Raw genomic sequence first — 85,649 nt, 5'->3', positions numbered from 1 at the left:
GGGGCTGGTGGGCGGACCGGGGGGCGAGATTGGGGCACCCGTGGGCCAACTGCGGTCCAACGTCGCGGGTGGCGGGGAGCGGACGTCGGCGGCCGCCGACTTCCGGGGCGATGAGTTGGAGGGTGGCTTTGATGATGGCGCCGCACCGGGTTTCGGCGCGGCGCCAGAGACACCAAGCGGCGTCGTGTTCGAGCCACATCTGTTGTGCCGCAGCGGCCAGGAGGTTCCAGTACTCGACGGACTGCCATTGGATGCCGTCGAAGTCTTGGAGGATGCCGAGTGCGATCTCCCATTCGTCGTGGCGGAGATATTCGCGGACGTGCTCCTTCGACAAATCGGCATCGCTTCTCGCCTCTACCGGAACCAGGTCGGTCGCGCTGTGAAGCAGTCCAGGAACTTCCATGGGCTGATTCTCGATCAGGGCCGTCTCGAACCGGTGCGGTGTGTGCGTGCTGTGCCATCGACGCACCGTCACGCACCACCAGGGAGCAGCTCGCACACCGGCGTTCAAACCAGGCCACACTGCCCGACTACAGGGGGAGCGACTCACGAGCCGGCGGCAACATGGTGGACACCGTGGGGCAGGGGGATGCGCTGTACCGGGGTGAGTCCGGGGCTCCGGTCCGATCCGACGCGATAGACCTGCAACCCCGATCCCGGTGCGGCGGCGTCGCGGCCTTGAAAGACGGTGGCCAGGAAGTACTTTCCGGTGGCGTCGAAGGCGCCGCCTTCGGGTAGGACGCCATCGAGTGGGTAGTCACCGATCTTGGTCAATGCGCCGGTGGCGGCGTCGATGCGCAGCAGACTTACCGAGGCTGTGTCGTCGTAGCCGGGCGTGCCGGGCGGAAAGGCGGTGCCGCGCATATTGACTGTCGCGATGTATTCGCCAGTGGGGCTGACAGCCAGCCCTTCGGCGGATTTATCCGATTCCGCGGTGGCCGTTATCCGATGGTTCGCGGCTGGGCCGAGGTCGAGCCGGATGACGCTGATTTTCGACCGTTCGGCCGGAAGGCGTTCGGCGATGTTGGTAGAGGCCAGGTTACGGCCCCAGTCCGATGTGACATAGTGGCGGCCGTCGGGGGTGAACCGGCCGACGAAGGGATCGGTGCCGGTGGTTACCGGTGCACCCCACGGACGTACGGCGGCACCGCCTTCCGACGATGCGTCGACGGAGAAGAACGCCACCCTGTTCTGCGTGGCGATATTGACAGCCAGCGCGCGGCCGTTGGGATGCCACTGCACGTTGGTGGCCAGTACGCCACCCCGGGGGCCGGATGAGTTACCGGTTATGCCGAGCGCGGCGAGGTTGTATCGGACCGGTTCACCGAATCCTTCGGCGTTCCACGACACCAACTGCAACTCCGTGGCATCGGCGGTATTGGAGACAACGGCGACGCGTGTTCCATCCGGACTGAGCGCGAGCGCCTCCGGTGCGGAGGCGATGGTGACGGAGTCGGCCAGTGTCATGGTGTCGTCATCGGAGATGTGGACGGCGAGGAGGCGATTTCCGGGTGGCAATTGCTGGGCTTTGGTGTCGCCCGGGCTGCGGCTGCCCAATCGCTCGGCCACGAAAGCGGTGGCACCGTCGGGGGAGAGGGCGAGAACCTCGGGTGCCGCCGTGACCGAGTTGGATACTTCGATCTGTTGGGTACGGACCTCGCCGTCGCGGACGCGGACCGTGGTGACGAGGTCGCGGTAACCGGATTCGGCGGGGGGAAGGATTCCGTCGACGTAGGTGCTCGCGAGGAAGTCGCCGTCGGAGAGAGCGACGACCCGTTCGAGGGTCACGCCGGTAGTGCGATCGCTTGAATCGCAGGCGGCGACAGCGGCTAGCGCAAGGCAGGCCGAGAGAATTTTCAATCCGGTCATAGGGCCCAGTTTTGATGGCGCTGTGATTGCCTTCAATCGGAATTTCGGTGTCGGTGATAGTGACATACGATCACAGGGTGGATTTGCGGTCGATCGAATGCTTCCTCCGCGTGGCAGAGACCTTGCACTTCGGCCGGGCGGCCATGGAGTTGCACCTCAGCCAGCCGGCGTTGAGTCAACGCATTCGGACCCTCGAACGCGATGTCGGCACGGCATTGCTCGAGCGCGACCGCCGTGGCGTCCGGCTCACCGCGGCCGGACAGGCCTTCCTCGCGCCGGCGCGAGCCGCGACCGCACAGGGCGAACGAGCCGCCGACGCGGCCCGGCGCGCCGCACAGGGCCTGGATGGTCGGCTGCGTCTCGGATTCACGGTGATCGCTTCCTACACCTCACTGCCGCAGGCGGTGCAGGCGTTTCGCAGCCGCTACCCCGACGTGACGGTCGATCTCGTCGAAATCAACTCGCCCGCATTGGAACTCGCACTCGATCGGGGCGAGGTCGACCTCGGTGTATTGCATCCCCCGGTGCAACGTCCTCAACTGCGCATGCGCGCCCTGCCCGGCGAACGTTTGGTGCTGGCGATACCGGTGGGCCACCGCCTCACGGAGCAGTCCCGCATCACCTTCGCGGACCTGGCCGATGAACCGATGCTTACCGCGCCTCGCAATGTCGGGCCGGTGCTGTTCGACAAGGTGACCGCATTGTTCCGCGCGGCCGGTGTCGAACCTCGAATCGTGCAGGAGGTTACCCCGGTGACCACACTGGCCGGATTGGTCGCCGCGGGCGCCGGAATCGGCTTCGTCACCCGGGGGGTAGCCCTGGCGACGCGACCCGGGGTCGTATTTCGCGACATTGTGGGCGTGCCAATGGTTCCCATGGCGGTGGCATGGGCCGGCGAGCAACCCTCGCCGACGAGTCGCCGGTTTCTCGATGTGATGGAAGGTCATTTCCCACCGGAATGAGGGGGCGTTCGTTCATCGCCACAGGCGTTGACAGGGCATAGGCCGCAGAGCTTCGCGCATATCGTGGTCGATCAGAATTGTCGCCATTCCCATTGCGTACACCGCCTTCCCGAAGGTGTGCGCTGCTGTGGAATCGGCTCGGTAGTGCATTGGCGGCCAACCCGCGAAATGGACTGTCACATGGCATTGCATAGCTTGGCTTCGGTCGGACGGCGCGGTCGGGCGAGGACTGCTCCGTAATGGTCGGCTCGCCCATCGGTCGGTGGAATGGGTTCGGTGATCAGCGACGGAACCGCCCAGGTCGGGGATCGCGGCTCGACAGCACCGGTCCACTCGATTTCGTACACGTCGCACCTGTCGATCCTTCCGGCGAGGAAACCCCACCTGGCTATCGGCAATACTCGGTGAATAGGAGGGTGGCGCCGCGCATCGGCAGATACAGACGGGTCTTCACAGGGCAGCTACCTAGCGCGGTGCGAGTAAGTACACCGTTTCGCCGACAGTGCAGCTAGAACAAGAAATCCGAAATTCGACCCGGTTCACCTGGATCGCTTTGTACGTTCCTCCAAGTCCGCCCACATACCTCCCGGTCTGCCGACTGTTCCCACCCGCCTGGGCTCGATGACGTGCATATTCCGGCATGGCGTGCTGAGCCCGAGCGGGTTCAGAATGACCCGCGGGTCTCGATCGGACAATCGCCTAGGCGGCAGTGGAATCAGGGAAGTGCGAGACCCATTCGATCGCGTCTGTCTCCTGCGCGGCGGCGAAGACCTTTACTTCGCCCGGGAGCATGAACGCCAGCAGATGCACTGCTTCTCCCAGAGCCCGGTGATCGGTGACCAACGCGATTCGGCCCCATTCCTTGTGCGGGACGGTCGCCAGCAGCGTGTCCTGCCACATGGCACCGAGGGAGTAGCGGTCGAAATCGGCGCCCAGGACGTAGACGAGGTTGATTCGCCGGCGCGCGTCGACGGCTTTTTTGATCTCCGGATCGAGGACGGTGCGGTAGTCGTCGGCGGTGATGACGCCGCTACCGCGGAATCCGAGAACTCCAGCGGGGAGTTTGCTGATCGTCTCGATACTCATCCGTGCTTGCCTTTCCCGAGTCTCTGGAAATCGACGGACACGAAGCCGGGCTGGGTCGGGCTGTGCAGACCCGGGGGGACCGCTGACGTTATCGGCAAACCGGCACCGCCGGTATCGCCCGTCGCGGGTGATACCGGCACAGCTGCTCGAACTCCGCACCGCGGTCGCCGCGGCCATGCCGAGCGCACGGCCGGACACTGCTATCCGTGGCGGCGGGCGGGCACATTCGGCGCGCGGATCGCGCACTGCGCCGCCGGTAGAATCGGGTCATATGTTCACGCGTTCGGCCGAACACCTTTCAGCCCCTCGCAGCCACGGGAGTGTGGGAGATGAGCGCACGTGACGGCCCCGGTTTGCCGCGGTTGAGTCGCAGGGCGCGAGTTCTATTGATCGCCCTCACGGTGTTCCTTGTGTCATTGCTGGTCATTCCCGGTCTGACCGGCGTCTATATCAACTGGCTGTGGTTCGGGGAAGTCGGCTTTCGCGGTGTTTGGCTGACCGTGCTGCTCACCCGGGTGGCGTTGTTCGTCACGGTCGCACTGTTCATCGGCGGTGTCCTGTTCGCGGCGATGTGGCTCGCGTTCCGGTTCCGTCCCCTCTTCTCCGGTTCCGGGGAAGAAGACCCCCTGCGTCCGTACCGCGCCATCGTGCTGCGCTGGCCGTTGGTGTTCGGGCTGGGAATCTCGGTCGTGGTGGGCCTCCTCTGTGGATTGGCCGCGCAGTCGAAGTGGGTGACCGTTCAACTGTTCATCCACGGCGGGTCGTTCGGTGTGGAGGATCCCCAGTTCGGCCACGATATCGGGTTCTATGTCTTCGACCTGCCCTTCTACCGGATGGTTGTGAACTGGCTGTTCGCCGCCACGGTCCTCGCATTCGTGGCCAGTTTGTCGACGCACTACCTGCTCGGGGGTCTGCGACTGTCCAGGAAGCCGGTCGGTCTGATCCATGCGGCCCGGGTGCAGCTGGTGGTGCTCGTCGGCATATTCTTCGTCCTGAAGGCGGCCGCGTACTGGCTCGACCGATATTCGCTGCTGTCGAGTGACAGCAAGGAGCCGACCTTCGCGGGGGCCGGCTACGCCGACATCAACGCGGTACTGCCCGCTCGCCTCATTCTCTTCGCGATCGCCGTCATCTGCGCCGTGGCGGTGTTCTCCGCCGTCGTGGTGCGGGACCTGCGGATTCCGGCGATGGCTGCCGCGCTGCTGCTGGTGTCTTCGATTCTGGTGGGCGGTGTCTGGCCGCTGGTGGTCGAGCAGTTCTCGGTCCGCCCGAATGCCGCCGATATGGAAAGCCCCTACATCGAACGCAATATCGCGGCGACCCGGCAGGCGTACGGGATCGGCGGCGACCGGGTCGACTACCAGGCCTACCCGGGGGTCGGCGCGAAGGCTCCGCAGGACGTGGCGGCGGACCTGACCACGATCGCCAACGCTCGGTTGCTCGACCCGAACGTGCTCTCGCGAACCTTTACCCAGCAGCAACAGCTGAAGAACTTCTACAGCTTCCCGGCGAATCTGGACCTGGATCGGTACCCCATCGACGGGCATGTGCGCGACTACGTGGTCGCGGCTCGTGAGCTGACCCCCAGCGCGCTGAGCGGCAACCAGACTCACTGGGTCAATCGGCACACCGTCTACACCCACGGAAATGGATTCGTCGCCGCACCGGCCAACCGTGTCAACGCCGCGGTGCGCGACGCCGCGGGTGATGCCGCCAGCAGCAACAGCGGATACCCGATCTACGCGGTCAGCGATATCGCCTCACTGGCGGCGGGGCACCAGCTGATCCCGGTGGCTCAGCCCCGGATCTACTACGGCGAGGTGATCGCGCAGGCCGACCCGGACTACGCCATTGTCGGTGGCGGCACCGAACCCCGCGAGTACGACACCGACACCACCAAGTACACCTACGCCGGCTCCGGCGGCGTCTCGATCGGGAACTGGCTCAACCGCCTGGCCTTCGCCACGACCTACACCGAACGCAACATCATCTTCTCCAAGGCGATCGGGCCCGACTCGAAGATCATCTTCAACCGGGACCCGCGACACCGCGTCGAACTCGTCGCGCCCTGGCTGACGACGGACAACGATCCCTACCCGGCGGTCGTCGGCGGACGGATCGTCTGGATTGTCGACGCGTACACCACGATCGACGGCTACCCGTACGCCAAACGCAGCTCACTGGAAGCTCTCGAGCCGGGGCAGGACGCCGGCATGCGCCATCCCCGCGAGATCTCCTACCTACGGAACTCGATCAAGGCCACCGTCGACGCCTACGACGGCACGGTCACCCTCTACCAGGTCGACCAGCAGGACCCGGTCCTGGCGGCCTGGATGAAGGTATTCCCCGGCACGGTCGAACCTCAGGAATCGATCAGCCCCGAGCTGCGCGCCCACTTCCGGTACCCGGAGGACCTGTTCACGATCCAGCGCGAAATGCTCGCCAAATATCACGTGGACGAACCGCGAGAGTTCTTCACCACCAACGCTTTCTGGTCGGTGCCCAGCGACCCGACCGTTGACACCAACCCGCACCAGCACCCGTTCTATGTCCTGCTCGGCGACCCGGGCAATGCCCAGCCGTCGTTCCGGCTGTCCAGCGCGATGGTCGGATTCAACCGAGAGTTCCTCTCCGCCTACGTCTCCGCTCACTCCGATCCGGAGAATTACGGCAAGATCAGCGTCCTGTACCTGCCCACCGATACCCTCACCCAGGGCCCGCAGCAGATCCAGAACTCGATGATCTCCGATACCAGGGTGGCATCCGAGCGAACCCTGCTCGAGCGTTCGAACCGGATCCAGTACGGCAATCTGCTCACCCTGCCAATCGCCGACGGCGGCGTGCTCTACGTCGAACCACTGTTCACCGAACGGATTTCGACGACGCCGAACGGATCCACCTTCCCCCAATTGGCGCGGGTCCTCGTCAGCTACCGCGACCCCGGCACCGGCGGCGTCCGCGTCGGCTACGCACCGACCCTCGCCGAGGCGCTCGACCAAGTATTCGGCATCGCCACCGGCAGAATCGCCACCGCGCCCGGCGGTGGCCCCGCCACCCCGGTGCCCTCGGGCGAGCAGCCGAGCGTGCTGCCACCACCGGCGCTTCCGTCACCTACTCCACCGGCCCTGGATCAGGCGAAGATCGATGAACTCAACGCACAGATCAACGCCATGCGCGAGGCCCTCGAACGTCTCCAAGAGCAGGTGAACGAGCTCGGTCGACCCGGTGGATGACGCTTCAGGCGCGGTCGGGTGCGTCCGGGGTGGCGAGTTCGCCGCGGCGGACGACTATGACGCCGATGAGGATCAGCGCGCCGCCGAGTAGTTGGATGGGGCGGGGGGCTTCGCCGAGGAGTGTCCACGCGAAGGTGAGGGCGGCCAGGACCTCCAACAGGGCTGTGAAGGAGGCCAAGCGGGAGCCGAGCAGGCGGGTGGCGGCGATGCCGGATACATAGGCGAGGGCGGCGGTCACCGTGCCGAGGACCAGTACCGGGGGCCACCAGGCGATGGTGAAGTCTTGGAAGACAACCGGATTCGTGGTCGCGTGGAGGGGGACGATGCCGATCGCGCCCGCGGCCAGTAGGACGAGTCCGCCGGTGAGGAGTCCACCGGCGGCGAGGACGGTGCCGGGGAGACTGCCGTCGCCGTGGGCGGAGAGTACGAAGTAGGCCGCCGCGCCGATCATGGCGGCCAGTGCCCAGGCGATGCCGACCCAGCTGGTGGTGAGACCGGAGCGCAGGTCGATGACCAATATCAGACCGGTGATCCCGAGCGCGGCGCCGACGACGGTGGTCACCGTGGGGCGTTGGCTATGGCGTAGCCACAGCCAGCCCACGACGGCGATCGGGGCGGTGTATTCGATGAGCAGCGCAACCCCGACCTCCATATGAGCGACGGCGTTGAAATAGGCGAGCTGGGTACCGGAGACGGCGACCAGACCGTATGCGGTGATCAGTGATGCGTTGCGGCGCAGCAGGTTCCAGTCGCCACGCAGTTGCGCTGCGGCGATCGGCACGAGGACGGCGGCGGCTACGAGTACCCGGACCGCTACCACGGAGGCGGAGCTCCAGCCGGCGTTCATCAAGCCGCGCGCCAGCGGGCCGGACAGGCCGAACGACGTTGCGGATACCACCGCGCAGATCAGTCCGGATCGGAGTTGTCGCCGCACGGCACTGTCATGGGTAATCACTGCCATGGGTAATGACGCTAAGGCCGAGGGTGTAATATGTCAACATGGCTTTTGCTAATGACACCGAGGCATCGTTGATTGCGGCGGTGGAGCTGGTGAATTCCGCGGAGGATCCGGATACGCTGACCGAAATCGCCCAGCTCGACGAGTTTTTCGTCAGGCATGTCTACACCGGCGTGCATGCGCGTACCGCCGCTGAGCTCGCGGCGGTCCGCGCGCTGCGGGCACCGCTGCGCGAGATGCTCACCAGTGATCGAGATACGGCGGTGCGGCTGGTGAACGAGACCCTGGCGGAGTATCGAGCGGTGCCGCAACTCGTCCGGCACGGCGAAATCGACTACCACATCCACGCGGTACCCCCGGCCGCGCCGCTGCCGGTCCGGATCGCCGTGGAGACCGCGATGGCGATGATCGATCTGATCCGCTCCGACGAAATGAGCCGACTGTCCATCTGCGCCGACAGCGCGTGCCAGGGCATCGTTCTCGACCTGTCCCGCAACCGATCTCGACGCTTCTGTAGCACCGCATGCGGAAACCGCAATGCTGTCGCGGCCTACCGCGCGAGGAAGAAATAAGCCGGGATCATTCAACCTCCGCGGGCCGAATACCGCGAGTGACGCTCGATTCCCATTTTCGGCAACACATGTTGCCCGAATCGAGCCGTCTCGCGAATCTGACCGCATGAACGACAACGGCGGACGAACACCTTCGATTCGATGGGCGATCGGCAGCCTCGCACTATCGATATTGCTGTCCTCGCTCGGCACCAGCATCGCGAATGTCGCGCTGCCCGAGCTGGCTCGGGCATTCACGGCCTCGTTCTACGGGGTCCAATGGGTCGTGCTGGCCTATCTCCTGGCCATCACCATTCTGATCGTCGGTGTGGGGCGGCTCGGTGATGTGCTGGGGCACCGGCGCGTGCTCTTGGCCGGAATCGTCGTCTTCACGGTGGCGTCGATTCTGTGCGGTATCGCGCCGACCCTGGGGATACTGATTGCCGCCCGGGCATTGCAGGGTCTCGGAGCGGCCGTTCTGATGGCGCTTGCGTTGGCGCTCGTCCGCGAGACGGTTCCGAAGGCCAGGACCGGTAGTGCCATGGGGTTGCTCGGAACGATGTCCGCGGTCGGCACCGCGCTGGGCCCGTCGCTCGGCGGCGTGCTGCTCGCCGGACCCGGTTGGCGGGCAATCTTTTTCGTCATGGTGCCGCTGGGCATCGTCGACTTCCTGCTCGCCCATCGGTATATGCCCGTCGACGGCGACCGGGCGACGAGCGATCGGGACGGTTTCGACGGTGCGGGCACACTGTTGCTCGGTCTGACACTCGCGGCCTACGCCCTCGCCGTGACGGTCGGTGGCGGACGTTTCGATCGGGCGACCGTTGCGTTGCTGTCGGCCGCCGTACTCGGGTTGTGCCTGTTCGTATTCGCCGAGGCGAGGGTGGCATCACCATTGATCCGGTTGGCGGCATTGCGCGACAGGGCATTGAGCACCGGGCTGGCCACGAACGCGCTCGTCTCGACCGTAATGATGACGACGCTGGTGGTCGGGCCCTTCTATCTGTCACGGGCGCTCGGGCTCGAGAATGTCTGGGTGGGGATCGTCATGTCGATCGGTCCGGCCATCTCCGTACTCAGCGGTATCCCGGCGGGTCGGATCGTCGATCGTCGGGGTGCGCCGTTCACCGTCGTGGTCGGACTGATCGCGATGACGGCCGGAACGGTTGCGCTGGTTGTATTTCCGGGGATGTGGGGTCTGGCCGGTTATCTCGCGGGCATCGCCGTCCTGACCCCCGGCTATCAACTGTTCCAGGCGGCCAACAACACCGCGGTCATGCTCGACGCCGACCCGGATCAGCGCGGCGTCATCTCCGGCATGCTCAGCCTTTCGCGCAACCTCGGACTCATTACCGGCGCATCGGCCATGGGTGCGGTGTTCGCGTTCGCCGCGGCCACATCCGATATCGGCACGGCGACCCCCGATGCCGTCACCGCGGGGATGCGAAGTGCCTTCGCGGTCGCGGCGGCACTGCTGATCGTCGCGGTGGCCATCTCGATCGGAATGGCCGCCACGAGCAAATCCACCCTTCCGGAACGTATTCGGTGACCACATCGGATCCGAGCTCAGCCCGGATGGTGGGTCCTCGTGTCGGGGAAACGGCGCTGGAGACGTGCGATATAGCGCTGCACCATGCGCAGTTCGGCCTCGAGGTGGTGGGCGGCGGGACCGTAGGTGCGCATGATCTCGTGTGTGAGAGTCCGTGCTTCGTGGGTGAGCAGGTGCAGGAAGACCTGAGCCTGGGCGTGGTCGGCTTTCTCCATAACGGTGACCGATCTGTTGAGCGTCAGTGTTGTCGGCCCGGTTGTCCCATGGCCCGCGGTCCTCGGGCCTCGGTGGGACAGGTCGGGAGGCTACCGCAGTCGTCGCGCCATCAGGTGCGGATTGGCGCGATAACCGATCGGTCAGGCAATTCGGGCGGCGTTCGCCTGCGCATATCCCGCACGGACAGCACATCGGTGGCTATTGTTCCGGCAAGGAACCGCTGCGGCACGTGTGCCTGGCGGCGCGGTAATCGATAAGGCAGCACGGGAGTGGGTGCGGGGTGGCTGGTTCGGCAGATGCGGATGCGTTTCCGTGGTCGACGCCGCCGACATTCGGCGGGTTTCTGCGACGTTTACGCGACGACCGGCGGATATCGAGAGAGCGACTCGCGGTGGCGGCGGGGGTGAGTTCGAGCTATATCAACCACCTCGAGGTGGGTGACCGCGACCATCCGACCAGGGCAGTGGTAGACGCGCTGGTTGCCCATCTCGACCGGGTCAGCCCATTGTCGGGCGTCGAGCGCAGGCACCTGTTCGATCTGGCGGGCCTGCATTTGGGCGCCGTTCCGGCTGTCGCGCAGTTACGCGCCGAGATCACGCCCGATATGCGCCGGAGTTTGGCGATGCACGGAGCGGATCCGGCCGGATATTTCGATTCGCGCTGGAACATTCTGGCGTTGAACGACTCCGCCGTCGCCGCCATGCCGGGTTTATCCGAGGGCGGCAGTGTTCTGCACTGGCTGTTCGGTAACCAGATGTCGGGGCGCGTCTTACTCGATTGGGAGCATGCGGCGATGCAGACGGTGGCGGCTTTGCGCGGGCGGATCGGGCAGTCCGGTTCATCCGAATGGCCGGCGCAGATGCTCGATGAACTCGGGCGCTATCCGGAGTTCCGGCGCATGTGGAGTGCGGGCGAGGTGGCCTACGCCGCCGATCACCAGTTCCGCATGCGCGATCTGTTGACCGGAAACTCCTTTCTGCTGAATATTCAGGTCTTCGACCTCGACGCCGGTAACTATCCGGGTTGGATTCGGTTCTTCCTCGGCACTCGAAGTGCGGACTGATCAGCAATGACGGCACGCGGTGTATCTCGATCGAGCGGATCCGGCGAACCCTGACCGAGTCCAACTGACCGTCAAGGGAGATGGCCAGGGGTGTGCCGGACCCCATCGCCCCCGGAAGCGGTTGTGGCGGATACCAAGCGGTCGCGGGTGTGCTGCCGACTGCGCCCGAATTCGGGTGGCGCGCTTCCGGTTGCCTTCGACTTCCGATCGACCGGTACCCATCCGTGCGGGAGGGCGATCCGCACAACTCGTAGCCGGTTCTGAGCGTCGGGCGCAGTACCTGGCATCTTCATGGCCTTCCCACAGTTGGCGATACCGAGGAGTAACGTGCCGTTAGATAACGGTACATTACGCATCGGGATGAAAACTCGCCCTCGGCCCCCGATCGACGTCGGGCGGACGGGCATCGCTGACGAACGGAGACGTCGATGGGCACATTCATGACAAACCGGTGTACCGCTGAATCACGGCACGGTGCGTTTCGGACGATTTCGAAGGGCGGGGTGCTGACCCTGCTGTCGGCCCTGGCGTTCGCCGCGGGTGGTCTCGGCTTCGGCGCGGGCCCCGCCTCGGCATCCGCCGGGGCGGACTGCCTGTGGGCGGGGGAGGCGCATCCGCAGGGCGCGGGTGTCGTCGCGGGCGGCCGGGCCTACAACTGCGGGCTGGATGTGCTCGGTTACCCGCGGTGGTACCCGGGCCAGTCGGCGGGCAGGAACAGCACCGTCGACAACCCCGGCGCGCGCGGCAACCCGACGGGCCGATTCAGCGCGGGCGCGCGCCAGCCGGGCACCGACTACAACGACTACTGCGTCGGCAGCCAGCTGATCGAGGGCAGTGAGGACATCTACGAGGCGGTGGCGGATAGCCGGGGCGTTCTCTATTGGCGTGCGGCAGGGGCGATTTCGCACTGGGCCTTCGACCCCGGCACCGGCCCCCAGCCGTCCTGGCGCTCGTCCAGCCTCTGCTACGACGGCATGCTGATCTGATCGCCGCCGGAGGGTTTCGTGGGAGATCCCCACGATATGTGAAGCGGCTGATGAGGTGTCGGGAAGATCCCCGACGCCTCTTCGGCGTGCGGCGGGGGTGTCGACGGTCGGTGTTGTCACTGCGGCCCTATGCTGAGCTGCCCGGTTCCACACACTGCTCGGCGACTACAGCGATGGGGATTCGATGACATTCGAGCCGATCACCGCACGGATCACGCTGGTGCTTGCCGCCTTGCTCGTCACGGCGGGCCCGATGAGCGGCACCGCCGACGCCGCCCCTGCGGCCTGTGCGGCGGGAAATCCGTTACAGCCCACGGCGGAACTGTTCGCCACCGACAATACCGCGACCATCACCGATCCCGAGGACCTGCGCCTGCGCACCCGCCTCGAGGCGTTCGAACTCCGGGTCGACGGGATCGCACTGCAACATATCGCACTACCGGTCGGCTCCACGCTGGTCAGCGGGGTCTTCTGGTCCGAGGAACAACAGCAGGCCACCTATGAGCGCTCCCGCGAATTCCACCTGGCCTGCGTCGACGCACCGGATCTGCATCGGATCGCCGAGCAGGTGCGCACCGTGTTCGGACAGGAATTGGTGCTGACCTTCGAATATCTGCCCCAGCATGCGTCGGGAGTCGACGCGTTCACCGTCGAGATTCCGAATGTCGATGTGCACCGATTCCGCGATACGCTGGCCGCCGACCCGGCCGTTCGGGAACGCCTGGTCGGTGGTTCCGTCACCGAGTCGAACACCCTGGTGCTGGTCGCCGCACTCGCCGATCTGGATCTGGCTCGGCGCTTCGTCACCGACCTCGGCGCCGACTGGCCCGGCGTCGTTCGCTACGGCGACCGCGAATTCGTCGGCTGAACCGCGGCGTGGTCGTGCGGCGGTTGCGCCCACCGAAGTCACACGGCCGCAATTGCTTTCACCTCGTCGCTCGACGAGCGCACCCCCGCGGTCAGCACCTACCCTCGGACGAGGCGGGTAGCCGACCGAAAGGGGAACAACCATGGGGCATGTCACGCACAGCGCGATCGGAAACGCGCCGATCGAATTCGCCTTCACCTACGTGGCCGATCACGAGACGGTGCCGCGATGGATGTTCGGTGTGAAGCACTTCACGCCGGTCGGCGAACAGACCTCGGGCGTCGGCGCGGTCTTCGATACCGCGCTGCACCTCGGACCGACCACCCTGCACCTGCGGGCCGAAGTGACCGAGTGGGTGGAGGATTCGGTGGTGACGCTACACGCGATCAAGGGGATCGAGGGCACCGTCCGCTGGACCTTCGCCCCGATCGATGCGACGACCACCGAGATCACGGCGATCATCGACTACACGGTGCCGGGCGGCCTGGCGGGACGCGCGCTCGATCGCATCCTCCAGGCGTTCATCGGTCCCGCGATTCGGCACACCGAGAAGAATCTGCGCCAGCAGATCGAGGTGGGCTATGCGGAGTCGATCGAGCGTTCCGCGGGATAGCTCGCGGCACGCACCGGCTCCCATGGACCCGAACCGATATCGGCGGTTCGGCTCTCGAACCGACCGCATGCCCGGGCATTGCTGCCGTACGCTGAGCCGGGGCGTGGATCGAATATAGGAGTCTCGGTGGGTACTTCGCTGGTCAAGGGGCAGAACGGGCCGCTGTCGGCACCGCAGGTCGTGGTGTCGATGCGGTCGGCCGCGGCGGCCGATCTGTCGGCCCTGTTGGTGACCGAGGCCGGGAAGGTCCGGTTCGACGCCGATTTCGTATTCTTCAATCAGCCGAGCGCGCCCGGGGTCGAGCTGCGGTCGGGAGCGCCCGCCGCGCTGGCGGTTTCGCTCGCCGAGGTACCCGCCGACATCGCTCAACTGCGTGCGGTCATCACCCTGGACGATCCGTCGGCCGCTTTCGGGCGGTTCGCCGCACCGGTTGTCACCGTCGCCGATCCGACGGGAAATCTGCTGTACGAGTACACGATCGACGGGCTGGACAGTGAGTCCGTGGTGATCGCGCTCGAGCTGTATCGCCGCGGCGCGGAATGGAAGGTCCGTGCGGTCGGGCAGGGGTACGCGGGTGGGTTCGCGTCGCTCGTCACCGATCATGGGGTGAGCGTCGACGACGAGGACGCGGACGCCGCACCGATCTCCGCGGCGACCGGCGTCCCGGCCGTGTCCGGGGATGCCACGGTGCCCGGTGCGCAACCGGCCCCCGCCGTGCCGGTGGCGGCACCGCCGACGCTCGCCGAACCCGAGGTCCGCACCGTCCCCGGCGAAGCCGCACTGTCCTTCGACAAACGCGGCACACTGGATCTGCGCAAACGAGCCGTCGCGAAGGTCCTGATCAACAAGTCCGCGTTCGGGATTCGGGCCCACGTCGTGCTGGTCATCGATAAGACCGGCAGCATGCTCGCGCAGTACAAGAAGCAGGTCGTGCACCGCGTCGTCGATCGCATGATCCCGATCGCCACCCAACTCGACGACGACGGCACCCTGGAGGCGTACCTCTACGCGCGATCCTTCGTCAAGCTCCCGGATATCGAGGTGCAGCACGGCGAACAGTGGGCGCAGACCTTCCTGCACCTGGCCGGCACGCACGAGGGCATCGACTATGACGCCCTCGGCGCTCGCAACGATGAGCTGCCGATCATGCGCGCCATCATCGATGCGCTGCGGCCGGGCGATCGACCGACGCTCGTATTGTTCTTCACCGATGGGGGTTTCGCCAAGAAACGGGAGATCGCCGAGCTGATGCGGGTGGCCTCGCAGCTGCCTGCGTTCTGGCAGTTCGTCGGGCTCGGTCGCGCCAACTACGGACTGTTGCGCACCCTGGACGAGATGGACGGCCGACGCGTCGACAACGCGGGCTTCTTCGCCCTCGACGACATCGACCGGGTCGACGACGGGGAGTTGTACGCGCGTCTGCTCGGCGAATTCCCGGACTGGCTGCGCGCCGCCCGCGCAGCGGGCATCCTCACCTGATCAGCCGATGACGGCGTTCATGATGGTGCCCGCGCTGGTCGCGACCACGCCGCCGATCATGGCCCCGGCCACCATCTTCGGGGATTCCAGCCCGCCGCCGCTCCACTTCTCCCAGGCGAACCTGCCGCCCGCGTAAATGATGCCGCAGACTCCCGACAGCAGGACGAACCATGTCAGGTAGCGGACCAGCTGGAGAAACTTGTCGGAGATCGGCGGAGCCTCTGGCGAGGGGTTGCCGATCTGCGCCAGGGTGTCGTAGGCGGTAACCAGGATCATTGGCGTGCTACTCATTCTGATTCGGGCGGGATTCCGGACCGGTGGGGCATCACCATGGATCGTATCGGTTTCTCCGATACGACGCAGTTACCAGCTTGCGGGAGCCCGGGCCGCTCTGGATGATGGGAACTGCGTGGCGGAGCTGTGCCACCGCGAATGTGGTGGTACTCGAATGGATTTCGCCCCTCGCGGGCGCAGAGAGATCTGGCGGTGAGCATCATGCTGACATCGATCGGCGATACCTTTGTCACGTTGGCGCAGGTAGGTAACCCCACCCCGGAGGCGCCGCCGCTCTCGGACAAGATCATGCAGTTCGTGCGGTATATGACCTGGTTCGCGATGCTATCCGGCACTGTCAGCATCATCTACGCGGGCGGCAGATTCGCCTGGGAGAAGTGGAGCGGCAGCGGTCTGCAATCCCCGAAGATGGTGGCGGGCGCGATGGTCGGCGGTGTGGTGGCGACCAGCGCGGGCACCATCATGAACGCGGTGATCGGCGCCTGAGCGTCAGTCCTCCCAGGTCCAGTGCGGTACGGCGCGGATCGGATGCAGCTCGTCCTCGGTTTCGGCGTGCGAATTCTGCTGCGCCACTTGCGCGCCGAACTCGACGTGTGAGCGGACCGCATCTCGGAAGGCCGGATTGTCCAGCAGCCCGGCCTCTTCGAATGCCTCGAGGTACAGCGCCGCGAACCGTTCGCGCTGTTCGTCGGTGACCTTCAACCCGCGGTGCACGGCGATGATGTAGTCGAAGCCCAGTTCACGGGTGAAGCGGTCCGGCCCACCGAAGGATTCGGAGGTGAACCAGGTGAGATGGTCGACGTGGCCCGGGCGTCGCTCGGTGAATTGGGTTTTCAGCACCGGATCGGCGAGCACCTTGTCGTAGAACGCCTCCTCGACCTGGTGCAATGCCTCCTCGCCGCCTGCGTGCTCGTACATGCTGGTCATGACAGATCCCTTCAGCGAGATTCGCGCGATGTGTGGTTCCCATTAGAAGCCGCGGCCGCGCCCGGCGTCCTCGGTTTCGCGCTGGGCGTACCGGAAAGTACGGGGTTGGTTCAGGGCGATCCCCCATGCCGCTGAGCGGGTTTCGGCGGATGATCGAAGGGTTCCGGCGGCGAGGCAGGGGAGTAGCTATGGGCGAGCGGACCGAGGGTGAGATCCGGATCGGGGAATTGATCGGGCGCGCGACGCAGGCATGGGCGGATAACGACGCCGCGGCGTATGCGGCCGAATTCGCCGAGGACAGTGACTATGTGGCGTTCGACGGCACGTTGCTGCGGGGCCGGAAGGCCAACCGCGAGCTGCACGCGGGATTGTTCGACGGCGTGCTCTTCGGGACCAGGCTCGAGGGCGAGATCGAGTCGATCCGCTTCGTCACCGACGACATCGCGGTGGTGCACGGCACCGGTGCGGTCGTATTCGCCTGGCAGCGTGAGGCTTCGAAGGGGCGCCGTTCCCGCAACACCTGGGTGCTGCACCGGACCGCCGGCGGCTGGGAGGTCACCGCATTCCACAACACCAGGGTGCGGCCGGTGCCGAGCGGCGGCCTCATCGTGGACCTGTTCAGCCGGTATGTGCGTTGGCGCACGGACCGGGCGCGGGCGAACTAGGCGGTTCCGTTCCGTGGTCGACTAGTGACGCCCCGGTGGCTGTCCGTCAACGCCCTGGGAGCCGACGGGTGTGTTCGATGGTGGCGTGCCGGGCGACGGGTCGGCGTGCGGGCAACAAAAGTAAACAGGTTTTACTAAACGCTGTTCACGAAGGTGGGTTGTGTGGTTCCATCTCTATGGAACGTGTTCCATACGGCGGTGCGAGCGACGGACCCGCAGGCGGTACTGCAGCGTGACTACGCGGGGTCCCGGAGCGTCGCCGACCAAACACAGCGTTGTGAGGTCTGCAGCCCAGACCGATAGGAGATAGCCGTGACCGTCACCTCCATCCCCGCGGGATTCGATTTCACCGACCCCGACCTGCTCGCCACCAGGCTGCCCATCGAAGAGTTCGCCGAACTGCGCAAAACCGCCCCGGTCTGGTGGTGCGCCCAGTCCGGTCGGGCCAGCGGCTTCGACGACGGCGGCTACTGGGTCGTCTCCAAACTCGCCGACATCAAGGAGATCTCGAAGAATCCCGAGATCTTCTCCTCGCACGAGAACACCGCGATCATCCGTTTCAACGAAGAGACGACCCGCGAGCAGATCGACATGCTCGGCGACATGTTGATGCTGAACCAGGACCCGCCGCAGCACACCAAGACCCGACGCATCATCTCCAAGGGCTTCACCCCGCGTGCGGTGGAGAGCCTGCGCGCCGCCCTCACCGAGCGCGCGGCCAGGATCGTGCACGACGCCAAGAAGAGCGGCCGCGGCGATTTCGTCGAACAGGTCGCCTGTGAGCTGCCGCTACAGGCCATCGCCGAACTCATCGGAGTCCCGCAGGACGACCGCAAGAAGCTGTTCGACTGGACCAACCAGATGATCTCCTACGACGACCCGGAATTCGACGGCAACCACCATGTCGCGACCGCCGAAGTCATGGGCTACGCCTGGAATATGGCCGAGGATCGGCGCAAGTGCCCGGCCGACGATATCGTCACCCAGCTGATCAACGCCGATATCAACGGCGAACAGCTCGGATCGGACGAGTTCGCGTTCTTCGTCATCCTGCTCTCGGTGGCGGGCAATGAAACAACTCGCAACTCGATCACCCACGGCATGAAGGCTTTCGTGGATAACCCCGAGCAGTGGGAGCTCTACAAGGAGCAGCGTCCGCGCACCGCGCCCGACGAGATCGTCCGCTGGGCCACCCCGGTGACCGCCTTCCAGCGCACCGCCACCCAGGACACCGAGATCGGCGGTCAGCAGATCAAGAAGGGGCAGCGGGTCGGACTGTTCTACAGCTCGGCCAACTTCGATGAGGACGGCTTCGAGGATCCGTTCACCTTCAATGTGCTGCGCAACCCCAACCCGCATGTCGGCTTCGGCGGTACCGGCACGCACTACTGTGTCGGCGCCAACCTGGCCCGGTTGCAGATCGATCTGATGTTCAACGCCATCGCCGATGTGATGCCGAATCTGCGCCAGGTCTCCGATCCGGTCCGGCTGCGCTCGGGCTGGCTGAACGGAATCAAGCGCTGGGAAGTCGAATACGCTTGAATCGAGTGGTGACAACCTCGAAACCTCGAGGGCGCGCGCCGGTCGTGACCGACGCGGACATCCGGCGCGTCGCCCACGCGCTGCTGGCCGAACAGGGGCCCGACGCGGTCACCCTGCGGGCCATCGCGCGCGAGCTCGGCATCACCGCGCCCGCGCTGTACCGGTACTACAAGTCCCGGGACGATCTGCTGGAGAGCCTGCGGCTGGAGTTCTGCGCCGATCTGGCCGCCCAGCTCTCCGCCGAGATCGCCACCCTGGCCGATGACGGCGCGGTGCAGTTCTTCGCCATCTGCAAGGGTTTTCGACGCTGGGCGCTGGCGCACACCAAGGAATTCACCCTGGTGTTCGCCTCGCCCGGCGGCGGGCAGGCGAGGATGATGCGCCGCTTCGACGAACCGTTCGGCCGCATCTTCCTGGCGGCCGCCGGGCGGCTACTGGCGACCTATGACATCGTGACCCCACCGACCGATGTCATTCCCGCGGAACTGCGCGAGGATCTGGTGCTGTTCCAATCGGAACTGCTGGCAGCGCTTTCCGAGTCCGGGCAGAAGTTTCCGGCCGAAAAGCTGGACCTGGGCGTGACATATCTGATGATCCAGATCTGGGCCCGCTTGTACGGGCACGTCACGCTCGAGGTGTTCGGGAACTACCCGATCCCGCTGTCGCATCCGGAGATCCTGTTCGACGCCATGCTGGCCGATCTGGGTCGGACGGCGGGACTGACCGGCGGGTGAGGTACCGGCGCAACGGAATCCGGTACCGCCTTCGATATCAGCCCGCCGTCGGGTCGGTTCGGTCGGCGAGCCACGCGGCGTAGCCCCTGCCGCGCGCCTCGCCCGTGTCGTCGAGGCACAGCGCCCCGCCGCGGACAGCACGGCCGGCGCGACCGGGAGTCGGGATCGGCATCGGTAGTGCCGAGCGGTGCTGGTGCGCTCGGTAGATCTGCGCGAGCTCGGTGAAGGTATGCACGGTTGGCCCACCGAGATCGGGCATCCGTCCCGAGGGCCCCTGGCCGACCGCGTCGGCGAGGCGGACGGCTACCGCGCCGACATCGACCGGCTGGAATTTCAGGGTCGAATGGGGCGCGATCCGCAATCGGCTCGGCAGGCTGACGAATTGGGTGATCAATTCGTGGAACTGGGTGGCGCGCAATAGCGTCCACGGCACGGGGCCGGTGGTGACCACGTGCTCCTGGGCCACCTTCGTCCGGTAGTACGCGTACGGCACGAGATCGCATCCGACGATGGAGATTTCGACGTGATGACCGACACCGGCCTGCTGTTCGGCCTCCAGCAGCCTGCGCACGCCGTCGACCAGCAGCGATTTACTCTTGGTGACGGAATTCGCCGCATCGACGACGGTGTCGCAGCTCGCCAGCGCGGCGGCGACCCCCGACCCGGTGGTGAGATCCGCCGCGCGATGTTCGGTGCCCGGCAGCAGAACTCGCGGTGCCGTCCGACTGACAACGATGACCTGGTGCCCGCGTGCGGCCAGCTCGTGCACGACGGCGCCGCCGAGTACCCCGGTCCCTCCGATAACTGCAACCCGCATGGGTTCGCTCCTCCCAACAACACTGTTTGGCGTATGGCACGGTACGGAGGCACCCGGTGCGACTCAATGTGTGACTTCGCATATGTCTGTTTCGCCACTACGGGTGCTGGGCGGCGCGAGGATACGTTAGCGGGCCTCGGGCCGTGGTCCGCACAGCCGTCGCGCGCTCGGGCGCGGTGCGCCGGTTACGAACGCGAAATGCGCCCTACTCGGCGTGTCGACCCGGTGCCCGCCTCAGATGCGGGCGCCCTTGGTGCGATTGCACGATCTGCACAGGATCTGCAGATTGCTCGCGCTGGTGGCGCCGCCCCGGCTGAGCGGGATGATGTGGTCGAACTCGAGGTAGTGGCCGCTGCCGCACTCGACGCATTTGCCGCCGTCGCGTTGCCACACCTCGGCCTTGACCTCCTGAGGGATGCTGCGGGAGTCGCGCTGGCCCGGCGTGAGCACCAGACGTTTGGCCACCCGCAGCGCGCCCTCCAGTGCGGCGGCGACATAGTCCGGATCGTCGACGTCGAAGACCGCGCCACCGCGGGCCGAGGTCGCCGCGATCACCACCGAGCCCTGCTCGGCATGGACGGAAACAACACGGTTCCACGGCATTTCGGCGCCCGCGCCGGAGCCGACGAAGCGTAGCTTCTTATTGCTGGCGATCAACCTGCCCGCGGTGAGTTTCGGGCCGCGAGCCAGCTGCCGGATATGGGTGGCGGGCAGATCCAGATGCACACGTTCCTCCGGATCCAGGTGCAGACCGGGCGTACGCACCACCGGAAGTTCGCCCTCTCGCAGCCGCGACAGGGTCCGGCCGCGATGCATCCGCCTGCGCAGATCCTCGACCAGCGGACCGGTCACCGCCAACTCGTCGATGGCATCCTCGAACGCCTCGAACTCCGACTGGGCGATTTCCCCGTCGGCGAAGGCGAAGGTCGCCAACCGCTCCACATAGCTCAGCGCCACATCGCGCAGCGCCGCCCGGCCCACGCTCTCCTCGATCCGCTGATACCGCAACGATGCCCACAGCGCCGCCCACTCCGCGCCCCGCGGTCCGGAGGCCGTGAGAGCCCGCCAGGCCTGGGTGTGCCAGTGCGTGAGGAACTCCTCGATCTCGATCGCGCAGCTCTGGCATTCCTGTAGTCCGCCGAACAGCTTGCGGCGCCGCGGATTTCCGCAACGATCGCAATTCCGTGCATCCGGCTGCCGCCGCCGGTGGGTGGCCGAGGTCCACTCGGTCCCATCCCACCACCGCATGCGAGCGGCATCCTCCGGATCCGGGTGCCAGTCGGCGCGTTCGGGGTTCGGCGGGGGAGCCGGGGGTGCGGGCGGCGGCTCGGTCGATCGTCGCGTGAGATCGACCGGGCGGTGTGATCGCGGTGCGGGGTGGAACCGCGACGCGTCGGTTGCGGTGCGTTGATCGGGCGGCGAGTCGACGGCGGGACGGTTTTGCCCGCCCGATGCCCCGGCCTGCGATGCCGCCGCCGGTGATGTCGCCGCCTGCGATAGCGGAAGGTTCGTGTCCGCGTGGGAATCGGCGGTCCCGTTCTGCGCCCCGGATGATGCGTATCCGCTCGCCGGGATACGTTCAGCGGCAGTCGAATCGGTGGAGCCGCGGGCCGCTGACGCCGCGTGGCGCACCTGCTGGGTTGCATGGTGGACGGCAGCCGGGTGGGGTGTGCGCGTCGATGACACGGAGCCGGGGTCCGGCTCGCGATATCCGTTCGATCCCGGAGCCCATCGAGCCGCCGGATACGAGTTCGTCTGCCCCGGCCGGGCGAACGGGTTGGAAGCCCGCGCGGACCGCGCTTCGTGATCATCGACGGTGACCCCGAATTCAGTGACCAGCCCCGCCAGCCCGCTGGTCCAGCCCTGACCGATGGCACGGAACCGCCACCGTCCGTCGCGGCGGTAGAACTCGCCGAACATCATGGCGGCGACCGCGTCCGAATCCTCGATCTCGTAGTGCGCGACCGGGCCGTCGGCGTCCAAGACGGTCACGGCCAGGCCAGTGACATCGCCGAAGGTGCCGTCGTCGAGCGAGCCGCTGACGATGATCCGGTCCACCTCGGATTCGGTACGCGGCAGCGAAACGCTCAGCCGAGCGGTTCCCGGCTCGGGCTCCTGATCGAGGGTCACGGCCTGGGACACGTGCCGGGGTGCGTTGAAGAACACCAGATCCCGATCCGAGCGCACCGCGCCGGATTCGGCCAGCAACAGTGCGTGCGCATCCAGCACATGCTCCGAGCGCCATGAAACAACCACGGCTAGAAGCGATGTCGGGACGGGTGCGTTGGCGCCTTTGCTGAGTTTCATTGTGCTCGAATAGTGCCACGACCCTCCGACACGCCGAACGGGTCGGCCGTCGCAGACGGGGCGCGGCAGCCGGGAGCGGCTGGTCGCCGCGTGCACGCATGGTGGTGGGCGGGTGATGTGGCAGGTCCTCGGAGCCGCGACACAGACCGGACGGTCCGTGAGTTCCTTCCGTTCGGGCCCGAGGTCCGGCACAGTGTGTTCATGAGCACCCCGAAGCAGCCGGGCCGCAAGGTGCCACCCCCGAAGAAGCCGGGCGGGCGGGTGCCCGGCCCCGCCGATATCCTGGCCGCCGCACAGTCCGCGGTCGAGGCCGCGCAGTCGGCCGCAGGTCAGGCCCTCGAATCCGCGCAGCTCACGGCCGGGCACGCCTTCGACGCCGCCGTCCGGCTACCACCGGCCTCCGCCCAGCTGGCAGCGCAGTTGCCGGATTTGATCGAGAATCTGTCGACGGCCATCGATCGGCTGAATTGGACCATTGATCGCCTCGATCGCACCCTGGCGCTGGCCGACCCGGCCTTCGCCGCCTATGACCGGCTGCTGCCCCGGCTGGAAGCGCTGGTCTCGCTCGGCGAAGAAGTCTTCGGTGCGCTCGCCAAACTCCCCGGCGTCTCCCTTCTCGGCAAGGTCACCGGGTTCAGCGCGAAGCCCGAGTCGGAAGTTCCACCGGCGACCAAGCGCAAACGGCGGCGGCGGTAGGGCGGTTCAGCGATCGATCGCCCGATAGGTCGCCGCGGCCTTGAGCAGCACCTCGCGGTACTCCTCCTCGGCATCCGAATCCAGCACGATGGCCCCACCCGCGCCGATGCGCCAGTGGCCGTCGTGGCGGACGGCGGTGCGGATGACGATATTGAGGTCGGCGGTGCCGCCGAGGCCGAGGAAGCCGATGGTGCCCGAATAGACTCCGCGCGCTTCGGTTTCGAGTTCGTCGATGATCTCCATGGTGCGCAGCTTGGGTGCTCCGGTCATCGACCCGCCCGGAAAGCACGCGCGCAGGCAGTCGATCACGTCGACATCCGGGCGCAACGTCCCGCGCACCGTGGAGACCAACTGGTGCAGTGTCGTATAGGTTTCGGTGGCCATCAGATTCGGCACGTGCACGCTGCCGATCTGGCAGACCCGTCCCAGGTCGTTGCGGAGTAGGTCGACGATCATCAGGTTCTCGGCCCGGGTCTTGGGGCTGTCGGCCAGTTCCCGGCGCAGCCGCTCGTCCTCGGCCGGGGTGGCGCCGCGCGGCGCGGTGCCCTTGATCGGCTTGCTCTCCACCGTGCGGGCGCGATCCACCTTGAGAAAGCGTTCCGGTGAGGAACAGGCGATTTCGAGATCGTCGAAGCGCAGGTACGCCGCGTACGGCGCGGGATTGCAGCGGCGCAGGGTGCGGTAGAAATCGAGACCGTCGGATTCGGTGGCGGGGACGGTCAGGCCGTCGGTGAGGCAGATTTCGTAGGATTCTCCCGCGTGCAGTTTGTCCAGGCACACCGCGATATCGGCGAGGTAGCGTTCGTGACCGCGGGTGAGTAGTCCGGCGACCGCGGCGGTATCCGAGGGCACCTGCAAGATCGGCGGATTCGCCCACGTGGGAAGGGATTCCAGTACCTCGTGCGTGTCACGCAGCCAATCCTCGGCGGCGCGTGCGGTTTCCGGCGCGGGATCGGTGAGCGCCAGCAGGTAGGTACGTCCGGTGACGTGGTCCACCACGACGAGCCGATCGGCGAAGATCCACTGCGCGTCCGGTGTCGTGGCGCGATGCGCGGCCGCGGCGCCACAATCCGCCTTCACCTCGTAGCCGAGATAGCCGACGTAACCACAGGCGAAATCGAAGGGAAGTTCGGGGATTTCGGCCTCGCGTCGGCGCAGCTCGCCCGCCAGGTAGTGCAGTATGTCGCCGTCGACGGTGCGGCGCTCGCCCTCGGCGGTCTCGACGATGACCTCGCCGGATCCGACCCGGTACCGCACCACCTCCGCGAGCGGTCCACTCGCGTCGCCCAGGAACGAGAACCGGTCCAGACCGGGCTCCACATGCTCGCTGTCCAGCCAGAACGCCGTGGGCGAAGCGCCGTACAGCCGCACGAACGCGGCTTCGGTATCGATCGCTCGCTCGATGAGCCGATGCCGCAGCTGCCAGGGGCGCCCCGATTCGGCCAGCCGATGGGCATTTTCGGTCGCGGGGTCGTCCTCGGGTGGCCACCGCCGCGAGGTGCGCACCGAGCCGGGCCCGGTCGCCAATGGTGAATCTCCGTGAGCAGTTGCGAATAGTGTTGCCGCGGTGTCCGATTCATCGCCCTGATGCACAGTGCCGGAAGGTGCGAGTTCGGTAACCCGCATCGTCTGCGGTGACGCCGTTCGCGCCACCCCGCGCCGAATATGTTCGGATGCGCTCGCCGACTCGACCGGGCCCACGCCGGTCCGCAGCGGTAATGCCTGCCCGGCGGGTTGTTCCAGGGTGAGAACGGACCGTTCCGAGGTGGGCGCGGGTGCGTGCGTGGACCGCGGCACGGGCGGGGCGGCAGCGGAACCGCCGTGCGAGGAAACGGGTGGTTCACCGGCGGGATTCGCGGGCGAGCCGGGTCTGCGTCGACGTCCGATCTCCGCGGTCAGCTCCGCGAAGTTGCGCAGCAGGGTAGCCCCGTATTCGCTGGCGATGGATTCCGGGTGGAACTGCACGCCCCACTGCGGTCTCTCGCGGTGCCGCACACCCATGATCACGCCGTCCGGGGTGGTCGCGGTGATCTCCAGCGCATCGGGCAACGGCCGTTCGGCACAGAGCGAGTGGTAGCGGACGGCGGTGAAGTCCGGCGGCAGACCCGCGAACAGTTCGCGGTTGTCGTGGGCGATGTGGTCGAGGTAGCCGTGACGGGCGACCGGAGCGGGCCCGACTACGCCACCCGCGCCCACCACGATGCCCTGGTGTCCGAGGCATACGCCGAGCAGCGGAAGGTCGGCCAGCGCGATGACGGCCGCGGAGATGCCCACGTCCCGGGCGATATCGGGACGGCCGGGTCCCGGGGAGACGACGATATTGTCGAAGTGCGCCAGGCCCAGTTGCGCGACGGTCTCGACCTCGTCATTGCGCACGACCGTCGGTTCCACCCCGTTCACCTCGCTGATCAGCTGATACAGGTTGTAGGTGAACGAGTCGTAGTTGTCGATGAGCAACGTGCGCATGGTGTGCAAAACCCTACGCCTGACCGGTTCGAGCTAACTGTCGTCAGGTGCCTTCAGTTCTACCCGACGGGTCGTGCAGAATGTGTGACATGTCTGTTGCGCAGCCGGTGGAAGTGGATCGCGAGGTCGTGGATTTCGCGGTCGTGGGTCAGTGGATGGATGAGCAGGGCTTGCCCGCCGGTGAATTCGAAGGGGTGACTCCGCTCGGAGGCGGCACCCAGAACATCATGCTGCGCTTCGCCAGGGGCGGCCGGGACTATGTGCTGCGGCGCGGCCCGAAGCATCTGCGCGCCAAGAGTAATGACGTCATCCGTCGCGAGGCCCGGCTACTCGGCGCGCTGGACGGTACCGATGTGCGGTCGCCCCGGGTGATCGCCGCCTGCACCGACGAATCGGTGATGGGTGTGGTGTTCTACCTGATGGAGCCGATCACCGGATTCAACCCGCAGAACGAACTGCCCGAACTGCACGCGGGCGACCCGGAGATCCGGCGGCGGATGGGTCTGTCCGCGGTGGAGGCCATCGCCCGGCTCGGCGCGCTCGACTACCGGGCGCTCGGCCTCTCGGATTACGGCAAGCCGGAGGGCTTCCTGGAGCGCCAGGTGCCGCGCTGGCTCGGCGAACTGGAGTCCTACTCGGCCAATGAGGGTTATCCGGGGCCGGAGATTCCAGGCGTGCGGCAGGTCGGTGAGTGGCTGGACCGCAACCGGCCCGCGCAGTGGACGCCCGGCATCCTGCACGGTGACTGTCACCTGGCCAACATGATGTTCTCCTTTGACGGCCCCGAGGTCGCGGCGATGGTGGACTGGGAGATGTCCACCATCGGCGACCCGCTGCTGGATCTGGGCTGGCAGATCGCCACCCGGCCCGAACCGGGCACCGCCGGGGCGGCACTGGTCGGCAAGCTGGGTTCGGTTGGCGGCCTGCCGACGCCGGAGGAGATGGTCGCGCACTACGGCACCTTCTCCGATCGCGATCTGAGCGTCGTCCCCTGGTACACCGTGCTGGCCTGCTTCAAGCTCGGCATCGTGCTGGAGGGCACGTATGCGCGCGCCTTCGCGGGTAAAGCGCCCAAAGAGGTCGGTGACTTCCTGCACGCGATCACACTCGAGTTGTTCGAGAGGGCGCGCCGCTTGATGGAGTGATCCGGGCGCACATTGCCCACCTGGTGGGTGTGTCGGGATTTTGCGGAGCGTTGGCTGAATATGTATGGCTGAGTATATTCAGCCAACCGTAAGGTTGGCGCATGCCGATCGTTCCCGATGTGAAGAACTGGACCTGGGTCCTCGAAGAGTCCTGTCCCGAATGCGATTTCGACGCGACCCGCACACCGTATGCGGCCGTGCCCGCACTGGCGCGGGAATACGCCGCCAGGCTGTCCGCGACCCTGGCGCGTCCCGGTGCGGTCGCGCGTCCGGACGACGCCACCTGGTCGCCCCTGGAGTACGCAGCGCATGTGCGCGATGTATGCCGAATCTTCGCCTACCGGACCGCGGTAGCTGCGCGCACCGAGGCGGTGGACCCGCGGGTGCCCGCATTCGACCCCCGTGGCATCGACGCGGCCGACGCTCCGGACGGTGTCCCCACCTTCTCCAACTGGGATCAGGATGAGACGGCGGTCGCCGACCGCTACGCCGAGCAGGATCCAGCGACGGTCGCCGCCGAATTGGACGCGGCCGCCGAGATCGTCGCGCAGGCCATCGAATCCGTGCCCGCCGCCGATCGCGGGTTCCGGGTGCGGCGCAGCGACGGCTCCGTCTTCACCGTGGAATCCCTCGCGCGCTACTTCGTGCACGACGTGATCCATCACGTGCACGATGTCCGCGGATGAGTTCTAGAACGTGTTCGGGGTTGAGTGGACTATCTGTCGCTGAATTTTCAACCCGGGACTAGAACGCGTTCCATTTTTCTCGTACTGTGGGTGCAGTCACATATAAGCACGTGCATGCGAGAGGGTCGACAGGAATGAAGACGAAGGGCGCGATCCTGTGGGGGATCGACGAGCCGTGGTCGGTGGAGGAGATCGAGGTCGGCGACCCCGTCGCCGGCGAGGTGCAGATCCGGATGGAAACCGCCGGCATGTGCCACTCGGACCACCACATCGTCACCGGTGCGACACCGATGCCTGCCTTCCCCGTCATGGGCGGCCACGAGGGTGCGGGCGTGATCACCAAGCTCGGGCCGAATTGCCCCGCCGACCTTCAGGTCGGTGACCACGTGATCCTGTCGTTCATCCCGGCCTGCGGTCGCTGTCCGGCGTGTGTGAGCGGCAATATGGCGCTGTGCGACCTCGGCGCGGGCCTGCTGCTCGGCCAGGCGATCAGCGACGGCACCTACCGCATCCAGGCGCGGGGCCAGAACGTCATCCCGATGTGCCTGCTCGGCACCTTCGCGCCGTATATGACGGTGCACCACACCTCGGTCGTCAAGATCGACCCGAGCGTCCCCTTCGAGGTCGCCTGCCTGGTCGGCTGTGGCGTGCCGACCGGCTTCGGTTCCTCCACCCACGTCGCGCAGGTCAAGCCGGGGGAGACCGCGGTCATCGTCGGCATCGGCGGTGTCGGCATGAGCGCGCTGCAGGGCGCGGTGCTCTCCGGCGCCTCCAAAGTCGTTGCCATCGACCCCAACCCGTGGAAGCGGGAGCAGGCGCAGAAGTTCGGCGCCACCCACACCTACCCGTCCATGGCCGAAGCGATCATGCCGCTCATCGACGTCACCGAGGGCCGGATGGCGGAGAAGGTCATTCTCACCATGGGTGAGATGCACGGCGAGTACATCGAGGAAGGCCTGATCCTCACCGGCAAGGCGGGCACCCTGGTCGTCACCTCGATGGGTCGTATGGATGAGGGCGACGTCAAGATGAACAGCTTCCTGCTGTCCATGCTGCAGAAGACGGTCAAGGGCTGCATCTTCGGTGGCGGCAACGCCCGCCAGGACGCGCCTCGCCTGCTCTCGCTGTACAAGTCCGGCCAGCTCAACCTGGATGACATGGTCACCCGCAGCTACTCGCTGGAGGAGATCAACCAGGGCTACCAGGACATGCTGGACGGCAAGAATATTCGCGGCGTCATCCGGTACACCGAAGCCGACTGGTAATCACCCGGCCCGCGCGGCGAGCCGGGTCGCGACCTGGGCGATCAGGTCGTACGGCACCGGCTTGCCCAGCCGGAACTTCAGCGTGCCCTTACCCGCCCGGTACGGCTCGATCGCGGCCTCGAAGGTTTCGTCGCCGTCCGGGATCGGGTAGAGGCTGACATGCTCCTTCCATCCCGCGAAATGAACGACATTGCGGCCGTTCAGCTTCAGCGTCGGGATGTCGTAACTGATCACCTCTTCGGCGTCGGGCAGGGTCCGGTGCAGGGTGCGGCGGATGTCGTCCAGGACGGTCCGCACATTCTCGGGGAAACCGGCGATATACGCGTCGATGGTCGCTGGATGCGCTGCCACGGGATACCTCGATTCCGCGATCGGTTGCCTGGGATGGATCCGGCGAAAAGTCGAGCGTGGTCAGTGTACGCAGGTCCACGTGATGGACTCGGGAGCAGCGGGCCGCCGCCCCCGCGAGCGTCGGGACCCGTTGGTGGTCGACGGCTCCCGGCGCTCGTCAGGGCGACGGACTGTCGCGGGACTCGGCCTCGCGCAGCGGCCGGGCGTGGTGTTTCCGGGGCTCTCAGATGGTGCAGCGCAGCAGCGCCTCGCGCAGGTTGCGGCTGCGGACGTCGTCCAAAACGGCCATGCCGAGGCGGTTCATCGAATAGCCGAAGCCGAGACCGGTTGCGGGGTCGGCGAATCCGAAGGAGCCGCCGAGACCGGTGGTGCCGTAGGCGCGCTTGTCCGAGCCGAAGCGGAATGAGCCGCGCGACTTGCGGAAGCCGAGGTGGTAGCGGCTCTTGGTGTGCAGCACCAGGTCATCGGCGGGGACGTCGTCGGCGGTCTCGGCGGCCGCGAGGCGGTCGAGGATCGCGTCATCGATGGGAAGCGCGCCGGTGCGACCCGCGGCGGCGCCGTAGGTCTTGGCCAGGGCGCGGGCATTGCCGACGCCGTTCGAGGCGGGGAGTTCGACCTCGAGGAATTCGCGCCGGGATGCTCGCGCCGGGGCACCGCAGCGCGGGTTGGTCAGCGCCGCATAGGCATGCCCGCGCTTGGCGTAGATTTCGGCGCCGATGCGCAGCGGGATATCGCGTTCGTAGCGCAGGATATCCAGCCCCTGGGTCGCGGACAGGGTGGCGATCCGCTCCATCGGCTCGTCGGCGGGCAGGCCGATGAAGAAATCCGATTCCAACGGCTCGGCGATGTCCTCGGCGAAGATGCGGCCGAGGGTGCGGTGCCGGGGATCGACCCGGCGCATCAGTTCACCTTGGTACAAGCCGAGGGTGATGGCGTGGTAGCCGTGGCGGGTGCCCGGCTTCCATGCGGGCTTCTGGGCCGCGAGAATTGTTGCGAGACCATCGAGATCGGCGATCTGAGGTAGCTTCACCACGGTGTCCAGACCGGACAGGCCCGCCTGGTGGTCGATCAGCTGGCGGACCGTGATCGCGCTCTTGCCCTGCGCCGCGAATTCCGGCCAGTACTTCGCGACCGGCTCCGCGTAGTCCAGCAGACCCTTCGATACCGCCGCCGCGATCACGAAGGCCGCCATGCCCTTGGTCGAGGAGAAGACCGGAACGATGGTGTCGCGCTCCCACGGCTCGGTGCGGCGCCGATCGCGGTGCCCCGCCCACAGGTCGACCACCGGGCGGTCGCCCGCGTAAACGGCCACGGCGGCGCCGATTTCGCCGTGCTGGGAGAAATTGCGCCGGAAGGCGTCGGCGACGGGGCCGAAGCCGTCGGCCACCTCGCCGTGGATTGTGGGCTGTGCACTCATGGTGCGTCGATGGTACCGGCGGTACCGGTAGGTGGATCGGTCTGTCCGGATCAGGTCCGTACGAGCCGTGGCTTCCCGGTACGGAGAACAGGAAAAAGTCCGTTGGGGGCGGTCACCTCGGTCGAGCCCCCCGATTGTCTCGTACGCTCGCTGGGTGCGTTCACTCGAACAGATCAGGGACTGGCCGGTCCGGCATGCCGCGGCGGGGGTGATCACCCCGGACGGCGTGGCGACCGAGGGCGACACCGAACGCGTCTTTCCGCTCGCCTCGGTGACCAAACCGCTGGTTGCCTACGCGGTGCTGGTCGCCGTGGAAGAGGGTGCGATCGAGTTCGAACAGCCCGCGGGGCCGCCCGGCGCGACCGTGCGGCATCTGCTCGCGCACACCTCCGGCATCGCCTTCGACACCACCGACATATTGGCGAAGCCGGGGACGAAGCGGATCTACTCCAGCGCCGGGTTCGAGATACTCGCGCAGCTCGTCACCGAGCAGACCGGGATCGCATTCGACGAGTACCTGCGCGACGCGGTGTTCGTGCCGCTCGGGATGACCGCCTCGGTGCTCGCCGGTCCGGCCGGGCACGCCTGCCGGTCCACCGTCGGTGATCTAACTCGGTTCGCGTCGGAGTTGCTGAATCCGCGGTTGCTCTCGCCGTCGACGCATGCCGAGGCCACCTCGGTGCAATTCCCGGGTCTCAACGGGGTGCTGCCCGGATACGGGTCGCAGCGCCCGAACGACTGGGGGCTGGGCTTCGAAGTCCGGGACGGCAAGTCGCCGCACTGGACCGGTGGCGCGAATTCTCCTCGCGCATATGGCCACTTCGGTCAATCCGGCACATTTCTGTGGGTGGATCCCGAAATTGGGGTGGCGTGTCTCGCGCTCGCGGACGAGAATTTCGGCGACTGGGCCCGGGCCGCATGGCCGGTACTGAGCGACGGGGTTATTGCCGAGGTGACACGCGAAGGCAACACCCTCGCGAAGTAACACACGTAACATCGGGCACTCCAGTACACTCAGGCAACGCCAGCTGGACGGGTCGTTGGGGAAGACGTCCCTCGTCGAAGCTGGAGGTGTTAGTGGTGCGCGCATCGAGTCAGTTCGCGGACGCGACGGCGGGTGTGGTGTGGATCCACTCGTCGCCCGCCGCGCTGTGCCCGCACGTGGAATGGGCACTCACCTCGGCCCTCGGTGCCCCGGCCAAGCTGCGCTGGACCACCCAACCCGCCGACGGCCAACTGCGCGCAACCGTTGACTGGATCGGCCCCGTCGGCACCGCCGCCCGCATTGCCCAAGCCTTGCGGTCCTGGCCGGTGCTGCGCTTCGAGGTCACCGAGGACCCCAGCGACGGCGTCGACGGCGAACGCTACAGCTTCGTACCCGGCCTCGGCCTCTGGCACGGTTCCACCTCCGCCAGCGGCGACATCACCCTCGGCGAAATGCGCCTGCGCGCCCTCCTACAAGCCTCCCGGGAACTCGGCAAATACACCGCCTACGATCTGGCCGCGGAGATCGACCGCGCGCTGGGGACGCCGTGGGATGAAGACCTCGAGCTATATCGCTGCGGAGTGGATCCCATCGGGGCCGAGGTCACCTGGCTTCGCCGTGATGTGGGGTGAATGTCTGCGTTCCCATCGAGGGGAACACAAGGGCCCGGATATTCCGCCCGCAGCATCAGGTCGAGTGGGAGTCGCGTGTCGCTGACCTGATGCGCGACAGGGTGATTCGGCGTCGTCGGATATCGACGTCGGTGATCTTCACCGTGAGGATGTCGCCGATGTGGACGGCGTCATCGGGCCGGTTCACCGACGGTTCGGTCAGCTCGGTGGTATGCACGAGACCCTCGAAGCCGTCCGCTCGGTCCTCGATACGGACGAAAGCGCCGAACGGCACGATTCGGGTGACGGGTCCGGTGACAATCCGGCCGATCTGTCGCACGAACCCGGTCAGCGGGTCGTCCTGTGTGGCCCTGAGCGACAACGACACCCGTTCTCGCACCATATCGATGCCGAGGATCTCGGCGGTGATCTGCTGCCCGACCGTGACGATATCGGCGGGACGGTCGATGCGTCGCCAGGACAGTTCCGGAATGTTGATCATCGCGATGAAGCCGCCGATATCCACGAAAGTGACTCCGAAAGGGCCGATTTCGATCACCGTGCCGGTCACGATCTGCCCGCGGTGCAGGGTCTTCAGGTAGGCCCAGTCCCGGTCGCCGCGAGTCGGTTCGGTCCGCCACCGGGCGCGGACGATGCCGTCGCCGTCGGGCAGGACCGCCGTGAACAACGGATTGCGCTCATCGACGGCCAGCGGCAGGACCGCGGCGGCACGCGCTCGCGAGATCCCCTCGGCAAGCGCCGCGAACCGCGTGTCGTCGGCGATCACGCTGGTGATTCGGCCGTCCTCGTCTTCCCACACGATCTCGACGGTGTCCTCGTCGTGGAGCGCGGCCAAGGCGGCGGTCACGTCGGCGGACAGATCCGGCCAGACCGTCAGCAGGGCGCGCGGCGCGAGCCGCGAACGCACCTCGTCGACAGTGTCGCGGGTGAGGCGGTGCCAGCGCGAGGCGTTTCCGACAAAGTGTTCCTCCAGCAGCCCCGCACTGTTCGTGTCGACAGCCCAACGCAAGTGGGCCCAGAAGTCGTCGTCGGCCGGCCGCTGTACGTCGGTGCCGTCGTGGGCGATGTCGTAGGGAGAGGTATCCAGGCGCTCCGGGAACAGCCCGAGGGCGCGGGTACGGTCGACCGCCTCCGCGCATGCCCGGCGGCTGCCCACATAGAGATACTGATCCCAGCCGACATGCACCGCGAAGGTGTCCTCGACCTCGAGGCGGCACCAGACACTGCCATCGCGGAGCATGACTCTTACCAATTCCACGCCGACCCCGATCGGAACTTCGGCTCCGTCGTGGAATCCGGCCAGATCGCTCGGGAAGAGTTCGGCCAAGCCGTGCCGGTCGATGGCGGGCTCCAGGCCGAAATGCATGAAGCCGGGCGTGACCTGAGGTTCGCGGATGGACAGATGTCGGACGCCGGTTTCCTCGGCGAAGAGGGCGACCGCCGCGAGGTACGCGGCTTCGACAGCCCCGTGGTCGCTGACCGCGCCCTCCGTACCGGTGTAGGCGCCGTGCTCGTCACGGTCGGCGGGGTCGTACTTGGTGATCCGGTAGACGTAGGGCAGCACGTCACTGTCCCTCGGCGAGTGACCCGGGTGTCACTCCCCGGCGGCGTTCCGGAACACTGTCGCCGCAGCGGTGCCCGACACGGAACAGTCCGGCGACGGCGTATGCACCGGACCGGCGAGGCTCGTCCGAGTGCCCGGTCCAACGGTGGACGATGCCGTTTTCCACGAAATCGGTGCGGAGCTCGGTCATGTCAGGATCGACCTCGATATTCCTTTGTGGCGCAGGGGGTACGGCGACTGTCCGCATGGGCAAGTCTATGCACCGCGACACGTTCCCGGGCGGACCATGTGTTCCACGCGGTGGGCCCTACCGCGCGAGAAAGTGCCAGCCGAGCCATGCCCATATGAGCACAGCGGCAATCTTCGCCGCCCGAGTGCGGGTGAGGTACGCGAACGTTTCCCCCACTGGCGCGACCAGATCCCGGCGTAGCTGGGTGACCGCGACGGCGACGAGCGTGGCCACCAGCACCAGCGCGAACCCGGCGATAATCCAACGTTCGCTCACTTCGACACCAGCCACCAGCCGACACCCAGCCATATGAACCATCCGGCGAATCGCAGCGGAGGCCACTGCTCGAGCGCCGGATCCAGCAGCGTCGAGAATGTCGGGTGTTCGTCGCTCGGCCGGGTCCAATCCGGTTGCCGAGCAAATGCGTACGCCTCCCACGTCATCCCCGCGACCAGCAACGTCGACCAGACGGCAACACCGCGCCGCAGCCGGGCTGTCGATGGCGTCTGCTCGGTCGGCACGCGGAAGGCCAGCATCAGAACCACAGCCGCGGGCAACACCACCAACGCGGTCGCCGGCCAACTGAACGGCCGGGTGGCGGTTCCAGCCGCCGCCAGCACGGCGATGACGGCCAACGGCGCCACGCGCCGTCGGAATGGCTTTGCCGAGCGTGCCGGTTCATTCGCCACACTCGCAGAATATGTTTTTCCGGACGACCGGACTCGGATTTCTGGTCGTCGACACAGCGGCGAAGCCCCCGCGCCCGGCGTTGAGCCTCGCCCGCGTCGTATTCGACTCCGCCCCCGTCTAGCTGCGCAAGATCGGGATCGGGTGGTGAACGGTGGCTCACCACCCGACGGCCGCGACCTGATCGGCCTGGTTCTGATCAGTGGGCCCACTCCGCGACGGAGGCGATCATTCGCTCGACCACGAACGCGTCGTGGAAGCCGCGATGGCCGACCAGGTTTCGGCTGTGCGAACTATGCGTCGGCTGTTGCCAGCGTCGGAAGGTCATCGGCGCGATCCCGCGCGCCCACCTGCGGGTACGTCGGATACTCGATGCCCGAGATGTACTGCACCGTACGCACTACCTGGCACGAATAGCCGAATTCGTTGTCGTACCAGAGATACAGAATCGCGGTGTCGCCATCGACGATGGTGGCATTGGCGTCGACGATCGACGCCGCGCGGGATCCGATGAAATCGCTCGAAACCACGTCGGTGGCCGCGGTGTAGTCGAGGTTGCGGCTCAACGGTCCGGCCAGCGACACCTGACGCAGGTACTCGAGCACTTCGCTCTTCGTGACCTCCCGCTCGAGTTGCAGGTTCAGGATCGCGACCGAGACATCCGGGGTGGGAACGCGAATCGAGTTGCCGGTGATCTTGGCCTTGAAGTCCGGCATCGCCTTCGCGACCGCGGAGGCTGCTCCGGTTTCGGTGAGTACGAGGTTGAACGGCGCGGAGCGACCACGACGGTCGGCCTTGTGGAAGTTGTCCAGCAGGTTCTGGTCATTGGTGAACGAGTGCACCGTCTCCACGTGACCGCGGACGATGCCGTACTCGTCATCCATCGCCTTGAGCGGCGGAACGATCGCGTTGGTCGTACACGAGGCGCACGAGACGATCTGCTCGGACAGATCCAGCCTGCGGTGGTTGACGCCGTGCACGATATTCGGAACGTCGCCCTTGCCGGGCGCGGTGAGCAGGACCTTCGCGATGCCGGGACGCAGGTGCTGCGACAGGCCCTGACGGTCACGCCACTTACCGGTGTTGTCGATCAGGATCGCCTCGTTGATCCCGAACTCGGTGTAGTCGATCGTCGTCGGATCATCGCTGTAGATGAACTTGATGACATTGCCGTTGGCGATGATCGTGTTGTTGTCGGTGTCGACCTTGATCGTTCCGTTGAACTGGCCGTGTACGGAATCCCGCCGCAGCAGCGACGCACGCTTGGCCAGATCACCCTCGCCGCCCTTGCGCACCACCACGGCGCGCAGGTTCAGCCCATTGCCGGACCCGGTCTTCTCGATGAGCAGACGAGTGACCAGACGACCGATACGGCCGAAGCCGTACAGCACCACGTCACGGGGGCCCTGCGGCTCGGCCTTGTTGCCGTCGGTGACGTCGGCCAGTACCGCGGCGGTGAACTCGGGGACCGACAGCCCGCGATCGTCGGTGCGATAGGCCATCACCAACCGGCCCAGATCGATTTTGCACGGCCCCAGATCCAACTCGCTGAGCACCTCGAGGAACGGCAGGGTCTCCTCGATCGACAGTTCCTCACCCTCGATCTGCCGCGCGAAGCGATGCGTCCGCAGGATGCTGATCACCGATTTGTTCACCAGCGACCGGCTGTGCAGCAGGATGGTCACACCCTTCTCGCGATACAGCCTTCCAATGATCGGAATCATCGCCTCCGCGGAAGCCTCGTGAGCGTTCCAGCGGTCAAGATGGTCGTTAGTCAACACACGTCCTCGGGGTTTCCTCGATCTGTACGACCCCCGATGCTAACCAGGGTCTCGCGATCACAAGGCCCCGCTACCCCCTTGTGAGGTCGAGTCGCGGGCGCGTCGAGCATTCCCGAAGCTCTCCGCCTCCGCCCTTCGGCGGTCGGCAACCGGACACTCGGCAATTACTCGACGAGGCCCGCATGTGCCCCAAGAAACCGGTCGAAACCCGAGGCTTGCCCCACGAAATCCGTGCTGACCAGCAATGTCAAAAGTGGGCGCAGAGGGGATCGAACCTACGACCGCTGATGTGTACAGCGCGCCAGATCGAACGGGTACGCGGCTCAGAAGGGGGTGTCCGGAGTGTATGGCATTTCACAGACCCGGCGTCAGCAGCACCAGCGGGATCTCACGGGTGGTCTTGCGTTGATAGCCGGCGTAGCCCTTGTACGCCGCGACGACCCGGGGCCACAATGCCGCGCGTTCTTCCGCGGTTGCCACATGGGCCGCCATTCGTCGCCGCGGTCCACTCTGCAGCGATACCTCGACATCAGGATTGTCACGCAGATTCAGAAACCACGCGGGGTGGGTGGGATCGCCGCCGCGCGAGGCCACGATCACGATCGTCTCGCCGTCGATAACCGGTGCGGTCAGCATGACACTTCGCGGCTCGCCGGTCTTGCGACCGATCGTGGTGAGCTCGAGGGCCGGCATCCCCACGATGGTTTTGCCCAGCTTCCCGCCGCTCACCTTGAGCAGGGCACGGTGAATGGCGTTCTGGATCTTCAGCTGGGTATCACTGGGCATGCTGCGGAATCTACACTGGCCCGCGACCGCGTGAAAGGCTTGGTATCGCAGGATATTTCGACCAGCGTTTCGACCTCGATCGCGGCGGCCGAGGCTTTATGAATGCCGGTCCTCCGCGTCGTGAGGTCGTCGAAGGGGTCCAGCGCGACCGCATCCCTGATCGCCGAAGTCAGGCGGTGCGTGGGGCGTACATGATGACGGCGACGCCGATCAGGCAGATGAGGGCGCCGGTGATATCCCAGCGGTCGGGCCGGAATCCGTCCAGAGCCATACCCCAGGCCAGCGAGCCCGCGACGAAGACGCCACCGTAGGCGGCGAGGATGCGCCCGAAGTGGGCGTCGGGTTGCAGGGTGGCGACGAATCCGTAGAGCCCCAGCGCGATGACCCCGGCGCCGATCCACGCCCAGCCGCGGTACTCGCGCACCCCTTGCCATACCAGCCAGGCGCCGCCGATCTCGGCGACGGCGGCCAGGACGAACAGCAGGATCGAACGCAGGACGGTCATGGCTGCTGAGCCTACGAAATGGCGTTCACGGTGCCGTGGCGCCGGCGGTGCAGCCACATCCTGTGCTTGTGCAGGCGGTCGCGGAGCCGGTCGCGCTGGTGCATCCGGTGCGGTGGGTGCGGGTGCGTGACCAGATCAGTCCGGCGGCTCCGATGGCGAGCAGGGCGAAGCCGAGCGGTTCCAGCCACGACACGCTCAGCAGGGTGATCCCGCCGCCGAGGACACCGGTCGCGATCAGGATCGGGGCCAGGCAGCAGCCGAGGCAGACGGCCGCGCCCAGCCCGATCGGCGCCCACCAGCGCCGCGACGTGGTGGTGGGTTCAGCAGCCACAGTCGCCTCCCGCACCGGCGACGCTGCCGTGTCCGTCGGTGAAGGGGACCGGGCAGCAGAACTGACCGCAGTGCGCGACACCCTGCGCGCCGCGCTGGCGGCCGGATGCGACGACCTGATCGCGTGCAGTGAAAGCCCCCCAGGCTGGAGACACCGAAGCACGCCCTGCTGTGGTTGCCGAGAGCCCGAAGATTCAATCCGACGCGGATCTATCCGGCGCGAACCTGACCGGTGCGGACCTGACCGGCGCGAACCTCCGTGGCGCGAACCTGACCGGCGCCAACCTGACCGACACGAACCTGATCAGCGCGAACCTGACCGACACGAACCTGACCGGCGCCAACCTGAACGGTGCGAATCTGGACGGTGCGAATCTGGACGGTGCGAACCTGCCGCCAGTGCACCCGTGGATCACTGATCAATCAGCGCTGGGGTTGATCACCGAGCCCTAGTGTTCGGGAAACGACCGTTTACCGAACGCCCGAACGTAACCCGGGCGCCGTCGGCGGACCGGCGGACTGAGTGTTCGGAAACCTGTTCGTCAGCCCCTCCGCAGGTGCCGAGATGGAGGCATGGCTCAGCGTTCGGCGACGAAACCAGCAGGTGCTACGGCGCCCCCATCCTGTTGGCGGCACGCTGTGTCAGCCACGCTTCCAAGTGCAGCCTCCGCTACCGCACCGATCTCGAGACCGCGCCTACCGCGACGAGTATCGTCGAACTCTTTGCGGCACTGGCGCTCTCGGTGGCAGCGTGGTGCGCGGGCCGACAGTAGCGGCGCACCCCCGCCCGTTCGCCCGGCAACCGGACGCCGCACCAACTACAGGTCATGGCATGTCGTCACCCATAAGCGGACGATGCGCCCGCCAAAGCGTGACGGACCATCCGAGGGTCAGCCGCTGCCAGATCCCGTAGTAACAAACGTTTCTGATTACCGATCTTCCGTGTGGACCATCACATGGAGGATGAAATGAACCATCTCGCAACAAAATTCGTTGTCGCCGTCGCGTCCGTGGTCATCCTGGGCGCGGGTGCCGCGCCCGCGATGGCGGCCCCGGCTCCGGTGGCGCCGCAGGCCGCACCGGTCGCCGATTCCGGTTCCTCGGGCACCGGCTCCGCGGCCATCGACTTCCCGCTGGGCCTGCTCAAGCTGCTGATGTGTGGTCCGTGGGGCAGCACGCAGCCGCACCCGAACCCGGCTTGCCGCTGAGCGTCGGCCAGGTGAGGCGAAAGCGCGGACTCCCGGAGTCCGCGCTTTCGCGCATTCGATGCGGCACGTGGGGTCCAGCGACGTGAAAAGTCACGCTTAGCGGAGTTTGCCCAGGTCGGGTCGCCGTCGACGGTGAGGGCTCGTGGTTGGTGCTCGCGGTTCCAGGTGGCGAGGAACTCGTCGAGTTCGTCTTCGTCGTGTTGCTCGGACCGCGGGCCCGATCCGGTGCGGGGCTGGGTTTGCTTGGGTGCGGGGAAGTCTGCGCGCGGAACCCATTGGTTGCGTACGGATTCCGCGCTCCAGCCGGGCTTGTCGGCCCATTCGGCCAATGTCACAGGGAGAGGCGCCCGGCACCAGGATGCCGGCGGCTACACCTGGACTGTGAGATTGCGGAGTGGTGGAAGCTTCCGACCGGAAGATCCGTGACCGCGGGTCGTCTGCGTCGAGGGGCTCGGGCCTCGACGCAGTTTCTCGTCGTCGTGCTACCGCAAGGCTCAGACTATTCGGACGTTCATCGTGTACGAGGCGTCATTCTGCGCCGACGTGATGGTCAGGTGGTACCTGCCCGTGGCCGGAAGCCGGAACTGGCTCACGGTGGTATCGGTGGGGTACAGCTGGCCGTTGGGCGCGGTGAGCGCGACGAGGGCGGTGCCGGACGCGGAGGTGTAGTGCGAGATGATCTCGATGGTCATCTGTTGCCCCGCACGGGCCTCGAGTGTCCAGATGTCGCTGTATCCACGGTTGATGTAGCCATCCACGGTGCCGTGGTCGGTGCCGGGCGCGAACTTGATCTCGGCGTAGACCCCGCTGGCGTTCGCCGCGCCCGCGCCGGCGGTGACGACGAAGAACGCCGCCGCGATCGCTGCCATGGCAACGACCGCTTTGCGAAGGGTGATGAGAAAGGCGGTCATGATGTCTCCGTCGTTCTGTGTTGTGGCTGTGTTGATTCGTCAAACGTGTTGTCACGCAACTGATTACTCTCATGATCACTGTCGAGAAGTACTCGGGAGTTGTTACAAGACATCAGGTCGACAGTTTCGATGGCCACGCGAACAGAGGGGCGTCGGCGGCGTTTCTCGACAGCGGACGGACGTGTCGGTGAACGGGGCGCGGGCGAGGAGGTTCAGGAAGCCGAAGCCAGGCGCCTAACACTAAAGCTTGCATCAGGGCTGTGCGAGGCCGATTACCCGATCACGGACGCCCCGAACTCAATTCGAGCGAGGGGCGTTCTGCGGGGTAGTGGGTCGCTTTGCTGCCGGACCCGTCATCCATCCCGACCAGATGGCCATCCATCTTGACGAATGGCCATCTGCGGTGACGATTCAGGGGGCCGCCGTTTCGCGGCGGTGTCGCAGCGCTCCCGTGCCGCGTATATTGCAGCCGATGCACGCGTCGGACGAGCAACAACCATTGATCTCGCGGTGGTCTGGCATAGGGCGCTTGCGTCCCGGTGTGCTCGAGATCGAGGGTCCGCTGGGAAGTCTGCCGGGACATTCTCACCACTCCGTGCAGGTGGCCGTCGCCCACCAGGGGACGTTCGTCATCGAGGATCTCCAGGGCCGTCAGCTACGTACGAACGCGGCGATCGTTCCCGCCGATCAGCCGCACGCGTTCAGCGCCGCCGGCGCCTGGGGCGTCGTGGCGCACGTCGAGCCCCAGTCTTCCCTGGGTGCCGAGCTGATCGAGCTGGTCGACGATCCGTCCCACGCTCGCGCCTGGCATCACGCAGGACAGACCCTGACAAAGGGTCACAGCGCGTACGTGGAAGGGCGCCTGCGCTCCCCCGGAAACACCTCGCACCCCCTTCATCCGGGAGTCGCCGCCGCGCGCACCCGCCTTCAGTCCGAGCTGGACTCACGACCCATCCGGCTTCGCGACCTCGCCGCGACCGTTCATCTGTCGGAGAGCCGGCTGTCCCATCTCTTCGCCCAGGACCTCGGAATCACCTTCCGGGCGTACGTCAGATGGCTCCGGCTGCTCCGGGCGACCGCAGCGGTCGCGCAGGGCCGGTCGCTCACCGATGCGGCTCACCTGGCGGGGTTCACCGACAGCTCCCACCTCACGAGGACGTGTCGCCGAACCTTCGGCGGCCCTCCAACCGCGTTCAACACGATCCGTTGGGAAATCCTGCCGATCTAGCAGGTTGGTCCAATCCTGGACACAGGGGAAGCGGCGAAGCTCGAGCAGACCAGAAAGGAACTGCTCGTGACCAAATCACCCATCTTCGACTCCTTCACACCGGACGGCGGCGGCCCCCGACTCAGCTCACTTCACTGGGTCCCGAGCGGGCCTCCGCGGGCCAGTGTCGTCATCATGCACGGTCTCGGCGAGCACGCCGCCCGCTACGACAGCACGGCTCGGTTGTTCACCGCAGCTGGTTTCTCCGTGACTGCCATGGACTACGAAGGATTCGGGCGATCCGAAGGACGCCGCGGCGACGTCCGATACCAGTCGACGGCGCAGGCCGTGGACCATCTCATCGCACACGAGCGTGAGCGAACGGGCGGCGCACCGGTCGTGCTGTACGGGCACAGCCTGGGCGGGCTCTACGCGTTCCTCTACGCAGCGGACCGGCCGGGGACGGACGTGGCCGCGGTGGTGGTGACCGGACCCGCTTTCGACTCGGAGCTGCGGAACCAGCGGCTCAAGTTGGCCGTGGTCAGGAGCCTCGGCCGAACGTTCGCCACCTTGACATTGCCGAACGGGCTGCGCTTCGAGCGTGTCAATCGCGACCCCGACGTCGTCGCCGAACGGTACGCCGATCCCTTGGTCCATGGGCGAGCGACCGCACGCTTCGCGAGCGACGTCCTGGCGCAGATGGATCGCGTGGCATCGGCTGCCACCCGAGTCGCCGTACCACTGCTCGTGGTTCACGGAGACGTCGATCTGATCAATCCGGTCTCCGCTAGCCGCCGGGTGGTCGACCTCGTGCCATCGGCGACACTGAGGACCTGTCCGGGCGTTTACCACGGGTTGGAGGATGAACCCGAGGGGCCGGTCATCCTGGCCGAGGTCATCGCATGGATCGACCGGACGCTTCGCGGCGAGAAGTCCGACACCAAGGAGGCCCCCGATGAGAAGTAGCGGCGGCAGGAGTCTGAGTCCCCGAGAGTGTCAGGATACGTTTGTGGCTAGGGCTTCCGACCGAAAGACGCAGGTCGGCGAGGCAGGTTGACTCCCAATCGCCGACTATGGTCCGGATAGTCTTGCCGATCTCGCCACATGCCATGCTCCTGATGTGCATGAAGTTGCGAAAGCCATTGCAACAGAGCGGCAGTCGATTCGTTGCGTCAGTTTGGTGCATACGGGGCGAAGCTGACCTGAGTTGACCGAATTGACGCTCGTGGTGAACCAACGCCACGACCTCGACGCACGCGTCCGGAGGCTTGTCGGGGACCAGCGCATCGCGGAGACGGTGACCGAACGCGTTGGCGAAAACCAGGATCTGGCACCGCGACGGCGCGGCACCTGGATGGCAGTGGTGCCCTCGTAGAAGTGGACACAGATCGCAGGATAGGCCCACACCGCGGCACCGAGGCAGATGGCTCCGAACAAACGGGGACTCTTGGGTTCACGCTTGCTGCTGGGCGCGAATGGTTTCACGGTCCGGGCTGGTCGCCACGGTCGCCGAAGGTGCGGGGCCAGGTCCAGGCGTACCGCAGGATGAGGGCGAGAAGGATCACTTCCAGTACGATGCCGAGGCCGTAGAAGTACAGCCAGGACTCTCCCAGCGCGTTGAATGCCGTGACGGGGACCCCAACGTCGCCCGCCGACTGCTGGCGACCTTCGCCGACCAGGCGCCGGTGGTACCGGTCCAGCCCATCGACCCGCTTACCGAGCGCGAGGAGGAGGTGCTCGCGCTGGTGGCCCGGGGCCGGACCAACGCCGAGATCGCCACCGAGCTCTTCGTCGGCCTGAGCACGGTCAAGACCCATGTCGCATCGTTGATGACCAAGCTCGGCGCCCGCAACCGCGTCGAGATCGCGATGTGGGCATATGACACCAGACGCGTGAGAGCCGATAAGTGCGGCTGGAGTAGCCGCCCCAGAGGCGCGACCGCGGCCGAATCCGTGCTCTGACCCCCGATAAGGCCCGCGCCCCAGCGGTTCTCGGTGGTCAGGCGCTCGCCTCCATCACGGGTTGCGGCTCAGTGGTCAGTTCGGGGCGGCACGCACCCGCGGCTAGTTCGGGCCGGTCAGCCCGGCGTCGCCGACCGGGATCACCCTGGTCAGCGTCGCTTGCTCGGGTAGGAGGAACTGTTCGCATTGAGGGCCGAGTTGGCTGGTCCAGCGTTCGCTGTCATACACGGCGACATTCAGCGCGATGCGCTGCGCCTCGTCGTCGAACCGGCGGATCCACACGTATCCGTCGGGGTCGTCGTCGGTGATGAACGTGGCGGTGACCGAGACTCCCTTCGATACCTGGAACGGGATGATCACTTCGGCCATGTATCGGACCCATTCGTCACGGCGGCCCGGCTGTACTTGGTATCGGCGAATTTCATAGAACATCAGAGGGTGTTTCCTGTTCGGGTGTGGTGGGTGTGGGTCCAGGCGTCGCGTTCGGCGGCGAACGGGTCCTCGACAACGGCCCATTCGTCGTTGATGAGCTGCGTGGTGCGCCGGTCGGGGCGGTATTCGGGCCAGCCGGGTGTACCGATGGTGACGAAGTCGACCCAGGCGCGATGTACTCGGGCGGCCAGCGGGGTAGGCGCAGGCGTGCCTAGTAGCCCGTCCGCGCCCTGGAGGGTGGGCAGCAGGTTCTCGAAGACGAAGGGCAGCTCGACGATGTGGGTGGCGCCGAGTTGCCTGGTAAGTGCGGGCGAGCGCCAGCCGAACGCATAGGCGTAGGTGCGGTTGCCCGCCGCCGAGTGACTGTCGGCCATGGCTCGGCTACCGGCCCCGAATACCGCGTCGCCCAGGATGATCGAGCGCAGCCTGCCCGGTGTGGCGGTGGGATGCAGCCTCCTGTAGATCGACAGCAGCCGGTCCGGGTCGGGGTCGGCGTACTCGGCGGCTTCGGTCAGCTGTTGCGGGGTTGTCGCCGCCGCGACGCCGTTGGGCAACAGATACAGATTTCCTTCGTCGGTGTTGTGGCCGATCAGCAGGTCGACAGGGTGGCCCGCGGCGTGGGCCACGGTGGTGACGGGCTGGTCGTCGAGGACCACACCCAGCGGTGTAATCCGTTGCAGCGGGTCACGGACCGTCGTGGTGTCGAGGTCGAGACCGGTGAGCGCCGGCACGGCATCGATGAGCTGCTGATCTGTCAGGTCGGCGAATCCGTCGAGTGTCGCTGTTACCCCGAGCGTCGCTGCGGCGGCATCACGCACGATCGCGGCCTGTTCAGGGCTGAATGCCGCGCTGCCGCTGCCGCTTTGCATCACGGCACGCCCGAACAGGCCGGCGGCCTCGGGTGCGGCGATCGCGGCGGCGGTGAGCATCGCCCCGGCGGACTGACCGGCCAGGGTCACCCGCGTGGGGTCGCCGCCGAAGACGGCGATGTTGCGCTTGACCCACGCCAACGCGGCAAGGACATCGGCGAGGCCCCGATTCGGGAAGGCGCCGGGGATGTCGAGGAACCCGGCAATGCCCAGGCGGTAGTTCACCGTGACAACCACGACGCCGTGCTGTGCGAATCGGGAGCCGTCGAGCATCGGCGAGTGCGACGACCCTGCGACGAACGCGCCGCCGTGCAAGAACACCAGCACCGGGGCGCCGCCGGCCGCATCGCGGGGTGACCAGATGTTGACAGTCAGGTAGTCGGGTCCGACCCGCCACCCGGGGGCGAAATACGCCGAGATATCCAGCGATCCGAAACGGCCGCGCGGGAGCTGCGGAGCGGTCGGCCCCGGCGCGGTGGCCGCACGCACACCCGGCCACGGCCGAACGGGAGCCGGCGCCTGAAAACGGCCGATCCCGACCGGCGCAGCGGCGTAGGGGATGGAGTAGAACACGGTGTGTGTCGGGTACGCAGTGCCGCGGAGCCGGCCGCTTTCCACCTCGCACACGACATCGGCAGGTTGCGAATCGGCGGATTGTGAAGCCATCATGGAGCGCCTTGATCTAGGTAGCGTGTGAGGGGTGCAGCGCCGCCCCGCGTGGGTGCGGGGCGGGGCGACTTCAGTCAGTAGGCGGGCAGCGGAGCCCAGTTCTTGATCGCGAACGCACTGGCGTCGCGGACGATTTCGAGGGCGCTGTGTCCGCTGAAGTGCGCGGGCAATACCAGCGCGGTGTGGTCGGCCGCCCAACCCAGCAGCCGAAGTCGGGTCGCCCTCGCGGCGGCGGGGTCCTCGCAGAAGCAGCTGTTGTGTTCGGGGTGAGCGATCTGCAGGGGCGTATGCACCAGGTCTCCCGCGAACAGTGCTTTGTCGCTGCCCGACGCCAACACCAGCACGCTCGAACCGGGAGTATGCCCCGGTGCCGCCCGCAACGTGAGATTCGCGTCCACGACGTATTCGGCCTCCCATAGCTGCACCTGGCCTGCGGCGTAAACCGGTGCGACGCTGTCCTCGAACACGTTCTCGTTGACACCGCCCGCGATGTTCGGGTTGTTGGCCGGATTCCAGTGCTCGTAGTCCGCACGCGGCATCAGGTAGGTGGCGTTGGGGAATGTCGGCACCCACTGCCCGTCCACGAGGCGGGTGTTCCAGCCGACGTGATCGACATGTAGGTGGGTGTTGATCACCAAGTCCACCTCCTCGGGCGCGATGCCTGCCGCGGCGAGATTGGTCAAATACCCCAGGTCGAGGTGGTCCCAGCCTTCAACCGCTGGGCGGGTCTTGTCGTTGCCGATGCCGGTGTCCACCAGGATGATCCGGCCTTCGCTGCGCAGCGCCCAGGTCTGCATCGCGACCTGAACGATGTTGTCGTCCGGGTCGAGGTGATCCGGAACCAGCATCGGCCGCTGCTCGTCCCAATGCTGGTCGGGTGAGCCGGGGAAGAACTGGTCGGGCGTCATGCCCACCGGCCCGTGCATTTCCTCGATCCGCGACACGGTGACATCACCGAGCACAATCTCATTCATCAGGTTCCTTCGCTGCGTGTTCCCGACGCCGTGACCGGATGCCGGACGGCTCATGGGCCGTGCCACTGAGTTTTCAAGTGCCCGACGTCGGTAACCACACCCTGCGGAGGTGCCGCTGGCGCGGGTGCGTCAACGGTGTCCACACCCCGGCAGGGTCAGGACAACTCCGCATCCGGCAGCGACAATGACGTGATGAGCGACCGCGAAGACCAGCCCGGACAGCTCGGGGCGTTCCTCAAGGCGTGTCGGGCCAGGGTGCGACCCGAGCAGGTGGGACTCACGCCCTACGGCGAACGTCGCCGTGTTCCGGGACTGCGCCGCGAGGAGTTGAGCCTCCTGGCAGGGGTCAGCCCGTCCTACTACGCCCGGCTCGAACAGGGCCAATCCCGCAACGCCTCCCCGGAGGTCCTCGACGCTATCGCCGCCGCGCTCGCGTTGACCGCCACCGAACGACGCCACCTGCACGCACTGGCCGAGTCCGCAGGCCGCCGCCTCACGCGCCCGGCACCCGTCGAGCATGCTGACCCAGCCCTGCTCGAGCTGCTCAACGCCATGCCATCGGTGCCTGCGCTCGTGCTGGGTCGCCGCAGCGATGTGCTCGCCTGGAACCCTCTCGGCCACGCCCTCCTCGCCGCGAATCTCGACCCCGACTGCCCCTCGGTCCCCGGTCGCAGACCGAATATGACCCGGATGGTGTTCCTCGACCCCGACACCCGCGCCCTCTACGCCGATTGGCCGCGCAAGGCCCGCGCAGTCGTCGGCAACCTGCGGCTTATCGCAGGCGCCCACCCCGACGACCCAGCACTGGCGTCGTTGATCGGCAGCCTCACCATGGCCAGCCCGGAATTCGGCACCCTCTGGAACGGCCACCGGGTCCAGGCATGCGCGACCGCCCACTACCAGCTGCACCACCCGTTGATCGGGGACCTCACCATCACCCAACAAACACTGAGGTCGGTCGAACACCCCGACCAGACCCTCGTCACCTGCACAGCCCCACTTGATTCCCCGTCGGCATCAGCACTGGCCATCCTGACCCATGTGGCTCAACCGGCCGAGCCGCCCGCACGCCTTCCCGACAATCGGCACTCTGCGCCCACCGTGGCCACATTCCACTCACACGCCGAATTGGAGCCACCGGTCTGGGGCTAGAGCCTGCATTCAGCACCGAGGCCGCTCGGCTTGGCCCCGCCGACTCGGACCGATCCCGAGGCGAAAGTAGGTGCGATGGTGCGGCACCTTCTCCATGGCACGTTCCTCGAGTCGCTCGTACATGACCGTGGCCGGGCCGGGAAGCCCTCCCCGGCCACGCCTGCACCAGATCACCGCGCGACCATCGCATCAAGGCCATCGAGCACCCGCTTGCGGGTCTCCACAGTGCCTCAACCCCCCGACCAGTCGGCCGCTATTTCACCTGCCTGTGATCACGGCTGGCCGGTGGCGAACGCCTGTACGGCGTCGAGGAACTCCGGGCCGCCCTGGACGTATCCGCCGACGGTTCCACCGATCAGCACACCCGCGGGAACGCTGATCCCCCATATCAGGGGCAGGCACGCCCCGAGGATGCCGCCCACGATGGCACCGCCGACGACACCAGGCAGGTTCTTGTTGATCTGCTCCTCGAGCCGGTCGTAGGAGCTGATGGCCTTCAGTTGCGCAATATCTTCTGCCGTCGGGGTCGGTGTCAGCGTCAGGGTGCGGCCGTCCGCGGCGATGTGCTGCGCAATCGCGATCGAACGCCCGTCGACGGCGTACCATTGCGGCACTTCGGTCACCGCCGCTCCGTCGCCGGACTCGAGCACCGCCGCACCGTTCGGCGCGATCTCGAACTTGCCATTCTCGACGGTGACAATGACCCTGGCGTCTGGCGAAACGGCGACCTGGTAGTTGATTCCGTGATCCACACCGGAAGTCGTGCCCCCCGCAGTCACTACAGTCGGCTGCTCCGCTACGGCCGGCTCTGCATGGGCGGTTGCCGCAGTGACACCCACGGCCGAGATGGCCATGAAAACGGCAGCAGTGATCTTCTCGAACTTCATCTTCGAATCCCTCCACTCAACTGCCCCTTGATGGGCGGACCGAGTCAGACCTTAAGCGGTGTCGAATTCAACGGCGTGCAGCGCGCCACACGCCGTTCTAAGTCACTGCATTGGGGGGAAGTTTGGGGCCCGTTTCGGGGCACTCGTCCGTTACGGTCGAGGTTCGCCCGTTTCGGGCGCTATCTGCGTTACTGCTCGAGTAGGAAATATGACCTATGCCACCGAGAAGAACGGCCGTTTCAATGTGTCGCGGTGCCCGGCTCATGTTCAGCGATTGAGCTGACGGAGATCCTGCCGGTTGGCTCTCGTAACTGCCTGCTCCATGTTTGCTCCACGGAGCGCGCGTGGAGCAGGGGTGGCGAGGCGGTGGAACTGTTGTCTAGCTGGTACTTCATCTGTGGGCGCAGAGGGGATCGAACCCCCGACCGCTGGTGTGTAAAACCAGTGCTCTACCGCTGAGCTATACGCCCGCACTCCGTCGGCGGGAACCGACGGTGCGGCTTATGAATCTAGCGCGGAGAGCGCTTTCTCCCAAGCCGCCTGGTCACGGGGCTCTCCGGGGCCGTTCATCTCGGCAAAACGGATGTTGCCGGACTTGTCGACGACGAAGGTTCCGCGGTTGGGGTAGCCGGCTTTCTCGTTGAAGACGCCGTAGGCCTGGGCGATGGCGCCGTGCGGCCAGAAGTCGGACAGCAACGGGAAGGTGTAGCCCTGTTCGGCCGCCCAGATCTTGTGGGTGGGCGGCGGGCCGACCGAGATGGCGAGGATCTCCGCGTCATCGTTTTGGAACTTGGGCAGCTCATCTCGTACCTTGCAGAGTTCACCCTGACAGATCCCGGTGAAGGCGAGCGGGTAGAAGACGATGAGCACGTTCTTCTTACCGCGGAAGTCGGACAACCTGACTTCCTGGTTGTTCTGATCCTTCAACGTGAAATCCGGCGCGACAGTGCCGACTTCGAGTGGCATACGCGAATCCTCCATCGTGTCGGGTCTCCACCGGGCGGTGGGTGCACCGCCCGGCGAAACCATAGCGAAAGGGTCAGCGTTGCTTCGAAGGTGCCTTGGGCTGCACCAGTCTGCTTCCGGCCCATGAGCCGAGGCTGATCGCAGAGGTCTGCGTCAGTCCAGCCGTGGGCGCGGCTTCGGCGATCTCGCTCGGATCGACATGGCCAGGCTGACCGGTCTTGGGGGTGAGAACCCAGATGAAGCCGTCGTCGGCCAGCGGGCTGATGACTTCCATCAGCTCGTCGGCAAGATCGCCGTCTCCCTCTCGCCACCAGAGCAGTACGGCGTCGACGACCTCATCGGAGTCTTCGTCCACCATTTCACCGCCACTGGCGTCCTCGACATCGGCCCGCAGGTCGTCGTCGGTGTCCTCGTCCCAGCCCAGTTCCTGGACAACCATGCCGTGTGTAATGCCAAGCTTCTGAGCGTAGTTCTGCGCGTCCGCCGCGGCGACCACGGTGGTGTCCTCCTCAACTCCCGACAGTAGGTAGTTGCAAGCGAACATGGTTATCGGCTCGAGCGCAAGCCGATCGGACGAAATACCCACCGAATGTCGCGCTGCGGGTGCGGGATTTCAGCGTTTCGGGCACGCGTCGCGGACCGCGTTGCGTGCGTCGTTGACCCGCCTACTCGCCTCGTTGAGCGGCCCGACCGGCGCGGTATAGGTCATTTTCCGGGTCTCCGTCGCGAGCAGTCGCGCCGCGGCGACGTACTCGGAGAATTTTCCGGCAAGATCATCGGGCAGCGCGCCCGCGGCGGCGTTGACTCCGGTCTCGACCTTGTTGGCGGCCCCGTCGAGGGTCGTGGAGGCCGCCTCGCGCTTGGCGGCGTAGTCGTGCGCATTGGAGTCGTGCGCGTCGACGAAATCGTTGTAGGCCTTGACTCCGACACCCGTGGTGGTGGGGAATTGGCCGCAGTTGTCGCTGATGGCCTGGGTCTGGGCCGCCGCCCGGCGGGACGAGGTGGCCGCCGCGGAGGAAGCGGCGGCCTCGGTTTTGTACGCGGCTAGATCCGAGGCGTTCGGATTGGCGGTTCCCTCAACCCGATTCGCGCAGCCCGCGACGGTCAGTCCGGCCACGACCGCGGCGGTCGCGCACACCAATCCGAACCCGCGTGGGTCCAGCACCTTCATCGTCCTCTCCGCTCTTGCGTCAAGTGTCGGCGGTATCGATAGCACGTACTCGAGCGGCTGGGCAGCGCCTGGACCTGGCTCGCGTCGGAAAAACTACCGGGTAACCCATTGCCGAGGAAACCGTACTGGATTTCCTGCTGACATGATGACCTGGGACGCACCATCGGCAAGGATGGAGGGTGCGCCCGAACCTTTCGTAACGGGTGGTCCGCACACCAGCGCTCCGCCCGGGGAAACAGACGCCATCAGCTTGTCCACCCCTGTACGAGGAGCAGATTTGACCGACCTGATCCACTCTTCCGCTCCAGCGAAATCCGCTGGCACCGATTCCGCCTCTACCCCGAACGGGTCCCATGCCCAGCCGGCGGGCCGGGTGCGGGTGATCCGCGAAGGGGTGGCGTCCTACCTGCCGGACATCGACCCGGAGGAAACCAGCGAATGGCTCGAGTCGTTCGATGACATGCTCGACCGGGAAGGTCCGGGCCGGGCGCGCTACCTCATGCTCCGTCTGCTGGAGCGGGCCGGTGAACGTCGTGTCGCCATCCCGGCGTTGACCTCAACCGACTACGTCAACACCATTCCCACCGAGAACGAGCCGTGGTTCCCCGGCGACGAGGAGGTGGAGCGCCGCTACCGCGCCTGGATCCGGTGGAACGCCGCGATCATGGTGCATCGCGCGCAGCGCCCCGGAATCGGGGTCGGCGGCCACATCTCGACCTACGCGTCCTCGGCGGCGCTGTACGAGGTCGGCTTCAATCACTTCTTCCGCGGTAAGAACCATGCGGGCGGCGGCGATTCCATCTTCATCCAGGGCCACGCCTCACCCGGTATCTACGCGCGCGCTTTCCTTGAGGGCAGGCTCAGCACCGACCAGCTCGACGGCTTCCGTCAGGAATACAGCCACGGCGGTCCCGGCCACGGCCTGCCGTCGTATCCGCATCCGCGGCTGCTGAACAACTTCTGGGAGTTCCCGACCGTCTCCATGGGTCTGGGCCCGATGAACGCCATCTACCAGGCCCGGTTCAACCACTACCTGCACGATCGCGGTATCAAGGACACCTCCGACCAGCATGTGTGGGCCTTCCTCGGCGACGGCGAGATGGACGAGCCGGAGTCGCGCGGTCTGGCGCATGTCGCGGCGATGGAGGGGCTGGACAACCTGACCTTCGTCGTCAACTGCAACTTGCAGCGGCTGGACGGGCCGGTGCGCGGCAACGGCAAGATCATCCAGGAGCTCGAGTCGTTCTTCCGTGGCGCGGGCTGGAATGTCATCAAGGTCATCTGGGGTCGTGAGTGGGACGCGCTGCTCGGCGCGGATCGCGACGGCGCCCTGGTGAACCTGATGAACACCACACCCGACGGAGATTTCCAGACCTACAAGGCCAATGACGGCGCGTATGTCCGCGATCACTTCTTCGGCCGCGACCCGCGCACCAAGGCGCTGGTGCAGGATCTGTCGGATCCGGAGATCTGGAACCTCAAGCGCGGCGGCCACGACTACCGCAAGGTGTACGCCGCCTACGCCGCCGCGATGGCGCACAAGGGCCAGCCGACGGTGATTCTGGCCAAGACCATCAAGGGCTATACCCTCGGTAAGCACTTCGAGGGCCGCAACGCCACACACCAGATGAAGAAGCTGACGTTGCAGGACCTCAAGGATTTCCGCGATCTGCAGCGGATCCCGATCACCGATGCGGAGTTGGAGAAGGATCCGTACCTGCCGCCGTACTATCACCCCGGTATGGAGGCGCGCGAAATCCAGTACATGCTGGATCGCCGTCAGGCGCTGGGTGGGTTCCTGCCCGAGCGCCGGTCGGCAGCAAAGCCTCTGCGACTTCCCGGCGACGAGGCGTACCGCTCGGTGCGCAAGGGTTCGGGTAAGCAGAACGTGGCAACCACCATGGCGCTCGTGCGCCTCATGAAGGAGCTGCTGCGGGACAAGGAGATCGGCAAGCGGATCGTGCCGATCATCCCGGACGAGGCCCGTACCTTCGGTATGGACTCGTGGTTCCCTTCGTTGAAGATCTACAACCGCAACGGGCAGTTGTATACGTCCGTCGACGCGGAATTGATGCTTGCCTACAAAGAGAGCGCCATCGGGCAGATTCTGCACGAGGGCATCAACGAGGCCGGTTCGACCGCGTCGTTCACCGCGGCGGGCACCTCGTATGCCACCCACGGCGAGCCGATGATCCCGCTGTACATCTTCTACTCGATGTTCGGTTTCCAGCGCACCGGCGACGGACTGTGGGCCGCCGCGGATCAGCTCGCGCGCGGATTCGTGCTCGGAGCAACCGCTGGGCGAACAACCTTGACCGGTGAGGGCCTACAGCACAACGACGGCCACTCGCTGTTGCTCGCCGCCACCAATCCGGCGGTGGTCACCTACGACCCGGCCTTCGCGTTCGAGATCGCGCATATCGTGCGCGACGGTCTGCGCCGGATGTACGGCGGTGGCACCACCCCGCCACATCAGTCGGCGCTGCCCGGCACCGAACCGGCGGTCCGGCCCGACACCGATACCTTCGGTGGCGAGGACATCTTCTACTACATCACCCTCTACAACGAGCCGTACCAGCAGCCTGCCGAGCCGGACGACCTGGACATCGCGGGTCTGCTCAAGGGCATCTACCTGTACAGGCGCGGGGGAGCAGGTGACGTGCGCGCGCAGATCCTGGTCTCCGGCGTCACGGTGCCCGACGGCCTGCGCGCGCAGGCGTTGCTCGCCGAGGAGTGGGGCGTGCAGGCCGATGTCTGGTCGGTGACGTCGTGGGGTGAGCTCCGCAAGGAGGCGCTGGCCAAGGACATCGCGGCGCTGCGCAACCCGGCCGTGGATCCGGGAGTTCCGTACGTCACCGAGGCGTTGTCGCGGGTCGAGGGCCCGTACATCGCCGCGACGGACTGGATGCGCGCGGTGCCGGATCAGGTGCGCAAATGGGTGCCCGGGGATTTCACCACCCTCGGCACGGACGGCTTCGGTTTCTCCGACACGCGCTCCGCGGCGCGCCGGGTCTTCAATGTCGACGCACAGTCGATCGCGGTCGCGGCCCTGGAAGCCCTCGCCCGCGTCGGCAAATTCGACCAGGCCAGGGTGCTCGAGGCGGCCGCCAAGTACCGCATCGATGACGTGGACGCCGCGCCGAAGTCGGCCGCAAGCACAGACGAAGAACTCGCGTAGCGGACTATTGGATCGTGGACCGTAAACCGCCGCGACCCCGACGGATCTCCGAAGGCTCGTCCGAGCACGAGGTGTATCTGCCGACCGGCGCGCTCTCTCCGAACCGGCAGACCCGTGATCCGCTCCCGGACACACTGCTCAAACGTGTGAAGCAGTTCTCCGGGCGCCTCTCCACCGAGGCGGTCGGGTCGATGCAGGATCGGTTGCCGTTCTTCGCCGATCTGGACGCCGCCCAACGGGCCGGCGTCCAGATGCTGGTGCAGACCGCGGTGGTGAACTTCCTGGAGTGGCTCCAGGATCCGGACAGCGATATTCGCTTCAGTCTGGATGCGTTCCAAGTGATTCCACAGGATCTGGCGCGGCGGCTCACGCTGCGCCAGACCGTGGACATGGTCCGGGTGGCCATGGAGTTCTTCGAGCAGTGGCTGCCCGCACTGGCGCGCAACGACCGCCAGTTGGTGGCGCTCACCGAGGCGGTGCTGCGATACGGGCGTGAGCTCGGCTTCGCGGCCGCCTCGGTGTACGCCAGCGCCGCGGAATCGCGCGGTGCGTGGGACACCCGGCTGGAGGCGCTGGTCGTCGACGCCGTGGTGCGCGGGGATACCGGCCCGGACATGCTGTCCCGGGCCGCCACGCTGAACTGGGACGCGACCGCGCCCGCAACGGTGCTGGTGGGCACCCCGCCGGAGGATCAGGGCGTGTCGATGGTCGGCGCGGTGCACACCATCGCCGCCCGGCACGGTCGCGCGGCGCTGGCGGTGGTGCAGGGTTCGCGGCTGGTGATGGTGGTCAGCGGACATCTCGGAGATACCTCCTATATCTCGGCCTTCCTGGCGGACCTGCTGAACGAGGTCTTCTCCGACGGTCCGGTGGTGATCGGGCCGACCACCCGTACGCTCGGCGCTGCGCATGCCAGCGCGGTGGAGGCCCTGGCCGGTATGGAGGCCGTGGTGGGCTGGCGAGGTGCGCCACGACCGGTGCATGCGACAGAATTGCTCCCCGAGCGCGCTTTGTTGGGCGATAGAGCTGCGGTCGACGCGTTGAACGAGTATCTTGTGCTCCCGTTGGCTGCGGCGGGATCGTCGCTGGCGGACACTCTCGATGCCTACCTGGATTGCGGTGGAGCCGTCGAGACATGTGCCCGTCAGCTGTACGTCCATCCAAATACGGTTCGCTACCGACTCAAACGAATCGCCGAGATTACCGGGCGTGACCCGATGAATCCCCGGGATGCCTATGTGCTCCGGATCGCGGCCACGGTGGGTCGTTTGACACGAACTCGTAACGAATCGTCAACATCTACCCCAGAGGTACCTCACATCGCCGTGAGTCCCGAAGGGATGTAACAGATCTCGCGGGTCGGTCGATCGGGGCAACCCACGTGCGCTTTTGTGGGACCCCCACAAAAGCGGTCGAGAAGCTTCATTCGCGTCGACATCTCGTGCGGCCTGCCTCACAGTGTTTTCTTAGAAGCGTGATCGCGTTGTTCGCCCCTGGACAGGGCTCCCAGACCCCCGGCATGCTCGCGCCTTGGCTCGACCTTCCCGGCGCGGGAGAGCGTCTCGCCCTCTGGTCCAAGGCCTCCGGCCTGGATCTGGTCCGTCTCGGCACCACCGCGACGGCCGACGAGATCGTCGACACCGCCGTGACCCAGCCGCTGGTCGTTGCCGCCGCGTTGCTGGCCTTCGCTGAGATCGAGCCGGACTCACTTCCGGCGGATACCATCGTTGCCGGACATTCGGTCGGCGAGTTCGCCGCCGCCGCGGTCGCCGGGGTCATCTCCCCGGATGACGCGGTGGTGCTGGCCGCCATCCGCGGTGCGGAGATGGCGAAGGCGTGCGCACTGGAGCCGACCGGAATGTCCGCGGTGCTCGGTGGCGATGAGGCTGCCGTCCTCGAAAGGCTCGCGGAACTGGATCTCGTTCCGGCCAACCGCAACGCGGTGGGCCAGATCGTGGCCGCGGGCAAACTCGATGCCCTGGCGGAACTGGCGGCCAACCCGCCGGAGAAGGTGCGTGTGCGCGCGCTCCCCGTCGCAGGGGCCTTCCACACCGCGTTCATGGCTCCGGCCCAGGACGCCGTGACGGAAGCCATGAGCAGGATCACGCCCAACGAGCCGAACCGGGTGCTGCTGTCGAACTTCGACGGCAAGCCGGTCGCCTCGGGGCGGGATGCGATCGACAAACTCGCGGCACAGGTCACACGGCCTGTTCGCTGGGATCTGTGCACCGAGACCGTCCGCGCCGCGGCGGTTTCGGGGGTGGCGGAGTTGCCGCCGGCGGGCACGCTGGTCGGCATTGCCAAGCGGGAGCTGAAGGGCACACCCACATTGGCCCTGAAGACCCCGGAAGACCTCCCCGCGTTGGCCGGGCTCACAACCTCCGGCTAGCTTTCCTCCGCGACGGTGCGGCGAAATTTGCACAGTCGTGACCGAGCAGGTGGTAACCAACTATCTGCTCGATTCGAAATAAACAGAAGAGCCCTACAAAGTAACAAGAAGGGAGCCACAACGTGGCCGCTCTGACCCAGGAACAAATCGTCGAGGAACTCGGCAAGATCATCGAAGAGGTTACGGGTATCGAACCCTCCGAGGTGACCATCGAGAAGTCCTTCGTCGATGACCTGGACATCGACTCGTTGTCCATGGTCGAAATCGCAGTCCAGACCGAGGACAAGTACGGCGTAAAGATCCCGGACGAGGATCTGGCCAGCCTGAAGACGGTCGGCGACGCTGTCGCCTACATCCAGAAGCTCGAGGCGGAGAACAGCGAAGCCGCCGCGGAGCTCAAGGCCAAGTTCGACGCCGAGTAGGGCCGAAACAGTGACCACTCCTTCCACCTTGAACGGGAATTTCCCCAACGTCGTCGTAACTAGCCTGGCGGCGACCACGTCGATCGCGGGTGACGTCGATGCGACGTGGAAGGGACTCCTCAACGGCGAGAGCGGTATCGACGTTCTCGAGGATTCCTTCGTCGAGGAATACGACCTTCCGGTCCGCATCGGCGGTCACCTGAAGGTTCGGCCGGACACCCTGCTGAGCCGGGTCGAATGTCGGCGCATGGCCTACGTCGAGCAGCTTGCGACCGTGCTCGGTCGCGAAGTCTGGCGCAACGCGGGCAGCCCGGAGGTCGACCCCGAGCGGCTGGGTGTGGCCATCGGCACCGGGCTCGGTGGCGGTGACGCCCTCATCGACTCGGTCGACAAGCTGAAGAACGGCGGCTATCGCAAGATCTCGCCGCTGGCTGTTCAGATGGTCATGCCGAACGGCCCTTCGGCCGTGGTCGGTCTCGAATTGAAGGCCCGGGCAGGAGTGGTCACTCCGGTCTCGGCATGCTCATCCGGCTCCGAGGCCATTGCCAACGCGTGGCGCATGATCGTCATGGGTGACGCCGACATGGTCGTCACCGGTGGCGTCGAGGGCTTCATCGACGCGGTGCCGATCGCGGCATTCACGATGATGCGCGCCATGAGCACCCGCAACGAGGATCCGAAGGGCGCTTCGCGTCCGTTCGACAAGGATCGTGACGGGTTCGTCTTCGGTGAGGCCGGTGCCCTGATGGTCATCGAGACCGAAGAGCACGCGAAGGCTCGTGGTGCCACCATCCACGCCCGGCTGTTGGGCGCGGGTATCACCTCGGACGGATTCCACCTGGTCGCACCGGATCCCACGGGTGACGGCGCCGCGCGTGCCATGAAGCGTGCGCTGCAGACCGCCGGTCTGACCGCCAAGGACATCACGCATATCAATGCACATGCGACCGCAACACCCATCGGTGATACCGCCGAGGCGAATGCGATCAACAAGGCCGTCGGCAACCACGCCTCGGTCTACGCGCCGAAGTCCGCGCTGGGCCACTCGATCGGTGCCGTCGGCGCCCTCGAATCCGTGCTCACCGTGCTCAGCATCCGGGACGGCATCGTTCCGCCGACGCTGAATCTGGAGAATCAGGACCCGGAGATCGACCTCGATGTGGTGCACGGGGAAGCCCGCCGCCAGGAAATCGAATACGCGATCAACAACTCCTTCGGTTTCGGTGGGCACAATGTCGCGCTCGCCTTCGGTCGCGCGTAGCCGCACGATCGACTGCACAACGATCCCGGTGGGGTCGCTATCGCGACCCCACCGCGGTTCGACATACGCAGCCGCGATTGCGGCACACTCATTGATTGAGGAGAGAACGCGATGACAATTGTGGCTCCCGCGTTTCAACACGAGACTGCGACCGATCCGCGTGATCCGCTGGGCAGGCTCCAGCGATTCTTCGATCCCGGCACCATTCTGCCGCTGCACCCGCGTGACAAGTCCGGTGTCCTCGCCGCGATCGGTGAGGTGGACGGTGTCCGCACCGTGGCCTACTGCTCCGACGCCACCGTCATGGGCGGCGCGATGGGCGTCGAGGGCTGCAAGCACATCGTCGACGCCATCGACACCGCCATCGATTCGGGTGTTCCCGTGGTCGGTATCTGGCATTCCGGTGGCGCTCGCCTTGCGGAAGGTGTCGAAGCCCTGCACGCCGTCGGCCTGGTCTTCGAAGCCATGGTGCGCGCGTCCGGCTTGGTTCCGCAGATCTCGGTGGTACTCGGGTTCGCGGCCGGCGGCGCCGCCTACGGTCCCGCGCTGACCGACATCGTGATCATGGCTCCCGAGGGCCGGGTCTTCGTGACCGGACCCGACGTGGTCCGCAGCGTCACCGGTGAGCAGGTCGACATGGCCACGCTCGGTGGACCGGAGACCCACGGCAAGAAGTCCGGCGTCACCCACATCGTCGCCGACAGCGAGGCCGATGCGCTGCACCGTGCCCGCCGACTGGTGTCGATGTTCGCCGAGCAGGGCGAATTCGACCTCGTCGCCGCCGAACACGGCGATGTCGACCTGAAGGCGATGCTGCCGGAGTCGGCCAAGCGCGCCTACGACGTGAAGCCGATCGTCCACGAGCTGCTCGACAACATCAACGGCGAATCCTCCTTCGAGGAGTTGCAGGGTGGTTACGCGCGCAGCATGGTGACCGGTCTCGGTCGCCTCGGCGGTCGCACCGTCGGCGTGCTGGCCAACAGCCCGCTGCGTCTCGGTGGTTGCCTGAACTCCGAAAGCGCCGAGAAGGCGGCACGTTTCGTACGGCTGTGCGACGCCTTCGGCATCCCGTTGATCGTCGTCACCGACGTTCCCGGCTACCTGCCCGGCGTGAGCCAGGAGTGGGAGGGCGTGGTGCGTCGCGGCGCCAAGCTGCTGCACGCGTTCGCCGAGGCACGGGTTCCTCGGGTCACGCTGGTCACCAGGAAGATCTACGGTGGCGCCTACATCGCGATGAACGCCCGTTCGCTTGGCGCGACCGCGGTGTACGCCTGGCCGGGTTCCGAGGTCGCCGTCATGGGCGCCAAGGCCGCGGTCGGCATCCTGCACAAGAAGGCCCTCGCGGCCGCGCCGGAGGAAGAGCGTGAGGCGCTGCACGAGCGTCTGACCGTTGAGCACGAGAAGATCGCCGGCGGCGTGGAGCGTGCGATCGCGATCGGCGTCGTCGACCAGGTCATCGACCCGGCGAAGACCCGTAGCATCATCGCCGCGGCGCTGGCGTCCGCGCCGGCGCGCAAGAGCCATCACAAGAACATTCCGCTGTGATGTGAGCTGGTAGCTCGAAGCGTGGGCCCCGGGAAATCTCCCGGGGCCCACGCTTTTTCCACCGGTGACACCGTGCGGGAGTCCAGCGAATGCGAAGGCGCGGGTTCCGCCGCTGGGTAGCATCGAAGGGTGCGTTACGAGGAGTTAGCCGAGGAGCCGTGCTCGATTACGCGGCCGCTGGTGATTCTGGGTGACCGGTGGACACTGGTCATCCTGAAGTACTCCTTCGCGGGAGTGCGCCGGTTCAATGCCTTCCAGAGCGCGCTGGGGATCTCGCGCAGCAGGCTGCAGGATCGGCTGGACCGGCTCATCGAACATGGCATCCTGGTGAAGCAGAAGGCGGCGGTCGGCGCCCATGAGGAGTATCGGCTCACGCCCAAGGGGCACGACATCTACCCCATCCTGATGGCGATTCGGGATTGGGGCGACACCTATATGGCGCCGGACGGACCGCCCGTCGAATACCGCCATCGAGGGTGCACCGGCGAGGCCCATGTGAACCTCGAATGTGATTCCTGCGGAAGCGAATTGACGGCCCGGGAGATTGTGCCGGAGCCGGGGCCCGGCTTGACCGGGGATGCGATCCGGACCGAGGCCGGACACGCCGCGCGTTGACCGTGGGTCGCCGTGTACGGCGGCCGGGAACTAAGGCGTACCTTCTCGGCCGGGTTCTCGCATGGTGGTGATCGCGAAGACGGCCAGGCTGAAGGGTCCCACGCCACAGGAGATGTTGGCGGGTTCGGCGGGCGGTGCGGTCGTGACCGTCGCGAGCGGGGTCGGTGAGGTGCGGCCGACCGGGATTGACGTAGCGCTTCCGGAGGAGTGCGGTCGGGGTGCGCACACCCGCCGTGACGTGCGGATACCCGCGGTGACGACGGAACGACGGGAGGCGCCGCGGCCGCGGATGCCGTGCTCGCCCGCGACGGATCTTCGGTGCGTCAGTCGGTATGCCAGGTGGCGACCTGATCCGGCTCCGCGCGGGAGGTGCGGAAGGCGTTGACGGGGTGGTCGGTGTCGGGGTAGCCGAAGGAGATGGCGGCGACCACCTGCCGGTTGTCGGGGATGCCGAAATAGCCGCGCAGGAAGGGGGAGTACGAGGCGAGCGCGGCCTGCGGGGCGGCGCCGAGGCCGAGGCTCTGGGCGCCGAGCAGGAAGTTGCCCAGGTAGAGGCCGCAGTCGACGGCGCCGTACACGCCGAGGTCGACTTCGGTGGTCACGATCGCGACGTGCGGCGCGTCGAAGAGTTCGAAGTTGCGCAGGGCCTGGCGCATGGTGCCCGCCTGGTCGCCCTTCGCGATGCCGACGTTGTCGTACAACTGGAATCCGCACTCGCGTCTGCGGTCGCGGAAGACGCCGGTGTACCTCGCGGGAAACGGGAAATCCGGCTCCGGTGTCGCGGTGGCGACATGTTCGAGTAGTTCCTTGCGGAACCGGTCGGTTCCCGCGCCCTCGGTGATCACCACCTGCCAGGGTTGGGTATTGCACCACGAGGGCGTGCGCTGAGCGAGCCGCAGGAGTGCCTCGATCTTTTCCCGGGGAACCTGATCGGCCGCGAACTGGCGGCAGGTCCACCGCCCATCGAGGATCCGTCGCAGCGTCGAGTAGTCCTCGGTCGGCACATCGGTCGGGTTCATCCACCCACCCCTTTCGATAGTGGTCTCATTTCGAGACTGAACGGTAGCACCGTTGGTCTCGTTTCGGAACTATCGAATGCGCGTACACGGGGTTGATTTCGGCGCGCCCGCGGGTCGGTTTGTACCGCAAGGCCGTTGCTGCGATGACGTGCCGCGTGAGCCGGTGTGGCTCTGGAATCCGTTGCTGTGGATCAGGATTCGCCCGCCTGGTGGGCCAGGATGGCGACCTGGGCGGAATCCGGCGAACGGCGAGATCCGGCTACATCCTTCGGCGTAGTGGTCGGCTCACTGCGGTTCGGCCGCGATCGCGTCGCGGACGCTGGTCTCCCGGTCGCCGAGGAACTTCGGATCCGGATGGGTGATCATGCGGCGACCGCCTTGGTGGCCGCGAGCTGGTCGCGTAGCCAGCACTTCCAGTAGACCGGGTTGTGCGGCTGGTTCTCGTCGGCGACGCCGACGGTGGCGATGCCCGCGGAGCGGCACAGCGCGATGGTGCGCGGCATGCTGAAGTCCTGGGTGACGACGACGGCTCGGTCGACGCCGAAGATCCGTTTCGCCCGGATACAGGACTGATAGGTGTCGAAGCCCGCATAGTCGACGGCGAGCTTCGCCGATGGGACGCCCTGGCCCATCAGGTAGCAACGCATGGCATTCGGTTCGTCATAGGACCAGCTGCCGTGGTCGCCGGTGAGCAGCAGCGCCCTCACCTTGCCGGTCTCCAGCAGTCGGCGTCCGATATCGAGCCGAGCCGCCAGATACGGCGAGGGGCGACCGTCGGCGTACACCTGCGCACCGAAGATGATCGCGACATCCGCGCCGGGCACCGATTCGGCGGTGTATGCGTGGCCGTCGGCGCGGTGACGCACCCACCCGACCGCCGCGCCGCCCACGATCCCGAAACCGGGGCCGGGTATCGGGGCGGCTGGCAGAATCCGAGCCATGGGTTCCGAGGCCCGTGACGCGCGCAAGCGGCACGGCAGGCACTACACGCCGCCCGCGCTCGCGCGTTTCCTGGCGCGGCGATTGCTCGCGCATATGCCGCGGCCCTCGGTGCCCGGTGTGCTTCGGGTGCTGGATCCGGCGTGCGGGGATGGAGAACTGCTGCTGGCCCTGTATCGCGAGGCCGCCGTCCGGCTGCCCGGCGTCCGGGTGGAGCTGACCGGTTTCGATCTGGACGAGACCGCGCTGGCGGTGGCGCGCCGCCGGGCGCGGGCCGCGCGTATCGAGGTCGAGTGGCAGGTCGGGGATTTTCTGAGCGCGTCGGAAGAGTTGGCGGACAGCAGTTTCGACGCGATCATCACCAATCCACCGTATGTCCGCACCCAGCAGTTGGGCGGTGCCACCGCACAGCTGCTCAGCAAACAGTTCGGGTTGCGCGGACGGATCGACCTCACCCATCCGTTCGTGGCCATCGCACCCCGGCTGCTGTGTCAGGGCGGTGCGCTCGGCCTGTTGTGTGCCAACCGATTCATCACGACCAGAGCGGGCGCGAATATCCGCGTTGTGCTGCGTTCCGAGCTCACACCGGTCGAACTCTACGATCTCGGTGACACCAAGTTGTTCGAGGCCGCGGTGCTGCCCGCTGTCACCATCGCGACCCGGACCACGGCCGACCGCGATTGCCGCTTTGTCTCCGCCTACGAGGCGGCCGACACCGAGACCGGTACCGCGACAGACCTTTTCGAGGCCCTGACCGGTGACACCGGCGGTCTGGTCGCGCACAATGGGCGCACCTACGCCGTCGAGGTCGGCACCCTGTACACCGGCGAGCCCGCGAAATCCGCACCGACGTGGCGGATGTCGCGACCGGGCGTCGATTCGTGGCTGGCGGATATCGCCGACCGCACCTGGCGCAGCTTCGGCGAGGTGGCGCGAATCCGGGTGGGAATCAAGACGACCGCCGATCGGGTGTTCATCTCCGACCGGTGGCACGAGGTGGAACCGAGGCCGGAGCCGGAGCTGCTGTTCGATCTGATCACCCACCACGATCTGGTGCCGTGGCGGATCGCGCGGACCCGCGACACCAGGGTGCTGTACCCCTACGACACCGCGGTCCCGCGCCGCACGCCGGTAGATCTGGCCGAATTCCCCGGCGCCGCCGCCTATCTCAGGTCGCATGAGGCGACATTGGCGGGCAGGCAGTACGTGCTCGACAGCGGCCGGGGCTGGTTCGAGATCTGGGTGCCGCAGCGGCCGCACCTGTGGCGGGTGCCGAAGCTGGTGTTCCCGGATATCAGTGAGCGTCCCCGGTTCGCCCTCGATCGATCCGGGGCGGTGGTGAACGGGGACTGCTATTGGATTTCGCTCGCCGATCTCGATGCGAGCGAGCGACTGGCGTATCTGCTGATGGGCGTGGCGAATTCGGCGCTGGGTCTGCGTTTCTACGACGCCGTCTGTGGCAATCGGCTGTACGCGGGGCGGCGGCGGTGGATCACCCAGTACGTCTCGCGGCTGCCGCTGCCGGATCCCGGCGCCCCCGGTGTGGCCGAGATCGTCGCGCTGGTCGGTGAATTCGTCGACGGGCGTTCGGTCGACGATACCGCGCGACGAATCCTCGACGATCTCGTGGCGGCGGCCTTCGGGGTCGCGTCAGGCGGTGGCCCTGACCCCGACCATGGGCAGCAGGGTGCGGCGGGCGAATTCACGTCCGGCCGCGGCGTCGCCTAGCGGGATGAGCCCATCCGGGGTGAGCGCCAGCGACAGGGCGAGGCGGGCCATGATTTCGGCGACCAGGTCGGCGTCGAAGTCGCCGTCCGCGGCGCGCAACTCGCGCAGCTTGCCGGCGAGGTAGGTGCGGCCGACGGCGAGGATCGGCCCCGCCTCGGTGGTGAGCCGGGGCAGGATCAGGTCGGGTTCGGTGCGCAGCAGCCTGCGCAGCAGTTCGTTGCGCGCGATCGCGGTGATGAAGGCGACGAAGATCTCCACCAGTTGATCCTCGGTGCCTTCGACCGTCTGCACCCGCTTGTCGATTTCCGCGACGAAGCGTTGCGCCTCCCGGACGCTGACCGCCTCGACCAGGTCGTTCTTGGACTCGAAGCGGCGGTAGAGGGTGGCCGGGCTGATGCCCGCGCGGCGGGCGATCTCACCCATGCTGGTGCGCTTGATGCCGAAGTCCAGGAAGGCCGAAAGCGCGCTCTCCAGCAGCTTCTCGCCGTCGGCGACGGGCTTGTCGAGAATGCGCTGCAGCATGGGCGGGACGGTGGGCATCGGGTCTCCAGTCAGTCGGTGCGCTGGCGTGGCGTGGCGGCGTCGCGACGGTGCGGGCGTGGGGCGTTCATTATTTCACCGGCGCGCGCGGTTACCACCCAGGTTTCGATAACCCCTGAGTTAAAGGCGTATGAATCATCTCACTATGTCGCCGGATCGGGCCGACGTTATCGCGCGAGTTCGGCCGCGTGGGAACCGGAGGTCGCGGGTGAAAGCAGTTGGAGGGCACGATGCCGGTCCATTCGGATACCGGCGCGCTTCGCGGGCGCGTGCCGAGCCGCTGCCGCGGTAGTCGGCCCTACTGTCGAGGTAGGTCCAGGTCGGCCATCTCCTGCTCGATCGCATTGGCCGCGAAATCTACGCCACTGGAGCGTAATTCGTGAACCCGGCGCTGTAGCGCCTCGATGCCGCCTGGTTGGGCCGCGATATCCGCGACACTGATCCGCCCCTTCGGCCGGTGCATACTAGAGTCCCTGTACGCCACCGTGATACCTCCTACCTGCACGCCACGCCACCCGCCACCCCCGGGCGGGCTCGCCTCCAGCATTCATCGCTGGACGAAACGTCTCGGCAAGAGCCCCCGGGACGCCGGGCATGCAGGCAAAATGTTATCAGCCGTTCCTACTGGACGCTTGATCGGTGTGCGATGTCTCACACTATCCGCGCGCCCCGATGGTTGGCCATGTTGTGCAGGTATACCGTGCCGTTGAGCCGGATTCCGTCCCGCTCGGCCTCACTCAATTCGCGGCGCACCTTGCCCGGCACGCCCGCGACGAGCGAACCCGGCGGGATCTGCGCGCCCTCCGGAATCAGCGCATTGGCGGCGATCAGGCTGCCCGCGCCGATCACGGCGCCGTTGAGCACTGTCGCGCCCATACCGACCAGCACATCGTCGCCGACCGTGCAGCCGTGCAGGATCGCGTTGTGCCCCACCGAAACGCCCGAGCCGACGGTCAGCGCGAAGCCGGGGTCGGCGTGCAGGACACATCCGTCCTGGATATTGGTCCGGGCGCCGACGGTGATGTCCTCCAGGTCCGCGCGCAGCACCGCGCCGTACCAAATGCTGACCTCCGCGGCCAGATGCACCCGTCCGATCACGGTCGCGTTGGGCGCGATCCAGGCGCTCTCATCGATCTTCGGCGCAACTCCGCCGACCTCAATCATCATGCTTGGCAACCTAGCGACCCCGCGGTGCGGCCCGTGCGGCAGCCTCCCGACCGCCTCCCACTGCCGCGTGAGCAGGCCGGAACGAGTTGCGGTGCGCGGCCGGGCTGGTGCCGAGGATGCGGTGGAAATGGTGTCGCAGGCTGACGGCGGTACCGAACCCGGTATCGGCGGCGATGCGGTCCATGGTGTCGTCGGTGGATTCGAGCAGTAGCCGGGCGCGGTCGGTGCGCTGGTGCAGCAGCCACTGCTGGGGGCTGCTGCCGGTGCGATCGCGGAAGCGCCGGGTGAAGGTGCGCCGCGACATCAGGGCGATGCGCGCCCAGTGGTCGAGGTCGATCGGATCGCCGAGATGCGTTCGGGCCCAGACCATTGCGTGTTCGATGGGATCGTCGTCGGCGGCATCGGGGATGGCCACCGGAATGTACTGGGCCTGGGATCCGCTGCGATGCGGCGCGGTCACCAGGGCGCGAGCCAGTTCGGTGGCGGCCCGGCTGCCCAGGTCGTGGCGAACCAGGTGCAGGCAGCAGTCGAGGGCGGCGGCGACGCCCGCCGAGGTGATGATGTCGCCGAGATCCGACCACAACGTGTCTGCGCGCACCCGGACCGCGGGGTAGGCGCGGGCCAGTTCGGTAGCGGCGGACCAGTGCGTGGTGATCTCGCGTCCGTCGGCCAGACCGCTGGCCGCGACGGCCCAGGCGCCGAGGCACAGCCCGACGATGCGGGTTCCGCGCCCGTGGGCGTCGTGCAGGGCGGCGCGCAGATCATCGGAGATGCCCGCGCCGCGAATCCAACTGGGGATCACGATGGTCTCGGCCCATTCGAAGGTTGCCAGGCCGTGCTTGACGCCGATGTCGAAACCGGCCGGGGTGGTGAGGGTTCCGGCCCTTTCGGCGCACACCCGCACCTCGTAGGGAGCTCGACCCTCGGCGCCGATGCGGCCGAAAACCAGCGACGGTACGGACAGGTGGAACGGACTGATGCCCTCATATGCGAGGACGGCCACGGTGCGCATGGCCCGATCTTAGCGCTAGGTGACCTTCGGGCCACTGGTATCCGCGCTCGATCCCCACCAAGATCAACGTCATGACCGAGACGATCGAACGCACCACCCTCGAGGCCCTCCACATCGGCGGACCCACCCTTCGGTTCCGCTACGCGGGCCTGACCTGGCTCACCGACCCGACGTTCGATGCACCCGGCGACTACCCGGGGCCCGTCACGCTGCACAAGCTCAGCGGCCCCGCGGTGTCCGCCGACCAGGTCGGGCCGGTCGACGTAGTACTGCTTTCGCACGACCAGCACGCCGATAACCTCGACACCTCCGGCCGCGCCTTCCTCGGCACCGTCGACACCGTGCTCTCCACACCGGACGCCGCCGGTCGGATCGACGGCGTGCGCGGCCTGGAGAAGTGGGAGACGGTCACCATCGGCGAGACGCTGGTGACCGCGGTGCCCGCCCAGCACGGGCCGGAAGGCAGCGAACCCATCAGCGGCGTGGTGGCCGGATTCGTCCTACAGGCCGAGGGGGAGCCGACGGTGTACGTATCCGGCGACAACGCTTCGGTCGACATCGTCGCGCAGATCGTCGACCGGATCGGCCGCATCGATATCGCGATCCTCTTCGTCGGCGCCGCCAATATCGGAATCTTCGGGGACAGCGACGTCACGCTGAACGCGCGGACCGCCGTCGCGGCCGCGGAAGTGCTCGGCGACGCGATCGTCGTTCCGGTGCACGCCGAGGGATGGGGGCACTTCAGCGAAACGCTCGACCACCTCGGCCGCATGTTCGAGTACGCGGGCCGGGGGCATCAGTTGCGTATTCCGCCTGCGGGGCAGGCGATCTCGATCTGACGACCGGACCGTCCCGGTCCAGGCGGACATTCTTCGCGTTGATCGGCAGGTTTCGTGCAAATGCGCGCGTGAGTGTCCGCTCCGGCCGGAGGTTTGCCGGGCGCGCCCTCGTGGCGAACCGGGCGCGGGTGGTCCACGATGGCGTTATGAGGATCGGAGTTCCGCGGGAGGTCAAGGAACAGGAGTTTCGGGTCGCGCTGACGCCGGCGGGCGCCGGGGAACTGGTCCGGCTCGGGCACGAGGTGCTGATCGAGGCGGGCGCCGGGGTCGGGTCGGCATTCGCCGACGCCGAGTACGCCGCGGCGGGGGCGCGGCTGGTTCCCACCGCCGAGCAGGTGTGGTGGGAGGGGGACCTGTTACTGAAGGTGAAGGAGCCGATCGCGTCGGAGTATCCGCGGATGCGTAAGTCGCAGGTTCTCTTCACGTATCTGCACCTGGCCGCATCGCGCGAGTGCACGGACGCGATTCTGCGCTCCGGTATCACCGCGATCGCCTACGAGACGGTGCGCGCCGCCGACGGTTCGCTCCCGCTGCTGGCACCGATGAGCGAGGTCGCGGGCAGGCTCGGCACCCAGGTGGGCGCGTACCACCTGATGGCCCCGCTGGGCGGTGCCGGAGTGCTACTGGGCGGTGTGCCCGGCGTTCGGCCCGCCGATGTGGTGGTGCTCGGCGGCGGTGTGGCCGGAACCAATGCCGCGACGGTGGCCGCTGGGATGGGTGCCCGGGTGACCGTGCTCGACACCAACCTGGCCCGGCTGGGTGAGCTCGATGCCCGATTCCACGGCCGGATAGCGACGCTCGCGTCGAATCCGGTCGAGATCGAGCGGGCCGTGCTCGCCGCCGACCTGGTCATCGGGGCGGTACTGGTACCGGGTGCGCGAACGCCGAAGCTGGTCTCCGAGGAACTCGTCGCGCAGATGCGCCCCGGCTCGGTCCTGGTCGACATCGCCATCGATCAGGGTGGCTGCTTCGCCGGTTCGCGCCCGACCACACACGCGAATCCCACCTTCCGCGTCGCGAATTCGCTCTACTACTGCGTGGCCAACATGCCCGGTGCGGTGCCGCACACCTCGACCGTGGCCCTGACCAATGCGACGCGACCATACGTGCGTGCGATCGCCGACCGGGGGTGGCGCGAGGCGTGCGCGGCGAATCCGGATCTGGCGCACGGGTTGACCGCCCACAGCGGACGCCTGCTGTCGGCGGAAGTCGCGGCGGCGCACGGCTATTCGGCGCCACATCCGGTCGGCCTCGCTGGGTGAGGGCGGTGCGGCCGCCTACTCCGTCTCCGGCTCCGCGCTCAGGTACCAGTCGGGGGCTCCGCTGGTCGGAAGGTCGTGCAGTTTGTCGGGGTTGCGGATGACGTTGATGGCGACGATGCGGCCCGCGTCGATGGTGAAATCGAAGACACCGGTGTGGGTGCCGTCGAAGACCACCAGACCGGGCTGGCCGTTGACCAGTACCGCGCGTCCCCACGCGCCCTTGGCCGACGGAGCGTGGTACCAGCCGAGCAGCATCTTCGCGATGAGCTCGGCGCCGTGCACCGGCTGCCGGATCGCGGGCACCTTGCCGCCGCCGTCCGCGGTGAGGCTGACATTGGCGTCGAGCACACCGAGCAGCGCGCTCAGGTCACCCGAACGCCAGGCCAGCGAGAACGCCGAAACGACCTTCTCCTGCTCGTCGGCCGACGCGGGGAACCGGGGTGTGCCGTCCTCGACCCGCTTGCGTGCGCGGGAGGCGAGCTGGCGCACCGCGGCCGGGGTGCGGCCGACTACCTCGGCCACCTCGGGCCCGCTCATGCCGAAGACGTCCTGGAGTACGAAGGCGGTGCGTTCGGCCGGGGACAGTGACTCGAGCACCACCAGCAGCGCGGTGGTGACCCGCTCGTCCTGGGTGATCCGGTCGGCCGGATCGTCCCAGCTGGTGACCTCCGGTTCGGGCAGCCATTCGCCGACATACTGTTCCCGGCGGGCCCGTGCCGAACCCAGGTAATCCAGGGCCAGCCGCCCGGTGACGGTGGTCAGCCAGGCCCGCAGATTGTCGATCTCATCCGCTTTGCCTGCCTCGTGCTGACGTTGCAGCCGCAGCCATGCCTCCTGCACCACATCGTCGGCGTCGGAGAGGCTGCCCAACGTGCTGTAGGCAAGCCTGCGCAGGTAGGGACGATGCTCTTCGAACTGCCGAGCCAGTTCGGCGGTGTCGACGGGTTCGGAGGGCTTGTCGGATGTCACTGCAACCACCATTCGGTCACGCGGCCCCGGAGGGCGGGTCTGTCTAGTGCGTCATCGGAATGACGACGCCGGGGCCACGAGTGTGACACCCGGTCTCCGCCGGAACCGGCACGGTCCCAGCCACCGGGAGCTGACTCACTGGCCGAGCCCGGCACGCATGAATCCTCATGCGGCCGGTATCAGCAGCCTGTCAGGAGGTCCAGGGACCGATGCCGCCGACCCTTTCGATGCGGATGCGGGTGAGGAAGCCGGGGGGCGCGTTATCCGGCGGGAAGTCCGCGTCCGGGCTGGCGAGGGTTTCGGCCAGTTCCGCGAGCAGTTCCGGCGCACCGCCCTCGACGACGCGGGCGGTGCCGGTGATCGACAGGTACGGCCGCATGATGTCGCCGCGTTCGGAAGACAGGATGGTCACCGCCACTCGTCCGTCACGCCGGACATTGCGGACCTTCTGGTATTCGCCCAAGTGCGCGGTGACGAGCTCATCGCCCTCCGATGTCGATTGCAGTGCCACCCACACCACACTGACCTGTGGACTCCCGTTGGGATTGAGCGTCACCAGCGTGGCATCGGCGCCGGCGCCGATGAGTGCGCGAGCGGCATCGTCGAGTCTCATGCTGTTGTTCTACCGTGCGCCAGTCGGTTTCATTCCCACCGCATCCGGCGCGAGCCTGAGTCGCCCGCCCGATGCCGCGGTGAGTGGGGGCGGGGCCGGAGACTCGGCTACCCTCGCCGGGTGCAGACGGGGAAATCGACCGCGGTGGGGTTGGTGCTCGGGTTCGCGCTCGATCGGGCGTTCGGGGATCCGCGGCGGTGGCATCCGGTGGCCGGATTCGGATCGGCGGCAAGCGCGTTGGAGATCAGGACGTATGCGGATCGGCGGTCCGCGGGCGTCGTGCACGAAGTGGTTGCGGTGGGAGCTGTCGTCGGGCTCGGGTTCGCCGTGCGTCGCGCCGGGATGGTCGGGACCGCGCTCGCCACCTGGACGGTGCTCGGCGGACGCAGTTTGGCTCGCACCGGGCGGGAGATGGCGGATCGGTTGGAATCCGGTGACGTGACCGCGGCCCGCGCGCTGCTGCCGGCGCTCTGCGGCCGCGACCCCGAGGTACTCGACGCGGACGGATTGGCACGCGCCGCACTGGAATCCATCGCCGAGAACACCGCCGACGCGACGGTCGCGCCGCTGCTGTGGGGCGCGATCGCCGGGGTGCCGGGCCTGCTCGGCTACCGGGCGATCAACACCCTCGACGCCATGATCGGCTACCGCGACGACCGCTACCGCCGCTTCGGTTGGGCCGCCGCCCGTACCGACGACCTGGCCAATCTGATCCCGGCGCGCGTCACCGGCTTACTCACCGCCGCTCTGGCCCCGGTGGTCGGGGGCCGTCCCGCCGCCGTACTGCGCGCCTGGCGCCGCGATGCCGCCAAACATCCCAGCCCCAATGCGGGAGTCGTCGAGGCCGCCATGGCGGGCGCGCTCGGCATTCGCCTCGGCGGGCGCACCCACTATCGATACGGCATCGAATTACGCCCCACACTCGGTGACGGCCCCGCCCCGACGGTTCCGGATCTGCGCCGCGCGGTGCGCATGTCCGAGGCGGTCCAGGCCGCGGCGGTGCTCGTCGCGGCCGGATGTGCCGTGGTGTGGCCCCGGCGGGCGGCGGTTGCGCGTATCCGTCAGGAGCGGTTGCGTCCGTAGCGGTCGGCCAGGCGGGCCTCGGGTGAAGCCGGGGTTTCCGCCGCGCCCGAGGCGGGCGTCGCAGGCTCGGTGACGGAGGATTCGGCCGGGGGCGGACCGGATCGAGCGGCCCTCTCCCTACGGCGTTCGCGGATCTCGGCGTACACGAAATACCCGAGTCCGAGCGGCGCCATGATGCCGAAGGCCAGCCACTGCAGGCCGTAGGACAGGTAGGGGCCCGCGTCGAGCTGGGGGAGCGGGGTGGGGGTGAAGGCGCCGGGCTGGTTCTCCGACAGCTGGAGATAGCCGCCGCGTTCACCGGCGGGGATGGCGGTGAGCGGCACCTCGAGGACGCCCGCCTCCTGGGTGGTGTCGATCGAATAGACCTGCCGGTAGCCGTCCTGGGTCAGCGGATCCTTGCCGGGGGTGATGCTCTCCGACATGCGGACGCGGCCGTCGAGACGTTGCGGTCCGGCGGGTGGGTCGGGGATCCGCGGCGGGCGCGCGGTGCCGTCGACACCGGCTACCAGGCCGCGGTCCACCAGCAGGATGCGGCCGTCGGTGAGTTGGAAGGCGGCGAGCACCGCATAGCCTGGTGCGCCGTCCAGATGTCGAAGCCGTACCAGCACGGTGGAGTTCGGCAGGTAGCTGCCCGCGGCGGTGATTCGTCGCCACTCGTTGTGGGTGTCGGGGCCGGTTCCGTCGAGCACCGTCGTGATGTCGACCGGGTCGGCGCGCACCGAATCCGCGATCAGCTGATTGCGATGCGAGGTGGCGGTGTTCTTGCCGAGCTGCCACGGCGCCAGCACCGTGAAACACAGGTAGGCGAAGGCTGCCACCAGCACGGCCAGGATGAGCCAGCTGGGGCGCAGCAGAAAGGCGAGACGGCGCATTACGGCCGCCCGTCGGGCTCGGGTTCGCCGAGCACCTCGCGCACCCAGTCCAGCAGGCCGGGGATGGCGGCCTCGATCTGATCGCGCACCAGCTCGAAATCGGCGCTGCCGCCGTAGTAGGGATCCGGCACATCGGGTCCGTCGGCATCGGGATCGAAGCTGCGCAGCAGCCTGCGCCGGTCGGAGGGGATGCCGAGGCGGGCCAGTTCGCGTTCGTGGCCGCGGTCGAGTGCGATGAGCAGATCGGCATCGCGATGGTCCGCGCCGAGCGCCGCCGCCTCATGCCCGATCGGATAGCCGTACTTGCGCAATGTCGCGGTGGTGCGCGGATCGGCGTCGTCGCCGATATGCCAGCCGGTGGTGCCCGCGCTGCTCACCCGCACCCGATCGGCGAGTCCGGCCTCGCTCAGATGGTGCGCGAACATTTTCTCCGCCATCGGCGATCGGCAGATGTTGCCGGTACAGACGAACGATATGTGCAGCTCACCCACGACAGCCATTCTGGCCGGTACCACTACTACGCCGCCACGTAGGGTGTGGACTTGTGCCCTCCGACACCGTCGATCACGCGAAATTGCGCCACCACGGCGATGTGGACGTATACCCGGGCATGCTCGATTTCGCGGTGAATGTGCAGGGCAGCGCGCCGCCGGAGTGGTTGCGCGCCCGGCTCGCCGCCCGCCTCGATGATCTCGGTCGCTATCCGAGCGCCGCCGCCGATCTCGCCGCGCGCACCGCCGTGGCGGCCCGGCACGGCCGCACCCCCGACGAGGTATTGCTGCTGGCGGGCGCGGCCGAGGGTTTCGCGATGGTGCCGAAACTCGCGCCCCGGCTGGCCGCCGTGATCCATCCGTCGTTCACCGAACCCGAGTTGGCGTTGCGCGAGGCGGGCATCCCGGTGACCCGCGTCGTACTCGAGCCGCCCTACCACCTCGACCCGGCCGCCGTACCCGCCGAAGCCGACCTGGTGGTGCTCGGCAACCCCACCAACCCCACCTCGGTGCTGCACCCCGCCGACACGGTGCGCGCCCTGCGTCGCCCGGGTCGCGTCGTCGTGGTCGACGAGGCCTTCGCCGACGCCGTGGTCGGCGAGCCGGAATCGGTGGCCCGTGCCGCCACCCCCGACCTGCTCGTCCTGCGCAGTCTGACCAAGACCTGGGCATTGGCGGGCCTGCGCTGCGGATATGTCCTCGGCGACCCCGGCCTGCTCGCCCGCCTGAACCACGGCCGCGCCCACTGGCCGCTCGGCGCCCTGCAACTCGAGGCGATCACCGCGACCGCCGAACCGGAGGCGGTCGCGGCGGCGCAAGAGCGGGCCGCCGTCATCGCCGAGAACCGTGCCGCGATGGTCGACCGACTCACAGCCCTCGGTATCCACGTACACACTCCCGCCCACGGACCCTTCCTCCTGCTGCGTGTCCCCGACGGCGAACTGCTCCGCAAACATGTGGTGGGTCGAGGGATCGCGGTTCGCCGGGCCGACACCTTCCCCGGGCTCGGTCCGGACCACCTGCGGGTGGCGGTTCGTTCGGCGGCGGAGGTGGACCGATTGGTGGCGGCGATCCGCGCGGCGGGGGTGTGATCGTGCCGGAGCCGGTGCGGCGCGGCCGGTCCCTATCGCGTCGTAGTGGCGCACCGGTCGGGAATCGAGACGACCGCGGGCGTCTCATCGCGCGGAGTATCCGCGGATGTTTGTGCGGGGTAGGCGAATCGGAAGGAGACGAGGGATGACGACGCTGGCGGAGCTCATCGGGGTGCTGGACACGGCCTATCCGCCGAAGTTGGCGGAGTCGTGGGATTCGGTCGGGTTGGTGTGCGGTGATCCGGCGGACAAGGTGACCCGGGTGCTGTTCGCGGTGGATGCGACCGCGGCGGTGGTCGACGAGGCCATCGACTGGCGGGCACACGCCTTGGTCGTGCACCATCCGCTGCTGTTGCGCGGGGTGGATACGGTGGCGGCGGATACGCCGAAGGGCGCACTGCTGCACCGGCTGATCCGCTCCGGATGCGCGCTGTTCTCAGCGCATACGAACGCCGATTCCGCCGACCCCGGCGTCTCCGATGCGCTGGCGGCGGCGCTCGGCCTCATCGTCACCGGCCCACTCGATCCGAAACCCACCGTCGCCGTGGACAACTGGGTGGTCCAGGTGCCGCGCACACACACCGATGCGATGCTGGCGGCGCTGTTCGCGGCCGGTGCGGGCGGCACGGGGAACTACCACGACTGCGCCCTGCGGGTACCTGGCACCGGCCAGTTCCGTCCGATGTCCGGCGCCGACCCGGCCATCGGCACGATCGGCGAGCTCCAGCAGGTGGACGAGGACCGTATCGAGGTCATCGCACCGCCCGCGGCCCGTCGGGCCGTGCTGGCGGCTCTGCACGTCGCCCACCCCTACGAGGATCCCGCCTACCACGTCACCGAACGCGCACCGCTGCCCTCCGGCCTCGGCATCGGCCGGGTCGGTGTACTGCCGGAACCGGAAACATTGCGCGCCTTCACCTCCCGCGTCCGCGCCGCCCTGCCGCAGACGGTGTGGGGTGTGCGCGCCGCGGGGGACCCGGACCGGATGATCGAGCGCGTCGCGGTCTGCGGTGGCGCGGGTGACTCCTACCTCGGCGCGGTGTCCCGGCTCGGGGTCGACGCCTACGTCACCTCCGATCTGCGCCACCACCCGGCCGACGAACACTTGCGCGCCGGCGGCCCCGCCCTCGTCGATGCCGCCCACTGGGCCACCGAATTCCCATGGTGCGCCCAAGCCGAGGGGATAGTCCGAAACGCGCTGCCCGAGCTGGACACCCGGGTTTCGTTCCTGCGGACCGACCCGTGGACGGTCACCGGCACGGACTGACCCCGCCGGGCATCGGGCTGCCCACAGGAACAGGAGCGAATATCCGGCGAACGGCGGCGCCGGTAGGATTTCCTACTCGTGGATGCGACTGCGGACGATGCGATGGTGGCCGTACCCGCGGGGCCGGTGACGCTGTCGGATCGGCGGACTCAGCGGCGTTGGGAGGTCGCGGTCGGGGCTTATCGGATCGGGGCGTTCCCGGTTACCCAGGCGCTCTACGCGGAGGTCACCGGGGAGTGGCCGAGCGTGGCGCGGGGCGGGCGGCTGCCCGTCGAGAGCGTCTCCTGGCCGGACGCGATCCGGTTCTGCAATGCGCTGTCTCGCCGCGAGGGCCGCGATCCGGCGTACCGCCTGGACGCCGCGTCGGATCACGTCGAGTGGAATCGCGCCGCGGACGGCTATCGGCTGCCGACCGAGGCGGAGTGGGAACTCGCCTGCCGAGCGGGTACGTCCGGCCCCAGATATGGCGAGCTCGATGAAATCGCCTGGTACCGGGGCAATTCCGAGGGTCGATTGCGCGAGGTCGGCGGCAAGCGGCCGAATGCGTGGGGCCTGTACGACATGCTGGGCTCGGTGTGGGAGTGGTGCTGGGATATCTACGACGCGGAGGTCTACGGCGGCTACCGGGTGTTGCGTGGCGGCGGCTGGTTCGACGAACACTGGAGTTGCCGGGCGTCGGTGCGCCGCCGCAGTCACCCGACGTTCCGGGTCGATGACGTGGGATTGCGCCTGGTCCGTTCCGGCTCGGCGTGAGCCCGTCACACACGACGGCATGGGCACATGGCAGGGTGGGCTCGGATGGCGCCCGTCACCGCCCGGACCCGAGCGGATCGCCGAACCTAAGAGGCTGGTGTCGATGGAACTGACGGTGAATGACGGCGCGGCGACCGCGATCGCGGAGATCCTGGAGGACTGGGGTTCGGCGTTGGGCGCGGATCACCGCGGATATCTGAATCATGCGATCCGCGTCGTACAGGTCGCGGACCTGCTGCATCTGCGGGCCGGTGGCGGCGAGGCCGAACTGCCCAGCGGCCGTCTCGAATTCATTGTCGCCGCGGCGTTCCACGACCTCGGCATCTGGAGCGACGGTACCTGGGACTATCTGCCGCCCTCGATCGAGCGGGCGCGGCAGTGGCTCACTGAGTCCGGTCACGAGGACCGGATCCCATTGGTGACCACCATGATCGATGATCACCACAAGCTGCGCCCGGCGGGGGAGCCGCTCTCGCCCATCGAACTGTTCCGCAAAGCGGACACGGTGGACTTCTCCAGTGGCGTCCTCCGATTCGGTATTCCATCCGGTGACTATCGTGCGGTTCGCCGGGCCTTCCCCAGTTCGGGATTCCACCGGAAGCTGGTCCGACTCGCGGCCGCGGCGGCCGTGCGCCATCCCCTCGACCCGGCGCCGATGGTGAAGTTCTAGCTACCGGTCCACCACCACTTCTCGTCCACCGCAAGATCTTTGCGTTCGGCCGTGCGTCGCCGACGGCATACCGATCCGCGTGTCGCGGTTGTTGCCGGTGTGTCGCGCGGTTCACCCGAATCGAATGCCGCCGACCGGGTACAACTACCGCATGAACTACCCGGTGGACTTCGGGTTCGTGCAGATCGGCCTGATTCTGCTCATCCTGATCGCGGTGGCGCTGCTGATTTCGGCGCTGGTAATGGTGCGCAAGGTCGGACCGCGGGTGCTGCTCGGGCGGGGTGCGGGTGGACTCGTACTGCTCATCATCGCGGTGGGATTGCTCTGGGTGGCGACGCTGCTACAGACCTACCTCGGATTGAGCGGAGAGATCAAGGCCGCGCATGTGGTGGTGAAAGAGGTTGCCGGGCAGGAGCATCAGCTGGAGGTCGACCTCACCCTCTACGGTGACGACGACCACCCGGAGCGCAGGCAGACGTACCGGGTACAGGGCGACCTGTGGGCGCTACAGGCCAATATCGTCGAGCTGGAGCCATGGGTGAACGCGCTCGGCTTCCACTCCGGCTATCGCGTCACCCGCCTGTACGGCCAGCGCCTCGACGGCGTCGCGACGACCCAGAACCAGATCTTCGTCAACGGCGACGATCAGGACTTCTTCGCCGATATGCGCGAAGGTAAGTGGTACACCGAGCCTTTCGTCCGCTCCGCTTACGGTAACGCCGTCATCGGGACGCCCGGTGAATACGACGTCTTCATCTCTCACGACGCCATCAAGGCCCGCGCGACGGGCAGCTAGCTCGCCGTCGGGATGGCCCATCCGGAGGAACCCGGCGTACCCCTCACCCGCGTCCGGTGGATGCCAGGCGCGTGCCCGGAATGCCGGATGCCACGCCCGCCCGACTTGCCGCCGGGCACCGACCTGCCGGATTCGGTGCGCTGCCGGATCGTCGCCGACCCTCTCGCGACGCTGCTCAAGCTGTCCAGCGGTACCGATTGCCCGGTTCCCTCGTTTCCCGCCCCGGGGTCAGCTACCTGGGCGGACGCGATCCGGGCTCACCTGTTCGCCGGTGCGGCCCCCGGTATACATCCACTCCGAGTGGCCTCACACCCGATCACCCCGTACCCGAGGTACGGTTGAGCACTGGTATTCGCCCGCCCGCGGCGGTCCGGATACCTCCCCACCCGTCCATAGTGTTCAGGAGTTTCCCCGCGTTGAATGTCGAACCACCGATCCAGGCCAAGCTGCTCCAGCTCGCCGCTGTCGACGTCGAGCTGACTCGGATCGCGCATCGCCGGACCGTGCTGCCCGAGCAGCAGGAGGTGGCGCGGCTGGAGGGGGAGCGCAATGCGCACAAGGATGCCGCCGTGGCGGTGGAAATCCAGCTCGATGATCTCGATCGGGACATCAAGAAGCTGGAAGGGGAGATCGACGCGGTACGTAAGCGGGAGGACCGCGACCGCGACATGCTCACCGCGGGATCGGTGAACGCCAAGCAGCTTTCGGAAATCCAGCACGAGCTGGGCAGTTTGGAGCGGCGGCGATCGGTGCTGGAGGACGAACTGCTCGAGGTGATGGAGCGTCGCGAGGCCGCCGCCTCCGATCACGATCACGCGGGCGCTCGCCTCACCAAGACCGAAGAGGAGCTCGCGGCGGCCCAGCGGCAGCGCGACGAGGCGCTGGCGGATCTGGACGTGGCGCAGGGGCGGTGCGATAAGGACCGGGCCGGCCTGATCGATCGGTTCCCGGCCGAGCTATTGACCATCTACGACCGGCAGCGCACCCAGCACGGTGTCGGTGCGGCGCTGTTGCAGGCACGTCGCTGCGGTGCCTGCCGGATCGAACTGGACCGCGGCGAGATCGCGCGCATCGCCAAGACCGCACCCGAGGTCATCGTGCGCTGTCCCGAATGCGGCGCGATCCTGGTACGGACCAAGGAATCGGGGTTGTGACCGATCCGGCGCGCATCCCGGCCGCTGTATGGCGGGCCGGGGAGCGTCGCCGGAGATGAGTCGGCGCGTGGTCGCGCGGCGGCCGAATGACGGGCGTGGCCGGTGGCCGGTCGGGTCGTGACGTCGAGTGCGCATTGCGGTCGAGGGCGGTCGGGTCCATGGGCCGTTGGCAGTGCGGTGATGAACGAGGAGATCGGGTGAGCAACGAGCATGTCGTCGTCGAGGCCGACGGTGGTTCGCGCGGCAATCCGGGGCCCGCGGGATACGGCGCGGTCGTTTTCGACGCCGATCACGCGCGGGTGCTCGCCGAGCGCCGCGAATTCGTCGGTGTGGCCACGAATAATGTGGCCGAATACCGCGGGCTGATCGCCGGGCTGGAGGCGGCGGCCGAGCTGGGCGCCCGCACGGTGGACGTGCGGATGGACTCCAAACTCGTCGTCGAGCAGATGTCGGGGCGCTGGAAGGTCAAGCACGCGTCCATGATTCCGCTGGCCGACCGAGCCCGCAGGCTGGTCGCTGGTTTCGACCGGGTGAGCTTCACCTGGATCCCGCGCTCCGAGAACTCGCACGCCGATCGCCTGGCGAACGAGGCCATGGATGACGCCACCCTGGTCGACGAGGTGCGCACGGCCCGCGCCGCCGGACACGGTGACTACCCGTCGAGTGCGCACCGCGCGGTGGATGGCGCGACCGGTGCCGTAGCCGAGCCGAGTGCGGCGATCTCGCGTGCCGACTCCTCGAACGCGACGGCCGAAACGGGTTCGGGGCAGTTCACCGCCCCGGGCTGGACCGGCGCCGTCGGCCGCCCGACGCGGCTACTCCTGCTGCGGCACGGGCAAACGGAACTGTCGGTGCAGCGGCGGTATTCGGGGCGGGGAAATCCGCCGCTCACCGAGCTCGGGCGGGAGCAGGCGGCGCGCGCCGCGAAGATGCTGGCGGCCAAGGGGAATATCGCGGCCGTGGTGAGCTCGCCGCTGAGCCGAGCTCGGGAGACCGCGGAGGCGGCGGGCGCGGCGCTGGGGGTTCCGGTGCGGATGCTCGACAGTCTCATCGAAACCGATTTCGGCCAGTGGGAGGGCCTGACATTCGTCGAAGCCGCGCAGCGGGACCCCGAGCTGCACGCCCGCTGGCTCGGCGATCCGTCGACCGCGGCGCCGGGCGGTGAGAGTTTCGATCAGGTCCGCGAGCGGATCGAAGCGGCCCGCCGCGACCTGGTGGCGCTGTATCCCGGCGCGAACGTGGTGGTGGTCAGCCACGTGACGCCGATCAAGACGCTATTGCAGCTGGCGCTCGGCGTCGGCCCGTCGCTGCTGTACCGCCTCCACCTGGACTTGGCCTCACTGTCGATCGCCGAGTTCTACCCCGACGGCGGATCATCCGTTCGCCTCGTCAACGACACTTCCTACCTGGGCTGATAGCCGGGACGTACAACTGCCGACCATCTCCCGGCGATCGGTACCGGCATCGCGCCGCGGTCCGTGCCATCGGCACAACGGTTGGATGCCCGAGAGTCGACGACCGGTGCTTCTCGACTCCGCTGCGGTGGTGAAACCTTCGAAGCGGGTAGTACATTTCGAGGCTCGATCGAGCCGGTGTGGGCCGCGTGTCGCACCCTGTGGAAATATGACGCAGCGCACATCGGTGTTGTGGATCGAGCCCGGTGCCTCAATGGCGAGGTAGCCAACTGTTAACCGGCCGTTGGGCAGGTGTAGCCGCGCAGTTCGTGGCCTACATCGGAGTGGGTGTTATAAGTGCCCACGGTGGCCGTGCGGATTGTCGGGGCGGTACCCCATGATGTGTGGATGCGGTTGATGCGCGGGGGAATCCGGGTGTCGGCCCGAGGTTTTCGAGAAGGAGAGTAACTACTGTGAAATTCAGAGGGATGGCGGCCGCGATTGCCGTCATCGCGGGTGTCGGTGCCGCCGTTGCGGGCGCCGCGCAGGCCGCGCCGGGGAAGGTTGTGCTGGGCGGCAGCTCGGGCATCATCTTCGACAACAATTCCGCGTGCTCGCTGACCGCCATCGGCTATGACAATGCCGGTCGGCTGGTCGGCCTGACCGCCGGGCACTGTGCGCCCGCAGGCGCGCGGCTGGCCTCGGAGAGCGCGCTGGATGCCGGAGCGGTCGGCGTGGTGGCCTATTCCGACAATGGGGAGGGTCTGGATTTCGCGGTTCTGCAATTCGATCCCGCGAAGGTCAACCCGGTGCGCAGTGTCGGCGCCACCACCATCAACGGCATCGGCGGCGCACCCGCTCCCGGCACCACCGTGTGCTCGAACGGGCGCACCAGCGGCCCCGGCTGCGGCGTGGTCTGGGGCAACCTCGACGAGAGCGTCACCGTCAACCAGGCCTGCTCCAAGCCCGGCGATTCCGGTGGCCCGGTCACCGTCGGCGACCGTCTGGTAGGCATGAACCAGGGCAGGCTCACCGGCCTCGCCGGCATCGGCTTCGACCTGCCGTGCGCCACGGCCGCCAACCCCATCCACTCGCCGGCCTTCTTCGCGCCGATCGACGTCATCCTCGCGGCGGTCAATGCCACGGGCGGCGTCGGCAGCGGATTCCGGCCCGTCTGAGCCGACTACCCGTCGCGTCGAGCTACGCATTCACCGCCGCGCGCCCACGCAGGGCCGCGGCGGTGAATGCGTTGAGGGGGTAGAACAATTCGATCGCCAGCTCGGAGAGGGTGACGTCGGCGGGCGCCCCGAACGTGGCCATGGTGCTGAACATCGACAGTTCGCCGACCGGGGTCCGGACCCTGATGGGCACCTGGAACGGCGTCGGTTCCAGCAGCTGCTCATCCGCCGGATCGGGCCGGTGCGGATAGTCCGAAACCTCGTCGTGGAGTGCCCGAAGCTGGTTGTCGCCGGTGGCACTGACCTGCCTGGCCAGGCGTTCCAGGAACAGTTCGCGCACCTGGCCCAGATTGGCCAGCCGCCCGGACAGCCCCTCCGGATGCAACACCAGCCGATACACGTTCGGCTGCGGCAGGAGCAGGTGGTCGGGGACGCCGTCCATCAGCACCGCCATGGCGGCATTGCCGGTCACCACATTCCACAGTCGATCCACCACCACCGCCGGATACGGTTCGTGCGCCGTGAGCATGGTGTCCAGGGCGGACCGGACGGCCGCCAGATCCGCGTCGTCCAGACTGGATTCGCGGTAGGCGGGGGCGTAGTCCGCCGCGAGCAGCAGCGTATTGCGTTCTCGCAGCGGTACTTCCAAGGCCTCGCAGAGCCGCAGCACCATGGTCCGGCTCGGTTTGGCGCGCCCGGTCTCCACATACGACAGGTGCCGCGCCGAGGTGTCGGCGGTCAGCGCCAGATCCAACTGGCTCAACCTGCGCCGCCTGCGCCATTCGCGCAGTAGCGCGCCGACCCGGGAACCGTTCTCCACCTGCGTCTGTGCCACCCGAGCAGGGTAGTTACCGCCGGGTGCGCGCCACCATGACCTCGGAGGTTATTGAGACCGTCACCTCGTCCCGGCATCGTGGTCGCCGCACGGTCCCGACGAATCGACCAGGAGTTGGATATGAGCACCGCGATCGCCACCCGCCCCACGCTCGGCCTGCGTACGGCGCTGCGCCTGGACGGCTGGGGGACCGGCACGTTCGGTGCGGTACTGCTGGCCTGCGCCGCACCACTGAGCGACCCGCTCGGACTGCCGACGACCTGGTCGGTGCCGTTCGGGGTGGCCATGCTCGGCGGCGCCCTCGCATTGCTGCTGATCGCGGGCTACCCGCGGATCTCCCCGCGGCACGCGAGCGCGGTGGTGGGCGTCAACGCGTTGTGCGCCGTGGGGATGGTGGTGTTGGCATGCTCCGGTGCACTGGACCTCACCGCCCTCGGGATCGCCTTTTTCCTGATCGGAGCCCTCGTGGTGGCCGTGTTCGCGGCATTGGAGCTCGCGGGCCTGTGCCGGGGCATCGAATAGGTGCCGAGCGATCATCGTCGCGATTGATCAGTGCGGGCGCGAGTTGTGAGGCCGGTTCGCAGATAAGAATTCGGCGTCGGTCAATCGAAGACGGGCACGTGTAGGCGTGTGGTGTAGGTGCCCGCGCGGTCGAGGGCGTCGTGTGCCGCGTCCAGTTCGATCATGGCCTCTTCGAAGACTTCCCTGGCACCCGCGACGCAGTAGGCCGGGGTGGTGAGTGCGCCGATGCCATCGGTGTCGAGGAGCAGGCCCGACGATGGAAGCGCGCGGTAGTCGTCGGTCAGGTCTCCGAGTGCGCGGCGTAACTCGGCCAACTGCGCGAGGAGCTCGCGTCGCCGCGCCTCCAGGAGCTGCGGGTCGGTCATGGCGAGCCCTCGATTCGATTGGGGGAGTGCGACACTCGCAATCTACTCCGGTACGGCCTTCGCGGCTGTCGGCCCGGTCTGGCCCACGTTCGAGCCGGTTGGCCCGACGCGACGGACTGCGCACGGATCGCATGGGTCCGCTCAGCCTTGCGCGGTGGTACCGCGGAGTGCGGAATCGAGTTTGGCGAGGAAGCGGGCGAAGTGGGGGTCGGATTCGGGGACGGCGAAGCGGTCGATATCCCACCAGCGGCCCGCGCTGAATTCGCGGGGGTCGAGGGTGTATTCGCGGGTTCGGTCGCCGCGGATCACATACCAGAGGCTGACGTCCTCGTGGCCGGCGTGTGCGCCGATGGTGGTGGTGACGGTGAGGAACAGGGGGTCGGTGCCGACGACATCGAATTCGGCGTCGATGCCCAGCTCTTCGCCTGCCTCTCGGCGCGCCGCCGCGAGGGGATGCTCGCCGGGGTCGGGGTGTCCGCCGGTGGGCAACCAGAGCCCAGCGAGCAGGTGTCTGCCGAGGAAGACCGCGCCCGCATCGGGATCGACGAGCACCACGTAGGAAACCAGATGCCGGGGCGGCACCGCGGGTTTCGCGCGCCGGAACACATCGTCGGTCGACGCCAGCCAGGCCAGTGTCGTGTCGATATGTGCCCGCTCGAGGTCGTCGAAGGCTGCGATCCCACCCACGATCTCGGCGACCATGGCCGTTGCTGGGTTCATGGCCCGCGACTGTAGCGACACCCACCGACACTGATGGGATCGGCGTCACGCACCGCCGCTGACGCCGACGGCCCCGCGCATGTGGCGTTCAGCAGAGCCCCGCGAGCTTGTAGAGGACCAGACTCCCGGCCACCGCGACATTGAGACTGTGGCCGGTACCGACCATCGGTATCTCGACGGTGCGGTCGAGGTATTCCAGCCCTTCCGGTGGTATCCCGTCGGTTTCGTGGCCGAGCACCATGATGGTGCGCTTGTGCGCGGGTTCCAGGTCGGCGAGCCGAATGGATTCGTCGGTGAGTTCGACGCCGAGGAGTGCGGAACCCCCCGCGCGCTGACGTTCCAGCCAGCGGTCGACGCGGCCATCGATCCAGTGCACGCATTGCCGCTTGCGCAGGGTGTTGCCGTGGGCGAGGGCATCGGGCACCCACGGACGCCGCGGTACGGCCATGCACGCGCCCACCGCGTCGCAGGTGCGCAGCAGTGTGCCGAGATTGGCGCCGTGTTTGGGCCACAGCGGGGCGGCGAACAGATGATTCCAGCAGCCGTGCGCGCGTTGCCTGCGTTGCCTGCGCAATTCGGGGCGGGTGCGAATCCGCGCGGCCGTCATGAGTGAATGGGAAGACCCTTCCCAAGGGAGAGAATGAGATTCATCGCAACGATGCTTCGCGGCGCATCGGGGCCATCGACGAGGGCAGTGGTCTCATGGTAGCGGATCCCGCCACCATGCCGGAACGGTGTCCCGCTCGCAGGGGGCGCTGCTCGGCCGGAGGCCCCGGCTTTGTCATTTCCGGGACTGTCGCCGGTCGAGCGCTGCGTTGATCAGCGTACGCGCAGCTTCGCCGGTCACAGATTGGCGAGCCAAGATATCGAAAGCGCGTCCGTAGATCGCTATTTCTCGAGGCTGAGTAATTGTCAGCTCCGCCGCTGTTCCCTCCACCATTACCATGCGATTATCGAACATGACGAAACTGGTCGAAACTATCAGGGCTTCGGCTGTAGCCGGAATGATCCCTATCGTGATCCGTGGCATTCCGATAATTGACCCGAGCCGATCGAGTTGGCCTCTCATTACATCATCATTCCCGACCGTCGTATGGAGCGATTGTTCGCTTACGAGGAAGTGGAAAAGGTGATCGCGCTGGTAGAGGATGCGTTGTCGTTCCATTCGCTTGGATACCCCCTCCTCTAAGTCGTCAGGGATTTGGTAGAACTCGATATGCGGCCTGAGTAATGCTTCCGCATATTCGGCTGTTTGAAGTAGGCCGGGCACCACCTGTGTGGTATAGACGCGGAGATTTCTTGCCTCCGCTTCGAGCTTCACTGATTTCTGCTGCCGACGTTTCATACCGGTAGCGAGAATACGCCGCCATTCCAGATAAGCGCTGTCTATGTTGTGGAGGGTGGCTAGAAGGTCCGCAAGCTGGTCGGATGCGTCTGTGTGCTCGCAGTAGGCATGGATATCAGCGTCAGACGGTTTGATTCGTCCGTACTCGATCTTGGAGACTTTCGACTCATGCCAGCCGGACAACTCGGCAAGCCTCCGGCCGGACAGTCCGGCCCTGCGGCGAAGCTCCCGGAGTTGCGCCCCGAGAGCTTCTCGCGCTTCGTCAACCCCGGTCACTGCCGAATGTGAGCGTTATCGACATATTCGGCATATGGGCTCGCCAACTCCCAAAGCCGTTGTTTTACACCCTGGCAGTATTCGATAATCCGGGGATCGGTGGTTGCGGCTACCGCTTCCGCCTGCGACCCGTGCTCGTCCCACAGGTTGTAAACCACCCGCTCATTGTCGATGAGCCACCAATCATCGGGCGGCACTTCTCCTGCGAGATGACGCGGCACATACCGGATATCCTCGCCAGCATCGACGTTGCTCCCGGTTACCGACAAGAGCCACCGCTGATAGTCGGTGTGTGGGACCGTGACCACTCTTATGCGGCTCATCATCACGCCTCGTCCGGTTGTTTCCTGGACAAGGTCGACCCAATCGTTCTTGTAGTCGTCAACTATCGGACGTTCGCCGTCGAGGAATCGACGGAATCGCTCGGATTCTTGTGGAACAGCGTAGGAGTCCCTGGCCTCCAGGTGAAAAGCTTGTTTCTTGCATCCGTGGAAAAGCTCTACCCAAGTTGTCCACTCATTTCGAAGGTACTGCACCGTAAAAAGTCCTCCGCTTCATCGGCACTTCGACTGCCGTTTCGTTGTCGGCCAGGTCTAGCCTCGATCTTTCGCTCGGCCGTCGGCCGGGCGTGTTCGGTTTCGGATTGGGTTTCCGGTCGCTGATTGGCGACCGGTGGGCAGCGTGGGGT

General features: G+C 67.0%; 90 protein-coding genes and 1 tRNA gene. 46 read left to right on the top strand and 45 right to left on the bottom strand.

Going from position 1 to position 85,649, the window contains the following annotated elements; genetic code table 11:
• Both AB0H61_RS35020 and AB0H61_RS35015 read right to left on the bottom strand, forming a co-directional pair.
• A partial coding sequence (locus AB0H61_RS35020; RefSeq protein WP_357312106.1) for a hypothetical protein occupies positions 1 to 403 on the bottom strand: 403 nt, incomplete at its 3' end.
• Between the two features lie 143 nt (positions 404 to 546).
• Positions 547 to 1,788, bottom strand: coding sequence for a hypothetical protein (locus AB0H61_RS35015; protein ID WP_357312104.1), 1,242 nt, complete (start codon positions 1,786 to 1,788; stop codon positions 547 to 549).
• Between the two features lie 158 nt (positions 1,789 to 1,946).
• Here AB0H61_RS35015 and AB0H61_RS35010 point away from each other — a divergent pair, with 158 nt between their 5' ends.
• A complete protein-coding gene (locus AB0H61_RS35010) occupies positions 1,947 to 2,831 on the top strand; it encodes a LysR family transcriptional regulator (protein ID WP_357312102.1) in 885 nt (294 codons plus the stop codon).
• Between the two features lie 699 nt (positions 2,832 to 3,530).
• On the opposite strand, the gene AB0H61_RS35005 is transcribed toward AB0H61_RS35010, so the two are convergent.
• On the bottom strand, positions 3,531 to 3,917 hold the full coding sequence (locus AB0H61_RS35005; RefSeq protein ID WP_357312099.1) for an STAS/SEC14 domain-containing protein: 387 nt from the start codon (positions 3,915 to 3,917) through the stop codon (positions 3,531 to 3,533).
• A gap of 329 nt (positions 3,918 to 4,246) precedes the next feature.
• Here AB0H61_RS35005 and AB0H61_RS35000 point away from each other — a divergent pair, with 329 nt between their 5' ends.
• A complete protein-coding gene (locus AB0H61_RS35000) occupies positions 4,247 to 7,150 on the top strand; it encodes a UPF0182 family protein (RefSeq protein WP_357312096.1) in 2,904 nt (967 codons plus the stop codon).
• A gap of 4 nt (positions 7,151 to 7,154) precedes the next feature.
• Here the strand turns inward: AB0H61_RS35000 and AB0H61_RS34995 are convergent, their stop codons facing one another.
• A complete protein-coding gene (locus AB0H61_RS34995; protein ID WP_357312093.1) occupies positions 7,155 to 8,111 on the bottom strand; it encodes a DMT family transporter in 957 nt (318 codons plus the stop codon).
• A 38-nt stretch (positions 8,112 to 8,149) separates the two neighbouring features.
• On the opposite strand from AB0H61_RS34995, the gene AB0H61_RS34990 reads away from it, so the two are divergent.
• Entirely contained in the window at positions 8,150 to 8,680 is a 531-nt protein-coding gene (locus AB0H61_RS34990; protein WP_357312091.1) for a CGNR zinc finger domain-containing protein, read from the top strand.
• Between the two features lie 106 nt (positions 8,681 to 8,786).
• The gene (locus AB0H61_RS34985) at positions 8,787 to 10,208 is read left to right on the top strand and encodes an MFS transporter (protein ID WP_357312089.1); all 1,422 of its coding nucleotides are present in this window, start codon (positions 8,787 to 8,789) and stop codon (positions 10,206 to 10,208) included.
• Positions 10,209 to 10,225: 17 nt separating this feature from the next.
• On the opposite strand, the gene AB0H61_RS34980 is transcribed toward AB0H61_RS34985, so the two are convergent.
• Positions 10,226 to 10,423: a hypothetical protein gene (locus AB0H61_RS34980; protein WP_357312087.1), complete on the bottom strand. Its 198-nt coding sequence runs from the start codon at positions 10,421 to 10,423 to the stop codon at positions 10,226 to 10,228.
• A 281-nt stretch (positions 10,424 to 10,704) separates the two neighbouring features.
• On the opposite strand from AB0H61_RS34980, the gene AB0H61_RS34975 reads away from it, so the two are divergent.
• From AB0H61_RS34975 to AB0H61_RS34955, 5 genes are all read left to right on the top strand, one after another.
• Positions 10,705 to 11,487 carry a helix-turn-helix transcriptional regulator gene (locus AB0H61_RS34975; protein ID WP_357312085.1) on the top strand — a complete coding sequence of 261 codons (783 nt, stop codon included), beginning with the start codon at positions 10,705 to 10,707 and terminating at the stop codon, positions 11,485 to 11,487.
• A gap of 428 nt (positions 11,488 to 11,915) precedes the next feature.
• Positions 11,916 to 12,473 (top strand): hypothetical protein, encoded by a 558-nt coding sequence (locus AB0H61_RS34970; RefSeq protein ID WP_357312083.1) that lies wholly within the window; start codon positions 11,916 to 11,918, stop codon positions 12,471 to 12,473.
• A gap of 184 nt (positions 12,474 to 12,657) precedes the next feature.
• Positions 12,658 to 13,341, top strand: a complete 684-nt coding sequence (locus AB0H61_RS34965; protein WP_357312081.1) for a hypothetical protein — start codon at positions 12,658 to 12,660, stop codon at positions 13,339 to 13,341.
• A gap of 142 nt (positions 13,342 to 13,483) precedes the next feature.
• Entirely contained in the window at positions 13,484 to 13,954 is a 471-nt protein-coding gene (locus tag AB0H61_RS34960) for an SRPBCC family protein (protein ID WP_357312078.1), read from the top strand.
• A gap of 126 nt (positions 13,955 to 14,080) precedes the next feature.
• Positions 14,081 to 15,433, top strand: coding sequence for a VWA domain-containing protein (locus tag AB0H61_RS34955; protein WP_357312076.1), 1,353 nt, complete (start codon positions 14,081 to 14,083; stop codon positions 15,431 to 15,433).
• Here the strand turns inward: AB0H61_RS34955 and AB0H61_RS34950 are convergent, their stop codons facing one another.
• Positions 15,434 to 15,709 (bottom strand): hypothetical protein, encoded by a 276-nt coding sequence (locus AB0H61_RS34950; RefSeq protein WP_357312117.1) that lies wholly within the window; start codon positions 15,707 to 15,709, stop codon positions 15,434 to 15,436.
• A 210-nt stretch (positions 15,710 to 15,919) separates the two neighbouring features.
• Here AB0H61_RS34950 and AB0H61_RS34945 point away from each other — a divergent pair, with 210 nt between their 5' ends.
• Positions 15,920 to 16,213 (top strand): hypothetical protein, encoded by a 294-nt coding sequence (locus tag AB0H61_RS34945; protein WP_357312073.1) that lies wholly within the window; start codon positions 15,920 to 15,922, stop codon positions 16,211 to 16,213.
• Between the two features lie 3 nt (positions 16,214 to 16,216).
• Here AB0H61_RS34945 and AB0H61_RS34940 read toward each other — a convergent pair whose 3' ends face one another.
• Positions 16,217 to 16,654 carry a group II truncated hemoglobin gene (locus AB0H61_RS34940; RefSeq protein WP_357312070.1) on the bottom strand — a complete coding sequence of 146 codons (438 nt, stop codon included), beginning with the start codon at positions 16,652 to 16,654 and terminating at the stop codon, positions 16,217 to 16,219.
• Positions 16,655 to 16,842: 188 nt separating this feature from the next.
• Between AB0H61_RS34940 and AB0H61_RS34935 the strand changes: the two genes are divergently transcribed.
• From AB0H61_RS34935 to AB0H61_RS34925, 3 genes are all read left to right on the top strand, one after another.
• Complete coding sequence (locus tag AB0H61_RS34935; protein ID WP_357312068.1) at positions 16,843 to 17,319, top strand: SgcJ/EcaC family oxidoreductase; 477 nt, start codon at positions 16,843 to 16,845, stop codon at positions 17,317 to 17,319.
• Positions 17,320 to 17,631: 312 nt separating this feature from the next.
• On the top strand, positions 17,632 to 18,861 hold the full coding sequence (locus tag AB0H61_RS34930) for a cytochrome P450 (protein ID WP_357312066.1): 1,230 nt from the start codon (positions 17,632 to 17,634) through the stop codon (positions 18,859 to 18,861).
• A gap of 44 nt (positions 18,862 to 18,905) precedes the next feature.
• Positions 18,906 to 19,595: a TetR/AcrR family transcriptional regulator gene (locus AB0H61_RS34925; protein WP_357312064.1), complete on the top strand. Its 690-nt coding sequence runs from the start codon at positions 18,906 to 18,908 to the stop codon at positions 19,593 to 19,595.
• 37 nt (positions 19,596 to 19,632) lie between these two features.
• Here AB0H61_RS34925 and AB0H61_RS34920 read toward each other — a convergent pair whose 3' ends face one another.
• On the bottom strand, positions 19,633 to 20,412 hold the full coding sequence (locus AB0H61_RS34920; protein WP_357312063.1) for an NAD(P)H-binding protein: 780 nt from the start codon (positions 20,410 to 20,412) through the stop codon (positions 19,633 to 19,635).
• Between the two features lie 234 nt (positions 20,413 to 20,646).
• Complete coding sequence (locus tag AB0H61_RS34915) at positions 20,647 to 22,719, bottom strand: TerD family protein (RefSeq protein ID WP_357312060.1); 2,073 nt, start codon at positions 22,717 to 22,719, stop codon at positions 20,647 to 20,649.
• 201 nt (positions 22,720 to 22,920) lie between these two features.
• Here AB0H61_RS34915 and AB0H61_RS34910 point away from each other — a divergent pair, with 201 nt between their 5' ends.
• A complete protein-coding gene (locus AB0H61_RS34910; protein WP_357312058.1) occupies positions 22,921 to 23,415 on the top strand; it encodes a hypothetical protein in 495 nt (164 codons plus the stop codon).
• Positions 23,416 to 23,421: 6 nt separating this feature from the next.
• On the opposite strand, the gene pabB is transcribed toward AB0H61_RS34910, so the two are convergent.
• Positions 23,422 to 25,881, bottom strand: a complete 2,460-nt coding sequence (pabB, locus tag AB0H61_RS34905) for an aminodeoxychorismate synthase component I (RefSeq protein ID WP_357312055.1) — start codon at positions 25,879 to 25,881, stop codon at positions 23,422 to 23,424.
• 80 nt (positions 25,882 to 25,961) lie between these two features.
• Here pabB and AB0H61_RS34900 point away from each other — a divergent pair, with 80 nt between their 5' ends.
• The 3 genes from AB0H61_RS34900 to AB0H61_RS34890 all read left to right on the top strand — a co-directional run bounded on the left by AB0H61_RS34900 (position 25,962) and on the right by AB0H61_RS34890 (position 28,977).
• On the top strand, positions 25,962 to 27,026 hold the full coding sequence (locus tag AB0H61_RS34900) for a phosphotransferase family protein (RefSeq protein ID WP_357312052.1): 1,065 nt from the start codon (positions 25,962 to 25,964) through the stop codon (positions 27,024 to 27,026).
• Positions 27,027 to 27,127: 101 nt separating this feature from the next.
• Positions 27,128 to 27,712, top strand: a complete 585-nt coding sequence (locus tag AB0H61_RS34895; protein WP_357312050.1) for a DinB family protein — start codon at positions 27,128 to 27,130, stop codon at positions 27,710 to 27,712.
• Between the two features lie 134 nt (positions 27,713 to 27,846).
• Complete coding sequence (locus AB0H61_RS34890; RefSeq protein WP_357312048.1) at positions 27,847 to 28,977, top strand: NDMA-dependent alcohol dehydrogenase; 1,131 nt, start codon at positions 27,847 to 27,849, stop codon at positions 28,975 to 28,977.
• Here AB0H61_RS34890 and AB0H61_RS34885 read toward each other — a convergent pair whose 3' ends face one another.
• Both AB0H61_RS34885 and AB0H61_RS34880 read right to left on the bottom strand, forming a co-directional pair.
• A complete protein-coding gene (locus AB0H61_RS34885) occupies positions 28,978 to 29,328 on the bottom strand; it encodes a DUF1801 domain-containing protein (protein WP_357312046.1) in 351 nt (116 codons plus the stop codon).
• Positions 29,329 to 29,551: 223 nt separating this feature from the next.
• On the bottom strand, positions 29,552 to 30,745 hold the full coding sequence (locus AB0H61_RS34880; RefSeq protein WP_357312044.1) for a serine hydrolase domain-containing protein: 1,194 nt from the start codon (positions 30,743 to 30,745) through the stop codon (positions 29,552 to 29,554).
• Positions 30,746 to 30,899: 154 nt separating this feature from the next.
• Here AB0H61_RS34880 and AB0H61_RS34875 point away from each other — a divergent pair, with 154 nt between their 5' ends.
• Together AB0H61_RS34875 and AB0H61_RS34870 are read left to right on the top strand one after the other, a co-directional pair.
• A complete protein-coding gene (locus AB0H61_RS34875) occupies positions 30,900 to 31,730 on the top strand; it encodes a serine hydrolase domain-containing protein (RefSeq protein ID WP_357312041.1) in 831 nt (276 codons plus the stop codon).
• 95 nt (positions 31,731 to 31,825) lie between these two features.
• The gene (locus AB0H61_RS34870; protein WP_357312039.1) at positions 31,826 to 32,362 is read left to right on the top strand and encodes a DUF3145 domain-containing protein; all 537 of its coding nucleotides are present in this window, start codon (positions 31,826 to 31,828) and stop codon (positions 32,360 to 32,362) included.
• A gap of 55 nt (positions 32,363 to 32,417) precedes the next feature.
• Here the strand turns inward: AB0H61_RS34870 and AB0H61_RS34865 are convergent, their stop codons facing one another.
• The 7 genes from AB0H61_RS34865 to AB0H61_RS34835 all read right to left on the bottom strand — a co-directional run bounded on the left by AB0H61_RS34865 (position 32,418) and on the right by AB0H61_RS34835 (position 38,245).
• Entirely contained in the window at positions 32,418 to 33,926 is a 1,509-nt protein-coding gene (locus AB0H61_RS34865) for a S1 RNA-binding domain-containing protein (protein WP_357312036.1), read from the bottom strand.
• Positions 33,927 to 34,233: 307 nt separating this feature from the next.
• Positions 34,234 to 34,431: a DUF6186 family protein gene (locus AB0H61_RS34860; RefSeq protein ID WP_357312034.1), complete on the bottom strand. Its 198-nt coding sequence runs from the start codon at positions 34,429 to 34,431 to the stop codon at positions 34,234 to 34,236.
• Positions 34,428 to 34,844, bottom strand: coding sequence for a hypothetical protein (locus AB0H61_RS34855; RefSeq protein WP_357312031.1), 417 nt, complete (start codon positions 34,842 to 34,844; stop codon positions 34,428 to 34,430). Before AB0H61_RS34855 ends, AB0H61_RS34860 begins: the two co-directional genes overlap by 4 nt.
• 291 nt (positions 34,845 to 35,135) lie before the next feature.
• Positions 35,136 to 36,620, bottom strand: coding sequence for a glyceraldehyde-3-phosphate dehydrogenase (locus AB0H61_RS34850; protein ID WP_357312030.1), 1,485 nt, complete (start codon positions 36,618 to 36,620; stop codon positions 35,136 to 35,138).
• 357 nt (positions 36,621 to 36,977) lie between these two features.
• Positions 36,978 to 37,409 carry a nitroreductase/quinone reductase family protein gene (locus AB0H61_RS34845; protein WP_357312029.1) on the bottom strand — a complete coding sequence of 144 codons (432 nt, stop codon included), beginning with the start codon at positions 37,407 to 37,409 and terminating at the stop codon, positions 36,978 to 36,980.
• Between the two features lie 169 nt (positions 37,410 to 37,578).
• On the bottom strand, positions 37,579 to 37,914 hold the full coding sequence (locus AB0H61_RS34840; protein ID WP_357312027.1) for a YnfA family protein: 336 nt from the start codon (positions 37,912 to 37,914) through the stop codon (positions 37,579 to 37,581).
• Positions 37,915 to 37,939: 25 nt separating this feature from the next.
• Positions 37,940 to 38,245 carry a hypothetical protein gene (locus AB0H61_RS34835; RefSeq protein WP_357312026.1) on the bottom strand — a complete coding sequence of 102 codons (306 nt, stop codon included), beginning with the start codon at positions 38,243 to 38,245 and terminating at the stop codon, positions 37,940 to 37,942.
• Between the two features lie 170 nt (positions 38,246 to 38,415).
• Here AB0H61_RS34835 and AB0H61_RS34830 point away from each other — a divergent pair, with 170 nt between their 5' ends.
• Positions 38,416 to 38,697: a pentapeptide repeat-containing protein gene (locus tag AB0H61_RS34830; RefSeq protein ID WP_357312025.1), complete on the top strand. Its 282-nt coding sequence runs from the start codon at positions 38,416 to 38,418 to the stop codon at positions 38,695 to 38,697.
• A 515-nt stretch (positions 38,698 to 39,212) separates the two neighbouring features.
• The gene (locus AB0H61_RS34825; RefSeq protein WP_357312024.1) at positions 39,213 to 39,452 is read left to right on the top strand and encodes a hypothetical protein; all 240 of its coding nucleotides are present in this window, start codon (positions 39,213 to 39,215) and stop codon (positions 39,450 to 39,452) included.
• A 494-nt stretch (positions 39,453 to 39,946) separates the two neighbouring features.
• Here AB0H61_RS34825 and AB0H61_RS34820 read toward each other — a convergent pair whose 3' ends face one another.
• A complete protein-coding gene (locus AB0H61_RS34820; protein WP_357312022.1) occupies positions 39,947 to 40,363 on the bottom strand; it encodes a hypothetical protein in 417 nt (138 codons plus the stop codon).
• A gap of 541 nt (positions 40,364 to 40,904) precedes the next feature.
• Here AB0H61_RS34820 and AB0H61_RS34815 point away from each other — a divergent pair.
• The 3 genes from AB0H61_RS34815 to AB0H61_RS34805 all read left to right on the top strand — a co-directional run bounded on the left by AB0H61_RS34815 (position 40,905) and on the right by AB0H61_RS34805 (position 42,945).
• On the top strand, positions 40,905 to 41,591 hold the full coding sequence (locus tag AB0H61_RS34815) for a helix-turn-helix transcriptional regulator (protein WP_357312021.1): 687 nt from the start codon (positions 40,905 to 40,907) through the stop codon (positions 41,589 to 41,591).
• Positions 41,592 to 41,657: 66 nt separating this feature from the next.
• Positions 41,658 to 42,536 (top strand): lysophospholipase, encoded by an 879-nt coding sequence (locus AB0H61_RS34810; protein WP_357312019.1) that lies wholly within the window; start codon positions 41,658 to 41,660, stop codon positions 42,534 to 42,536.
• A gap of 241 nt (positions 42,537 to 42,777) precedes the next feature.
• Positions 42,778 to 42,945, top strand: a complete 168-nt coding sequence (locus AB0H61_RS34805; RefSeq protein WP_357312018.1) for a hypothetical protein — start codon at positions 42,778 to 42,780, stop codon at positions 42,943 to 42,945.
• 106 nt (positions 42,946 to 43,051) lie between these two features.
• On the opposite strand, the gene AB0H61_RS34800 is transcribed toward AB0H61_RS34805, so the two are convergent.
• On the bottom strand, positions 43,052 to 43,387 hold the full coding sequence (locus tag AB0H61_RS34800) for a hypothetical protein (RefSeq protein WP_357312120.1): 336 nt from the start codon (positions 43,385 to 43,387) through the stop codon (positions 43,052 to 43,054).
• Here AB0H61_RS34800 and AB0H61_RS34795 point away from each other — a divergent pair.
• A complete protein-coding gene (locus tag AB0H61_RS34795) occupies positions 43,304 to 43,531 on the top strand; it encodes a LuxR C-terminal-related transcriptional regulator (RefSeq protein ID WP_357312114.1) in 228 nt (75 codons plus the stop codon). The genes AB0H61_RS34800 and AB0H61_RS34795 overlap by 84 nt on opposite strands.
• A 102-nt stretch (positions 43,532 to 43,633) precedes the next feature.
• On the opposite strand, the gene AB0H61_RS34790 is transcribed toward AB0H61_RS34795, so the two are convergent.
• From AB0H61_RS34790 to AB0H61_RS34780, 3 genes are all read right to left on the bottom strand, one after another.
• A complete protein-coding gene (locus tag AB0H61_RS34790; RefSeq protein ID WP_357312016.1) occupies positions 43,634 to 43,900 on the bottom strand; it encodes a hypothetical protein in 267 nt (88 codons plus the stop codon).
• A gap of 62 nt (positions 43,901 to 43,962) precedes the next feature.
• Positions 43,963 to 45,498, bottom strand: coding sequence for a carboxylesterase family protein (locus tag AB0H61_RS34785; RefSeq protein WP_357312014.1), 1,536 nt, complete (start codon positions 45,496 to 45,498; stop codon positions 43,963 to 43,965).
• A gap of 77 nt (positions 45,499 to 45,575) precedes the next feature.
• Positions 45,576 to 46,475 (bottom strand): MBL fold metallo-hydrolase, encoded by a 900-nt coding sequence (locus AB0H61_RS34780; protein WP_357312012.1) that lies wholly within the window; start codon positions 46,473 to 46,475, stop codon positions 45,576 to 45,578.
• 192 nt (positions 46,476 to 46,667) lie between these two features.
• On the opposite strand from AB0H61_RS34780, the gene AB0H61_RS34775 reads away from it, so the two are divergent.
• Positions 46,668 to 47,627, top strand: coding sequence for a helix-turn-helix transcriptional regulator (locus AB0H61_RS34775; RefSeq protein WP_357312011.1), 960 nt, complete (start codon positions 46,668 to 46,670; stop codon positions 47,625 to 47,627).
• Between the two features lie 272 nt (positions 47,628 to 47,899).
• On the opposite strand, the gene AB0H61_RS34770 is transcribed toward AB0H61_RS34775, so the two are convergent.
• The 5 genes from AB0H61_RS34770 to AB0H61_RS34750 form a co-directional block, all read right to left on the bottom strand.
• Positions 47,900 to 48,514, bottom strand: a complete 615-nt coding sequence (locus AB0H61_RS34770) for a hypothetical protein (protein WP_357312009.1) — start codon at positions 48,512 to 48,514, stop codon at positions 47,900 to 47,902.
• A 398-nt stretch (positions 48,515 to 48,912) separates the two neighbouring features.
• Positions 48,913 to 48,984: transfer RNA gene (locus AB0H61_RS34765), tRNA-Val, on the bottom strand.
• A 31-nt stretch (positions 48,985 to 49,015) separates the two neighbouring features.
• Positions 49,016 to 49,480: a peroxiredoxin gene (locus AB0H61_RS34760; RefSeq protein WP_357312007.1), complete on the bottom strand. Its 465-nt coding sequence runs from the start codon at positions 49,478 to 49,480 to the stop codon at positions 49,016 to 49,018.
• Positions 49,481 to 49,553: 73 nt separating this feature from the next.
• A complete protein-coding gene (locus AB0H61_RS34755; protein WP_357312006.1) occupies positions 49,554 to 49,976 on the bottom strand; it encodes a DUF3052 domain-containing protein in 423 nt (140 codons plus the stop codon).
• A 117-nt stretch (positions 49,977 to 50,093) separates the two neighbouring features.
• Positions 50,094 to 50,651 carry a hypothetical protein gene (locus AB0H61_RS34750; protein ID WP_357312004.1) on the bottom strand — a complete coding sequence of 186 codons (558 nt, stop codon included), beginning with the start codon at positions 50,649 to 50,651 and terminating at the stop codon, positions 50,094 to 50,096.
• A gap of 277 nt (positions 50,652 to 50,928) precedes the next feature.
• Here AB0H61_RS34750 and aceE point away from each other — a divergent pair, with 277 nt between their 5' ends.
• The 7 genes from aceE (at position 50,929) to AB0H61_RS34715 (ending at position 60,061) form a co-directional block, all read left to right on the top strand.
• Positions 50,929 to 53,829, top strand: coding sequence for a pyruvate dehydrogenase (acetyl-transferring), homodimeric type (aceE, locus tag AB0H61_RS34745; protein WP_357312003.1), 2,901 nt, complete (start codon positions 50,929 to 50,931; stop codon positions 53,827 to 53,829).
• A gap of 71 nt (positions 53,830 to 53,900) precedes the next feature.
• A complete protein-coding gene (locus tag AB0H61_RS34740) occupies positions 53,901 to 55,175 on the top strand; it encodes a helix-turn-helix domain-containing protein (protein ID WP_357312111.1) in 1,275 nt (424 codons plus the stop codon).
• A 128-nt stretch (positions 55,176 to 55,303) separates the two neighbouring features.
• Entirely contained in the window at positions 55,304 to 56,218 is a 915-nt protein-coding gene (locus tag AB0H61_RS34735) for an ACP S-malonyltransferase (protein ID WP_357312001.1), read from the top strand.
• A 122-nt stretch (positions 56,219 to 56,340) separates the two neighbouring features.
• Positions 56,341 to 56,640: a meromycolate extension acyl carrier protein AcpM gene (gene acpM, locus AB0H61_RS34730; RefSeq protein WP_069166942.1), complete on the top strand. Its 300-nt coding sequence runs from the start codon at positions 56,341 to 56,343 to the stop codon at positions 56,638 to 56,640.
• Between the two features lie 10 nt (positions 56,641 to 56,650).
• Positions 56,651 to 57,901: a KasA/KasB family beta-ketoacyl-ACP synthase gene (locus tag AB0H61_RS34725; protein ID WP_357312000.1), complete on the top strand. Its 1,251-nt coding sequence runs from the start codon at positions 56,651 to 56,653 to the stop codon at positions 57,899 to 57,901.
• Positions 57,902 to 58,012: 111 nt separating this feature from the next.
• Complete coding sequence (locus AB0H61_RS34720; protein WP_357311999.1) at positions 58,013 to 59,446, top strand: carboxyl transferase domain-containing protein; 1,434 nt, start codon at positions 58,013 to 58,015, stop codon at positions 59,444 to 59,446.
• 129 nt (positions 59,447 to 59,575) lie between these two features.
• On the top strand, positions 59,576 to 60,061 hold the full coding sequence (locus AB0H61_RS34715; protein WP_357311998.1) for a helix-turn-helix domain-containing protein: 486 nt from the start codon (positions 59,576 to 59,578) through the stop codon (positions 60,059 to 60,061).
• A gap of 323 nt (positions 60,062 to 60,384) precedes the next feature.
• Here the strand turns inward: AB0H61_RS34715 and AB0H61_RS34710 are convergent, their stop codons facing one another.
• Both AB0H61_RS34710 and AB0H61_RS34705 read right to left on the bottom strand, forming a co-directional pair.
• Positions 60,385 to 61,080, bottom strand: coding sequence for a nitroreductase (locus tag AB0H61_RS34710; RefSeq protein ID WP_357311997.1), 696 nt, complete (start codon positions 61,078 to 61,080; stop codon positions 60,385 to 60,387).
• 362 nt (positions 61,081 to 61,442) lie between these two features.
• Positions 61,443 to 62,021, bottom strand: coding sequence for an ElyC/SanA/YdcF family protein (locus AB0H61_RS34705; protein ID WP_357311996.1), 579 nt, complete (start codon positions 62,019 to 62,021; stop codon positions 61,443 to 61,445).
• On the opposite strand from AB0H61_RS34705, the gene AB0H61_RS34700 reads away from it, so the two are divergent.
• On the top strand, positions 62,020 to 63,747 hold the full coding sequence (locus AB0H61_RS34700; protein WP_357311995.1) for a methyltransferase domain-containing protein: 1,728 nt from the start codon (positions 62,020 to 62,022) through the stop codon (positions 63,745 to 63,747). The two genes, AB0H61_RS34705 and AB0H61_RS34700, sit on opposite strands and share 2 nt — an antisense overlap.
• Here the strand turns inward: AB0H61_RS34700 and AB0H61_RS34695 are convergent.
• From AB0H61_RS34695 to AB0H61_RS34680, 4 genes are all read right to left on the bottom strand, one after another.
• A complete protein-coding gene (locus AB0H61_RS34695; RefSeq protein ID WP_357311994.1) occupies positions 63,670 to 64,287 on the bottom strand; it encodes a TetR family transcriptional regulator in 618 nt (205 codons plus the stop codon). The genes AB0H61_RS34700 and AB0H61_RS34695 overlap by 78 nt on opposite strands.
• A gap of 298 nt (positions 64,288 to 64,585) precedes the next feature.
• Positions 64,586 to 64,750 carry a hypothetical protein gene (locus AB0H61_RS34690; protein ID WP_357311993.1) on the bottom strand — a complete coding sequence of 55 codons (165 nt, stop codon included), beginning with the start codon at positions 64,748 to 64,750 and terminating at the stop codon, positions 64,586 to 64,588.
• 188 nt (positions 64,751 to 64,938) lie between these two features.
• Complete coding sequence (locus AB0H61_RS34685; protein WP_357311992.1) at positions 64,939 to 65,454, bottom strand: gamma carbonic anhydrase family protein; 516 nt, start codon at positions 65,452 to 65,454, stop codon at positions 64,939 to 64,941.
• 10 nt (positions 65,455 to 65,464) lie between these two features.
• Positions 65,465 to 66,466: a helix-turn-helix domain-containing protein gene (locus AB0H61_RS34680; protein WP_357311991.1), complete on the bottom strand. Its 1,002-nt coding sequence runs from the start codon at positions 66,464 to 66,466 to the stop codon at positions 65,465 to 65,467.
• 71 nt (positions 66,467 to 66,537) lie between these two features.
• Between AB0H61_RS34680 and AB0H61_RS34675 the strand changes: the two genes are divergently transcribed.
• Entirely contained in the window at positions 66,538 to 67,305 is a 768-nt protein-coding gene (locus AB0H61_RS34675) for an MBL fold metallo-hydrolase (protein WP_357311990.1), read from the top strand.
• Between the two features lie 146 nt (positions 67,306 to 67,451).
• Positions 67,452 to 68,567: an alanine dehydrogenase gene (ald, locus tag AB0H61_RS34670; RefSeq protein WP_357311989.1), complete on the top strand. Its 1,116-nt coding sequence runs from the start codon at positions 67,452 to 67,454 to the stop codon at positions 68,565 to 68,567.
• A gap of 15 nt (positions 68,568 to 68,582) precedes the next feature.
• On the opposite strand, the gene sigJ is transcribed toward ald, so the two are convergent.
• Together sigJ and AB0H61_RS34660 are read right to left on the bottom strand one after the other, a co-directional pair.
• Positions 68,583 to 69,536 (bottom strand): RNA polymerase sigma factor SigJ, encoded by a 954-nt coding sequence (gene sigJ, locus AB0H61_RS34665; protein ID WP_357311988.1) that lies wholly within the window; start codon positions 69,534 to 69,536, stop codon positions 68,583 to 68,585.
• A 190-nt stretch (positions 69,537 to 69,726) separates the two neighbouring features.
• Complete coding sequence (locus tag AB0H61_RS34660; RefSeq protein WP_357311987.1) at positions 69,727 to 70,149, bottom strand: PPOX class F420-dependent oxidoreductase; 423 nt, start codon at positions 70,147 to 70,149, stop codon at positions 69,727 to 69,729.
• Positions 70,150 to 70,269: 120 nt separating this feature from the next.
• Here AB0H61_RS34660 and AB0H61_RS34655 point away from each other — a divergent pair, with 120 nt between their 5' ends.
• Positions 70,270 to 71,232 carry a cobalamin biosynthesis protein gene (locus tag AB0H61_RS34655; RefSeq protein ID WP_357311986.1) on the top strand — a complete coding sequence of 321 codons (963 nt, stop codon included), beginning with the start codon at positions 70,270 to 70,272 and terminating at the stop codon, positions 71,230 to 71,232.
• On the opposite strand, the gene AB0H61_RS34650 is transcribed toward AB0H61_RS34655, so the two are convergent.
• Together AB0H61_RS34650 and AB0H61_RS34645 are read right to left on the bottom strand one after the other, a co-directional pair.
• A complete protein-coding gene (locus tag AB0H61_RS34650; RefSeq protein WP_357311985.1) occupies positions 71,211 to 72,104 on the bottom strand; it encodes an SURF1 family cytochrome oxidase biogenesis protein in 894 nt (297 codons plus the stop codon). The two genes, AB0H61_RS34655 and AB0H61_RS34650, sit on opposite strands and share 22 nt — an antisense overlap.
• Positions 72,104 to 72,604: a low molecular weight protein-tyrosine-phosphatase gene (locus tag AB0H61_RS34645; protein WP_357311984.1), complete on the bottom strand. Its 501-nt coding sequence runs from the start codon at positions 72,602 to 72,604 to the stop codon at positions 72,104 to 72,106. The genes AB0H61_RS34650 and AB0H61_RS34645 overlap by 1 nt, the downstream gene beginning before the upstream one ends.
• Before the next feature lie 44 nt (positions 72,605 to 72,648).
• Between AB0H61_RS34645 and cobC the strand changes: the two genes are divergently transcribed.
• The 8 genes from cobC (at position 72,649) to AB0H61_RS34605 (ending at position 80,898) form a co-directional block, all read left to right on the top strand.
• Positions 72,649 to 73,686: an Rv2231c family pyridoxal phosphate-dependent protein CobC gene (gene cobC, locus AB0H61_RS34640; protein WP_357311983.1), complete on the top strand. Its 1,038-nt coding sequence runs from the start codon at positions 72,649 to 72,651 to the stop codon at positions 73,684 to 73,686.
• Positions 73,687 to 73,831: 145 nt separating this feature from the next.
• Positions 73,832 to 74,953 (top strand): Nif3-like dinuclear metal center hexameric protein, encoded by a 1,122-nt coding sequence (locus AB0H61_RS34635; protein ID WP_357311982.1) that lies wholly within the window; start codon positions 73,832 to 73,834, stop codon positions 74,951 to 74,953.
• A 102-nt stretch (positions 74,954 to 75,055) separates the two neighbouring features.
• A complete protein-coding gene (locus AB0H61_RS34630; protein ID WP_357312109.1) occupies positions 75,056 to 75,706 on the top strand; it encodes a formylglycine-generating enzyme family protein in 651 nt (216 codons plus the stop codon).
• 103 nt (positions 75,707 to 75,809) lie between these two features.
• Positions 75,810 to 76,376 (top strand): hypothetical protein, encoded by a 567-nt coding sequence (locus tag AB0H61_RS34625; protein ID WP_357311981.1) that lies wholly within the window; start codon positions 75,810 to 75,812, stop codon positions 76,374 to 76,376.
• A gap of 151 nt (positions 76,377 to 76,527) precedes the next feature.
• Entirely contained in the window at positions 76,528 to 77,172 is a 645-nt protein-coding gene (locus tag AB0H61_RS34620) for a hypothetical protein (protein ID WP_357311980.1), read from the top strand.
• A gap of 416 nt (positions 77,173 to 77,588) precedes the next feature.
• Positions 77,589 to 78,326 (top strand): C4-type zinc ribbon domain-containing protein, encoded by a 738-nt coding sequence (locus AB0H61_RS34615; protein ID WP_357311979.1) that lies wholly within the window; start codon positions 77,589 to 77,591, stop codon positions 78,324 to 78,326.
• 197 nt (positions 78,327 to 78,523) lie between these two features.
• On the top strand, positions 78,524 to 79,741 hold the full coding sequence (locus AB0H61_RS34610) for a bifunctional RNase H/acid phosphatase (RefSeq protein ID WP_357311978.1): 1,218 nt from the start codon (positions 78,524 to 78,526) through the stop codon (positions 79,739 to 79,741).
• A 452-nt stretch (positions 79,742 to 80,193) separates the two neighbouring features.
• On the top strand, positions 80,194 to 80,898 hold the full coding sequence (locus tag AB0H61_RS34605) for a hypothetical protein (protein WP_357311977.1): 705 nt from the start codon (positions 80,194 to 80,196) through the stop codon (positions 80,896 to 80,898).
• A 22-nt stretch (positions 80,899 to 80,920) separates the two neighbouring features.
• On the opposite strand, the gene AB0H61_RS34600 is transcribed toward AB0H61_RS34605, so the two are convergent.
• Complete coding sequence (locus AB0H61_RS34600; protein WP_357311976.1) at positions 80,921 to 81,733, bottom strand: helix-turn-helix transcriptional regulator; 813 nt, start codon at positions 81,731 to 81,733, stop codon at positions 80,921 to 80,923.
• A gap of 120 nt (positions 81,734 to 81,853) precedes the next feature.
• Between AB0H61_RS34600 and AB0H61_RS34595 the strand changes: the two genes are divergently transcribed.
• Positions 81,854 to 82,255: a hypothetical protein gene (locus AB0H61_RS34595; protein ID WP_357311975.1), complete on the top strand. Its 402-nt coding sequence runs from the start codon at positions 81,854 to 81,856 to the stop codon at positions 82,253 to 82,255.
• An 80-nt stretch (positions 82,256 to 82,335) separates the two neighbouring features.
• Here the strand turns inward: AB0H61_RS34595 and AB0H61_RS34590 are convergent, their stop codons facing one another.
• The 5 genes from AB0H61_RS34590 to AB0H61_RS34570 form a co-directional block, all read right to left on the bottom strand.
• Entirely contained in the window at positions 82,336 to 82,620 is a 285-nt protein-coding gene (locus AB0H61_RS34590) for a hypothetical protein (protein ID WP_357311974.1), read from the bottom strand.
• A 141-nt stretch (positions 82,621 to 82,761) separates the two neighbouring features.
• On the bottom strand, positions 82,762 to 83,340 hold the full coding sequence (locus AB0H61_RS34585; protein WP_357311973.1) for an NUDIX domain-containing protein: 579 nt from the start codon (positions 83,338 to 83,340) through the stop codon (positions 82,762 to 82,764).
• Between the two features lie 88 nt (positions 83,341 to 83,428).
• On the bottom strand, positions 83,429 to 83,947 hold the full coding sequence (locus AB0H61_RS34580; RefSeq protein WP_357311972.1) for a TrmH family RNA methyltransferase: 519 nt from the start codon (positions 83,945 to 83,947) through the stop codon (positions 83,429 to 83,431).
• Between the two features lie 174 nt (positions 83,948 to 84,121).
• Positions 84,122 to 84,961 (bottom strand): helix-turn-helix transcriptional regulator, encoded by an 840-nt coding sequence (locus AB0H61_RS34575; protein WP_357311971.1) that lies wholly within the window; start codon positions 84,959 to 84,961, stop codon positions 84,122 to 84,124.
• Positions 84,958 to 85,497 carry a DUF6879 family protein gene (locus tag AB0H61_RS34570; RefSeq protein WP_357311970.1) on the bottom strand — a complete coding sequence of 180 codons (540 nt, stop codon included), beginning with the start codon at positions 85,495 to 85,497 and terminating at the stop codon, positions 84,958 to 84,960. Before AB0H61_RS34570 ends, AB0H61_RS34575 begins: the two co-directional genes overlap by 4 nt.
• Positions 85,498 to 85,649 lie beyond the last annotated feature (152 nt).

The sequence above is a fragment of the Nocardia sp. NPDC050710 genome (assembly GCF_040654375.1).
GTDB lineage: Bacteria > Actinomycetota > Actinomycetes > Mycobacteriales > Mycobacteriaceae > Nocardia.
The sequence above is the reverse complement of the archived record's forward strand: the minus strand, read 5'-3'. Positions and strand labels throughout refer to the sequence as shown.

What these genes read in the sequence shown, in the direction of transcription:
- AB0H61_RS35005 (WP_357312099.1), bottom strand. Translation starts at nt 3,917, where the DNA reads ATGAGTATCGAGACGATCAGCAAACTCCCCGCTGGAGTTCTCGGATTC.
- AB0H61_RS35000 (WP_357312096.1), top strand. Translation starts at nt 4,247, where the DNA reads ATGAGCGCACGTGACGGCCCCGGTTTGCCGCGGTTGAGTCGCAGGGCG.
- AB0H61_RS34995 (WP_357312093.1), bottom strand. Translation starts at nt 8,111, where the DNA reads ATGGCAGTGATTACCCATGACAGTGCCGTGCGGCGACAACTCCGATCC.
- AB0H61_RS34990 (WP_357312091.1), top strand. Translation starts at nt 8,150, where the DNA reads ATGGCTTTTGCTAATGACACCGAGGCATCGTTGATTGCGGCGGTGGAG.
- AB0H61_RS34985 (WP_357312089.1), top strand. Translation starts at nt 8,787, where the DNA reads ATGAACGACAACGGCGGACGAACACCTTCGATTCGATGGGCGATCGGC.
- AB0H61_RS34980 (WP_357312087.1), bottom strand. Translation starts at nt 10,423, where the DNA reads ATGGAGAAAGCCGACCACGCCCAGGCTCAGGTCTTCCTGCACCTGCTC.
- AB0H61_RS34970 (WP_357312083.1), top strand. Translation starts at nt 11,916, where the DNA reads ATGGGCACATTCATGACAAACCGGTGTACCGCTGAATCACGGCACGGT.
- AB0H61_RS34965 (WP_357312081.1), top strand. Translation starts at nt 12,658, where the DNA reads ATGACATTCGAGCCGATCACCGCACGGATCACGCTGGTGCTTGCCGCC.
- AB0H61_RS34960 (WP_357312078.1), top strand. Translation starts at nt 13,484, where the DNA reads ATGGGGCATGTCACGCACAGCGCGATCGGAAACGCGCCGATCGAATTC.
- AB0H61_RS34950 (WP_357312117.1), bottom strand. Translation starts at nt 15,709, where the DNA reads ATGATCCTGGTTACCGCCTACGACACCCTGGCGCAGATCGGCAACCCC.
- AB0H61_RS34940 (WP_357312070.1), bottom strand. Translation starts at nt 16,654, where the DNA reads ATGACCAGCATGTACGAGCACGCAGGCGGCGAGGAGGCATTGCACCAG.
- AB0H61_RS34935 (WP_357312068.1), top strand. Translation starts at nt 16,843, where the DNA reads ATGGGCGAGCGGACCGAGGGTGAGATCCGGATCGGGGAATTGATCGGG.
- AB0H61_RS34920 (WP_357312063.1), bottom strand. Translation starts at nt 20,412, where the DNA reads ATGCGGGTTGCAGTTATCGGAGGGACCGGGGTACTCGGCGGCGCCGTC.
- AB0H61_RS34915 (WP_357312060.1), bottom strand. Translation starts at nt 22,719, where the DNA reads ATGAAACTCAGCAAAGGCGCCAACGCACCCGTCCCGACATCGCTTCTA.
- AB0H61_RS34910 (WP_357312058.1), top strand. Translation starts at nt 22,921, where the DNA reads ATGAGCACCCCGAAGCAGCCGGGCCGCAAGGTGCCACCCCCGAAGAAG.
- pabB (WP_357312055.1), bottom strand. Translation starts at nt 25,881, where the DNA reads ATGCGCACGTTGCTCATCGACAACTACGACTCGTTCACCTACAACCTG.
- AB0H61_RS34900 (WP_357312052.1), top strand. Translation starts at nt 25,962, where the DNA reads ATGTGTGACATGTCTGTTGCGCAGCCGGTGGAAGTGGATCGCGAGGTC.
- AB0H61_RS34895 (WP_357312050.1), top strand. Translation starts at nt 27,128, where the DNA reads ATGCCGATCGTTCCCGATGTGAAGAACTGGACCTGGGTCCTCGAAGAG.
- AB0H61_RS34890 (WP_357312048.1), top strand. Translation starts at nt 27,847, where the DNA reads ATGAAGACGAAGGGCGCGATCCTGTGGGGGATCGACGAGCCGTGGTCG.
- AB0H61_RS34880 (WP_357312044.1), bottom strand. Translation starts at nt 30,745, where the DNA reads ATGAGTGCACAGCCCACAATCCACGGCGAGGTGGCCGACGGCTTCGGC.
- AB0H61_RS34845 (WP_357312029.1), bottom strand. Translation starts at nt 37,409, where the DNA reads ATGCCCAGTGATACCCAGCTGAAGATCCAGAACGCCATTCACCGTGCC.
- AB0H61_RS34840 (WP_357312027.1), bottom strand. Translation starts at nt 37,914, where the DNA reads ATGACCGTCCTGCGTTCGATCCTGCTGTTCGTCCTGGCCGCCGTCGCC.
- AB0H61_RS34825 (WP_357312024.1), top strand. Translation starts at nt 39,213, where the DNA reads ATGAACCATCTCGCAACAAAATTCGTTGTCGCCGTCGCGTCCGTGGTC.
- AB0H61_RS34820 (WP_357312022.1), bottom strand. Translation starts at nt 40,363, where the DNA reads ATGACCGCCTTTCTCATCACCCTTCGCAAAGCGGTCGTTGCCATGGCA.
- AB0H61_RS34800 (WP_357312120.1), bottom strand. Translation starts at nt 43,387, where the DNA reads ATGGGTCTTGACCGTGCTCAGGCCGACGAAGAGCTCGGTGGCGATCTC.
- AB0H61_RS34790 (WP_357312016.1), bottom strand. Translation starts at nt 43,900, where the DNA reads ATGGCCGAAGTGATCATCCCGTTCCAGGTATCGAAGGGAGTCTCGGTC.
- AB0H61_RS34785 (WP_357312014.1), bottom strand. Translation starts at nt 45,498, where the DNA reads ATGGCTTCACAATCCGCCGATTCGCAACCTGCCGATGTCGTGTGCGAG.
- AB0H61_RS34780 (WP_357312012.1), bottom strand. Translation starts at nt 46,475, where the DNA reads ATGAATGAGATTGTGCTCGGTGATGTCACCGTGTCGCGGATCGAGGAA.
- AB0H61_RS34775 (WP_357312011.1), top strand. Translation starts at nt 46,668, where the DNA reads ATGAGCGACCGCGAAGACCAGCCCGGACAGCTCGGGGCGTTCCTCAAG.
- AB0H61_RS34770 (WP_357312009.1), bottom strand. Translation starts at nt 48,514, where the DNA reads ATGAAGTTCGAGAAGATCACTGCTGCCGTTTTCATGGCCATCTCGGCC.
- AB0H61_RS34760 (WP_357312007.1), bottom strand. Translation starts at nt 49,480, where the DNA reads ATGCCACTCGAAGTCGGCACTGTCGCGCCGGATTTCACGTTGAAGGAT.
- AB0H61_RS34750 (WP_357312004.1), bottom strand. Translation starts at nt 50,651, where the DNA reads ATGAAGGTGCTGGACCCACGCGGGTTCGGATTGGTGTGCGCGACCGCC.
- AB0H61_RS34720 (WP_357311999.1), top strand. Translation starts at nt 58,013, where the DNA reads ATGACAATTGTGGCTCCCGCGTTTCAACACGAGACTGCGACCGATCCG.
- AB0H61_RS34710 (WP_357311997.1), bottom strand. Translation starts at nt 61,080, where the DNA reads ATGAACCCGACCGATGTGCCGACCGAGGACTACTCGACGCTGCGACGG.
- AB0H61_RS34700 (WP_357311995.1), top strand. Translation starts at nt 62,020, where the DNA reads ATGGGTTCCGAGGCCCGTGACGCGCGCAAGCGGCACGGCAGGCACTAC.
- AB0H61_RS34705 (WP_357311996.1), bottom strand. Translation starts at nt 62,021, where the DNA reads ATGGCTCGGATTCTGCCAGCCGCCCCGATACCCGGCCCCGGTTTCGGG.
- AB0H61_RS34695 (WP_357311994.1), bottom strand. Translation starts at nt 64,287, where the DNA reads ATGCCCACCGTCCCGCCCATGCTGCAGCGCATTCTCGACAAGCCCGTC.
- AB0H61_RS34690 (WP_357311993.1), bottom strand. Translation starts at nt 64,750, where the DNA reads ATGCACCGGCCGAAGGGGCGGATCAGTGTCGCGGATATCGCGGCCCAA.
- AB0H61_RS34685 (WP_357311992.1), bottom strand. Translation starts at nt 65,454, where the DNA reads ATGATGATTGAGGTCGGCGGAGTTGCGCCGAAGATCGATGAGAGCGCC.
- AB0H61_RS34680 (WP_357311991.1), bottom strand. Translation starts at nt 66,466, where the DNA reads ATGCGCACCGTGGCCGTCCTCGCATATGAGGGCATCAGTCCGTTCCAC.
- AB0H61_RS34675 (WP_357311990.1), top strand. Translation starts at nt 66,538, where the DNA reads ATGACCGAGACGATCGAACGCACCACCCTCGAGGCCCTCCACATCGGC.
- ald (WP_357311989.1), top strand. Translation starts at nt 67,452, where the DNA reads ATGAGGATCGGAGTTCCGCGGGAGGTCAAGGAACAGGAGTTTCGGGTC.
- AB0H61_RS34660 (WP_357311987.1), bottom strand. Translation starts at nt 70,149, where the DNA reads ATGAGACTCGACGATGCCGCTCGCGCACTCATCGGCGCCGGCGCCGAT.
- AB0H61_RS34650 (WP_357311985.1), bottom strand. Translation starts at nt 72,104, where the DNA reads ATGCGCCGTCTCGCCTTTCTGCTGCGCCCCAGCTGGCTCATCCTGGCC.
- AB0H61_RS34645 (WP_357311984.1), bottom strand. Translation starts at nt 72,604, where the DNA reads ATGGCTGTCGTGGGTGAGCTGCACATATCGTTCGTCTGTACCGGCAAC.
- AB0H61_RS34635 (WP_357311982.1), top strand. Translation starts at nt 73,832, where the DNA reads ATGACGACGCTGGCGGAGCTCATCGGGGTGCTGGACACGGCCTATCCG.
- AB0H61_RS34630 (WP_357312109.1), top strand. Translation starts at nt 75,056, where the DNA reads ATGGTGGCCGTACCCGCGGGGCCGGTGACGCTGTCGGATCGGCGGACT.
- AB0H61_RS34625 (WP_357311981.1), top strand. Translation starts at nt 75,810, where the DNA reads ATGGAACTGACGGTGAATGACGGCGCGGCGACCGCGATCGCGGAGATC.
- AB0H61_RS34620 (WP_357311980.1), top strand. Translation starts at nt 76,528, where the DNA reads ATGAACTACCCGGTGGACTTCGGGTTCGTGCAGATCGGCCTGATTCTG.
- AB0H61_RS34595 (WP_357311975.1), top strand. Translation starts at nt 81,854, where the DNA reads ATGAGCACCGCGATCGCCACCCGCCCCACGCTCGGCCTGCGTACGGCG.
- AB0H61_RS34590 (WP_357311974.1), bottom strand. Translation starts at nt 82,620, where the DNA reads ATGACCGACCCGCAGCTCCTGGAGGCGCGGCGACGCGAGCTCCTCGCG.
- AB0H61_RS34585 (WP_357311973.1), bottom strand. Translation starts at nt 83,340, where the DNA reads ATGAACCCAGCAACGGCCATGGTCGCCGAGATCGTGGGTGGGATCGCA.
- AB0H61_RS34580 (WP_357311972.1), bottom strand. Translation starts at nt 83,947, where the DNA reads ATGACGGCCGCGCGGATTCGCACCCGCCCCGAATTGCGCAGGCAACGC.